This window comes from Burkholderia lata, from assembly GCF_902499025.1.
In the GTDB taxonomy this organism is placed as follows: Bacteria; Pseudomonadota; Gammaproteobacteria; order Burkholderiales; family Burkholderiaceae; genus Burkholderia; species Burkholderia lata_C.
Window position 1 is genome coordinate 114,247 of sequence record NZ_CABVPW010000009.1, and the last position, 113,894, is coordinate 228,140.

Here is a 113,894-nt window from a genome sequence, read left to right on the forward strand (position 1 = left end):
CTCGGTGTCGTTGGCGATCCGCACGGCCTCGTCGACATCGTCGAACACGATCACCGACAGTACCGGCCCGAAAATCTCCTCGCGCGCGATCTTCGCATCGGGCTTCACCTCGAACACCGTCGGCTCGACATAGAACCCGCCGGTGTCCTCGCGCACGCGCGCGCCGCCCGTGACGAGCTTGCCTTCGTCGCGCCCGGCGCCGATATACCCCATCACGCGGTCGAGCTGCATGCGATCGACGATCGCCCCCATCGTCACCGACGGATCGAGCGGATGCCCCGGCGCGAAACGTCGCGACGCATCGACCAGCTTCGCGACGAATGCATCCTTGATGTCGCGATGCACGAGCAGGCGCGAGCCGGCCGTGCACACTTCGCCCATGTTGAAGAAGATCGCGTCGGCGGCGGCCTGCGCGGCGCGGTCGAGATCGGGGCAATCGCGCAGCACGATGTTCGGCGACTTGCCGCCGAGCTCCAGCCACACGCGCTTCAGGTTCGACTGCGCGGCGCACGCCATGATCTGCTGCCCCGTGCGCGTCGACCCCGTCAACGCGATGCAGTCGACGTCGCGATGCAGCGCGAGCACCCTGCCCGGCTCCGCGCCGCCCGGCACGACGCTGAACACGCCGGGCGGCACGCCGGCGTCGCACGCGAGCTGCGCAACGCGGATCGCGGTGAGCGGCGATTTCTCGGACGGCTTGAGCACGACGCTGTTGCCGGCCGCGAGCGCCGGCGCGAATTTCCACGCGGCCATCAGCAGCGGAAAATTCCACGGCACCACGGCCGCGACGACGCCGATCGGCTCGCGCGTGACGAGCCCGACCAGATGAGGGTCGACCGGCGCGACTTCGCCGCCGACCTTGTCGATCGCTTCCGCATACCAGTCGACGCAATGCGCGGCGGCCGGCACGTCGATCGCCGTGGTATCGGCGATCGGCTTGCCGGTGTCGAGTGTCTCGAGCAGCGCAAGTTCGTCGAGATGCTCGCGCATCAGCGCGGCCCAGCGCTGCAGCACCGCCTTGCGGGCGCGCGGGTTCATGCCGGCCCAGCTCCGCGCATCGAACGCGCGGCGCGCGGCCGCCACCGCGAGGTCGACGTCGTCGGCGCCGCAATCGGCCACGTGCGCAAGCACGCCACCGTCGATCGGGCTCACGCAGGCGAAGGTCGCGCCGGTCTGCGCGTGGCGCGCGTCGCCGTCGATGAACGCGCGCCCTTCGATCCGCAGCACGGCCGCGCGAGCCTGCCAGTCTTCGAATGTCGGTTGATTCATGTGTTTCCTCGTGAAAAGTCGCGCATCACGACCCGGTGAGCGGATCGATCGGCGTGAAGATGCCCGCGCGCGCCTCGATCGCTTCGCCCGCGGCGAGACACAGAGCCTCCTGGAAGCGTCCGGCGACGAGCTGCACGCCGGTCGGCACGCCAGCGCGGATGCCGGTCGGCACCGACAGCCCCGGCAGCCCGAGCAGCGCGGTCGCGAGCAGCGGCCCCTGCTGCTCGACGATCGCGCGCATCGCGTCGTCGCCGTGCTGATCGGCGTCGATCGCGAACGGCTGTGCGCACGACACCGGCATCAGCAGCAACGGATAGCGCGCGAAGAACTGCTGCCAGTCGCGCAGCAGCGCGGTGCGCCGCGCGAGGCCGTTCATGTAGCCTTCGAGATCCAGCGGCTTCGCGAGACGGCGCTGGCTCGCGAACGCGGTACGGATCGCCGCGTCGCCGTGCTGCATGATCACGTCGCCGAGGCCGCCGCGCGCTTCGTTGGTCACCAGGTCCAGCCACAGTTCGCATGCCTCGGCGATCCGCGGCGGCGCCGCTTCCTCGACGATGCAGCCGGCTTCTTCAAGCCAGCGCGCGGCCTGCCGGATCGCGTCGACCACCACCGGATCGGACGGCACGCCCGGCAGCGCCGGGCACACGGCCACGCGCGCGGGGAACGCGGCTTCGTGTGCAGTCGGTGCGACGGGCATCCACCATGCGTCGCGCGCATCGCCTGCCGCCATCGCGTCGAGCGCGAGCCGCAGGTCGCCGACCGTGCGCGCGAGCGGCCCCTGTACGGACGCGAGCTGCACCGCGAGCGTGCGGTCCTTCGACTGCGTCGGGTTGTACGCCGGCACGCGCCCGGTGCTGGGCCGCAGCCCGGCGACGCCGCACGCGTAGGCCGGGTAGCGGATCGAGCCGCCCAGGTCGTTGCCGTGCGCGATCGCGCCGATGCCGGCGGCCACGGCCGCTGCGGCACCGCCGCTGGAACCGCCCGGCGTCAGCGACGCATCCCACGGGTTCGACGTGCGGCCGTGCAGGTCGTTGTCGGTGAACCAGCGATACGAGAACGCCGGCGCATTGCTGCGCCCGATCACGATCGCGCCGGCCTTGCGCAGGTTCGCGGTCACCGGGCTGTCCTCGTGCGCGATCAGGTCCGAAAACGCGCGCACGCCGTTGGTCGTCGCGTATCCGGCGGTGTCGACGTTGATCTTCACGGTCACCGGCACGCCGTGCAGCGGGCCGACCGGTGCGCCACGCGCGATCGCGGCATCGGCATCGGATGCGGCCTGCAACGCGCTGTCGGCCATCACGTCGACGATCGCATTGATGGCGGGGTTCACCGCGTCAAGCCGCTGCAGGCAGCTGCGCGTGAGTTCGGTGGCAGACACGTCGCGATGCGCGACGCGCTCGGCCATCTCGGCCGCGCTGAGACGCCACAATTCCTGGGTCATGGGTTGCTCCTCGTTGATCTCGATGGTTGTCCTGAACCGGCCGCGCGCTACGCGCCCGGCTGTCCGGCCTGCGGGGCATGCGGTGCGTGCGACGCATAGATCTTGCGGCACGTTTCGACGACTTCCCAGGTGCCGCGAAAACCCGGCGGGATCACGAAGCGGTCGCCGGCGCGCAGCACGCGTTCGCGGCCGTCCGCGTCGCGCACGATCGCGACGCCGCTCAGCATCTCGCAATACTCCGACTCGTCGTACTCGATCGTCCAGCGGCCGGGCGTGCATGCCCAGATCCCGCAGCTGAACTGCCCGCACGGGCTGATGTAGTGATGCGACAGTGTCTGCAGCGGATTGCCGTCGAGCAGCAGCCCGCTCGGCACGCGGCTCTGCGTGAGCTTCGCAGGCGCCCGCATCAGGTCGACGAGATTCGTGATGTTGGTCATGGTTGCCTCCAGGGCTTGAGTGATTCGAAACGTTTCGGTGCCGCGCGAACGGGCGAGCTGCCCGCGCGGGTCAGAGCAGGTCCATCATCCGGTGCCAGGTCATCGCGAGCGCCAGCATCGGCGTGCGCAGCGCCCGCCCGCCCGGAAAGTCGCGATGGCGAATCCGGCCGAACAGGTCGAAACGCGCGGCCTGCGCGTCGATCGCTTCCGCGATCAGCCGCCCCGCGAGGCCCGTCACGTTGACGCCGTGCCCGGAAAAGCCCTGCGCGAAATACACGGTCGGTTCGAGCCGGCCGAAATGCGGCGCGCGATTCATCGTCGCGTCGATCAGGCCGCCCCACGCGTAGTCGATCCGCACGTCGGCCAGCTGCGGAAACGTCTTCAGCATGTCGCGCCGCATCGCGGCCGCGAGGTCGCGCGGCGTGTTCGTCGAACTGCTGGCCTTGCCGCCCCACAGCAGCCGGCGGTCGCGCGTCAGCCGGAAATAGTCGAGCGCCGAATGGGTGTCGCAGATCGCCGCATCGGCCGGCATCGTCTCGGCCGCGCGCGCGTCGCCGAGCGGCTCCGTCGCGATCAGGTACGTCGCGACCGGAATGATCTTGCGCGCGAGCGCCGGCGCCAGCTGCCCCAGATATGCGTTGCAGGCCAGCACGACATGACGGGCATCCACGTGCCCGCGCGCACACCTGACGCGGTGATGCGGCGCGGCGCGATCGAGCGCGAGCGCGGGCGTGTCCTCGTGGATCGTCACGCCGGCTTCGCGCGCCGCCCGTGCAAGGCCGAGCGTGTAGTTCAGCGGATGCAGGTGGCCGCTGCCTTCGTAGCGGAGGCCGCCGGCGTAACGATCCGATGCGACGAAGCGGTGCATGTCGGCGCGCTCGACGACTTCGTAGCCGCGATAGCCGAAGCGATTCGCCGCGGTATCGCGCCACGCGCGCAGCGCATCGAGATGGCGCGGCTTGTTCGCGGCGGTCAGGTAGCCGGAGGTCAGGTCGCAATCGATGCCGTACCGCTCGACCCGCTGCCGGACGATCTCGACCGATTCCAGCCCCATCGCCCATACGCGCCGCACGTCGTCTTCCGGCAGGTAGGCCGAGAACGTATCGATGTCGCACGCGTACCCGGCGATCAGCTGGCCGCCGTTGCGCCCGCTCGCGCCCCAGCCGATCTTCGACGCCTCGACGAGCACGACGGAATGGCCGCGCTCGGCAAGCTCGAGCGCCGCGGACAGGCCCGTGAGCCCGCCGCCGATCACGCAGACGTCGGCCGTCGCGGCCTCGTCGAGCGACGGATACCGTGTACGGTTGTTGGCCGTCGCTGCGTAGTAGGACTGAACATGTTGCTGATTTTCGAACTTGAGCATGTGCAAGACTCGCGAACGGCGTCGCGTCAGAACGCGTAGATGAGTTGGGTGGCGAGCAGGTCGTTCGACTTCTCGTACGACCCGTCGTGACGCAGGAAGACCTTGTTGCTCGCCCAGTCGTGCCGGTATTCGACCTTCACCGTCACTTGCTGGGTCGGGTAGAACAGCAAGTCGAACGCGGCGGCCTGCCGCGTCGCGCCCTTGCACTCGAAGCCGACGCCGCCATTCGCCTTCGACAGCGCGAGGCAGTCGGCATCGATGCCGAAGCCGTTGTATGGGTCCATCCCATTGCCGTTCAGGCCGATCGACGACCCGCCGCCGCCGTTCTTCCGGTTCACGAGCAGGTCGTAGCGCAGCGTCGCGCCCATGCGGCCGACCACCGGCGCGTTGAACTTGCGGTGCGCGAGCAGCGACAACCCGAACCACTGTGCGAGCCCGCCGTTGAACGCGCCGTGCTGCTGCTGGCCGTAGTCGAACTCGGCGTTGTACTGCGCATCGGCGAGCGTGTAGGTCGCATCGGCTTCGCCGAAGAAGAACCCGCCGTACGCGCTCGGTGCGTTGCCGCCGACCCCGTAGCGCACGTTGCCGGTCGCCGGAACGAACGCGCTCGGCAGTGTCTGGCGGCCGATGCTGATCGAGCCGCCGACGTCGAGCGCGCTGCCGTGCATGTAATCGACCCGCGCGGTGACGGTCGGCACCTTGTTGCTGGTCGTGATCGGGTCGCCGAGCGCGTTGACGCCAGTCTGCGTGACCGCACCCGCGCTGCGGAACTGCTCGTTGCCGACGAAGAACTTCCACGCCCAGTGGCCGTCCGCGCTCTGGTAGTTGACGCCCGCGCCGATCGACGAGCCCGGATCGGAGAAGTCGTACAGCAGGTTGTGCGTGAGCGTGAGCATCTGGCTCGACTGCTGGTACTCGTAGCCGCCGAAGCCCGTCACGAGCCCGCCCGTGAGCGCCGTCGTGCCCGACAGCGGCACGGTCAGGACCGCAGTGTTGATGATGTCCAGGCCGCTCGCGCCGCTGCCCGTCATCATCGACAGGCCCGCGCCGCGGTTCGGCATCAGCGTGATTTCCGCGGACGGTGCGGTCGGGCCGACGCCGAACGTCTTCTTGATGTCGAGGAATACGTCGCCGAACGTGCTGTTGTAGTAGGTGTAGGCGTTCTCGTGATTCGCGAACTGGAACGACGACGTGCCGGCGCCCCGGTTGACCACGTAGGTCGGGTCGAGGTAGCCCGTCACCGACAGCCCGGCGATCGGGCCCGTGCGCGCGGCATCGGTCAATGAATCGACCTTCAGCTGCTGGTTCGCGACCTGCTGCCGGAGGTCCGACACATCGTCGTTGGTCAGCACGGCGGGTGCCTGCCCGTAGCCGGGCGCGGACGGGTCAGCCGCCGCGGCGGTCGCCGCATTAGACGCATTTGACGCGTTCGCCGCCACCGGTGCGGTCGAAGGTTTCGCGCCGAGCTGCGATTGCAGCGCACTCATCTGCCGTTGCAACACCGCGATCTGCTGCTGCAGCGTCCGGATCTGGTCGGCGCTCGAGTTCGCCGCGGCCAGCCCCGGTAGCGCTCCGGCGATCAGCGCGCAGAGCATTTTCTTTTTCATGGAATGTCTCCTTGTCGTTCGTCACTTCGTGGGATGCGGGATGCGGTCGTGCAGCGGCGGCGCGGCCGGCGGGCGCGCGGGCGGCATGGTGGAGGGCGACGCGGTGGTGCCGGATACCTCGGACGCGGAGGCCGCGCGCCACATCCGCGTGTCGCGCGCCTGCCGCCGCTCGCGGGCCAGCATCGCGCGGTTCACGACGACGACGCCGATCGTCACGACCGTGATGAACACCGTGGCGAGCGCATTCATCTCCGGGTTGAGCCCCATCCGCACGCGCGAGAACACGACGAGCGGCAGCGTCGTCGAACCGGGGCCCGACAGGAACGCGGACAGGATCACGTCGTCGATCGACACCGTGAACGCGAGCAGCCAGCCGGACACCAGCGCCTGCGCGATCAGCGGTAGCGTGATCACGAAGAACACCTTCCACGGCCGCGCGCCGAGATCGAGCGCGGCTTCCTCGATCGAGCGATCGAGCTCCTTCACGCGCGACTGCACGATCACCGCGACGAACGACAGGCACAGCATCACGTGGCCGATCCAGATCGTCAGCCAGCCGCGCCCGGCCGGCCAGCCGAAGGTCTGCTGCATCGCGACGAACAACAGCAGCAGCGAGATGCCCTGGATCACCTCCGGAATCACGAGCGGCGCGTTGATCATCGCGGCATACAGCGTGAAACCGCGAAAGCGCCCCATGCGGGCGAGCACGAAGCCGGCCCAGGTGCCGATCGCAACCGACGCGGTGGCCGTCAGCAATGCGATCTTCAGCGACAGCCACGCGGCCGTGAGCAGTTCGTCGTCGTGCAGCAGCGCGCCGTACCACTTCAGCGAGAAACCCGACCACACCGTCACCAGCTTCGACGCGTTGAACGAGTAGACGACCAGGCTGACGATCGGGATGTACAGGAACAGGAAGCCCGCGCCGAGCACGCACGCGGACAGGATGCGATTCGCGCGGGTCATGGCCTCGCCTCCGCTTCGGTCTGGCTGTAATGGAGCAGCGCCATCGGCACGAGCAGCAGCAGCACCATCGTCACCGTCACCGCGGATGCCATCGGCCAGTCCATGTTGTTGAAGAACTCGTCCCACATCACGCGGCCGAGCATCAGCGTGTTTGCGCCGCCGAGCAGCTCGGGGATCACGTATTCGCCGACCGCCGGGATGAACACGAGCAGGCTGCCCGCAACGATGCCGTTTCTCGACAACGGCAGCGTGATGCGCCAGAACGCGGACCACGGCGTCGCGCCGAGATCGTTTGCGGCCTCGAGCAGCGTGAGGTCCATCTTCACCAGGTGCGCGTACAGCGGCATCACCATGAACGGCAGGTACGAATAGACCATCCCGATGTAGACGCCCGCGTCGGTGTGATACAGGCGCAGCGGTGTCGCGATCACGCCGAGCGCCGCCAGCACGTGATTCAGCAGCCCGTCGTCCTTCATGATCCCGACCCACGCATAGACGCGGATCAGGAACGACGTCCAGAACGGCAGCATCACGGCCATCATCAGCAGGTTGCGGCGGGCGGGCGCCGAGCGCGCAATGAAGTACGCGATCGGGTAGCCGGCCAGCAGGCACATCAGCGTCGACGCCGCGGCCATCTTCAGCGAGCTGACGTAGGTGTTCAGGTACAGGTCGTCCTGCAGCAGCAGCGCGTAATGCTTCAGCGACAGCACGACCTGCACGGTGCCGGCCTCCAGCCGCGCGAGTGCCGTGTACGGCGGGATGCCGAGCATCGGGTCGGCGAAGCTGATCTTCAGCACCAGCACGAACGGCAGCGCGAAGAAGATCGCGAGCCACAGGAACGGCACGCCGATCGCGACACTGCGGCCCGATGGCAGGAAACGCGACAGCATCGCGAAGCGGCCCGGGCGCGAGCGTCCGGCGCCGGCGCTCGCGGCGCCGCTCGACACCGGCGCGGACGGAGTGGAAACGGAGGTTCTCGTCATGTCGTCCTCACTGCGTCAGCACGACGCCGCTGGCCGGCGACCACGACACGAACACGTCGTCGTTCCACGCCGGTGCGTTGTCGTTCATCAGGTGCGAGCTCGACAGGTTCGATACCACCGTCTTGCCGCTCGGCAGGCGCACGTGGTACAGCGAATAGCTGCCCATGTACGCGATGTCGGTCACGACGCCGCGTGCCCAGTTGTGTTTCGAGCCCGGCTTGTCGCGCGACACGTGAATGCGTTCCGGGCGCACCGAGATGCCGACCGGCATCCCGAGCGGGCCCGTGATGCCATGGTTCACATGCATGCGCGCTTCGAGGTCGTCGCTTTCGACGAAGATGTGATCGGGTTCGTCTTCGACCACGCGCCCTTCGAACAGGTTGGTCGAGCCGATGAATTCGGCCGAGAAGCGGCTGTTCGGAAACTCGTACACCTCGCCCGGCGCGCCGATCTGCACGATCTTGCCTTCGCTCATCACCGCGAGGCGGCTGGCCATCGTCATCGCCTCTTCCTGATCGTGCGTGACCATCACGCAGGTCACGTCGACCTTCTCGATGATGTTCACGAGTTCGAGCTGGGTCTTCTGGCGGATCTTCTTGTCGAGCGCGGACATCGGCTCGTCGAGCAGCAGCAGCTTCGGGCGCTTGACCAGCGAGCGCGCGAGCGCGACACGCTGCTGCTGGCCGCCGGAGAGCTGGTGCGGCTTGCGCTGCGCGTACTTGCTCATCTGCACGAGCGCGAGCGCATCGGCCACGCGCTCCTTGATCTCGTGCTTCGGCGTACCTTCCTGCTTCAGGCCGAACGCGACGTTCGATTCGACCGACATGTGCGGGAACAGTGCGTACGACTGGAACATCATGTTCACCGGGCGGCGGTACGGCGGCAGCGATGCGAGGTCCTCGCCGTCGACGAAGATCTTGCCGGAGGTGGCCGTCTCGAGCCCGGCGAGCATGCGCAGCAACGTCGACTTGCCGCAGCCCGAGCTGCCGAGCAGCGCGAACAGCTCGTTCTTCGCGATCGTCAGATTCACGTTGTCGACGGCCGTGCTGTCGCCGAATTTCTTCACGACGTTTTCGATGCGCACGAACGCGTCCGCATCGCGGCGAGCATCGGCCGCAACTGGGGCGGCAGGGAGCGTATGGATCATCGTCGCCTCCCTCAACCGCCCGACTTCAGCTGCAGCCACAGGCGGTTCTGCATCCGCGCGATGTCGGCGCTGCGCGGCATCGCGAGCGACGTTTTCGCGATCGTCGCGTCGGACAGGTAGATGCTCGGGTCCTGCACGATCGCCGGCGTCACGAACGGGCGCGCGGCCTTGTTGGCGCTCGGGTAGAAGATCTCGTTCGTGATCGCCGCGTTGGTCTTCGGGTCCTCGATGTAGTTGATCCACTTCAGCGCGGCTTCAGGATGCGGTGCATCCTTCGGGATCGCCATCACGTCGAACCACAACAGGCCGCCTTCCTTCGGATTCACGTAGCGAATTTCGTACGAGCGCTTCGCGTCCAGCGTGCGCCGCCGCGCGATCCCGACGTCGCCCGACCAGCCGAGCACGACGCAGACATCGTTGTTCGCGAGGTCGTCCGCATAGCCGGCCGAGCTGAACTGCGTGACGTACGGGCGGATCTTCTTCAGCACGTCGTAGGCGGCCTGGTAGTCGGCCGGGTTCTTGCTCTCGGGATCCTTGCCCATGTACTGCAGCGCCGCCGCAAACGCGGCGTCCGGCGCGTCGAGCAGCGAGATGCCGCAGCCTTTCAGCTTCGCCGCGTTCGCCGGGTCGAACAGCAGTGCCCAGCTGTCAGTCGGTGCGGTGTCGCCGAGCCGCTTCCTGACGGCCTCGACGTTGTAGCCGATCCCCGTCGTGCCCCACGCCCACGGCACGCCGTACTGGTTGCCCGGGTCGGCCTTCGCGACCATCTTCATCAGCACCGGGTCGAGGTTCGCGAGATTCGGCAGCTTCGATTTGTCGAGCTTCTGGTACACGCCGGCCTGGATCTGCTGCGCGAGATAGTTCGACGTCGGCACGACGATGTCGTAGCCCGAGCTGCCCGCGAGCAGCTTGGTCTGCAGCGTATCGTCGCTGTCGTAGCTGTCGTAGCGCACCTTGATGCCCGCCTGTTTCTCGAACACCGGCACCGTGTCCTTCGCGATGTATTCGGACCAGTTGTAGACGTTCAGGTTGGCATCGCCGGCACGCACCGGCTGGCTTGCCGCGACGGCAAGGCCCGCCGACATGACGAACACGGCGCGGACGGCCGGACGACAGCGAAATCGGACACGCATGGGGATCTCCAGAGAGTAGTAATCGGCCGTTGCGCCACGAGCGGGTGGACTCGCGGCAACGCCGTCAGACGGTTGCGGCACAGGGGTCAATGTAGAGATTGCGATTCGCACCGTCAGTCCCGAAAACCGGGACAAGCGATGTCATGTGCCGGGGCCGTTTGAGTGGATTCCCATCTAGGCAATCGAAAATCGTCGTGATACCAGTAGCGCCACCTGATATTTCCCGATACCCGAGGCCATGGACGCTGCGCTCCCCTCCCCCGATCTGCCGCTGAGTCACGTCGCGTTCGTGACGGAAACGCTTGGCGATATCGCGCAGGCCGTCGGCACGCCGCAGTTCATGCGCGCCGTCTACGACACGCTCGTGCGCTACGTCGACTTCGACGCGGTGCACCTCGACTACGAGCGGGTCGCGTCGTCGGGCCGGCGCAGCGTCGGCTGGATCGGCAGCTTCGGCCGCGAGCCCGAACTCGTCACGCAGGTGATGCGCCACTACTACCGGAGCTATGCGAGCGACGATGCGACCTACGCGGCCATCGACAGCGAAAGCGACATGCAGCTCGTACAGGTGTCCGCGCAGCGCGTCGCAAGCGAGATCCGCCATCAGTTCTTCGACATCGGTGACATTCACGACGAATGCGTGATCGCCGGCGTCACGCTCGGCACGCGCTACTCGATCTCGATCGCGCGCTCGCGGCGGCTGCCGCCGTTTTCGCTGAAGGAGCTGAGCCTGTTGAAGCAGCTGTCGCAGGTCGTGCTGCCGCTGGCGTCCGCGCACAAGCGCCTGCTCGGCGCGATCTCGGCAGACGACGCGCCACGCGACGAGCTCGATCTCGACCTCGTCGCGCAATGGCTGCCGGAATGGCAGGAACGCCTGACCGCGCGCGAGATGCACGTGTGCGCATCGTTCATCCAGGGCATGACCTCGGCCGCCATCGCACAATCGATGGGGCTCAAGACATCCACCGTCGACACGTACGCGAAGCGCGCATTCGCGAAGCTCGGTGTCGATTCGCGCCGGCAGCTGATGACGCTCGTGCTGAGAAACGCGTCGCGGCGGCACGACGCATAGCGCCCCGGTGCACCGGCCGCCGGCCGGTTGCGCGCGCACCCATCCCCGCGCCGCCTCATAACGATCCGACAATTTGTTGGTTCCCTCGACGATGCGCTGTCCGTATCGTTCACCGACTCGTCAGACCAATCGACCAACGGGGGAATCCAGCAATGAAACAGATCCGTTCATTCGCACTGCTCGCACTGCCGGCCGCGCTCTATGCCGGCGGCGCTCACGCACAAAGCAGCGTCACGCTGTACGGCATCGTCGATGCGGGCATCGCGTACGTGCACAACGCGCAGAACGCGAACGGCAGCAACGCGTCGAGCCTCGTCAAGTTCGGCAGCGGCAACCTGTCGGGCAGCCGCTGGGGGCTGCGCGGCACCGAGGATCTCGGCGGCGGCCTGGCCGCGCTGTTCCAGCTCGAGAACGGCTTCAACATCGGCACGGGCGCACTCGGCCAGGGCGGGCGCGAATTCGGCCGCAAGTCCGTCGTCGGCCTCTCGAGCAGCACGTACGGCACCGTCACGCTCGGCCGCCAGTACGATCCGATCGTCGACCTCGTGCAGGGCCTCACGCAGGACAACTACTTCGGCGGCGTGTTCGCGACGCCGGGCGACCTCGACAACTACGACAACAGCCTGCGCGTCAGCAACTCGGTGAAATACACGAGCCCGCTGATCTCGGGCTTCCAGTTCGAAGGCCTGTACGGCTTCGGCGGCGTCGCGGGTGCTACCGGCAGCGGCCGCACGTACAGCTTCGGCGCAAGCTACGCGAACGGCCCGCTGTCGCTCGGCGCCGGCTTCTTCTACGCGAACGGCGGCTCCACCGTTGCGAACGGCGCGCGCACGTGGTCGAGCAGCTCGGACACGCTGTTCAACACCGTGATCAACCAGGGCTTCTCGAGCGCGAAGTCGATCCAGATCGTGCGCGTGGCCGGCCAGTACGTGGCCGGGCCGGCCACCTTCGGCCTCGCGTATTCGAATACGCAATACGGTGCGGACACGCTGTCGGCCTTCAGCCAGAACGCGAAGTTCAACAACGGCTCGGCGTTCTTCAACTGGCAGTTCTCGCCGGCGCTGCGCGCGGGCGTCGGCTACAACTACACGTCGCTGACGGGCCCGGCTTCCGCGCACTACAACCAGGTCAACCTCGGCGCGGACTACGCGCTGTCGAAACGCACCGACCTGTATGCGCTGTTCGGCTACCAGAAGGCGAGCGGCAACACGCTCAACGCGAACGGCGCGGTCGTGAAGGCCGCCGCGTCGGTCGGCGCGTACGGCGTGAACTCCGGCACCGATACGCAGGAACTCGCGATCGTCGGGATTCGCCACAAGTTCTGATCGCGTCGCCGCACGGCAACATCGACCACGACGACAGCCGGCAGGCGCGCACCACGGTGCGCGCCTGCGGCGTTTACACTGTCCGCGATCCCGTTCCACACGACACAAGGAGGCCGGCATGCTGACCGTATGGGGGCGCCGCAATGCATTCAACGTCCAGAAGGTGCTGTGGCTCGTCGACGAGCTCGCGCTCGCGCATCAACACGTGCCGGCCGGCGGGCAATTCGGCGTGCTCGACACGCCCGCTTTTCTCGCGATGAACCCGCACGGGCGCATACCCGTGATCGACGACGGCGGTACGGTCGTCTGGGAATCGCACAGCATCCTGCGCTACCTCGCCGCGCGTTACGGACGCCCCGGCTTCTGGCGCGACGACCCGGCCGAACAGTCGCGCGCCGACCGCTGGATGGACTGGTCGCAAACCACGCTGCAGCCGACGTTCCTGAACGGCGTGTTCCGCGGCTACTACCGGACGCCGCCCGAGCAGCGCGACACGGCGCGCGTCGAGCAAAGCATCGCGCAGTGCGCGCAGCACTTCCAGGCGCTCGATGCGGCGCTGGCCGGGCAGCCGTTTCTCGCGGGCGACGCACTTACGCTCGCCGACATCGCGGCCGGCACGCACCTGTACCGCTACTTCGAACTCGACATCGCCCGGCCGGACATCCCGCACGTGCAAGCGTGGTACGAACGGCTGAAAGCGCGGCCCGCGTATCGCACACACGTGATGATTCCGTTCGACGACTTGCGCGGGCGGCTCGATTAGGCAATCGGGCAGCGCGCCGGCAGCGCAACGGCTTGTAGGAAGGTTGTAATGACAACGGTGTAGGGTGCCGACCTGTACGCCCGCCCGATGTGCACGATGCGGGTCATGACTGACCCACCCCACAGGCAATGCAATGAGCGCTCAGGACATTGCGGTCGAAGTCTCGTTCCGGACGGACCAGGCGGTTGCCGTGCATCGCGACGCCGGCCTCGACGCGTTGCGCGCCTGCCTGACGTTGCTGGTCGTGTTCCACCATTGCGCGATCACGTACGGCGCGCTCGGCGGGTGGTACTACCACGAGGTGGCCGCGGGGCCGTCGGTGGAATCCGCCCTGCTGACGCTCTTCTGCGCGATCAACCAGGCATTCTTCATGGGCCTGTTCTTTTTCCTGGCGGGCTACTACACGCCGCGATCCATCGATCGCAAGGGCGCCCCCCGCTTCCTCGCCGACCGGTTTCTCAGGCTCGGCTTGCCGCTGCTGGTGTACGGATTTCTGATCGGCCCCGCGACGATCGCACTGGCGCAGTCCGCCGCCGGCCGTCCGTTTGCGGATACGCTCGGCCACTTGTGGCGCCACGGCACGTTCGACAACGGCCCGATGTGGTTCGCCAAGGCGCTGCTGATTTTCAGTGCGGCTGCGGCACTCTGGAACACCGCGTTCGCGCGCACCGCGAGCCGACCCGTGCAGCATCCGTTTCCCTCCGACAGGACCCTCGCCACGGCGGCATGGCTGACGGGTCTCGCGGCACTGGCGTTGCGATCCCGATGGCCGGTAGGTGTCAACGTATGGGGGCTGCAGCTCGGGTATTTCGCCAGCTACGTCGTGTTGTACGCAGCGGGTTGCCGGGCAGCGCGCGCACGCTGGCTCGAGCATCTTCCGCCGCGGCAGGTCGGCACGTGGTCGCGCATCGCGCTGCTGACGCTCCCTGTCTTGCCGATCGTCTACCTTCTCGCGAAGCACGTTCCCGCGTTGCGCGGCCGCCCGGTCGACGTGGTCTACGCGTTCTGGGAACCGCTGGTCGCATGGGGAACGATACTGTTGCTCGCGAGCCGCTTTCAGCGACGCTTCAATCGACTGGCGGGCGTGTGGCAGCCGCTGGCGCGACGCGCATACACGATCTACATCATCCATCCGCCGGTGCTGGTCGGTGTTGCACTCGCATGGCAAAACGTGCCGGCGGCTCCGCTCCTGAAGTTCGCCGTGACCGGCGGTATCGCGTGCGTCACGTGCTATCTGATCGCCGGCCTCCTGCTTCGCGTGCCCAGGCTCGCATCGATCCTGTAGACGCCGCCTTAATGGCGCCGCATGCCACCCAATCCGCTCGCGCCGCCGAACTGATGCATGCCGCCGAATCCGTGGCCGGCGGTGCTGGCAGGGAATGCGCCATGGTGAAAACCGGCGCCGATCGGCATGCCGAAGCGGCGATGCTCCATCCCGTTGAAGTGGACGACGTGATCGACGTGGTGGAAATGGTGAAAGTGGTGGAAGCGATCGACGAAGACGAAGCCCACGCCCGCGCCGATGAAAAGCGGCGGCCCCCAGTACCACAGGTCGGCATACGGATAGTCCGTCGCCGGGTACCACATCACGCTGCCGTCGGGGCTCTGCACGAACTGCCAGGTGCCGTCGTCCTGCAGGCACGCACGCCCCACGATTTGCTGCTCCGTGCCGTCGATGTTCGCTTGCGCGACGACCGCACGGCAGTTCGTACTGGCATCCGCCAGATCGTCATACGTTTGCGCACAGACCGCTGCGGAACAGCCGAGACAGACGATACCTATCCCGGATCGAAACCAGTTGCACATGATCGGCTCCTGCCTGATTACCCCCGACCACTCGATCGCGGGCGCGGCTGACGGCGCCCGGCAGATCGGATTGCTCGCGCACGATTCATCGCGCGGCGCTCACGTGCCGCCGCTTCGTGCAGGGTCTCCTGACGGCTAAACGATGCAGCGCGCCAGCTTATTCCAGGGGTCTGGTGCGAATGATCGACGCGGGCGCCTTCGCCAGTGTTTGCCGCGATTTGCGCCCGGCCTAGCGTCTGGCGAAGCGGTAGGTAGCCGCAGCCGTGATCCCGAAAACCAGATGGGCCACGAGCGTGACGGCGCCACGAACCGGAATGAACCACGGGAAGATCGCGGTGAAGGCGTACAGGTTGACGCCGTACAGGATGAGGCCGAACGCACCGCCGGCGACGAGCGCCGCCGCGAGCGACAGGTTGCGAATCACCTTTGCCAGCACGGCCGCATAGACCAGCGACAGTGCCAGATGCACGAGGGTCGCCACCGCCATGACCTGCGGATCGAAGCCGGCGGACGCACCGAGCACGCCGCGCCCCATCACGATGGCCGCCGTGAGGCGCGTGTCGCGCAACAGGTTCCCGATGGCGTCGTCGCCGACGATCGGCCAGAGCAGCAGCTCGACGACGGTCGAACCGGCCGCCGCACCGAATGCTGCCCAGAGAACCGGGACGACACTGGCTCGTTTCAATTGGCGCTCCCGTCACAACCGGCCGCTGCATCGAGGCGACGTGCGCCCCGCCCGCTCCGGCGCCGGTCGGGCGGCGTGGGCCCGCGATACCGAGCCGGGCGGCCAGGCAAAATTACGACGCCCCTTCGCAATCCGACCAGTACGCGAAAGGATCGCGATGTTTCGGATAGTTTTCGTCCAGCCATTTCAGCAACGTCGCCCGCGCGTTGTCCATGTCGGCTTTCAGCGACGAAGTCGTCAGTTCGTGCACTTCGACGGACTTTTCGCGATCGATCACGAAGCAGTTCCAGTCGGGGCCATCGAGATCCGGATCGTCGGACGCCTTCGACGACTTGCCCCAGCCGAAGCCCTTGCGTGCGTCGATGTAGTATCGCGGATGCACTTTCAGATACGACATCTCGCCGCCCTGCAGGCTGCTCTCCGCGCGCAGCACGTCGTGCCCGTCGACGATCTGCGTGACTTCCGGAAGCCGGCGCGCGCGCCATCCGGCGGGCAGCGTCGCGATGGCCTTGACGCTGTCGTACATCCCCCACTCCAGCCCCCACGCTTCGGCCATGCGCTTCATGAATGCGTTCGCATTCGGATAGCCGCGCAACTGGATCCGGGTCGACAGCGTGACTTCGATACCGCCGCGCCCGCCGGTGCCGCCGGATGCGTCGTCTGCGTTCGCTTCGAACGGATTGCCCGGACGCGTCGCGCGCGTTGCATCCGCCGGCGCCATGCCCGAAAACAGCTGGTCGAGCGCGGCACGCGCTTTCGACGACTTGTCTGGCTTGTTCATTGTTGACCTCGCTTGCATCCGCACGGATGCATACATGTTCGAATCTCGTTCATCTCTCCACCTCATCGTTTTTCGCGGTCGCATTGTCGTCGATCCTGCGGCCGGGGCCTAGTGCCGCGTATCGCACACCGCGTTCTTCGTCGCCGCCCGCGTACCGTGGCGGGCCGTCGCAACGCGCTGGCCAGGGCTAGCCGCCTGCCCCCACCGCCGCCCGCATCCGCTCCATCAGCGCCAGCACCTCCGGCCGATTCTCCCCCTTCGCGTGCACGAAGTAATACCGGAGCACCGAATCGACCTCGTGCGGGCTCACGCGCACGAGGTCGCTGCGCTTCAGATAGGCGTCGGCGAGCGGGACGCGGGCCAGCGCCACGCCGAGCCCTGCCTCGGCCGCGGCCAGCACGAGGTTGTAATCCTCGAATCGGCGATCCTGCGCGCGCGGCTTGAACGGCACGCCCAAAGCATCGAACCAGGTGCGCCAGCCGGTCACATCGGAATCGTGCAGCAACGGCATGTCAAGCAGCGCGGCATCGCCGCGCCGGCGGCGCTCCTTCGCCAGTTGCGCGGCGAGCCGCGGATGCGCGACCGGATAAAGCCGCTCCGGCATGAACGCGCGGGTTTCGAGCTGACGCCAGTTGCCGCGCCCGTACCGGACCGACAGGTCCGCCTCGCCGCCGGCGATATCCACGTTGCGCAGATCGATGCCGAGCTCGATCCGCAATGCGGGCGCCTCGCTCTCGAGCGCATGCTGGCGCTCGAACAGCCAGAGCTGCGCGAAGGCCGGCACCACGCTCATCCTGACCAGCCGCGGCGTACGCGGCGAGCGCCATTGATCGGCCGCACTGTCGATGATCGCGAACGCCTGTTCGATCCGGCCGACGAAGCGCTGCCCGTCCGGCGTCAGCCGCACGCCGCGCGCATGGCGCTCGAACAACCGCAGGCCGAGCCAGTTTTCGACCGCGGCCACCCGCCGGCTGATTGCGCCGTGCGTCACGCCGGATACGTCGGCCGCGGCCAGGAACGAACCCTCGCGCGCGACCGTGCACACCGTCTCGAGGCTCGCGAGCGGCGGCCGCGATCCCGGCGCCGGCGCTGTGGCGGGCGACGCCGCCGGCGCGCGCTTCGCACGGGTTGAAGCACCGGCCGGCCGCCGGCTCGAGCTGTGAATCATGGTCATATCTGCGTGCTGATCTGTGCGCTAGCTTAGCATCTTGCCACGCCGCATCATTGCCGCATGAACACGCTCTCCACACCGTCGTCGCGCGCTGCGCGGCAGCCGCTGATCGCGGCCGGCGCGGTCGCCTTCACGATCGTTTCGTGGGCGTCCGCCTTCCCCTTCATCCGGATCGGCCTGCATGGCCTGACGCCGCTCCAGCTCGCGGCGGCGCGCTTCGCCACGGCCGCCGTGCTGATCGTCGCGTGGCTGATCGTGCGGCGGCCGCGCGTGCCGACCCGGAGCGACGCGCTGCGCTTCCTGCTGTGCGGCTTTCTCGGCATCGCGCTCTACAACGCGCTGCTCAATACCGGCGAGCAGACCGTCTCGGCCGGCGCGGCAAGCTTCATCGTGAACACGCTGCCGATCTTCACCGCGCTGCTGGCCGCCGTGTTTCTGGGCGAGCGCTTCAATCGCTGGGGCTGGGTCGGTTCGCTGGTCAGCCTCGCCGGCATCGCGGTGATCGCGCGCGGGCAGCCGGGCGGCCTCGTCCTCGGTGCGGGCAGCACGCTGATCCTCGGCGCCGCGTTGTGTTCAGCCAGCTATTTCGTGCTGCAGCGGCGGCTGATTCCGGTGTACGGCGCGCTGGCCTGCACCGCGTACACGCTGCTGGCCGGCGCGCTGCTGCTCTCGCCCTGGCTGCCGGGTGCGCTGGTGGCGCTGGGCCACGGCTCGCGCGACACGACGCTGGCCGTCCTGACGCTCGGCATCTTCCCCGCCGCGCTGGGTTACGCGACCTGGACGTTCGCACTCGGCTACTTCGGCGCGGCGCGCGCCGCCAACTTCCTCTATCTGACGCCGGCGGTCGCGACGGTCCTGTCGATGGCGCTGACGGGCGAGCAGCCCGGTATCGAGACGGTGTGCGGCGGCCTGCTCGCGATTGCCGGTGTGATCTTCGTCGCGTTGCGCGGACGCTCCTAGGATCGATGCTGAATCGGGCCGGCCCGATCGGCCCGACGATCCGCCAGCGAACCGGTCGAAACGACCCCCGAGGTTTGCGCAGCCGGATGCGTGGCGCGGGCTGTCGACTCGCGCCAGTTCGCCGACGCGGCCAGACTTGACCGTTAGTTGCGTTAAAAGGAAGGCATCGATCCGATGACATATGACCCTGCAACCGGACGCACGATCGAAATCGTCCAAACTGTGCAGACAAATCGACCGAACAGTTCCGGATTGACCGCACGTCAGTGTCCATGGCTTCGCCCCTGCCGCCGGCCGAATAATGGATGCGGCCGTAAGGCCGTCGACAGCGAATCGCAGCCTGTGGCCTGCCGCGGCGCACGATTTCCGGCATCCGGTGCCTTCGAATTCCGGGCGCCGGCCGTGCCGCATCGGCCCCGCTACGCGATTCGCTGCAGCGCGCAAAATCGGCTTCATATATATTCATACGAATTGCACCGTATCAGGCCCCGATTCGCCCGCTTACCCGGGCCGCACATCGAAGGGCGGGACGCGATGCAGTGAAGCCCATGATGGGTATGGAGACTCGTCAGATCGCCCCGACCTCGCCGTCGGCCGGTCGAGACGTCAATAGAAAGACATTCAAATCGGAGATGGCAGATGGAACGAAGCACTGTCGGCATGCGCTGCAAACCCCTGATCACCGTTGCACTGGCTGCCGCCGCGTTCGCGGCCGCGTCGACCGCGATGGCCGACCAGGTCGTGAAGATCGGCAGCGTCGAACCGACGACGGGCGGCATCTCGCACCTCGGCAAGGACAACGAGAACGGCGCGCGCCTCGCGGTCGAGGAAATCAACGCGAAGGGGCTGACGATCGGCGGCAAGAAGATCACGCTGCAACTCGACGCGCAGGATGACGCGGCCGACCCGCGCCAGGCCACCCAGGTCGCGCAGAAGCTCGTCGACGACAAGGTCGTCGCCGTCATCGGCCACCTGAACTCGGGCACGTCGATCCCGGCCTCGAAGATCTACAGCGACGCGGGCATCGTGCAGATCTCGCCGTCGGCCACGAACCCGACCTACACGCAGCAAGGCTTCAAGACGACCTACCGCGTCGTCGCGACCGACGCGCAGCAGGGCCCGGCGCTCGCGAGCTATGCGCAGTCGAAGGGCGTGAAGAGCGTCGCGGTGATCGACGATTCGACCGCGTACGGCCAGGGCCTCGCGAACGAGTTCGAGAAGAAGGCGAAGGCGCTCGGCCTGAAGGTGCTGTCGCACGACGCGACCAACGACAAGGCGGTCGACTTCCGCGCGATTCTGACCAAGGTCAAGGGCGAGAACCCGGACGCGATCATGTACGGCGGCATGGACGCGACCGGCGGCCCGCTCGCGAAGCAGGCGAAGCAGCTCGGCCTGCGCGCGAAGATCCTGTCCGGCGACGGCGTGTGCACCGACTCGCTGGCCGAACTGGCCGGCCCGGCAGCCGACAACGTGCTGTGCTCGCAGGCAGGCGCTGCGCTCGAGAAGATGCCGGGCGGCGCGGACTTCCTCGCGAAGTACCAGAAGCGCTTCAACCAGGGCATCAAGTTCGATGCGCCGTTCGCGTATGACGCGGTCTACATCGCGGTCGACGCGATGAAGCGCGCGAACTCGACCGACCCGGCGAAGATCCTCGCCGCGATGCCGTCGACGAAGTACGAAGGCGTGATCGGCACGACGACGTTCGATTCGAAGGGCGACCTGACGCACGGGATCATCTCGATCTACGGCTACAAGAGCGGCAAGAAGACGTTCCTCGACCAGGTGAAGATGTAACCCGCCGCGGCGCCGGCACGACGGGAACGCCACCCGTCGGCGCCGGCGCCGTGCGGGCCGATTTCTGATTCACGGAGACGAAAGCATCATGTGTGCAATGGCGTATGCGGAATTCCAACAGGAGTTGAAGAAAGCGCAGTTGACGGCGCGCGAGTTCGCCCGCCTGATCCGGATGAATGAAAGTTCGATCACGAACTATTCGAGCAAGGGCACGGTGCCATCCCATCTCGCGGTGATCGCGAAACTGATCGGTACGATGGCTGCGCACGAGATCGATTTCCGGCGCGTGATCCGGCAAATGCGGATCGAACCGAAACGGCCGCGCGGCGGCGGCACGTTTCCTGCGGCGGAAAAAACACGTTCCGAAACGCCCCACGACGACGAGTCGTAAGCCGCGGAAGGTTTGTTCCGCACCGATGGCCGATGGCCGTAGCAAGCGCCCGGTAGCCACCGCACTTCACTTGATGGCGAGTCGCCGCAGGATTCCCGGCGCCGCCATTCGCATCGATCGCGATCCCGCGACAGCACCGTCGCACCCTGCCGCACGGAAGACGCGACGCCACCCCTCCGCGCCGCGCCGCCCACTCGCCTGCCGCCGTCGAACCGCCGCTAGTGCGCCGCGAGATACGCTTTCACCGCCGGCAGCGCCGGCTTGCCATCGAACGTCGTGACGCCGGCCAGCCACTGGTCCAGCATCGGCGTGTTCCGTTTCAGCCATTCCGTCGCTGCCTGGTTCGGATCCTGATGGTTCATGATCGGAATCATCAAATGATTCTCGAGCTCGGTCGTGAAGTGCAGGTTCGACGCGAACTTCGCGACATTCGGGCACCGCGCGTCGTAATCCGGCGGCTCGACCGTGAACACCTTGGCCTCGCCATAGTTCGGGCCGAACACGTCATCGCCGCCGGACAGGTAATTGATCTTGTATTGCGCATTCATCGGATGAGGCTCCCACGCAAGAAACACGATCCACTGCTTGTCGCGAACGGCCCGGTTGAGCTCGACGAGCATGCCCGCCTCGCTCGACTCGACCAGCTTGAACTTGCCGATCCCGTCCTTGTTCTCCCGGATCATCTTGCCGATCAGCTGGTTGCCGTCGTTCCCCGGTTCGATCCCGTAGATGCGGTTCTGCAGCTTGTCCGCGTATTTCGGCAGATCCGCGAACGTCCTGAGCCCCGCCTGATACACGTAGTCCGGCACCGCCAGCGTGAATTTCGCGCCTTTCAGGTTCGGCTCGGGAAGGACCTTGATCGAGCCGCTCTTGACGAACGGCGCGATGATCGGGTCCATCGACGGCGACCAGTAGCCGAGGAAAATGTCGATCTGCTTGCTCTTGACCCCGGCAAACGTGATCGGCACCGATGCGATGGTCTTCGACGGGCTATAGCCCAGCGCGGACAGCATCGTGGAAGCCAGCCCGGTCGTGGCCGCGATGTCGCTCCAGCCGACATCGGCCATTCGCACGTTTCTGCAGGTCGCCGGCTCCGCCGCGCCGGCGGAATGTGCCGCAGCGGACATGCACAGCGCGGCGACCAGCGCCGCCAACCCAGTTCGATTCATGGTGATACCTCGCGTTGCGTCGTTGAAATGATCGGGATCAGGCCAGCGCACCGGCCGGTTCGCGTGCCCGGCGTTCGTGACTCGGTGCGTGTCCGAAGAACGTGCGAAAAGCCTTGCTGAAATGCGTGACGCTCTGGAATCCGCAGGTCTTCGTGACGTTCGCGATCGACATGTTCGAGTAGCGGATCAGTTTCCGCGCACGCTTCAACCGGAGGCCCACGTAGTACTCGTGCGGCGTCACGTCCAATGCCTCCCTGAAGACACGCTGCAGGTGGCGCATCGATACGCCCGTCAACCGGGCCAGGTCCGGTACCGTGAGCGGCTCTTCGATATTCGCCTCCATCAGCCGTACCGTCTCGATCAGTTCCTCGCGCGAAAAGCCCACGCGTGACGCAATCGGAATCGGCTGGGGATCGGACACGGCCCTGACCCGCTCGATCGAGAATTGCTCCGAGATGTGTCGAGCCATCGACGGCCCGAGATCCGACGCGATCAGGTGCAGCATCAGGTCCAGCGGTGCCGTGCCGCCGGTGCAGGTGAGGCGGTCGCGATCGATGGCGAAGAGTTCGTCGACGAAGCGGACGTCCGGAAACTCGGCATGCAGTTCGGACAGCACTTCCCAGTGAACCGCGCAGCGATAGCCGTCGAGCAGCCCGCTGGCCATCAGCGCATAGGCTCCCGTGCACAGCCCGCCCACCGCGACCCTGCGCTCGGCCAGGGTCCCGAGCAGCCGCTTCGTCCCGTCGTCCACGGCGTCGCGTACGTCCCAGCCGCCGCAGACGAACATCACGTCGGGCAAGCTCGCGGCCAGGTCCAGCGGGCACGCCGGCCCCGCGACGATGCCGTTGCTGGCGCGAATCGCCGTTTCGTCGACCGAGTAAATGGTCCATGCGTAGCGGGACAGGCCGAGCAGCTGGTTGGCCATTCGCAGCGCCTCGATCGCACTCGTCAGCGCGATCATCGAATACTTTTCCAATATCAGGAATCCGAAATGACTGAATGCCGATTTCATCGCATCGATCCTCTCAACCGCTATTCAACCGGCATCGTGCCTGCCGGACGGCACCCGCTTTCACCCGCCGCCGGATGCCCCTATTGCGCGCATTGCCCGACGATCCAGTCGCAGAAGATCCGCGCCTCCGGGCTCAGCAAGGTATCGCTCGGGTGCAGCAGATAAAACCCGCGGCCGGTCCGCACCGAGGTCTCGATCGGCCGCACCAGCACGCCGGTCGCCAGCATGTCGTCGGCCAGATAGCGCCACCCCATCGCGATGCCCTGCCCGCCCATCGCGGCCTGCAGGACCGCCGGATAGTTGTTGATGTAGAGATCCTGCCGCGGCTCGGTCAACGCGATGTCGTAATGCGCGAACCAGGTGGCCCAGTCCATCCAGTCCCAATGACGCGTCTCGAGATGGATCAACGTCGCGCGCAGCAGATCCTGCGTGCATTCCATCGGCGCGAGTCGCGCCAGATATGCCGGCGTGCACACCGGGAAGATCTCTTCCTCGAGCAGGAACCGCGCGTTGCAGGCCGGCCAGTAGCCGTCGCCGAACTGAATCGCCAGGTCCGCGCCTTCCCGGATGTTGCGCGTGTCCTCGTCCGACGCATCGACGTGAATGATGATTTCCGGATGCTCGGCCCGAAACTTCGGCAGCCGCGGAATCAGCCAGTGCGATGCGATCGCCAGATCCGCCGACACCGTGACCGTCGACGTGGACGCCTGCACGCGCAACTCGTACGCGGCGGCAGCCAGCAGATCCAGCGCCGCATTGACGGTCCGCTGAAACTTCCGCCCGCCGTCGGTGAGCGATACGGCCTTGTGTGACCGCACGAACAACGCGCAGCCCAGCGTTTCCTCGAGCAGCCGGACCTGCCGGCTGATCGCGCTCTGCGTCACGCACAGTTCCTCCGCGGCACTCGTGAAGCTTTCGTGCCGGGCCGCTGCCTCGAACGCGGTGAGATACGACAGCGGCGGGAGGTGCTTCAAGCGGCTAACCATTTCGGGGGCTTCTCTCGGGACGGAAGTCGGTCGGATTGCGGCGCGTCGAAGCGGACGGGCTGCCGGACCGGCGCAACGCGCATGGCCGCCCGAGCCGCGCAGGTTCATCGACGCGAACATCACTGCCCTTTCACCAGTGAAATGCCTCGACCCGCCTGCACCGGCCAGCGGGTATCTCGAAGCGCCGCGTGCAGCGCGTCGAGCCGCGCGAGCGTCTGCGCGCGAAACGCCGTGCTGCGCCGAAGCGTCATGTCCACATGCAGCAAAAGGGCTTCCATCGTAGCAAAGTGTCCGTCGTCGATCGGGTGCCGCATGGTCAGGAAAACCCGACATTTCTTGCTGTCGTGCTCGAGCACGCGGGCCGTGATGACGAACGGCACGCCCACGCCGATTTCCTTCAGGTAATGAACGACCGTCTGCAGCGTGTAGACCGACACCTGCTCGCGCGATCGGAACGCGTCGTCCATCCCGATGCAGTCCAGCCACCGATCGATCGACTCGCTGAACACGCGCACGTAGCAGGCGTCGTTCATGTGCCCGTTGTAGTCGATCCACTCCGCAAGTACCTGTCCTTCATGGACCACGAGTTCCGCGTGCATCTGGCGCCATCCTTCGACGTGTCGTCGACGTATGCCGGGCAGCGGCTTCCTGACCGGCGCCCGGCGGGTTTCATCGGGCCGCGACCTTCCGCTCGCCCACCACATCGATCGCGCGGGTCGGATACGCCGCGTCCGTGATCGCCTTGCTCGCTTCGACGATCTTGCGGTCGCGCTCCGCCGCCAGGTCGTGGAATTGCCGGCCGTCCTCTTCCGCCTTCACGCCGTCGACCAGCATCCGGATCGTCTCCGGATCGAGCGTCGGATGGCCGAGATCGTCCCACCAGCGATGGAACGACGGCGCAAAACGCTCGCAGAAGACGCCGAGCCCGTGGCCGCCGCTGCCGAGGTTGAACAGCATGTGCGGCCCCATGACCGACCATCGCAGGCCCGGGCCGGCAGAGACGGCCTTGTCGACGTCGCCGACCGTCGCGACCCCTTCGACCACCAGATGGATCGCCTCCCGCCACAGCGCCGCCTGCAGCCGGTTCGCGACGTGGCCCGGCACTTCCTTGTTGACCCGGATCGTGATCTTTCCGCATGCCGCATAGAAATGCTCGGCGAGCTCCAGCACGCCGGGCTCGGTCTTCTCGTTGCCCAGCAACTCGACCAGCGGAATCAGATGGGGCGGATTGAACGGGTGCCCGAGGATGAAGCGGCCCGGGTTCTTCCAGCCCGCCTGCATTTCCTTCACCAGCAGGCCCGACGCGCTGGAGCAGACAATCGCGCGAGGATCGAGATGATCCTCGATGCGCCGGTACAGCGCGTGCTTGACCTCGATCCGCTCGGGCACGCTTTCCTGCACGAACTGCGCGCGGGCCACGGCTTCCTCCGGTGTCGCCACGAAACGCAGCCGTCCCGGATCGCCCCGCCGGGCCAACCCCAGCCGCTCCAGGCTCGGCCACGCGTGACGCACATAGTCGCGAACGAACGCCTCCCCTTCCGGCGACGGATCGTATACGTCGACCTCCAGCCCGGCCGCCAGAAACAGCGCGGCCCAGCTTGCGCCGATCGTGCCGGCGCCGAGAATGCCAACGACTTCGATGCCATGAGGCATGTCATGCAGCGTGCTCATCGTGCTCTTCCATCCTGAATTCGAGTATCGGGAGACAGGCGGTCGTTATCCGCCCGCCGGGAGTCACTACAGGTCCAGCACCAGTCGAGGCGATTTCGACCGGGAACAACACACCGCCATCACGTCGTTCGCGCGCTTCTCTTCGTCGGTCAGGATGCAATCGCGGTGCTCCGGCACGCCGTCGACCACGTCGGTCAGGCATGCGCCGCACACGCCCTGTTCACAGACCGTGCTGATGTCGAACCCCGCGTGCTTCAGCACCTGCAGCACGCTCTTGTCGGCAGGCACGTCCAGGTCCAGGCCGGATTTGCACAGATGGATCCGGAACGCCGTGTTCGTCGCAGCGTCTGCCGTCGCGGCGGCAAAGCGCTCGAAATGCACGGTGCCCGCCGGCCAGTGCGATGCCGCGGCTTCCACCGCGTTCATCAGGCCGCCGGGACCGCAGCAATAGAGATGGCGACCTTCCGCCACGTCGGACAGGAGCGACCGGACGTCGAGCCCCTTGCGTGGATCGCCCCCGTCGAAATGCAGGTGCACGTGCGCCGCGAACGGCACACCGCGCCGCAGGAGATCGACGAACGCCGCGTCCTGCTCGCGCCGCGCGCAGTAGTGCAACGCGAACGGCTGCCCTTCGCCGAACAGGCGAGTCGCCATCGACAGGATCGGCGTGATCCCGATGCCGCCCGCGATCAGCAGCGACGACGTCGCGCCGGCCACCATCGGGAAATGGTTGTATGGCCCGCTGACCCGCACCTGCGCACCGACGCCCACCTGGTCATGAAGAAAGCGCGAGCCGCCACGGCTTGCCGGGTCCTTCAGTACGGCGATCCGGTAGGTTTTCCGGATCCCGGCCGCTTCATAAAGCGAATACTGTCGCGTGATGCCGTTTTCCAGATGGACGGCCACGTGCGCGCCCGGTTCATAGGCCGGCAGGTCCGCATCGTCTTCCCTGGCCAGTTCGTAGCTGCGGATACCGTTGGCCTCGTCGGCCACCGCCCGCACGATCAGCACTTGCCGGTCCAGCGCACCGCTTTGATGTTGCGTCATCGTTGCCTCTGCAGAGTGGATGCCGGGTAGTCGCCAGTCCATCGGCCTAGCGATACCCGCTCGCCGAACATCGTCCGCTACACGTGTGCGATCTGGACGTGCCGCACGGTCGTGTAGTTCTCGAGCGCGTAGACGGACATGTCGCTCCCGTATCCGGAAGCCTTCATGCCGCCGTGCGGCATTTCGGCGGTGGCCACGCCATGCGCGTTGATCCACGTGATGCCGCAACGCAGGCGTGACGCGACCGCCATCGCCTTGCCCACGTCGCCCGTCCAGATCGACGACGCGAGGCCATAGGGGCTGTCGTTCGCGTGATGGATCGCCTGCTCCGCGCCGCTGAACCGCGTGATGGAAATGACCGGGCCGAACACCTCGCGCTGGACGATCTCGTCGTCCTGCCGGGCATGCGCGACGATCGTCGGCTCGTAAAAGTAGCCGCCGCCGGCGACTTCACGCCCGCCGGTCAGGATCTCCACGTGGCGCAGGTCGCGCGCGCGGTCCACGAAGCCGGCGATGCGACGGCGATGGCCTTCGGAGATCACCGGCCCCATTTCGGTACGCGAATCGTCCGGTGCGCCGAGCCGGATCGACGCGACGCGATTCGCCAGATCCGCGACGAAGGTGTCGTAGATCCTGTCCTCGACGTAGAGCCGGCAAGGCTGCGCGCAATCCTGCCCGGCGTTGAAGAACGCAGCGCCGCGAATACCTTCGACGGCCGCATCCAGGTTCGCGTCGTCGAACACGATGACCGGTGCCTTCCCGCCCAGCTCCATGTGCGTATGCATCAGCTTGCGCGACGATGCCTCGAGAATCCGGCTCGCCGTCGCGGGGCCGCCGGTCAGCGACACGAGATCGATCTGACGATGGTTGATCAGCGCATCGCCCGTCGTGGCGCCACGGCCGACGACCACGTTGACGACACCGCGCGGAAAGATATCGGCCGCGAGTTCCGCGACACGCAGCGACGTCAGCGGCGTGAGCTCCGACGGCTTCAGGACGACCGGGCAGCCCGCCGCCAGCGCCGGAGCGAGCTTCCACGCCGCCATCATCAGCGGATAGTTCCACGGAGCGATCGATCCCACCACGCCCACCGCGTCGCGCCGGATCATCGACGTGAACCCGGCCACGTATTCGCCCGCGCTGGATGCCGACACGCACCGCGCGGCGCCGGCCATGAACCGAAACACGTCGACGGTCAGCGGAAGCTCGTCCGCCTTCACCGCGTGCAACGGCTTGCCGCAGTTCAGCGATTCGAGCGCCGCGAACTCGTCCGCGCGTTGCTCGATCGCATCCGCCAGCGCCAGCAGGCGTGCCGCGCGTGCGCCCGGCGGCGTCGCGGACCACGACGGGAATGCCGCGGCCGCCGCCGCGACGGCCGCATCGACCTGCTCGGCCGACGCGTCGCGCATCGTGACGACGGTTTCGCCCGTCGCCGGGTTGACGACCGGAAACGCTTCTCCGTCGCCCGCTACCCGCTCACCATTGATCAGGTTCATCGTTTGCATGACTAATCGACCTGTTTGAGATCCGGAAATCCGGAAAGATGTTCGACCGCCGTCAGAATCCGACCTGGTCGCGGCCCTTCAGGCCCAGCCGCGCGCGCGCTTCGGCGGGCGTCGCGACCGTGAAGCCGAGCGCCTCGACGATGCGCCGGATCTTGCGGACCTGGTCGGCGTTCGACGCCGCCAGCTGGCCGCGATCGATGTACAGGTTGTCCTCGAGCCCGACGCGCACGTTCCCGCCCATGACGGCCGACTGCGTCGCGAATTTCATCTGGTTGCGCCCGGCCGCGAGAACGGACCACTCGAAACCGTCGCCGAACAGGCGTTGCGCGATGCTGTGCAGATGGCTCAGGTTGTCCGTATCGGCCCCCATCCCGCCGAGGATCCCGAAGATCATCTGGATGAAGAACGGCGGCTTCAGCAGCCCCTTGTCGACGAAATACGCGAGGTTGTACAGGTGTCCGAGGTCGTAGCACTCGAACTCGAAACGCGTCCCGTGCGTCTCGCCGAGTTCGCGCAGCGTGTACTCGATGTCCTTGAACGTGTTCTTGAACACGAAGTCGCGCGTCATGTCGAGGAACGCGGGCTCCCAGTCGTGCTGCCATTCCGTGTGCTTCTGCAGCATCGGGAAGATCCCGAAATTGAGCGACCCGCAGTTGAGCGACGCCATCTCGGGCTTCGCGACGAGTGCCGCTTCGAGACGCTGTTCGAGCGTCATGCCGAGGCCGCCGCCGGTCGACACGTTGATGATCGCGTCGCTGTTCGCCTTGATGACGGGCAGGAACTGCATGAACACTTTCGGGTCGGGCGTCGGCCGCCCCGTTTCCGGGTCACGCGCATGCAGATGGATGATCGATGCGCCGGCTTCGGCCGCCGCGATCGATTCCGCCGCGATCTGCGCGGGCGTGATGGGCAGATGGGGCGACATGGTGGGCGTGTGGATGCCGCCCGTTACCGCGCACGTGATGATGATGCTGTTCGACATGGTGATGACCTTGACTGTGCAGGTTGGCCGGTGTCGCGGTGATCCCGCTCGCCACGACACACCGGTATTCGCAAAACGATCGACCGCGCCGCCATCGATCCGGCGATGCGCCGGCATGCAACGGCAGGGCGCCAAAGCGCTACTTCAGCGCGTCCTGATAGGCCTTCAGCACCAGCCCGTGGAAGTGATGAAGCGCGTGCTCGCTCATGCCCGACTGCCGCGGATCGCTTACGATCCGGCCGCTTTCGAACGCGGGCGTGCTCATGCCGCGCTGCACGCTCTCGACCAGGTCGATGTCCTCCTGCTGCAGCACGTCGCGGATGTAGTTGATCGCCTCTATCTCCTGCGGCGTCGGCTCGGCGGATTCGAAGTAGAAGTCATAGGTCTCGATGGTGCGATCGGGCGCCACCGGGATGATGTTCAGCACGAGGAAGTTCGCGCGGCCCGGATAGCGCAGCAGGCACGTATTGGGCCAGACCCACCACACCGCGTGGTCGTCGCAGGTCGCGCCTTCCACGCTGTAGGCCGTGTTGCCGGTATTTCCGCCTTTCGCCATGTGGCTCGAGTAGATCCCGTGCGTCGTCACCTTGTAGGTGTCGAACTGGAGCAGGCTCACGAAATCCTTGTGCGCGGTCGGGCAGTGGTAGCACTCGAGGAAGTTGTCGACGACGTTCTTCCAGTTCGACCGGATATCGAACTGCAGGCGGCGCGCAAACGTCAGCGTGTCGACGTCCGGCGCGAACCGGTCGATCTCGGCTTTCAGGTCCCCGCTTTGCGACGCGAGCGACGCAGCGCCCGGGTCCATGTTCACGTACACAAACCCGCAGAATTCCTCGACCTGCACTTGCGACAGGCAGATCTCCTCTTTCCTGAAGTCGACCAGCGTCTCCGTCATCGGCGCCTGGCGCAGGCCGCCGTCGAGGTTGTAGCTCCACGCGTGATACGGGCACGTGATCACGCGCGCCTTGCCTTCGCCGGCAAGCAGGTGATGCGCGCGATGCTTGCAGACGTTGTAGAACGCGCGCAGGCCACCAGCCCGGTCGCGCACCACGGCGATGCTCCGGCCCGCCACGTCGGCCACATAGTAGGCGCCCGGCTCGCGCACCTTTTCCGCATGACATACCCACTGCCACGACCGGCGGAAAACGGCGTCCATTTCCGCGTCGAAGTACTTCGGGTCGGTGTAGCACTTCGCATTCAGCGTCGACGAGGCGGCGACGTCCTTCGCATTGAATGCACGGCCGGCGATCTCGAGGTCCTGCTGCGCGAGACATTCGCTCATTGCATGCTCCTGAAAGGGGGACGGGAATTTCGATTCGGCAAGTTGCGCTTCGGTGCTGAAGTTACGCATCGGCCGTGGCCTTCGCAAACGATGAAAAAAAAGCCATTTGCCCCAAAAAAACTTGGGCTGGACGAAGGCTCGCGCGGCGGCGGCGCGATGCGGCCGATTTTCATAACTTGATGTCGCAATTGCCGGTTTCCCGTTCCGGCGGCTTCGCTAGCATGGTGTGCATGCGTGGTCCCACTCGTCACGCGTGAACATGGATGCCTTTCAGCATCCTTGGCCCCTCAACCCTTTCTCTCGGCCCGATCATGAAATCCAGAATGGCTCGCATGCTGACAACGCTGGTCATTGCGTCGTCGCTGCCCGGCATGGCTAGCGCGCAAGACGACGCAGCGTGTCGACCGGTGCGGCTCTCGAACATCGGCTGGACCGACATCACGGTCACCACGGCACTGGCGTCGCTGCTGTTCGAGAGCCTCGGCTATCGCCCGACGACGACGCTGTCGTCCGTGCCGATCTCGTTCGCCGGACTGAAAAGCCGGCAGATCGACGTGTCGCTCGGCTACTGGTGGCCCATTCAGGACACGCAGATCCAGCCGTTCCTCGACTCGCATGCATTCGTCAAGCTCGAACCGCCGAACCTGTCCGGCGCGAAGGAGACGCTCGCGACGGTCGACTACGCTTACCAGGGCGGCCTCCGGTCGTTCGACGACATCGCGAAGCACCGGGCCGAGCTCGACGGCAAGATCTACGGGATCGAACCGGGCAGCAGCGCGAACGCCACGATTCAGCGGATGATCGACAACAACGAACACGGCCTGCGCGGGTTCAAGCTCGTCGAATCGAGCGAAGCCGGCATGCTGGTCACCGTCCAGCGCGCGGTGCGCGAAAAGAAGTGGGTGGTATTCATCGGATGGGCGCCGCACCCGATGAACATCCAGGTGCCGATCCAGTATCTCGCCGGCGGCGACGCGTCGTTCGGCCCGAACTACGGGGAAGCGAGGGTGTATACGCTGACGGCCAACGGCTTCGCTCAGCGCTGTCCGAATGCCGGGCGCCTGGTCTCGAACCTGCGCTTTACGACCGACATGGAAAACCGCTTGATGCTCGACGTGATGAACAAGACGCGGCCGGATGACGCGGCAAGGGCGTACCTTCGGCAGCATCCCGACGTGCTGGATGGCTGGCTCGACGGTGTCGCGAGTTTCGACGGGAGGAACGGGCTGGCTACCGTGCGGACGGCGCTCGGGCTATAGAGGGCGCGGGCGACCGACGCCGCCCGCTTCGCATACGGACACCGGAGAACACGATGGCCGATCGATGGAAAGGTTTCCTGCTCCGCCTGCCGGCGCTTGCCATTCATTGCGCAGCGCTGCTCGCCCGGCATCCGCTGGAGCGATGGTCCTCGATGGTGGATGAAGCGAGGAACCGGCGATAACGCAGCCGGCCGACGCGGGGCAAGCCACGGGGGCGGCAGGCGAAGCCGTGCCGAACATTCGCCACCGTCCGGCGGGCGCCGGAAAATCAAAGCTCGACTTGAATGCGCTACCGGTCGGCAGCCGCGTATCCGCGACGACGGACGGTTCCCCCGATCGTCACCCCGCCGCCCTTACATGATCGAGCAGCGCCTGCAACGGATGCCGCACCTGCTTCGACGACATCCGCTTCACCTGGCTGCGGCACGAATAGCCGGTCGCCAGCGCCTCGCCTTCGTCCTCCGGCCCGTCCACGTGCGCCGCCCACGACTGCGAGTAGATCGTCTTCGACGTCGCGAGATTGCGCGCTTCGTGCCCATAGGTGCCCGACATCCCGCAGCACCCGGTCGCCTGCACCTGCAAACGCAGCCCGCGTCGCGCGAACACCTGCGCCCATTGTTTGCCGCTGTCGGGCGCATTGGTCTTCTCGGTGCAGTGCGGCAGCAACCGGTACGAGCCGATCACACCGCTCGTGGCGGCCTCCGGCAGCGCCTGCAGCAGCCATTCCTGCGGCAGCGCGACCTTCGGCACATCGGTGAGCCCGGTCACCTTCAGGTACTCCTGCCGATACGTGAGCGTCATCGCCGGATCGAGGCCGACCAGCGCGACACCCGAGCGCGCCAGCGCGGCCAGTTGCGTCGCGTTGCGGATCGCCGCCTGCTCGAACGCGCGCAGAAAGCCCTGCACGTGCAGCGCCTTGCCGTTCGGCGCGAGCGGCGCGAGCCACACCTGAAAGCCCATACGCGCCGCCAGCTCGATCAGCGTCGCCAGTTGCTCGGGTTCGAAATAGCGCGTGAACGTGTCCTGCACGATGACGACGCTGCGTGCGCGCTGCGCGTCGCTCAGCGCGGCGAGCGCCTGCGGGTCGGCCGGCTTCACCTGCCATTGACGGATCACGGCCGCGAGATCGAAGCGGCTCAGCAGCGGGCTGTCGACCATGCCGACATGCCGCTCCAGCATCGTGCGCACCCATCCCGAGCGCATCAGCCCGTTGTACAGCGCGGGCACCCGCGCCATCCACGGCATCGTGAATTCGAGCGAACCGATCAGGTAGTCGCGCAGCGGCCGCAGGTAGCGCTGGTGATACAGCTCGAGGAAGCGCGAGCGAAACTCCGGCACGTTCACCTTCACCGGGCATTGCCCCGCGCACGACTTGCACGCGAGGCACCCGGCCATCGCGTCGTACACCTCATGCGAGAAATCGGCTTCGCCGTTGCGTGCCGCGCGGCTGTTGCGCCAGCGCGTGGCAAGGCCGGCCAGGAACGGCTGCCGCGCACGCGCCGCCGCGACGACGTCGACACCGGCCTGCCCTTGCAGGCGCAACCATTCGCGCATCAGCGACGCACGCCCCTTCGGCGATTGCACGCGTTCGCGCGTCGCCTTCCACGACGGGCACATCGCGTCGTCCGGATCGAAGTTGTAGCACGCGCCGTTGCCGTTGCAGTGCATCGCGGTGCCGTAGCTTTGCCACACGCGCTCGTCGATCTGCCGGTCGTGGTCGCCGCGCGTCGGCACTTCGTCGATCTTCAGCAGCCGCATCGTGTGGTCCGGCGGCGTCGCGATCTTGCCCGGGTTGAACTGGTTGTACGGATCGAACGCAGCCTTCAGTTGTTGCAGCGACGGATACAGCTCGCCGAAAAACGCCGGCGCATATTCGGAGCGCACGCCCTTGCCGTGCTCGCCCCACAACAGGCCGCCGTGGCGCTGCGTGAGTTCGGCCACCGCATCCGACACGGGCCGCACCAGCGCCGCCTGCTTCGGATCCTTCATGTCGAGCGCCGGCCGCACGTGCAGCACGCCCGCATCGACGTGCCCGAACATCCCGTATTGCAGCCCGTGGCCATCGAGCAGCGCGCGGAATTCGGCGATGTATGCGGCGAGGTTCTCGGGCGGCACCGCCGTGTCCTCGACGAACGGCTGCGGACGCGCCTCGCCCTGCACGTTGCCGAGCAGGCCGACCGCGCGCTTGCGCATCGCATACACGCGCTTCACCGCGTCGTCGCCGGCCGCGAGCGTGTGGCCCAGGCGCTCCACGCTGGTATCGGTGCGCAGATGGTCGACGAACGCGCGCACGCGCGCGTCGACGTCATCCGCGTCGTCGCCGCTGAATTCGATCAGGTTGATGCCGAGCGTCGGCCGGGCGTCGTCCTGCGGGAAATACTCGGCCACACTGCTCCACACGAAATCCTTCATCGCCAGCATCAGCACCTTCGAGTCGACCGTCTCGATCGACAGCGGCTCGTGCGCGAGCAGCGCGCGCGCGTCGCGCAGCGCGTCCATGAAGCCCGCATAGCGCACGTTGACCAGCACCGAAACCTTCGGGATCGGCAGTACGTTGAGCTTTGCCTCGACGACGAAGCCGAGCGAGCCTTCGGCACCGCACAGCACGCTGTTCAGGTTGAAGCGGCCGTCGGGTTCGCGCAGGTGCGCGAGGTCATAGCCGGTCAGGCAGCGGTTGAGCTTCGGAAACTTCGCTTCGATCAGCGCCGCCTTGTCGTCGCTGATGCGCCGCGCGGTGCGGTAGACCTTGCCGATGCGGTCCTGGCGCGCGCAGCGACGCTCCAGTTCGTCGTCCGCGAGCGCGTCGCTGTGCAGTTGCTCGCCGCCCATCAGCACGAAATCGAGCTCGAGCACGTGATCGCGCGTCTTGCCGTACGTGCAGCTGCCCTGCCCGCTCGCGTCGGTGTTGATCATCCCGCCGACGGTCGCGCGGTTCGACGTCGACAGTTCCGGCGCGAAAAACAGCCCGTGCGGCTTCAACGCCGCATTGAGCTGATCCTTGACGACGCCCGCCTGCACGCGCACCCAGCGCTGCTCGACGTCGATTTCGAGGATCCGGTTCATGTTGCGCGACAGGTCGACGACCACGCCATCGGTCAGCGACTGCCCGTTGGTGCCCGTGCCGCCGCCGCGCGCGGCCACCGCGACGTCGCGATGCGCGGGCTCGGCGAGCAGCCGCGCCAGCAGCCGGACGTCGTCCGCATGCGCGGGGCAGATCACCGCTTGCGGCAGACGCTGGTAGATCGAGTTGTCGGTGGCCTGCACCGTCCGGTTCGCATGGTCGGCGCGGATTTCGCCGGCGAATCCGGCGGCCTGCAGCTCGGCGAGAAAGTCACGGTACGCATGCGCGGGCGGGCTGGCGGGACGGGGCAACGAGGCGATCGACATGGGGTAAAAGCGCAGTGTGGGTGGAACCGGCCAGCTCGCGTAGCCGAAACATGATTTTTTAGCAAGTTTCCACGCGACCGGAAATTCCAGTATCTTTGGATACTTCGCGAGAAACAAACGAATTCTGCTCCGGCGAATATTGCATAAAACTCATGAATTACCGTCGCCTCACCCCGTCGATGTCGCTGCTGCTGGTGTTCGAGGCCGCCGCGCGGCATGAAAGCTACACGCGCGCGGCCGAGGAGCTGTCGCTGAGCCAGAGCGCGATCAGCCGGCAGGTCCAGACGCTGGAGGATCAGCTCGGCGTGCCGCTGTTCCGGCGCGAGGGTCGCTCGGTCAAGCTGACGGAGGTCGGGCGCCGCTATTTCGTCGAGCTGAGCGGCGCGCTCGGGCGTATCCGCGGCGCGACGCTGCAGGCGATGTCGCACCAGGCGGGCGCCGGCACGCTGCGGCTCGCGACGTTGCCCACGTTCGGCTCGAAATGGCTGCTGCCGCACCTGCATGATTTCTACGCCGCGCATCCGGGCGTGACGGTGCACCTTCACTCGCGGATCGGTGCGATCGATTTCCTCAACGACGACCTCGATGCGGCGATTACCGTCGGCGCGGGCGACTGGCCGGGCCTGCACGCGCACCGGCTGTACAACGAGTTCCTGATCGCGATCGCGCCGCCGGACACGGGCGGCGGAAGCCGCCGCAAGGCCGACCCACGCACGCCGGCGTGGGCCGCGAAGCAGACGCTGCTCGGCGTGACCAGCAACCAGCAGGCGTGGGCGGAATGGTTCTCGCACTACCGGCTCGACCATCGGCAGATGCGCATCGGCCCGAGCTTCGAGCTGACGTCGCACCTGATCCAGGCCGTGCGGGCCGGAATGGGGATCGGGCTGGTGCCGAAGGTGCTGGTGGAAGATGAATTGAGCCGCCACGAGCTCGTGTCGATCGGCGACGCGATCACCAGCCAGCGCAGCTACTACCTCGTCTACCCGCCGGGCAACGAGACGCTGCCGTCGCTCGTCGCGTTCCGCGAATGGCTGCTGAAATCCTGCTGAAACGCGGCCGCCGGGGGGCCGCTCAGGTCCGCCATTCGCCGAGAATCTGCTCGGCCAGGTAGTCGCACGGCGGGCGCGCGGACTGTGCGCTGCGCGCGAGCACGACCTCCATTTCGCCGAGCGGCGGCAACCCGTGGCTTTCCGACAGTTGCACGAGATGATCGGGAATGCAGCAGCGCGCCAGCGGCGCGACCGCGAGCCCGGCCTCCACCATGCTGAGCAGGCCGAGGTGGCTCGGGCTTTCGTACGACATCCGGTACGGGATCTTCCGCCGGTTCAGCGCCTTGACCGCATGATCGCGCGCAGTGCTGCCGCCGTGCGTGAAAAAGGCCACCGGCAGCGGCCGCTCTTCCCACACGTTCCGCTTCGGCGACCCGGCCCAGACGAGCGGTTCCATCCGGATCAACTCGCCGGTCACGCCCTTGATCCGCGTGAGACACGCGAGGTCGATCGTGTTGTCCTTCAGCATCGGCACGAGCGCGCTGCTCGGCTGGCCGATCACGCGCACTTCCACGCGCGGATGCATCGCGGCGAACTTGCCGAGCACCTGCGGCAGCAGCGACGAGATGTAATCGTCGGGCACGCCGATCGTCACGCGGCCGCGGATCTCCGGACGCACGACCGACGCCCATGCCTCGTCACGCATCGCCAGCATCCGGCGGCCGTACTCGGCGAGCATCATGCCTTCGTCCGTCGGCGTCACGTTGCGCGTGTCGCGAATAAACAGCGGCTTGCCGAGCGCGTCTTCCAGCGCCTTGATCTGCATGCTCACCGCCGACGGCGACCGATGCACGGCCTGCGCACCCTGTGCGAACGATCCGGACTCCGCGACGGCCACCACCATCGCGAGCACATCGAGGTCGAGCTTTTTCATCGTATTCAGAAAAACTGATTAATCGATTCAGTTTATCCCGTTTTACTGTTCCACTCCACGGTCGGACAATGAATCCCGTCAGCCCTCACTCGTTGCAGGAATCATCAGACATGCATACGTCCGGATCGCTCTACGGATTTCTCGTCATCGGCGGCATGCTCGCGGTCACGCCCGGGCCGAACATGGTCTACGTGATGTCGCGCTCGATCGCGCAGGGACGCACCGCGGGGCTCATTTCACTCGGTGGCGTGATGATCGGCTACCTGTTTTACATGTTCGGCGCGGCGTTCGGCATCACGACACTGTTCATGAGCGTGCCGTATGCGGGCAGCGGGCTGGCCGTGGTCGGGGCGGCGTACCTGCTGTATCTCGCGTGGCAGGCCGTCAGGCCCGGCGGCCGCTCGCCGTTCGAGGTGCAGGCGTTGCCCAGCGAGCGGCCGCTTCGGCTGCTGGCGATGGGCGCGACGACCAGCGTGCTGAACCCGAAGCTCGCGATGCTGTTCATTTCGTTGCTGCCGCAGTTCATCGACTACCGGAGCGGCAGCGTGCTCGGGCAATCGCTGTTTCTCGGTTCGCTGCTGATCGTCGCGTTCGCGTCCGCGAACGGGCTGGTGGCGATCTGCTCGAGCAGCATCGCGAAGTTCCTGCACGGGCGCCCGATGCTGCTGCTCGCACAGCGCTGGGCAATGGGGCTCATTCTTGGTGGACTCGGCGTGCAGATGGTGGTCGATGCGTCGAGGCTGGCCGGCGTGGCGTGACGGCCGCGAGCGCGCCCCTGAACTGAAACGGAAGCGGCCGGCCGGCGACGTCGCCGGCCGGCCGCAACGCCGGGAACCCGCCTCCGGCGCAACCCGGTTACTTCGTCAGCAGCTCGGCCTCCAGCTCGCGCAACCGTTCCGGAAACCGGACGCGCAGCACCAGGAACCACCCGAGTCCGATCGCCAGCAGCGCGACGAACACATAAGGCAGCCACGCATAGACGCCCGCCGGCACCGGATACACGCTGCCGGCCAGCGGAATCGCGAGCAGCACGACCGCGACGACGCTGATCGCCACGTGCCGCGCGCGCAGCCGGCGCTGGCGGCGCAGATACAGCGGCGCGCCGATCGCCACCAGCACGTACGCGAGCAGCCAGCCATACGTCGCGATCGAACTGAGATAGCCATACGAATCGAGCAACGCGGTACCGCGCGCGGTGAACACCAGCGCCGTGGCCAGTGCCAGCACCGCGATCAGCGCCACCGCGACATGCGGCGTCGCATTCCGCTCGTGCGCTTGACCCGTCGACGCATGCAGCACGCCCTGCCGCCCGAACGTATAGACGATCCGCGCCGCCGCATTGATCGATGAGAAGAACGCCGCGAAGAAACTCAACGCCACGCCTGCGTCGATCAGCACGCCGACCCAACCAGCCCCCAGCCGATGCGCGAGCACTGCGAGCGGGCCGTCGACCTGATCGAGCGGCGGCGTCTGCCCGTGGAACGCGCTCACCATCCCGTATGCGCCGATCACGAACAGGATCGCCGGCCCGACGACGCTGATCAGCACCGCGCGCGGAATCGCGCGGAACGGGTCGCGCGCTTCCGCACCGAGCACGGTCGCACTCTCGAACCCCGTGAAGCTGAAGAATGCGAGCACCATCCCGAGCTGCAGTTGCGTCGGCTTCACGCCTTCCAGCGTCAGTTGCGCGCGATCGACCGGATGCCCGCCGAACGCGATCGTCCCGATCACGACGACGGCAATCAGCAGCAGCGTCGCAAGCTCGACGAACAGCGTAAAGCGCGTGGACAGCCGGATGTCGCGAAACGCGATGTACCACGCGGCGAACGCGGTGACGACCGTGAGCCCGAGTACCGCGCCGAGCGGCGTCGCGCCGCCGAGCAGCCCGGTTTCGCGGCCCAGCACGAGAAACGTGTTGATCGTCCCTTGCAGGATGCCCGCGGCGGCCACCGCATAGGCAATCAGCAACGACCAGCCGCAGATCGCGCCCCAGACCGGCCCGATGCCGGCCGACACGTACGCATACAGCGCCCCCGGCGACGCCGAATCGCGCGCGAACACCGAGATGCTCCACGACGCGAACAGCAGTGCGACGATCGCGAACAGGTACGCCAGCCACGTGCCGTTTCCGGCGGTCGCGAAGACGGCGGGGATCAGCACGCCGATCCCGCCCGACACGCCGACGAGGCCGATCGACTGCGCGATCAGCTCGGGCAGGCTCAGGTAGTTGCGCCGCAGGCCGCCCGCCTGCGGCGCGGCATGTTGCACAGGCAGCGCCTGCGCGGAGCTTGCTGGATGACTCATCGATTTACCTCGTCAGGAATGAAGCGGCGACGCGTGGGCCAAATACGCGGCGGTGGCGGGTGCCGGTGCGGCCACCCGCGTTCCTGGCCCGTGTTTCGTTGCGTTGAATACGCCGGCGCGAGCCGGTCAATTCCAGGAATGGCGCGCGGGCTTCACGCCGTTGAGGTAGTAGTTGCCGATCGCGTGATACTTCCAGCGCACCGGGTCGTGCAGCGTATGCACGCGTGCGTTGCGCCAGTGGCGGTCGAAGTTGTATTTCGCGAGCGTCGACTTGCTGCCGCCAAGCTCGAACAGCTTGCTTGCGGCAAGCAGCGACACCTCGGTCGTCGCGATCTTCGCCTCGCCCACCGCGATCGCGGCCTGCGCGACCGTTTCCTCGCTCGGCTCGCGTTTCGCCGCGTCGACGAAGCGCCCCGAGCGTGCGAGCAGCGCCTCGGCCGCGTGCACGCGGTACGCGATGTCGCCGATCTGCGCGACCGTCAGCGGATCCTCGCTCGCGCGTTCGACACCGCTGTCGATCCACGGCCGCGCATGCTGCTGCACGAACGCGATCGTGTCCTGCAGCGCGGCGCGCGCGATGCCGAGGTCGATCGCGGCGGTCGTGATCTGCGCGAACGGGCCCGCGAAAGTCGGACGATCGTACGAACGCTGCGTGTGGAAGATCTCGAACGGGCTCACGCGCACGTTCTCGACGATCACCGTGCCGCTCGCGGTCGTGCGCTGCCCGAAGCCGCTCCAGTCGTCCACGACAGTCAGCCCCGGCGCGCCCTGCCGCACGAATGCGAGCACAGCCTGCTCCGACTCGTCGAGCGCGAGCACCGGAATCCAGTGCGCGAACAGCGTGCCGGTCGAATAGAACTTGCGGCCGTTCAGCACGAACGCGTCACCGTCGCGATGCACGCGCGTCTGGATATCGAGCACGTTCTTGCCGCCCGCTTCGGAGAACGCATTCCCATAACGTGCTCCCCTCAGCACGAGATCGAAGAAGAAGCGCTTCTGCGCATCGCTGCCTTCGAGGCGGATATCCTCGATCAGGCAATAGTGGTTCTGCGGGATCTGCCCAACCGACGGGTCCGCCTGCGACACGATCGCGATCACTTCCGCGAGCGTCACGTTCGACACCTCCGCGCCGCCGTACTCGCGCGGCACGGTGATGCCCCACAGGCCACTCGACGAGAACAGCTCGATCTCGTCGAACGGCAGTCTCCGCTCGCGGTCACGCAACGCGGCGTGCTCGGCGAGTCGTTCCGCGACCTGGTGCGCGACGTCGAGTGCCTCGGCATCCGAAGCGATGACGGGAACGGGCGTGGCGCCCGCTTGCGGTTGTACGTTTTCTTCGATGATTTCCGTCGACATGTCAATTCCGGCAAAGCTCATGAACCGCCGGCGGCGTCGTGAAGCAACCGCCAGCCTCCTGTTTCGATATCCGAAACGTCAAACCCGGCTGAACCGCGAGAGCCGTCGGTGTCGCCCCTTCAATCCGCCTGCGCGCAGCACGCGTGAGCGCCCGCCGCGCACCGACCCCCGCATCACGCGGCCACCGCGTGCCGCTGCGCCTCGAGTTCGCGCACGAGCGGCAGCACGCGCTTGCCGAAGTACTCGACTTCCTCGATGAAATGCAGGAACCCCGTGAGCACGAGGTCGACGCCGATCGCCTTCAGCGCGACGATCCGCTCGGCGATCTGCTGTGGCGTGCCGATCAGGTTCGTGCGGAAGCCGTCGTTGTACTGCACGAGATCCTCGAACGTCGACTTCGCCCAGTTGCCTTCGCCCTCCGGCGACGCGCTGCCCGCCTGCTTCACCGCATCGCCGAACGCATGCACGGCCTCGACGTGCGCGTGCCGGATGATGTCGTCGAGCACGGCCTTCGCCTCTTCCTCGGTATCGCGCGCGATCACGAACGCGTTGACGCCGATGCGCACGCGATGATCGTTCGCGGCCGCCTTCGCGCGGATGTCGTCGATCTGCGCCTTCAGGTTCTCCGGCGTATTGCCGTTCGTGAAGTACCAGTCCGACACGCTTGCCGCGTTGTCGCGCGCCGCGCGCGAGCTGCCGCCCTGGAAGATCTCCGGATGCGGCTTCTGCACCGGCTTCGGGCTCAGCGTGTAGTCGTTGAAGCGGTAGAAGTCACCCTTGAACGTGAAGTTGTCCTGCGTCCAGATGCCCTTCAGCGCCTGGATGAATTCCTTCGAGCGCCGATAGCGTTCGTCGTGTTCGAGCCACGGCTCGCCGATCGCGGTGAATTCGCCCTTGAACCAGCCGCTCACGACGTTGATCGCGATGCGCCCGTTCGAGATGTGGTCGATCGTCGCGAGCTGCTTCGCGACCACGGCCGGATGCCACGGCCCCGGCAGGATCGCGGCGAGCACCTTGAGCTTCGTCGTCGCATGCAGCAGCGCCTGGCTGAACGACACCGACTCGTGCTGGTATTCGGCGCCGTAGCCGGCCGTGAAACGGATCTGGCTCAGCGCGTACTCGAAGCCGGCCGCCTCGGCCGTGCGCGCGAGCTGCTGGTTGTATTCGAGGCTCCAGTCGGTGCGCGGTTCGATCGTGCTGACGACGAGGCCGCCGCTGACGTTCGGCACCCAGTAGGCGAACTTGACGCCGTCGGCGGAGGGATCGGTATGGCTCATGAATGTGTCCTGGTCGAGAGAGAAAACGCAGGCGGCCTACGCCGCCACGACGGAAAGCGCATGCGGGCGCAGCTGCGGCACCGCGCGATCCACGGCGAGCGCGATGCGTGCGCGCAGCGCCGGGCTCGTGATCCGGTACTGGTCGAAATCGCTTTCGGTCGCGTACACGCCGATCGGCAGCGTGCGGGCCTGGAAGAAGCTGAACAGCGGGCGGAGCTGATGGTCGATCACGAGCGCATGACGCTCGCTGCCGCCGGTGGCCGCGAGCAGCACGGGCACGTCGATCAGCGCTTCGTGATGCACGAGGTCGAACAGGTGCTTGAAGAGGCCCGTGTACGACGCGCGATACACCGGGCTCGCGACGACGAGCACATCGGCCGTCTCGATCGCGCGGATCTGCGCATCGAGGTCGGCCGGCACCTGCGCGCGCGACAGCGCGCCGGCCAGCCGGCCGCCGATCTCGCTGAGTTCGATCAGCCGCGTGTCGATCGGCAGCGCGGCGCCGATCGCCGCGACGATCGCGTCGGTCAGCGCCAGCGTGCGCGACGGCCGTTGCAGGCCGCCCGATATCGCGACCACGTTGAGGGTGTTGCTCATCCGATGCGTTCCCGTTGTAGAGCCGCGGATCGATGCGGCGATACCGGTTCGGGTCAGCAAGGAGCGTGCCATCGGCGCGGCTGCGTCACATAACGATCGTCTGCATCGCGAAGTTCTTCGTCATGGCCCGCCGCAGAGGGCGCTCGCCCTCATTCCCTGCAGTGGCAAGCGTTCCCGCACATCGCTCACATCGATATTCCTCCGCGTGATGAACCGGGTGAAGCGGTCGTGCTTGCGCGCTGCTGATCAGGCAGCAACACGCGACACGTGATCGCGTCGAATTCGACGCCACGACGACCCGGCACCGCCGCGCTTCCGCACCGTTGCAGGTTCCGCAGCAATGGCGCTTTGGTTATCAGAAATCGATGCTTTCCGCGTGCGGCAAAACATTGAACACTCTGCTGACCACGCAGCAGTCGGACCACGCCGCCCGTCGGCACGGGTCCGCTTCGTTCGGCCATCCTCCGGTTCACCGTCATGACGCCCATTTCCGCATCACCGCGCCCGCTCAATCTGCACGTCGTCACCTCACCCCGCGACCCGGCCAGGCTGCACACGGCGGAACACGTGGCGCCCGTGCTCGCGCTGCCCGAACGCCACGCACCGGTTCGCGCGCCGGCGCTGGTGTTCGTCGATCCGCGCTCGGTCGCACTGCTCGAACGGATTCGCCTGGTCGCGCCGAGCGACGCGAACGTGCTGATCGTCGGCGAGACCGGCACCGGCAAGGAACTGATCGCGCGACACGTGCACGGCCTCAGCCGCCGCAGCAACGGGCCGTTCATCGCGGTGAACTGCGGCGCGTTCTCCGAATCGCTCGTCGAGAGCGAACTGTTCGGCCACGAAAAAGGCGCGTTTACGGGCGCGTTCAGTACCAAACCCGGCTGGTTCGAAGCCGCGAACGGCGGCACGCTGTTTCTCGACGAGATCGGCGACTTGCCGCTGTCGATGCAGGTCAAGCTGCTGCGCGTGCTGCAGGAGCGCGAGGTCGTGCGGCTCGGTTCGCGCACGGGCAGGCCGATCGACGTGCGCGTGGTTGCCGCGACCAACGTGAACCTGCAGCAGGCCGTCGCGAACGGCCAGTTTCGCGGCGACCTGTTCTACCGGCTCAACGTCGTGCAGCTCGCGGTGCCGACGCTGCGCGAGCGCCCGGGCGACATCCTGCCGCTCGCGCGCCACTTCTTCGACGACTACCGGAGCCGCCTCGGCTACGGGCCGCGCAGCATCGACCCGCGCGCCGAGCGCCGGCTCGAGGCACACGGCTGGCCCGGCAATATCCGCGAACTCGAAAACGTGATCCATCACGCGCTGCTCGTGAGCCGCCACGACGCGCTGCAGGAGGCCGACCTGCACATCGCGCCGCCTTGCGTGCCGACAGCCGCCGCGCGCACGGCAGAGCCGGAACCGACCCCGGCCGCCGGCGCGCAGGCCGCGTTCGAGCGCGCGCTGCGCGAGCTGTTCGACGAGGATCACGGCAACCTGTTCGAACGCATCGAGGACACCGTGATGCGTGTCGCGTTCGAATTCAGCCACCGCAACCAGATCCAGGCCGCACGGCTGCTCGGCATCAGCCGCAACGTGCTGCGCGCGCGGCTGATTCGCGCGAAGGAGATCGCGGCGATGAAGTAGCCGCGTATGGGGGCGCGCCGCCGCCCCGCTCCGGCGCGATCGCGCCCCGTTCCGTGCCGCAACGTCCGAACCTGATGTATCGTGGCGCGAAGCGTGCGCCGCGTTTCCCTCCCGCATCCGGTCGTCCGTTACCTGACCGCGTGCCCCCGGCGACCGCGCGCCCGCACGATCCTCCGCAACACGAAAGGCCGTCCGGCGCCCGTGCAGGCCCGGCCGAGCCTCGTTCACCCGTCCGGAACCCGTCGCCATGAAAAAGCTTGTCAACCGCCCGTCCGATGTCGTGCGAGAAATGCTGGAAGGCATCGCGCGGCAGTCGCCGCATGTCGCGATCCTCGGCGACGAGCACGTGCTCGTCCGCCAGCCGCTGCCCGAGCCCGCGCAGCGCCCCGTCGCCATCCTCTCCGGCGGCGGCAGCGGTCACGAGCCTGCGCACGGCGGCTATGTCGGCGAAGGGATGCTGAGCGCGGCCGTCTGCGGCGAAGTGTTCACGTCGCCGTCCACCGACGCCGTGCTCGCCGCGATCCGCGCAAGCGCCGGCCCGAACGGCGCGCTTCTGATCGTGAAGAACTACACGGGCGACCGGCTCAATTTCGGGCTTGCCGCCGAACTCGCACGGGCCGAAGGCATTCCGGTCGAGACCGTCATCGTTGCCGACGACGTTTCGCTGCGCGGCCGCGTCGAGCGCGGCCAGCGGCGCGGGATCGCCGGCACCGTGCTGATCCACAAGCTCGCCGGCGCGGCCGCCGCGCGCGGGCTGCCGCTCGCCCGCGTCGCAGCCATCGCGCGCGACGCGGCGGCTGAACTCGGCACGATGGGCGTCGCGCTCGACGGCTGCACGATCCCCGGCGCCGACAAGTCGGGCTTCAGCCTCGCCGATCACGAGATCGAGCTCGGCCTCGGCATCCACGGCGAGAAAGGCGTCGAACGCCGCGCGCCGCTGCCGGCCGACGCGCTGGTCGACACGCTGCTGTCGAGCATCGTCGCCGATCTCGTGCTCGACCGCGGCGAACGCGTCGCGCTGTTCGTCAACGGCCTCGGCGCAACGCCGGACATGGAACTCGCGATCGTGCTGCGCGCCGCGCACGACAACCTGCACCGGCGCGGCATCGTCGTCGCGCGCGCGTGGGCCGGCACGTTCCTGTCGGCGCTGAACATGCCCGGCTGCTCGATCTCGATGCTGCGGCTGAACGACGAACGCGCGGTGCTGCTCGACGCGCCGACGCAGGCGCGCGCATGGCCGGGCGGCGGCGCCGTGAATACGCAGATCCGCGTGGCCGCGGCCGCTTCGCCGGAAGCGCCGGTGCCGCCGCTCGATGCGGCCGGCCGCGCGTGGGCCGCGCGCCTGCAACCGGCGCTGCACGCAGTCGCGCAAACGCTGATCGATCACGAGCAGACGCTGACGGATCTCGATGCGGCGGCCGGCGACGGCGACCTCGGCGCAAGCATGCTGCGCGCCGCGCAGGCGATCCTCGCACTGCCGGAAACCGCGTACGGCACGCCGGCCGACACGCTCGCGGCGCTCGGCGCCGCGTTGCGCCGCGCGATCGCCGGCAGCTCGGGACCGTTCTATGCGACCGCATTGCTGCGCGCGTCGCGCCGGCTGGCCGAGAGCGCCGAACCGTCGGCGCGCGACTGGGCCGCGGCATTCCGCGGCGCGGTGGATTCGATCAGCGAACTGGGTGGCGCGCACGCCGGCGACCGGACGATGCTCGATGCGCTGGTGCCGGCCGTCGCGGCATTCGAGCGTGCACTCGACAACGATCGCGATCCCGCGGGCGCATGGGCGGCCGCGGTCGAAGCCGCCGAGCACGGCGCGCAGGAAACCGCACGCATGACGCCGCGCGCCGGACGCGCGAGCTATCTCGGCGAACGTGCGATCGGCACGCCGGACGGCGGTGCGGTGGCGGTGTCGTACTGGGTGCGTGCGTTACAGACACACATCGGATAAAGGGTGAAGGTTGAAGGCGCGGCAGCGCGCCTTCGCAGCATCGGCACGCATGACGCCATGTCGCGTCACGTGCCGATGCTGCGAATGGTTGCAATGCCGGCGGTTGGTTTCACCTCTGACGCCGTCCGCATCGAACCATCCGCAATCAATCAGCGCGTTTTCGTCCGCCCGGGCAACAACGCCGCGCCGACCGCCGCCGCGCCAAAGCTCGCGAGCCAGCACCAGTAGCCGATCGCATCGAGATGCACGGGTTCGACATCCCCCGCTTCGTTGACGGCGATCTGGTGCTGCGACAGGAAGCTCATCCCGAACAGCAACGCCAGTACGGCCAGCACGACCGCCTGGGCGCGGTAGCGCTTCGCGGTCAGAAGCCAGGCGGCAAACACCAGCGGATTCGCGAGCCATGCGTAGATGCCGCCGAGCACGCCCATCCAGCCCGTCAGCAGCACCTGCCAGCCGTCGGCCCATGGATGCGGAGCGGGCGCACCGGTGCGGAACGGCGCGGTGAACATGGCGACCAGATAAAGCACCACGCTGATCGCGAGCAGCACGGTCGCGGCGCGGCCCATCGGCGGGCGAACAGGCGCAGCGACGGAGATCGGTGTATTCATCGGCAGGCCGGGCGTCCGATGCGGGTCGTTCAGACGCCTTCGACCAGCACCGCGCGATAGCGCGCACCCTTGAACCGGTGCTGCACGACGGTCTGGTATTCGGGGCCGTGATACCACGCATGCGCGGCTTCCTTCGACGGGAATTCCACGATCACGACGCCTTCCGGGCCCTCGCCTTCGAGCGTTTCCTGCGGTCCGTAGGCCGCGAGCACCTTCACCGGATGCCCGGCGAGCGTCGCGCCGACCTTGCTCTGGTAGAGGTCGAATTCCTGCTGGTCCTGCATGCTTTCACGTGTAAACACAATGTAGGTGGCCAAGATACTTGCTCCTGATGCGATGCGTGGAAGGTGGATGGGCCGGCCGCGCGCGGCACCGTTCGGCAGGGCGGCACGCGACCTGCTCGCAGCTTACAGGGGTTTGCCGACGAACGTCGGGGCCCGCCCGAGTGCCAGCCCGGGCGGCGACAGCGTGCGGTGACGGCCATCCGCGTACGCATCTTGCCGCATCGCGGACGAACGGAACGGCGCCCGTCACGCCAGGGTCGCGGTCGCCTGCATCGTCAGCCAGCCGTCGCGATCCTTCGCCCACAGCTCGATCGTCCGGCCGTCATCCGACGGCTTGCCGCACAGCGTGAACGGCTCGCCGTCGAACGTCGGGCGCACCGCGCGAAACGCGAAGCTCGCGAGCGTCGCATCGGGCCGTTCGCGATGCACGAGATCGACGAGCAGCGTCGCGATCAGCGGGCCGTGCACGACGAGCCCCGGATAGCCCTCCTCCTGCGTCACGTAGCTGCGGTCGTAGTGGATGCGGTGACCGTTGAAGGTCAGCGCCGAATAGCGGAACAGCATCACGGCGTCGGCCGTGACCGTGCGCGACCACGTCTCGCCCGCCGGCGCCGCGACCGGCTTCGGCGCGGGGGCGCCCGGCTGCGGTGCATCGCGATAGACGATGTCGTGCTCCTCCTCGACACACAGCACGCCATCGCACTCGATCCGGTGCTGCACCGTCACGAATACGAGCCGGCCGCTGCGGCCCGTCTTGTCCTCGAGGTTCGCGATCGTCGATTCGCGCGTCGCGCGCCGCCCCGTGCGCAGCGGCGCATGGAACGTCAGGCGGCCGCCGGCCCACATGCGGCGCGGCAGCGGCACGGGCGGCAGGAAGCCGCCTCGCTTCGGGTGGCCGTCGGGGCCGACTTCGGCCAGCGGCGCGACGGGCAGGAAATAGAGCCAGTGCCACATCGGCGGTACGACTTCGCCGGGCGACGGGCGGTCGAGCGTGGCGGCCAACGCGTTCAGCGGGAACGCGGTGATGTCGTCGCCGAGCGTTTCGGTCTTGCCGAGCCACGCGTCGAGCGACGGCGGAGCGGAGGGCTGCGAGGATGAGGTGGACACGTGCGGAATCTCCGGGATGCTTGCAACGGCCCCAATATGCACGCAGTGCGCCGTTTCGCGAAGCCGGATTTCCCGAACCCCTGCTTCGAATCTGCCTGACCTGCCGAGCCGCCCTGCCGGACACCTTTCATCTGACCATTCGATCGCGGCCGCCACGTGCACGACCGGGCCGGCAACCTTACAGCTTGACCATCCCCGACACGCCGCCTAAATTGCATCAGACGGGCCGGCCGCGCCGCGAGCGACGTGTCATGTGGGTGACAAAAACGATAGTTTGCTATCGAATTATTTTGCCCCTATCATCTCGCCCATGACCAATCTGCACGACCTCCGCCTCGCCGTCAGCAGCCTGCTGGTGCTGTCCGCGCGCAAGTGGCGCCGCACCAGTGACGGCGTGCTGAACGCGTACAACGTGTCCGAAGCCTGCGCGACGCCGCTGCTGATCGCCGGGCGCCTCGGCGAAGGCGTGCGGCAGGGCACGCTCGCCGAACACGTCGGCATCGAAGGGCCGTCGCTCGTGCGCCTGCTCGACCAGCTGTGCGCGGCCGGCCTCGCGCGCCGCGACGAGGATCCGCACGACCGCCGCGCGAAGACGATCTCGCTGACGGCGGCCGGCCGCGCGGTCACCGCGAAGATGGACGAAGACCTGCGCGCGCTGCGTGCGCAGGTGCTCAAGGGTGTCACCCGCGCCGATCTCGAAGCGACGCTGCGCGTGCTCGACGCCTTCAATGCGTCCGAGTCGCACACGCCCGCCGCACGCACGTCCCCCACCGGCAACACCACGTCATGACCTATCCGAGCCTTCGCGACTGGCTGTTCTCGGGCAAGACGTTCGCCGCGTCGATGCTGGCGCTGTACCTCGGCCTGTATTTCCAGTTGCCGCGCCCGTACTGGGCGATGGCGAGTGTCTACATCGTGTCGAACCCGTTCGTCGGCGCGACGCGCTCGAAGGCGCTGTATCGCGCGCTGGGTACCGCGCTCGGCGCGGCTGCCGCGATCTTCTTCGTGCCGCCGTTCGTCGAGACGCCGCTGCTGTTCGCGATCATCGTCGCCACCTGGTGCGGCACCCTGCTCTACCTCGCGATCTCCGACCGCACCGCGCGCAGCTACGTGTTCATGCTCGCCGGCTACACGATGCCGCTCGTCGCGCTGCCGACCGTGACCGATCCGTCCACCGTGTTCGACGTCGCGATCGCGCGTACCGAGGAGATCGTGCTCGGCATCGTGTGCGCGAGCGTGGTCGGCAGCGCGATCTTCCCGAACCGGCTCGCACCGACGCTGATCGAACGCACCGATGCGTGGTTCAAGGACGCCGCGCTCTACGGCCGCGAGACGCTGTCCGGGCACATCGCCGGCAAGGCGCTGTCCGCGTGCCGGCAACGCCTCGCGGCGACCATCACGGGCCTCGAATTCCTGCTGAGCCAGCTGAGCTACGACCACGCACATCCGCGCATCCTCGCACGCGCACAGGCGCTCGCGGGCCGGATGCAGCTGTTCCTGCCGCTGATGTCGTCGCTTGCCGATCCGTTGATCGCACTGATGCGCGACCTGCATGTCCGGCCGGCCGGGCTCGACGAGCTGCTCGCCGATGCCGCGAAATGGTTCGACGCGCCGTTGCCGGCCGTCAAGGCCGGCACCGACGGCGACATGACCGACGACCCGGTCGCGCAACGCTTGCGCGAACGCATCGCCGCGCTGCAGCCGGCCGACGACGCGCTGGCGAGCTGGGACGGCGCACTGCTGTCGAACGCGCTGTGGCGGCTGCGCCAGGTCATCGACATCTGGCAGGACTGCCGCTCGCTGCGCGCGCTGATCGGCAACGAAGCGGGCGTCTGGCAGCCGCGCTACCGGCACTGGCGGCTCGGCGGCACCGAGCGCTTCTTCGATCGCGGGATGATGCTGTTCTCGACGCTGACCGTCGTCGCCGCGATCGTGTTCGCGAGCTGGCTGTGGATCGCGTCCGGGTGGCACGACGGCGCCGCGGCCGTCACGCTCGTGGCCGTGTCGTGCAGCTTCTTCGCCGCGCTCGACGAGCCGGCGCCACTGGTGTTCAAGTTCTTCCTCGCGACGACCGCAAGCGTCGTGTTCGCGGGCCTGTACCTGTTCGTCGTGCTGCCGCACGTGCACGATTTCGCGATGCTCGTGGTGATGTTCGCGGGCCCGTTCATCCTGATCGGCACGCTGCTGCCGCGCCCGCAGTTCAACATGGTGACGATGCTCGTCGCCGTGAACACGGCTACCTTCATCAGCATCCAGGGTGCGTACGACGCCGATTTCTTCGTGTTCCTGAACAGCAACCTCGCGGGCGTCGCCGGGCTGCTGTTCGCCTATGTGTGGACGCGTGCGACGCGGCCGTTCGGCGCGGAACTCGCGGTGCGGCGCCTGCTGCGCTCGGGCTGGGAAGATGTCGCGCGCTCCGCGTCGACGCAACCGCTCGACGACCAGCGCAACCACGCGTCGCGCATGCTCGACCGCGTCACGCATCTGCTGCCGCGCCTGGGCGCATCCGACGACCATCGTCATCCGTCGATCGAGAGCTTCCGCGACCTGCGCATCGCACTGAACGCGCTCGACCTGCGCCGCGCGCGGCGCAAGCTGTCGGGTGACATGCCCGATGCGATCGACCGCGTGCTGGCCGGCGTCACCGATCACTACGAACGCTGCGCCGCCGCGAACGCGCGCCAGCCGGCGCCGCCCGCGCTGCTTGCGACGATCGACGATGCACTGCAACGCGTCGCGGGCCGCAACCTGCCGGGCGCCGCGCCGGCGGAAGACGGCACGGCACCCGCTGCGCCGGCCACGCCCGCCACGCCCGCCACGCATCGTCGGCTGCGCGACACGCTGCACGCACTCGTCGGCCTGCGCCTGTCGTTGTATCCGGCCGCGGCGGGACAGCCGCCGCAGGCATCGGACGGAGCACGCGCATGATCCCGCTTTCCCATTCGTCTTTCCGACTGCGACCATGATCGGCGAAATCGACATCTTCGGCGTATTCGTGCCGGCCCCGCTCGTGCTGATGCTGATCGCCTACCTGATCAACATCGTCGTGCGCGCCGTGCTCGAGCGCATCGGCTTCTACCGCCTCGTCTGGCACCGTTCGATCTTCGACCTCGGCATCTACGTGTTCGTGTTTGCCGCCGTCGTGATCGTTTCCCACCATCTCGTGGCTACCTAACGTGAAAAAAACCTGGCTCTCGGCAGGGCAAATCCTGCTCACCCTGATCGTCGTCGTCGTGGCTGCCGTCGTGCTGTGGCGCATCGTCAACTACTACATGTTCTCGCCGTGGACCCGCGACGGTCATGTGCGCGCCGACGTGATCCAGGTCGCGCCGGACGTGGCGGGCCTCATCACGTCGGTGCAGGTCGCCGACAACCAGGAGGTCAAGCGCGGCCAGGTGCTGTTCGTGATCGACCAGGCCCGCTACACGCTCGCGGAACGGCTCGCCGAAGCCACGCTCGCGCAGCGCCGCGCGACGCTCGCGCAGGCGAAGCGCGAGTACGCCCGCAACCTGCAGCTCGGCAACCTGGTCGCGAGCGAGCAGGTCGAGGAAAGCCGCACGCGCGTCGAACAGGGCGAAGCCGCCGTCGCCGATGCGCAGGTGTCGCTCGACACCGCGAAGCTGAACCTGCAGCGCACGACGATCGTCAGTCCCGTAGACGGCTACCTGAACGACCGCGCACCGCGCGTCGGCGAATACGTGCCGGCCGGCCGTGCGGTGCTGTCGGTCGTCGATCGCAATTCGTTCCGCGTCGATGGTTACTTCGAGGAAACCAAGCTGCGCGGCATCCACATCGGCCAGCCCGTCGACATCATCGTGATGGGCGAGCCGCGTGCGTTGCGCGGCCACGTGCAGAGCATCGTCGCCGCGATCGAGGATCGCGACCGCACGCAGGGCGCGAACCTGCTGCCGAACGTGAACCCGGCATTCAGCTGGGTGCGGCTCGCGCAGCGCGTGCCGGTGCGCGTCGTGCTCGACGAGGTGCCGGAGGATTTCCGGATGATCGCGGGCCGTACTGCGACCGTCTCGATGCGCGAAGCCGACACGCGCCGCAACGACAAGGCGCAGCCGGCGGCCGGCGCGTCGGCGGCAACCGCCAGCGCGGCATCGGCTGTCACGCCGGTATCGGTCGTCACGCCGGTATCGGCGGCTTCCGGCATGGCCGCCAGCGCGGCAGGAGCATCGCAATGAAACGGCACGGTCTGCGCCTCGCGGCGACGCTCGCGCCGCTTGCGCTCGCACTCGGCGCGTGCAAGTCCGTCGGCCCCGATTACACGCTGCCGCAGCAGGCGTACGTGAATGCGCCGCTCGCGAACCATGCGCTCGACGATGCGAACGGCACGCTCGTGTCGCGCGACGCCGTGCCCGGCAACTGGTGGCAGCTCTACGACGACCCTGTGCTCAACGGGCTCGTGCGCGATGCGCTGAAGTCGAACACCGACCTGCGCGTTGCCGCGGCCAACCTCGCGCGCTCGCGCGCGGCGCTGGAAGTCGCGAGCCAGCAAGGCGGCTTCTCGGGCGGCGCGGAAGCCGCCGTGCAGCGCGCCCAGGAATCGGCCGAACAATACCTGCTCGAGAACAAGCTGCCGGTCGTCAACGAAGGCACGGTCGGCATCAACGTGTCGTACGAGATCGATTTGTTCGGCAAGCTGCGACGCGGCGTCGAAGCCGCGCGCGCGGACAGCGAGGCCGTCCGGGCCGCCGGCGACCTGGCGCGCATCACGGTCGTCGCCGACGTCGTGCGCGCGTACGTCGAATCCTGTTCGGCCGGCGACGAGCTGGCCGTCGCGAAGCAGTCGCTCGCGTTGCAGAAGCAGCGCGTCGCGCTGTCGCAGCGGCTGCGCGATGCCGGCCGCGGCAACCAGACCGACGTGACGCGCGGCGTGACGCAGGTGCGCACGCTCGCCGCCGATATCCCGCGCTTCGAAGGCCGCCGCAAGGTCGCGCAATACCAGCTCGCCGCGCTGCTCGCGCGTTCGCCCGCCGACCTGCCGAAGGCCGTCGCCGAATGCGAGCGCCTGCCGAAGCTGCGCCAGCCGATTCCGATCGGCGACGGCGCCGCGCTGCTGCGCCGCCGCCCCGACGTACGCGCGGCCGAGCGGCAGCTCGCCGCCGCGACCGCGCGCATCGGCGTGGCGACCGCCGCGCTGTACCCGTCGATCAGCATCGGCGCGTCGGCCGGCTCGGTCGGTGTCGCCGCCGACCTGTTCTCGTCCACGACGAATCGCTGGTCGTTCGGCCCGCTGATCAGCTGGTCGTTCCCCGTCAACGGCCAGCGTGCGCGCGTGCGCGAAGCCGAAGCCGCGACGGGCGGCGCGCTCGCACACTTCGACGGCGTCGTGCTGAACGCGCTGCGCGAAACGCAGTCGAGTCTCGCGACCTACGCGGCCGACGTGCAACGCACGGAAGCGCTGCGTACCGCCTATGAATCGGCACGCAATTCCGCCGACGAAACGCATCGCCTCTATCTGGCCGGCCGCGAGTCGTTCATCTCCGATCTCGACGCGACGCGCACGCTGACGAGCGTGCAGGCGCAGGTCTCGGCGGCCGAAGGCCAGGTCGCGGCCGACCAGGTGCGGCTCTTTCTCGCGCTCGGCGGCGGGTGGGAATCGGACGGCACCGCTACCGCATCGGATACCCAGCCTGCCGCAACACCTGCATCCAACAAGTAATCGCAGCAGCGTTATCACCTTCAGCACATAACGCATGCCCGCCGAAACGCCCGGTGGTGGCGGGTTTTCCTGATTCGCGCCATAGCATCGCGACGGCGACGGACACCCGCGTTGACGGTAAACTTGCTGATGCATTTCCATTCATCTTCCGCTGCCGAACCGGCAGCGGCATCCACTCGGAGATCCATCATGCGAACCAGCGCCCGCAACCATTTCGCCGGCCAGGTCAGCGCCGTCAAGACCGGTGCCGTCAACGACGAAATCACGCTTCGCACGCAGGACGGCCTCGACATCGTCGCCGTGATCACCCATGGCAGCGCGGCTTCGCTGGGCCTCGCGGCCGGCTCGAAGGCATTCGCGCTCGTGAAGGCGTCGTCGGTCATCGTGATGGTCGACGTCGACAGCAGCAAGGTGTCGGCTCGCAACTGCGTCGCGGGCACCGTATCGTCGGTCGCGAAAGGCGCGGTCAATTCGGAAGTCGTGATCAAGGCAGCGGGCGGCGCCGAGATCGTCGCGATCGTCACCAACGACAGCGTCGATCGCCTCGGCCTCACGAGCGGCACGGCTGCGTCCGCGATCTTCAAGGCATCGAGCGTGATCGTCGGCGTCGAGTGAACGCGTGACGATCGCGATGGCGATCCGTCTGGCACGGCGCATCCCCGCGGATCGCGCCGTGCGGCTGTCGGGCCGATGCACGCGATGACAGCCGAACTCGATCACGCTCGACAACGGGCGCTGCAGTCGCTGCTGTCCGCAGCGGCCAGCGCCGATACGCCCGACGCACGCCTGTTCGGTGCGCTCGTCGTGGCACGCGCGCGCCGCGACGAGCTCGCGCTGCTCGGCCTGTCTCATCCGCAGTTGGCCGGCCTGCTGGCGCGGCAGTTTCCGCGCCTGCCTGCGGCCGAGGTCGCCGCACTCGTGCCGACGGCCGCGATGACACTGCTGCCCGTCACTCACGCGGCATTCGTCGCGACGCTGCACGCGCGGCTGATGGACGACGCAAACCCGGCCGCCAGCCGTGACGACGCCGGCTGTCTCGCGTCGATCATCGCGCACGCCTGCCTGCGCCCCGATCATCTGTGGCGCGATCTCGGGCTCGACGGGCGTGACGCGGTATTCGCGATGCTCGATCGCTATTTCCCCGCGCTGGCCGCGCGCAACGTCGCTCACCTGCGCTGGAAGAAATTCCTCGCACAGGAAGTGGCCGCCGCGCTCGATGTACCGCCGGGCCCGGCCCCCGGGTGTCCGGGTTGCGAGGATTTCGGCGTCTGCTTTCCTCACGCGCGATAGTCGCGGCGGCGATCCGAGCTGCCCGTTCGATCCATCGCATCTCCAACCGGAGAACCCGCGTTGACCGATATTGCGAGCCCCAACCTGCCGTCACGCGATTTCGAAGTCACATCCCGCTTCTACAAGAAACTGGGGTTCGCTGAAACCTGGCGCGACGACGGCTGGATGATCCTCAAGCGCGGCGACCTGTTGCTGGAATTCTTTCCGCACCGCGAACTCGATCCGGCAACGAGCTGGTTCAGTTGCTGCTTTCGGCTCGCGAACGTCGGCACATTCTTCGACGACGTGCTCGCAGCCGGCATTCCGGAGCAGGCGACCAGCTGGCCACGCGCTCACCGGCCGACACGCGAAGCCTGGGGCGGCACGGTCGGCGCACGGATCGATCCGGACGATTCGCTGATCCGGTTGATCCAGACCGAAGACCAGGCCCGCACCCGCTGTTGCTGCCGCGATCGGCCTGCGCTGCAAACCGATGTGCGCGCGATGCGGCGCACACCCCATAGACGGTTACCTTGCGAACCGTATCGTCTGCTGTTCACAGCGCGGTCAATGCCGATGCCGGTGGTGAATGTCCGGAAAATGCGCATGGCTGTGCGTGATCGGCAGGTGCACGTGCGGATGCGAATGCGGCTCGTTGCCGTCGTACGCAAAATCGTGCGCATGCTGGTGATGTTCGTCGTGCCGATGCCGGTGCGTGTGCTCGAGCCGCTCGTGCGCATGCGTGTGTTCATGCCGTTCGCGAACATGCAGCCAGATGCCGAGTGCCATCAGCGCCGCAGCGATCCAGAACGTCGCGGGCGGCAGCGCGGGCCAGATCAGCAGCGACAGCAGGACGCCGAACAACGGCGCGATCGAGAAATACGCGCCCGTGCGCGCGCTGCCGAGATGGCGCAGCGCGACGACGAACAGCACAAGGCTGATCCCGTAGCCGCCGAGCCCCGTCAGCATCGCGGCCGCCGTGACCGGGATGGCCGGCAGCGTCGCGCCGGTCGCCAGCGCGATGCCGATGTTCACGGGCCCGGCGATCAGCCCCTTCACGCACGCGATGACCATCGCGTCGTTCGCGGCGACCTTGCGGGTCAGGTTGTTGTCGACCGCCCAGCACAGACATGCGCCGACGATCAGCAACGCGCCGACCGGCACGCCGGCCCGGCCCGGCGTCCACGACAGCAGCGTGCCGCCTGCGACGATCGCGACCATCCCGAGGAACACCTGCGAATCCACGTTCTCGCGAAACACGACCCACGCGATGACGGCCGTCAGCACGCCTTCGAGATTGAGCAGCAACGCGCTCGTCGCCGCGGGCGTGCTCGACAGCCCGAGCATCAGCAAGGCCGGGCCGGCCACCCCGCCCGCCGCAATCGCGCCGGCCAGCCACGGCAGGTCGGCGCGCTGCAGCGGCGCGGCGTCCGCGGCCGGTGCATGACGATTGTGCAGGCGGAGAAGCAGGATCCCGATACCGAGCCCGACGCCGCTGCCGAGATAGAACAGGCCGGCGACCATGAACGGCGACATCGCGCCGATCAGCGCCTTGGCGAGCGGTGTCGCGGCGCCGAACAGCGCGGCCGCAGTGAGCGCGACGAGAATCGCGGAATGTCTCGAGTGCATGATCCGGTTTGAATTGATGTTGAAAGACGCTGGCCGTGGCTTCGGGTCGTGTCGCAGTTGGCTTTCCGTTCCTTTCGAAATGCAAGCTGCATCGCACCGGCCAGCTTGCACGCGACCCGACGACCCCGTCGGGATTATCGCGCGTCATCATGTCACGACGGCCGGACGCGAACCTCCACACGCCAATCCAGGGCACCTGGCCTTACTCTATTTTAGGAAAACGAATTAATTGAATGAAGCATCGATACACTCGGGATATGCGTACCGTCCACGCGGAAACGACCATGTCGAAACATCGCGCATGCAGCGCCGATCGACGCACGTGCTTCGTCAGATCGCGTGGCTTGTTCGAGGCGGGATAGCTCAGGGCACGGCACGTCGAGCGCCGTTGGGAGCAGTCCTGACCTGCCTCGGTCGAGGCAGGTCAGTCTGTCGTGCATTCACCGCAGGCGATGTGCATGCGGATCCGCGCCGTGCGGTATGCAGCGGCGCGGTACGGGTTACGCGTTTCCGGCCGTTTGCTGCTCGACCTGCGGCGCGGCGTCGGCTTGCGCTTCCACGTTTGCCGGTTGCGGCTCGGCGGCGGCCTCGGCCTGCTGCTCGGCCTTCGGCTGCTGCTGCGCGCCCTTGGCTGATTGCCCCGCGCCCTTGTTGCCGGGGCGACGAGCCTTCAGGCGGCGCGCCCGCGCTGCGTCGTCATGCGTGACGCGCCCAGCTTCGTTGCCCTGCAGATCGACCCGCACCGCGTCTTCGACGAGGCACGACCAGTAGCGGTTGCCGCGGCACCACGTCGACATCGCGTCGCGCAGTTCGGCTTCATTGAGCCCGACGGCCTGTGCTTCGCGCGCGAGGTCGTCCCAGATGCCGACCTTGAGCGGCACTTTGGGGGCCGGATTCTTCGGGAACGCAAGCGGAAACTTACGTTGCAGTTTGCCGATCGCAACGATGACCGGATCGACCGGCGCGGACGGTTTCGCCGAAGCAGGCTTCGCGCGATGCGGTGCTTTGCCGCCGGCCGCAGCCGGCTTGGCGCCACGCTGCGGCTGGTCGCCGGACTTCGGCTTCGCGCCGGTGTCCGCCGGCGCTGCCGGCCGCTTCGCGTTGCGCTCCTGCTTGGCCTTCGCTGCGAGCTGCGCCCGCAATTCGGCAAGTTGTTCAAAACCCATAAATTCAATCCACCAGGAATATAAGGTGTGGTTCGTGCGGCCATGCCGCGCGGCGTAAAAGCTTCGCCGCCATGCGGGCGACCCGTCTGCCGCCGATGCGGAACACTACGGGGCCGCATCGCGCACGCCACTCTGTTTTCAGGCACCCGGCCTCGATGCCGGACAAGGCAGGAGTGGAAGTATACCGGTACGCGCGACGGCCGGTTGACTCGCCGGTCTGCATTGGCCCGATTCGGGGCAACGAAAATGCATCCGTGCGGTCGTGTTGCGCATTATATGGATACGTTTCCGGAAGTCACGTCGTTCACCCTCTACAGCGAAAATCGGGGCCATCTTGCGCACTGCGATCGCACCGGCGGCGGCACAGATCGACGCTCCACGCGTGGTGTCCCGCCCGGGACGTCGAACGCGATGGTGCCGCACCGGTACGTCGCGGGCCTCGGCAGCGATTCGGGATCCCGGGCGGCGGCGGCGTGCGAAGCGCCGATCACGCCAATGTGAAGCGCCCGGCAATGGATCTGCATAAGTGCCGCGACATGCGGTTCCTCCTTCGATTGCATCGGTGCCCATGCACGACTCGTTGTGTCCGCATCGATCCCGTGGCGTACGAAGATGCCGGAAAGTGCGTAGTATGGCCGGATCGATATCGTCGGCAGCGTACCTCGGCCCGTTTCGCCGCGCCCCCGCCGAGCCGGCGACATCCCGCTTGCCTGCAAAAAGAACCGGTTGTACGAAACGGAGCAGATACATGGTTCCCCCCCACGACACCCCGCACGACGACATCACGCGCGAGGAGATTCACCACCGGCAGATCGACATGCGCGGCTATCGGCGCAGCGACGGCCAGTTCGAAGTGACGGCCTGCCTCGCGGACCGCAAGACCTTCGATTTCACCCCGCCGGGCGGCACGCGGACGGTTGCTGCGCTGTCGCCGATCCACGACCTCGGCGTAACGCTGGTCTTCGACGCCGACATGGTCGTCCGCGCCGTATCCACATTCCTCCGGTCGCATCCGTATGCGCAGTGTCCGGGCGGCGGCGACTCGCTGCAGGCACTCGTCGGGCTGAACATCGGTGCCGGCTGGAACAGCGAGGTTCGCAAGCGCCTGCCGTCCTGCGATACGTGCACGCACCTGAAGGAGTTGCTCGGCCCGATGGCCACGACGGCCTATCAGACGATGGTCGGCATGCGTCCGTCATCGCTCGAGGCGCGCGACAGCGACGGAAAGCCGCTCAAAATCGACAGCTGCCATGCGTATGGCGCATCGCGTGATCTCGTGAAACGTCTTTGGCCCGAATACCACCGGCCTTCGGCGACGACAAAGGACAGCTAAAAGCCGGGCATTCGGCCAGCCCCGTGCCGGCAGGATCGGCGCCACACCAGAATGCCTGCGTTGTGTGCCCAACCGTAGGTCGCCCCGACTTCGCTCCGATCGGCTGTGGGTGCCACCGCACCGACGATCAGAAAACGCCCAGCGCAAGTCCCGCCGCAAGACCGGCGCCCAGTTCGGCGCAGCGCGCGAGATCGTCGCCGTCGATCGTCTTCGCCGCGAGGATGCGTTCCGGCGTCTGCGCGTGCGTACAGACGATCAGGCCCGGCGCCACGTTCTTCAACCGCCATCCGGTCGCGATCCGGTCGATCTGGCGCAATGCGTTCTGCCCATCGCTTCCCGCGCAAATCATCACCGCATACGGGCGGCCGTTCACGCGATCGAGCGCCGCGTAGTAGCAGCGGTCGAAGAAATCCTTCATCAGCCCGGACATCGCGGCGAGATTCTCGGGCGTCGCGAACAGGTAGGCGTCGGCGGCCAGCACGTCGTCCGCGCTCGTCGCATCCGCGCGCTGCAGCCTGACATCGACGCCGGGTTGCTCGCGCGCCGCGCCGGCAGCCGCTTCGGCCATCTGTTGCGTGCCTCCGGTCATCGTGTGATAGACGATCAACAGCGTCTTCATTCGTCGTCACTCGCGTTCGGTTTCAGGGATGCCGGCGGCATCGCCGGTTTCCGCTGGATGGCCAGAGTTCATAAGAGGCTGCTCCTCGTTCGCTTCCTCGGATCTGCCGGTTTGCCGGCGCGTCGCTGCGAGGCACGCATCGATCGTGCGCGTTGCGCCAGGTCCGGCCGGAGGCACGATCAGTCCGTTGCGGCGCGCGACGCGTCGGTATCTTCCGGCCGCGCGTAGTACGCGAGAAACATGTCGGCAGCGGATTCCGCGACTTTCTGTTGCTCCGGTTCCGCGAGCGGCGGCTGGCCCATCGTTATCTGCGGCCAGAACGCAAATGCCTTCACGACACCGTGCAGCTGATGCGCGGCAAACACCGGATCGGTGACGGACAGGCGTCCGGCTGCCGCGGCTGTCCGCACCCAGACCGTCATGTCTTCCTCGCGCTCACCGAGACGCTCGACCATGTCACGCGCACGTTCCGGCGAATGGATGGCCGCGCCGATCGCGACGCGTGCGAGCGAGAGAAAGGCCTCGTCGCTGAGCAGGCGCATTTTGCGATCCAGCAACGCGAGCAATTGCTCGCGCAGCGGCACGTCGGCCCGATAGGTCGGCGAGCTGCCGGTTCGGGTCGCATCCCACAATTTTTGCAGGATCGCTGCGAACAACGTTTCCTTGCCCGGGAAGTGGTTGTAGACCGTGCGCTTCGACACGTCCGCACGCGCGGCGATACGGTCCATGCTGGTCGCGTCGTAACCCGACGCGAGAAATTCCTCGATGGCCGCGTCGACGATGGCCGCGCGCTTTCGATCGGTCAGGCGCTGAGGGGGAGTGCTGGTATCCATTCAGAAATTTTACACCGGGCAGTTTACTTTTCCCAGGAATAAACTACACTGTTTAGTGTACTTTATCTTCCGGACGAACCGACATGGCATCGCCTCTCGTTTTGATTCACCGCATTCTGGGTTTTGCGGCTGCCCGACGCGGCCGCGCGCTGTCTGGCGGCTCGCCGCAGCACAATGGCGAGCGCTTCAGCAATGTCGCGCCGCGTCCGGTCGAGGGGTTCGGCAAGACGCTCGGGATCGCCTGGAACATGTTGTTCAACAAGCCGCGCAATACCGTGCCCGCAGGTGTACTGCCCGTCGATTCGCTGACGCGCGCGGAACTCGACGCGGCCCCTGATCGCAGCCTGTACCGGCTTGGTCATTCGACGCTGCTGCTCAAGCTGCGCGGCGAATTCTGGCTGACCGATCCCGTGTTTGCCGAGCGTGCGTCGCCGTTCCGGCGCGTCGGCCCCAAGCGCTTCCATGCGCCGCCGATTGCGCTTGAAGATCTTCCGCCGCTGCGCGGCGTGATCCTGTCGCACGACCACTACGATCACCTCGACCGCGACACGGTGCTCGCGCTTGCGGCAACGACCGATGTGTTCGTGACAACGCTGGGCGTGGGCGACCGACTGATCGAATGGGGCATCGACGCGAAAAAAGTCCGTCAGCTCGACTGGTGGCAAAGTGCCGACGTGGCCGGCCTGACGCTGACCGCGACACCTGCCCAGCACTTTTCCGGGCGTAGCCTGTTCGATGGCAATAGCACGCTGTGGGCGTCGTGGGTCATCGTCGACGACGACTTGCGCGTGTTCTTCAGCGGCGACACGGGCTACTTCGACGGTTTCCGGACGATCGGCGAGCGCCTCGGGCCGTTCGACGTCACGCTAATCGAAACCGGCGCATACGATCCGCAATGGCCGTACGTGCACATGCAGCCGGAAGAGACCGTGCAGGCGCACATCGATTTGCGCGGCCGCCGGCTGGTCCCGATCCACAACGGCACGTTCGATCTCGCGATGCATCGCTGGCAGGAGCCGTTCGAGCGCGTCACGGCGCTGGCGATCGTGCGGGGCGTCGAACTGTCGACACCCAGGATGGGCGAGCGCCTCGCTCTTGACGAGCCGCATCGCGGCGAGCGTTGGTGGCGCACGGTGGATGAGCGCGCGACGTCCGTTGCCACGAAATCGCGCCGCTGGTCGCTTTGCGCGTCGCAGGCGACGAAGTAAGCCCACCACCGGTCGTTGCCCATTTTTTCCCGGAGCGCGGCAATGCCGCGGCTCCGGGTTGCGCGTTTCCGGCGTAATCGCACGTCGGCGTGCCTGCCTGTAGACCCGATTACTTGAGTAGAGAAGTCATGCATCCGGCACCCGCCCGATACGCCCCCGGCCAATTCGACGATGACGCCACCATCGCTGCCTTCAACTCCGCAGCCTCCCGATCACCCAGCCAGAGCCGGGAGAACGACCTGCGGCAGACGCTCGCAGAGCGCGTCGCGAGATGGACGGAAAGCACCGACCACCTCACCACGGCCATTCCAAACCTGAGCCTCCATCGAAGGGAGGCGACAACGCAGCCGATGGACTGCATGGTCGAGCCGAGTTTCGGTCTCGTCGTTCAAGGCACGAAGCGACTCATTCAGAGCGGCGATGTGTATCTCTGCGACGCCAACCGCTTTCTGATCACGTCGCTCGACTTGCCAGGTTCGACGCAGGTCATCGAGGCCAGCCGTGAAAGGCCGTTTCTCGGGATCGGGCTGAAGCTCGATTTTCGCGTGATGGCCGAACTGATGGCGCAAGTCGCACCGGATCAGGAAGAAGCCCCCGCGGGCCGCGGCCTCGTCATCGGCGATATGACCGAACCGCTCTACGACGCAGTGAACCGGTTGCTGGCGTTGCTGGATGACCCGAACGCCATTGCCGTTCTCGCACCGTACATCGAGCGGGAAATTTACTACCGGCTGCTGACGAGCGACCAGGGCGCCCGTTTGCGTCAGATCGCATCCGCCGGCAGCCAGGGCAACCGCGTGTCGCGAGCGATCCAGTGGTTGCGGACCCATTACGACGAGTCGCTGCGGGTCGACGATCTGGCGGCGCAGGTCCAGATGAGCAGTTCGACCTTCCACCACCACTTCCGCCAGCTCACCGGCATGAGTCCATTGCAGTACCAGAAATGGATACGGCTCAACGAGGCACGTCGGCTGATGCTGTCCGAGCGGCTCGACGCCGCGTCGGCTTCATTCAGGGTCGGCTATGCGAGCCCGACCCAATTCAACCGGGAATACAGCCGGTTGTTCGGCAATTCCCCGCGAAGAGATATCGAGAGCCTGCGCAGCGGGGCGGATGTGGTTCTGTCCGTGGCAGCGACGTACTGACTGCGTGGACAGTGCCGGAGATGCGGGATACCGATTTTGACGGTATCCGCAGAATACTTGGGCCGGGTTCACGCGTGACGCATCGATCTGGGGGAAGTCAGACGAGCGCGGCGGGATGTGCGCCTCCTCCCAACTCAGGGCCGCTTGCTCGGAGGCCGTCCGGGGATCGCTCGTTGAGTATCGAGTGACGGGTGCACCTCTCTCGAAGTTCGACGCTCCCCTAAGCTCGCGAGCAAAGTTCAGCGACAAGCAAGCCATCCCAAACCGTCCTCTTGAGCTACTGAGGACTTCGCTCCCCTTCAACGGCCAAGTCACCTTACTGTCTTCCGGGCGCTCGGTAACAGATTCCCGAGTGTTGGGCGTCGCACGTCACTCTGCAACTCAACGAATTGCGCGGCCAGAACGTGCGTTGTCACGTGACAACTCCCGCGGCTCATCGGTGCAGCACGTCCGATGAGACGATCGACGGCGCGTCGTGAGGTATCTGATCCGCCTCAGTTTGAGCTGCTTTTGCCGTCGGACCGAACGAAAAATGTATCGAATACTACAAATCACGTGTCTAAAGCGACGTTTGGAGACTTGATCCGACGGATTTCGGAACGCGGAACATAAAATGCTCATACGCCCCTATTTACAGGGGCGATCTTGCTGATTTTGCGTGAAACAACATGAAGAATGTGGCGCAAGCCATTGCTGGACAAGGATTTCCGAGAACGTGCCATTTCGCAAAAATGTTTCACGATCCGGCCCGTTTGAGTTGTCACATGGTCTTCAACACTGGCGTTTGTCGCAAATCGGAGCCTCAAGTGCGTGGTCGTCGCGTAGAAACGCCGTCCTGCCCAGGCCGCAACGCAGGGAGCCCGTGACAAAGCCATACCCTCCCCTGCCGGCCAACATATGCGACGAAGTTGGATTGGGACACCCACATTAATGGGGCCATATCAAGAACGCTTGAGATACTTCGAGGATGCAGTACCGCGAGCCGCCCGACAGCTTTCCGCTACGACATGAATGTGAATGTTCAGCGATGGACGCTGCGGATTGCCTATCCAATTGCTGACTCCGACTCTTCGGGATAGAGGCTTACCGAACGACGCCCGGTGCACCCTGCCGTTTCGAGACTCAGGTTCCCCTATACATCACGGCAGTTGTCACGTGACAACTCACCAACCAACCGGTCCGGAGAACTGCATTTCGCAGCGAGCCAACGGTGGCGAATCGGATTTTCACGATCTACTTGAGCGTGTTCGATGGAGTTCGATCAAAACTCATCCTGACGGGCGACTCAATACTGACATCGCCTCCTGCACCGAATCGATTGTCACGTGACAACTGACCGCACTAGAAGCGGTCGTGCCAAGCCAAGGGCCGAATGCGGCGCATTGAGATGCTCTCGTCTTAACCGTAAGCGCGATCGAATCAAAGATTTCCTGATGTCGAAGCGCCGAAAAGGCGCAAATCCCTGCGACTTGTCACGTGACAACCGAGCTTCCCGGCGACACTCATGGAATTAACTATCTGAAATAGCAACACGTTCCGTCAGGAACAACATGAGATCAAGTGTCCAGTCACTATGCGCAAACTCTGCTGTCGACGATGAATTCGATTGAATTTCTCTCGCAGTCCTTCCACGCATTTTTCGATCGGGATCGGCGATTCTATTTTTAATCGATCCGTGGTCGTCGCTGACTGACTGGCCATTCGGCCCACTTGTCACGTGACAACCGTATCGATCACCAAGACATACATCGTGTCGAAGGCTTTTCTGGACTTTTTGATAATAACTGCATATATTACGCAAAACTCCGTGGAGAAATTTAATGGCTTTCAAGATCGCCGTCAGTAATCAAAAAGGTGGAACTGGAAAGACGACCATCTCCGTCAATATCGCGGCTGCGTTCGAAGCTGGCGGCAACAAGGTCGCGTTGATCGATGCCGACCCTCAAGGCACATCCGTTCGTTGGGTAACGAGCGGCGAGAACACTCTGCCGATGACGGTTCTCTCGCTGGCCCCCGCCGGGCGCGGCATCGGCGGCGAGATCAAGAAACAGGACGCGAACTTCGACGTGATCGTCGTCGACTGTCCTGGCAACCTCGAAGACCCGCGAATTGCCTCCGTACTCGAGGTCGCCGATTTCTGCCTCGTGCCGCTGTCGCCGTCGCCGGCCGATCTCTACAGCACCGTTGCGATGATCCGCATGATCGAGTCGATGCGGTCCGTCCGTAACCCGAGTCTTTCTTCCGCATTAATGCTGAATAGCGTTAATGGAAAAACTAAAATGCGAGAAGAAATTTTAAAAATTCTAAGAGCTGAAGAAATAGGGGAGCATCTGCTCGACAGTCAGATCGCGCAACGCGAGGTCTACCGTCAGACGTTTGCGCTCGGCACCACGATCCATCATCACAATCGATACCTGAAGGGCCTGAAAGAGGCCCGTGCGGAAATCGAAAAGCTGGTCACGGAAATGGCCCAATACATCGCGTCGACGCGCGCTACCGGAGCCGCCCATGGCTAAGGACACATCGAAAGACAAGAAGCCGACCGGCAACCTGCATCTCGCAGCCGGCCTGCTGCGCGGGCTCGCGCAGGAAAATGCAGCGCTCGAAACGCGGCTGCCCGAACCGGCGGCCGCACCGAATGTCGTCAGCGAAGCGGCGCCCGCCAGCGCGCCGGCTGCGGCCATGCCAGCCGGCTCGCCGGAGCTTGGCGCGCCGCAGAAGGTACTGGTCAAGGATTGCATTCCCAACCCGTTCAACCCCCGCGTGTTCTACTCGGAGTCGAGCCTGCACGAACTCGCCCTGACGCTGAAACGGGAAGGGCAGATCGAGCCGATCAAGGTTACGCGGCTCCCGGAGTTTCCGGGCAAGCTCGTGGTGATCGACGGGCAACGCCGGCTCCGCGCGACGAGCATCAACGGCGATGAAACCATCAACGCCACGTTCCGCACCGACCATACGCCCGAGCAGCTCTATACGATCGCGTATCGGGCGAACCACGACCACGAACGCCAGACGATCTTCGACGATGCGGTTGCGTGGAAGCGTCTTCTCGACGAGAAGGTCTTTTCCGACCAGAACACGCTGGCGGAAAAGATCGGCAAGGACAAGGCATCGATCAGCAAGACGCTGTCGCTCAACGCGCTCCCGAACACACTCCTGGAACGGATGGCGAGCGCGAACGACGTGGTCGGCCTGCAGGCGGCGTACTTCCTGAAGCTGATCTTCGAACGCCTGGGCGAGCCGACGGCCGACCGGCTGCTGACGGCCGTGATCGACCGGAAAAAATCGGTTCGTGACCTGGAGAATTTCCTGCGTGCACAGAGCGACGGCAGCAAGAAAGCGGGGCGTACGCGTTACAGCGTTCGTCACGACTTCGCGCTCGAATCGCGCGCGATCGGCCAGTTGAAGACCTATCCGGACGGACGTCTGGATCTGCAACTCAAGGGCGTCGACGCATCGCACCAGGAGGGGCTTGCCGACAAGCTCAAGACCGTCATCGACGCGTACGTCGCCGAACTGGCAACGGCCGCTCAAAAGTAACGCGCCAAAAGCAGAAGGCCTCGCATCCGCGTGTGCACCGCGAAGCCGGACACGACGTCCGGCGCGCGACGCACACCCGATTGCGAGGCCTCGTTCAGTTGCCTGCGAGACTGCTTTTCAGCAGGAATTCCAGCAAGTCGTCCGAGGTCGGTTCGCCCCACGTGTCCAGTGCGAGCCATCGGAAGAAGCTGGTCTGCGCGAGCTTGCTCGCCTTCTTCTTCGGCGACAGCGTCAGGTCCTTCGAGCCCGCCACCGTCTCGTTGTAACGCTCGATCAGCTTGGTCTGGTCGTCGATCTCCAGTTCGCGGAAATACGCGCCGGCTTCCTCGACCTTCGCCGCCAGATATTTGTCGCGAATCTGTTCCTGCTTGCTCTGTGCGGATTCCTTCGCCGGTGCGGCCGCCTCCGTTCCCTGCCCCTCGGCCAGCGTGTAGCCGTGCGTCAGCGCCTTGCGGAAATACGCAGCCACGTTGTCGACCGGGGCCGCATTCTTCTTCGTAGTCCGATTGAGCGTATAGGCAATCGCCGCCTTGATGCGCTGCACGCCGTATTGCGTAATCAGCCGGCGCGCTTCCGAACGCGGAATGCCGAACTTGGCGACCTCCTCGACCAGCGCTTCGTTCTTGACGTCGCCGTCCTCCACCGTATCGGTGCTCTGCTTGCGCGTCACCTTGAACTGGACGGCCTCCACGCTCCGGCCTGACTTGTGTTCGATCAACTCGAGCGTGTGATCCGATACTTCGTTCACCTCCTGAATGCACGGCACCAGGACCTTGCTCTTGAACAGCTTGTATTCCTTGTACGACTGCGACGCCTTGTCCTGGCCGAGAATGAGGTCGCGAAATTTCGGCAGCGGGATCTTCGCGGTGATACCGATCCCTTCGTAGCGCACCGTGTTTTCCCACAATGCGAGCGAGTGCGACCGTCGGAACTCGCGGGCGATCCGCATATCGATCAGTGCGTAGATCTCCGGGTTGAGCAACTCGCTGCGAATCTGGTCGGAGAAGCTGTACTTCAGCACCGATTGCTCGAGCTCCGCGCCGGCGAGGAGGCCCGACGCTTTCCAGACCGTCGAACGGTCCGCGGCCAGGTAGTCCCAGTTGACGACGGTGCTGATCAGCGAGTTGACCGTGTCCTTCACGTACTTCGTGTTGTTGCTGTTCAACCCGCTCTCGTGCGAAAGCGACGCGATCGAGATCGAGAAACTCGTCCGGCCAGGCTCGAACGCCTCTTGCCGAAGCGCGTTCTTGATCAGCGAGCTGAACATCTTGCGCTGCTGCAGGCCGATCTTTCCGGACTTGGGCGCGATATGAATCGCCTGGACCGCCTTGCGCAGCAAGTCGGGAGGCTCGGGTGTCTGAAACAGCGAAACCTGTTTGTCTGAGCCTTTGCTTGCGGGCTTGCGCGGCATCGTAATGTCCGGATAAGGTGACCTTGGTGAGGGCTGACTTTATACCTTTTCACGTCGACGGGCAACGTCCCTGTTCCTGCGTTACTTGCACTATCGCGGCTAACCATCGGATATGAAAAGGAAATTTACGATCAGACAATCTGTGCGGAGCCCCATATCCATCTACCTTTCGACCAAAATGCCTCCCACAAGCCGCTACCTATTGCATCCGGACACTGAAACCCGGCACGAGATTTGCCCTCGGCAAGGTAACCATCCATGGGAAACCAATGCGCTGAATCGAGATAGTTGGGCGAATTCATGGTGCCCTGCAGCACAGCCGCGTTTCCTTCCCATAACTTGCTACCTTCATGGATTCCCACAGGTGGGTACCTATCGACCGGGCTCGGCTGTGCTGGCCGCACCGATTTTGACCTCGACGGCAGAAATCGCTCCCATAAACGGCAACCCATTGTTTTCCCCATAAATGGTCACCTGTCCGTGGCATCGATCCTGTCCATGGGAAGCCCCCACTGGGGATCTTGGATAAAACCCGTCCCGCGGCCCCAAATGCTGCCCATAACCGGCTACCTTCGAAGCACCCCATAACCGGCTACCAGAGAAAAATCACTGTGAGCACCTGCATCCACGGATCGACAAAAGCACCCCATAAAAGGCTACCTGCAGGCATCCCCATAGACGACTACCCAACGCGTTTCCAGGCCGATTTCCCATAACCGGGTACGCTTGCCCCATATCCACAACCCCGATTCCCCACAACGCGGTACCCCAAACCCCAAATCCACAGACCTGAAACCCCAGATCCTTACACCTGTGCTCCCATAAATGGGTACCGAACACCTGTCAAACCCTTGTGGGACAAGGCTGTGAGCCGTCTAAAAGTAGTTAAAGAAGTAAACGTGGTTAACAAAAGATGTAAACACACGTGCGCTTCCACAGAAAGACGAGCCCCATAAACCGCTACCAATGGGAGCCATCTATGGTGCGCCAAGCGTCGCACTGCGTCGCTTCGGGCCCGGGAAGCAGCGCCTGAGTCCTTGTTTCGCACAGCCTCCAGGCCTGATAAGGCTCTCAAAAGAGGTGAGTACCTACTTACATTCGCTCAAACGTAGAAACCTATGGGGGAAAACGGCGAAAAAGCCTCCGATTCCAGGTACAGGTTCCCATCTATGGGATCCAAAACCGGCTCTTCGATCCCGCGAACAGGTGTTGTCGACCGCCAAAGCTGATCCGCGATCCGGAAACACGGATCTCTTCGGTTTCGTTCACAGCAGTTTGAAATCATCCGAGACGGCGGGCGAAGGGATTTTTTGCACTCACGCATCCCTGTCCGCGGACAAGTTTTTTCGATTGCCCAACCACGCTTCTCGTCAAATTTAGCCTGTGAGCTGTGCACCGGGGAAATCGACGCGACCGGGTTCCCCGCCCTGGGGTCTTCCAGTTTTCTACCTTTGGTTCTACCAACCCAATATCAATGCTGTGCCTCCGGGTCACGAGGAGAGGTCCAGGAACGGCTTCCAGGAGACCAGCGGGGGGCCGGCATCATCTGTATGCGTTGCCGGCTCCTGGGACGGTCCAGCCTGTGTCGCGACTCAACGTGAAGACGCAGGCGACCACGAAGCTCACCGCAATCGAATTCGAGGGATGGTCCCGAACATTCTCACCTCCCGACGCATCGGGATCCCGTAAAAGCTCACCTGCCCGACAAGACCACAGGTATCGACATGCTGTGCGGGCTGAGGCACCCACCTGGATGCCAGGCGGCCAAAACAGCAGAATGAAAAACCTGTGGTTCTCGCACGTTGCCCAATGCATTCCTGAGCAGAATCGGGCGGATCACAGAGGTTGTCGCGACATCAAACCGACGAGCGTGGCGACATCGGTCCGCACCCGCCAGCGTAGTCGTGAAGTGATCCACGCGGATCTCTTCACCGCAAGCAACGCATCCAAGCCTTTCGTCATACGGACCACACCACGACAATTTTGACCAACTCAGGTAGCCGCCGGCATCACAGTGCAGCGACTGGTTGCCGGACCGAGCGCCGCGCGCTGTAGCGATGCAATCGTGCTTGCACTGATCGCTGTAACACCAAATCGTGGTCGTTTATGGGAGAAACCGTTACTTGAGCTGCGGCAACCGGCAACTTGATGCTCGGATCGAGTGTCGCTGCTGTGATCGCGATTGGCCGGATGAAGGCGACATCGAGCGTGAGCGGGCGGCAACACCATCGATGAAACAGCCATTGGAATTTCGCATCGCATCATGGGTACACGACCCATCCTCGCACCAAAGTGCGGATACACCGAACGTCTCCTGCCGCAGCAACGACGCGATCCGCATGTCGACTGATACGCGACACACCGTTCCTGTGCTGCCGGCGACAGTCGAGTGGCCCCACGTTTTCTCCCATACGTGTATCCCCAACTCCGTTGCCACGTTGACGCCACATTTTTCTCGACGCGGTTATGATGCACAGGTCCCGAACGCGGCATGACAACCGATCGGGGCAGGGGCGGTATCTCGATGGTCTTTCAATCCGTGATAAACCAGAAAAGAGAGTTCAGCGATGCGAATCCAGATCAGAAAACTCACGCTGGCTGCTACCGCAGCCGCGTTCCTGTTCGGCTCGGCAGTTCCCGCGTTTGCGCAGACCGACGCCAGCGCGCCCGCCGCACAGGACGCCAAGGCAGCGAAGAGCCAGGCACGCAAGGCGGCCAGGGCCCAACGCAAGGCAGAGCACAAGGCCGCGCGTGCGAAGAACAACGCCGAGCTGAAGAAACTCGAAGACGCCGGTTACAAGCCGGCGGCCAATGATCCGAACTATCCGCAAAACCTGCAGAACGCGGAGAAGAAAGCCGCCGGCGCTGGTCAGTAAGCGTCGTCCGGCGGCAAGCCGCGGTTCGATCCGCGGCTTGCCGAGTGCGTCGCGGCTCCGCGGCGCACATCGAAAACAGCACCCCCGGTATTGATGAAGGCGATACGCAATCCATACGCGTACGTTATTTGATTCGTATTCCTTCATGTCTTGGCGCGCACGACCCGCACACGGATGCGGTCAGTTCCGCGTGCTCGGCGCAGCCGCGTTTCCCGCCACCTTCAGCCAATCCTTGAACGCTCGCACGGTCTCGTCGTTCGCGCGTGCGGAGGCCACGTACGTGAAGTAGCGCCACGGCGGCAGTGCCGGTTCGCTGAACGGCTGCACGAGCCGACCTTCGGCGATGTCGTCCGCGACGAGCGCGATCGGCCCCATCGCGACGCCGAGCCCGTCGAGCGCGCCTTGCAGCGTCAGGTAGAAATGCTCGAGCGTGAGCGAGTGGCGCGGCACGAGATTCGGCTGTCCGGCGGCCGCGAGCCACTCGGGCCACATGCCGGGATAGGTGGCCGCGTGCAGCAGCGTGAAGCCGGCGAGATCGGCGGGCGTATTCAACGGCCGACCGTCCAGCAGCTTCGGCGCACACACAGGCAACCGGACTTCGGACAGGAATTCCTCGGCAACGTAGCCGTCGATGGCCTGCGGGCCGCCGCGAACGATCAGGTCGACCTTGTCGCGCAGCTTTTCGATCGGCTCGTTCGACGTCGACAGCCGCACCTCGATGGCCGGATGCGCGACCTGGAACGACGACAGCTTCGGCACCAGCCAGCGCAGCGAAAACGTCGCGGGTGCGCTGACGCGCAGTACGCGCTGCTGCGCTTGGCCGAAATGCTGTGCCGTGGCCAGTGCGATCCGGTCGAACGACGCACCGACCTCGGCGAGATACGCGCGGCCCGAGTCGGTCAGTTCGACTCGCCGGTTGTGCCGTTCGAACAGCGACTGTCCGAGCCACGCCTCCAGTTGCTGCACGTGCCGGCTGATCGCGCCGTGCGTCACACACAGTTCGTCGGCAGCCAGCGTGAAGCTGCCGAGGCGCGCCGCGGCTTCGAACGCACGCAGCGAATTCAACGGAGGGAGTCGTCGGGCCATTACGTCGTTCGTGTGATATTTACTCACACGATGGTTCAGGTTTAATCGTTTGATCGGGTGCTCCAGCTCCGCCAATATGGCACACAAACGGCCGGCTCGGCCGAACGATTGTCTGAATTTCTCACACGGAGTGCGGAGTATGTCGAACGTGGTGGTCGTGGGCGCCCAATGGGGCGACGAAGGTAAGGGGCGCGTCGTGGACTGGCTGGCGGCACAGGCCGATCTCGTCGCACGCTACAACGGCGGCCACAACGCGGGTCATACGCTGGTCGTCGGCGGCAAGACGTACAAGCTCGCACTGCTGCCGAGCGGTGTCGTGCGCGGCAAGCGCGGCGTGATCGGCAACGGGGTGGCGCTCGATCCGGAAGCGCTGCTCGCGGAAATCGGGCGGATGGCCGAACTCGGGCTGCAGGTGACGCCGGACAACCTGTCGATCGCAGAGAACGCGACGCTGGTGCTGCCGATCCACCGCGCGATCGACCAGGCACAGGAGCGCCTGCGCCGCGAGCCCATCGGCACCACGCTGCGCGGGATCGGGCCGGCCTACGAGGACAAGGTCGGGCGCCGCGGGCTGCGCGTCGGCGATCTCGCGGAACCGGGCCAGCTCGCCGCCAAACTGGACGTGCTCGTCGACCATCACAACGCGTGGTTCCGTGGCCTCGGGCTCGACGAATATTCCCGCGACGCGATGCTGGCGACGCTGGTCGACCTCGCGCCGCGGATCCTGCCGTTCGTGCGGCCTGTCTGGGCCGATCTCAACGACGCGACCGACCGCGGCGAGCGCATCCTGTTCGAGGGCTCTCAAGCCGTGATGCTGGACATCGACTGGGGCTCGTACCCGTTCGTGACGTCGTCCGGCACCGTTGCATCGGCGGCGGCGGCTGGCACGGGGCTCGGCGCGTCGAAACTCGGCCACGTGCTGGGCGTCACCAAGGCGTATGCGACGCGGGTCGGCGGCGGCCCGTTCCTCACCGAGTTGTCCGACGCGACCGGCGAAACGCTGCGTGCCCGTGGGCAGGAGTTCGGCGTGAATACCGGCCGGCCGCGCCGCTGCGGATGGCTCGATGCGGCGCAGTTGCGTCAGGCCGTCAGGATCTCGGGCATCGATTCGCTGGCGCTCACCAAGCTCGACGTGCTCGACGGTTTCGAATCGATCGAGCTGTGCGTCGGCTACGAGCTCGATGGCGTGCGGGTCGATCATTTGCCGGCGAGCCTCGATACGCAGTCGCGCGCGAAGCCCGTGTACGAGCGGTTCGACGGCTGGCGCGGCACCGTGAAGGGGGTACGCGAACGTGCGGCACTGCCGCGCGCCGCGCAGGATTTCATCGCGCGCATCGAAGCAGTCGCGGGCGCACCGGTATCGATGATCACGACCGGCGCGGAGCGCGACGACACGATCGTGGTGCGCAATCCGTTCGACGCGGCTGCCGGCGCGTAACGCGTCATATATGACGTGAACCGTGAAGCGGCATCGTGGTCGGCGGGTAGTTTTTGCCGATCCGGTGCCGTTCGCGTGCCTGCGCGTCCGGTCGCCATGCACGCGGCCCGTCAGTCGCGCGCACGGCGACTCGGCGACACGATTCGGCGTCCGGATCACGCCGGGTACGGCGAACTGGACACGTCCGCACTGCTGCTGTACTGTTCCGCACAATTCGCGCCAGACCGGCCTGCGCCGGAGCCGCCGGCACCATGGCCGCACGGTGGCGCGACGTGATCTCAATCCCGGGGACAGGTCGATGGACACGTTACAGATGATGCGCATTTTCGTCCGGGTGGCGGAGGAGGGCAGCTTCACGAGCGCGGCCCAGCGCCTGGACATCACGACGGCCTACGCATCGCGGTCGGTCGCGCAGCTCGAAACGCATCTGCGCACGCGCCTGCTCAACCGCAGCACGCGCCGCATCGCGCTGACCGATGCCGGGCAGCGTTATCTCGACCGCTGCCAGCGCATCCTCGGCTATATCGACGAAGCGGAGGCCGAGGCGGCCGACGCACAGGCGAAGCCGTCCGGACGGCTGCACGTCCATGCGACGACGAGTTTCGGCCAGTCCTACGTGGTGCCCGCGGTCGTGCGCTACCGTGAGCGCTATCCGTCGGTGGCGGTCGAACTGACGCTGTCGCAGCACGTACCCGACATCATCGACGAAGGCTACGACGTATCGCTGCAGTTGAGCACGACCGAGTTGCCCGATTCCGGGCTCGTGTCGCAGCGGCTCGGCGATGTGGGCAGCGTGCTGTGCGCGTCACCCGCGTACCTGAAGGCGCGCGGCACGCCGCGCACGGTGAGCGACCTCGAGGGTCATGCGTGCCTGCAGATCGTCACGCCGCTCTTCCCGCGTGACCGTTGGCATCTCGACGGCCCCAACGGACGCGAAACGTTCGAACTGCCATTGCCGGATTTCCAGGTGAACATCGCCGATGCGCTCGGCGCCGCGCTGCGTGCCGGACTCGGGATCGGCTCGCTGCCGATGTCGGCCGCATTGCCCGGGCTCGCGAGCGGCGCGCTGGTGCGCGTGCTGCCCGACTACCGGTTGCAGAAGCTGACGGTCTATACGCTGTACGCGTCGCGTCAATATCTCGACGCGAAGATCCGCACGTTCGTCGATTTCCTGCGCGAATGCGTGCCCGAGTTGCTGGCTGCCGACGAGGCAGCGCTGACCGCTTCCTGCAAGTCCTGAAGTCGAGCCTTCGGTGTATGAGCCCGAGGCTGCGCACCAATCGTTCAAATAATATGCAGTCCTGTATTTGACGCGGATGCCGGCTGCATCTTCACGACCGACCCGGGAAACGATGCCCGGGCAACCGGCGTGCCCTTATGAAAGCGCTTGCTTTCGATATCGGACATCGTTGGTTCGGTGCGTGACGCCAACCCCATAGAATCGGTTCGACCGGCTTCATCGCATGCGTGCGCAAAGCCGCATCCTCTTCACCGAACCCGATACGACATGGCAGACCAACACTCCACAACCCGCCGCCGGCTCCTGCAGGCCGGCCTCGCGATCGCGGCGAGCGCCGCCGCGCATCCGGGCGTCGCGCTGGCGAGCACGGCCGGCGCGCGGACGTTGCGCATCGGCTATCAGAAAGGGCCGCTCAGCCTGCTGAAGGCGCGCGGCACGCTGCAGGGCAAGCTCGCGACCCTCGGCGTGGCCGTCACATGGACCGAGTTTCCGTCGGGGCCGCCGCAGCTCGAGGCGCTGAACGCGGGGGCGATCGACTTCGGCGATGTCGGCGAGGCGCCGCCGATCTTCGCGCTCGCGGCCGGCGCGCCGCTCGTCTATTACGCGCAGACGCCGGCTGGCCCGGCGGCCGAGGCATTGGTGGTCGCGAAGGATTCGCCGGTCAGGACCTTTGCGGACCTGCGCGGCAAGCGCATCGCGCTGGTGAAGGGATCGAACACGCACTTCCTGCTGGTCCGGCTGTTGCAGGCCGCGAAGCTCAACTATGGCGACATCACGCCGGTCTGGCTGTCGCCGTCCGATGCGCGGGCCGCGTTCGAGAACCGCTCGGTCGATGCGTGGATCATCTGGGATCCGTTTCTCGCGGTGGTCCAGCAGGCGTTCGGCGCGCGCATCGTCGCGGACGGCACCGGGCTCGTCGAGAATCGCAGCTACTACTTTGCGTCGCGCGCCTATGCGCAGCGCAATGCCGACGTGCTGGACGCGGCCGTGTCGGAATTGACGGCGGTCCAGCGATGGCTCGATGCGAACCGCACGCAGGGTGCGGCCGAGTTCTCGAAGCTGTGGGGGATTCCGGAGCCGGCGGTGGCGCTCGCCTTTCGCCGCGCACGCTTCGGCGTCGAGCCCGTTACGCGCGACACGCTCGCGTATCAGCAGCGCATTGCCGACGTGTTCTACCAGACTGGCGTCTTGCCGAAACGCGTCGACGTCAGCCAGGCTGCGCCGCCCGCACTTGCGTGATGGTGCGGCAACCGCTCAACGGCGGAACGGCAGCGCGACGTCGCTCGGAATCGGGCACACGTACGTACGACCGCCCGCGCGCAACCTCTATCTGCTGTTCCGCGACAGCGCGGTGCTCACGTCGTCGGCCGAGTACTTCGTCCGCTGCATCGATGAAGCCGTGCAGGCCGAGCGTGCGAATGCCGGCGGGAAGAAACGCGGTACGCGTTCGCGTGCGCCACGCGCGTGAGGTGCCGGCCTACGGCGCGACGCGGGATAGCGGCACTGCTTCGTCGCGCAGCTTCAGGACATCGCGGCCCGGCGCATCGCCGAACAGGCGTGCGTATTCGCGGCTGAACTGCGACGCGCTCACATAGCCGACACTGCGGCATGCCTGCCGCGCGTCCATCGCCGACAGGCACATCAGGCGGCGCGCCTCCTGCAGCCGCAGCACCTTCTGGCATTGCAACGGGCTCATCGACGTGACCGCACGGAAGTGGTGATGGAAGGTCGACGGGCTCATGTCCACCTGTCGCGCGAGCGATTCGACCGTCATCGGGTCGAGGTAATGGTCGCGAATCCAGGCGACCGCGCGCGAGATGCGCTGCGTCGTCGAATCGGCCTGGCCGACCTGCGCGACGCGCGCACCCGACGGGCCGCGCAGCAGCCGAATGAGGATCTCGTCGACGATCAGCGGCGCGAGCAGGTCGATGTCGTCGGGTTGTGCGATCAGCTGCATCAGCCGCACGACGGCGTCGACGATTTCCGGCGGCGCATCGTGCGTGTCGAGCGCACCGTAGTCGATGGCCTTCGGCAGCCCGTGCGGAAACACGCGCGGCGTGAGTGTCGCGATGCGGTCCGGGTCGAGATCGAGTTGCACGTAAAGGAACGGCTCGGCCGGGTTCGCGCGTATCACGCGGCCGGTGACGGGCAGGTCCGCTGTCGCGACCATCATCCGGGATTCGTCGGTCACGTAGGTGTCGTCGCCGACCCGTGTCGATTTCGCGCCTTGCCCGACGATGCTCAGGCACGCGTGGTGTACACCATGGTTCCAGGGCGGCGGTGACGCGGAGGCGCGTGCGATGCGCATGCCACGCACCGGGAGCTCGAACGTGCCGTCATGCGGCGCGTACGCGGCGATCAGCGCAGCGAGCCGGGCCGTGGGCGACCGGGCCGGCGACCCGGAGTCGTGATCGGGCGTGAGGCGCAGTAGCGGCGGCGTTCGGGCGTCGATTTCCATATTGCGTGAGCGGATGGCGAGTGGTCGGTGCGAGGCGCGCGGCGGCGATTCCCTGTTGGTGTCCCGGCAAGGGTGCCGGCACGGCGGTCACATCGTACGGTGAGTCGTGCGCGCGGGATTGCCTAAACCTGTCGGAAATTAGCCCGATCATCCGGATCTGCCCGGCGGCCGACCTCATTGCCCGTCGTTGCACGGTGTGCAGCGCACAAATTCGGAAATTAAGGCAAAACAATCGCAGGATCGGGCAAGCCAAGTTCCGTCGGTTTTCATACCATTGCACCTGCTGAAACAAACGCGATCCAGTGCACTCCGGCGATGCGGGTATGACCGTCGCATGGCCGGGGGATGCCGCCGGCGTTGCCGCTGCGAACCACTGGAAAAGACTCAGGACTGCTATTCAAATGTTCATGCATCGGGCCAGCCGAGGCCGGCTTGCGTCCGTCGCATGCCGGCGCGCGTCTGGCGCGAGCGTGCCGACCGACCCGGCGTAGCTGGCGTCGGTGCCGCCGCATTGGCCGGGCCGTTGCAGGTTGGCCGCGATGCGGCGACGGGTGCGCGCGTCAACGCAGTCGACCGCGCAGGGGAATCCGGACAAATGGACCAACTTCAATCGATTCGGGCATTCGTGACGGTGGCAAGGGAAGGCGGGTTTCGCCGGGCGGCGACGCGGTTGCGCGTGTCGACGGCGATGGCGAGCCGGCTGGTCGATGCGCTCGAGACCCGCCTTGGCGCACGCCTGCTTCAACGCAGCACCTGCCACCAGTCGCTGACGGAAATCGGTGAGCTGTATCTCGCGCGTGTCGAGCGGATTCTCGGCGCGATCGACGAGATCGACGGTCGTGTCGTTGCGATGGGCAGCAAGCCGGAAGGCGCGCTGCGCATTGCCGCACCGGTCGCGTTCGGGCTCAGCCAGCTGAGCGCGTTGCTCGATCGCTTTGTGAACCGGTTTCCTGACGTGCGGCCGACCGTGACGCTGACCGATGCGCATGCCGACCTCACATCCGAAGACATCGATGTCGCGTTCCTGACCGATGGCATGCCGGTGACAGGCGCACACGCGTTGCACACGCTGGCCGCCTACGAATCCGTGCGCGTCGCGGCGCCGGGTTATGTCGCTGCGCACGGCGGTGCCGCTGCGTCGGGCGACTGGCCGGACATCACGGCCGTGCGGCTCGATCTGCCGGCGGCCGGCGATGACGATGCGGCCGCGCTCCGACCCGACGCGGCGCCCGGCGCCAGCCCGGGCGTCGGCCATCTCGAGATGGCACGGCGGCTCGCCGTGGCCGGTATGGGCGCCGCCGTGCTGCCCGCGTATCTCGTCGACGCCGATCTGGTGGCCGGCACGCTGGTGCGCGTCGCACCGGTTCGCCCGCTCGCGCCCGTGACGCTGAAGCTCGCGCATGCGCGCACCGCGCATCTGCCGGCCGCTGCACGGGCATTCGTCGAATTCGCCGGCGCCGCGTTCCGGCCCGCGAGCTAGCGGCCCGGTTGGTCGCCGCAGCAACGCCCGCCCGCCAGCGCTGCGGGCTCATGGCTCTTTTTCCACGGAAGCAGTTCGACGAACGAACGCTTCGCAGGGCGCAACGCACGCCCGACATACGCGACCGCATCCGCGGCAAACAGGAAGCGACAGCATTCCGGCCGCGCGTGCAGGTCACGAGGAGATCTGGTGATTCCCATTGAAGGTCGTCTATTTGTGAGAGGTCGCACCATGCGCGTCGAACGGGTTCCATACCGCTTAATCACTGCTGCAACGGCTGCCGTTTTCCTGGCCGCGTGCGGAAAAAAAGAATCGGCACCGCCGCCGCAAACGCCGGAAGTCGGCGTTGTCACCGTCCAGCCGCAAGCCGTGCCGGCGGTAACCGAACTGCCGGGTCGCACCAGCGCGTTTCTCGTTGCGCAGGTGCGTGCGCGGGTCGACGGTATCGTGCTGCGCCGCGAATTCACCGAAGGCACGGACGTCAAGGCTGACCAGCGCCTCTACAAGATCGATCCGGCGCCGTACGTCGCCGCGCTGAACAGCGCGAAGGCGACGCTCGCAAGGGCACAGGCGAACCTCGTCACGCAGAACGCGCTGGTCGCCCGCTACAAGGTGCTGGTGGCCGCGAATGCGGTCAGCAAGCAGGACTACGACAACGCAATGGCCACGCAAGGCCAGGCTGCGGCAGACGTCGCGGCCGGCAAGGCGGCGGTCGACACCGCGCAGATCAACCTCGGCTACACCGATGTCGTGTCGCCGGTTTCGGGCCGTGTCGGCATCTCGCAGGTGACGCCGGGCGCCTACGTGCAGGCGAGTCAGGCGACGCTGATGTCGACGGTGCAGCAGCTCGATCCGGTGTACGTGGACCTCACGCAATCGAGCCTCGACGGGCTGAAGCTGCGCCAGGACGTGCAGAGCGGCAAGCTGAAGACGAGCGGCCCGGGGGCGGCAAAAGTGTCGCTGATCCTGGAAGACGGCAAGACCTATGCGGAGCCGGGCAAGCTGCAGTTCTCGGACGTGACGGTCGACCAGACTACCGGCTCGGTCACGATTCGCGCGATCTTCCCGAACCCGGGCCGCGTGCTGCTGCCGGGGATGTTCGTGCGTGCACGGATCGAGGAAGGCGTGAACGAGAACGCGTTCCTGGTGCCGCAGATCGGCGTCACGCACGACCAGAAGGGTCAGGCGGTCGCACTCGTCGTGAACGCGTCCAACAAGGTCGAGACGCGTCCGTTGACGACCGCCGGCACGTACGGCCAGGACTGGATCGTCGAAGGCGGTCTGGAAGCGGGCGATCACGTGATCGTGCAGGGTGTCGACAAGGTGCGCCCGGGTGCGACCGTGAAGACCGTCGCGGCGCAACTCGCACCGATGCCGGACGCTGCGTCCGCCACACCGGCAAGCGCCGCGAATGCGTCCGGCGCCACGCCGGCGAGCACCGCCGCCAATGCTGCCGCGCGTTCGACCGCTGCGTCGGCCGCGCAATAACAAGGAGTCCGTTTCATGGCCAAGTTCTTTATCGATCGCCCGATCTTTGCGTGGGTGATCGCGATCGTGCTGATGCTGGCCGGCGTCGCATCGATCTTCAAGATGCCGATCGCGCAGTATCCGACGATCGCACCGCCGACGATCCAGATCCAGGCGACCTATCCGGGCGCTTCTGCGAAGACGGTGGAAGACACGGTGACGCAGGTGATCGAGCAGCAGATGAGCGGTCTCGACAACTTCCTGTACATGTCGTCGACCAGCGATGACTCGGGCAACGCGACGATCACGCTGACCTTCGCGCCGGGCACGAATCCGGACGTCGCGCAGGTGCAGGTGCAGAACAAGCTGTCGCTCGCGACGCCGAACCTGCCGCAGGTCGTGCAACAGCTCGGCATGCAGGTCACGAAGTCGAGCAGCAACTGGCTGATGTGGTTCGCGTTCAACTCCGACGACGGCAGCATGTCGAAGGAGGACCTGACGAACTACGTGGCGTCGCATGTACTCGATCCGCTCAGCCGCGTGAACGGCGTCGGCCAGACGCTGCTGCTCGGTTCGCAGTTCTCGATGCGCATCTGGCTCGATCCGGTCAAGCTGACCAACTACAGCCTCACGCCGACCGACGTGTCGGCGGCGATCACGCAGCAGAACGTGCAGATCGCGGGCGGCCAGATCGGCGGCACGCCGGCGAAGCCGGGCACGATGCTGCAGGCGACGATCACCGAATCGACGCTGCTGCGCACGCCCGAGCAGTTCGGCAACATCCTGCTGAAGGTCAACCAGGACGGTTCGCAGGTGCGCCTGAAGGACGTCGGCCGCGCGGCGCTCGGCTCCGAGAACTACACGTTCGACACGAAGTACATGGGGCAGCCGACGGCCGGCCTCGGCATCCAGCTCGCGACCGGCGCGAACGCGCTCGCAACCGCGACCGCGCTGCGGGCCAAGATCGACGAACTGTCGAAGTACTTCCCGCACGGTCTTGTCGTCCACTATCCGTACGACACGACGCCGTTCGTGCGCCTGTCGATCGAGGAAGTGGTCAAGACGCTGCTCGAAGGTATCGTGCTCGTGTTCCTCGTGATGTACCTGTTCCTGCAGAACCTGCGGGCGACGATCATCCCGACGATCGCGGTGCCGGTCGTGTTGCTCGGCACGTTCGCGATCATGGGCGTCGCCGGCTTCTCGATCAATACGCTGTCGATGTTCGGCCTCGTGCTCGCGATCGGCCTGCTGGTGGACGATGCGATCGTGGTGGTCGAGAACGTCGAGCGGGTGATGGCGGAGGAGGGCTTGTCACCGAAGGAGGCGACCCGCAAGGCGATGGGCCAGATCACCGGCGCACTCGTCGGCGTGGCGCTGGTGCTGTCGGCGGTGTTCGTGCCGGTGGCGTTCTCCGGCGGGTCGGTCGGCGCGATCTATCGTCAGTTCTCGCTGACGATCGTGTCGGCGATGGTGCTGTCGGTGCTCGTCGCGTTGATTCTGACGCCGGCATTGTGCGCGACGATCCTCAAGCCGATCCCGCAAGGGCATCACGAAGAGAAGAAGGGCTTCTTCGGCTGGTTCAATCGCACGTTCGACCGCAGCCGCGATCGCTATACGGGCGGCGTGAACCACGTGATCCGGCGCTCGGGGCGCTGGCTCGTGATTTACCTGGCCGTGTTCATCGCGGTCGGCGTGATGTTCGTGCGCCTGCCGAAGTCGTTCCTGCCGGATGAAGACCAGGGCTACATGTTCATGATCGTGCAGACACCGTCGGGCTCCACGCAGGAAACGACCGGCAAGACGCTCGACAACATCAACACGTACCTGACCACCACCGAGAAGGATGTGGTCGACTCGGTGTTCACGGTCAACGGCTTCAGCTTCGCGGGCCGCGGCCAGAACGCCGGCCTCGTGTTCGTGAAGCTGAAACCGTACGAGCATCGCCAGCGTTCGGACCAGAAGGTCCAGGCGCTGATCGGCCGGACCTTCGCGCACTACTCGCAGTACAAGGACGCGATGGTGATCCCGTTCAACCCGCCGTCGATTCCCGAGCTCGGTACGGCTGCCGGCTTCGACTTCGAGCTGACGGACAACGCCGGCCTCGGCCACGAAGCGCTGATGGCTGCGCGCGGCCAGCTGCTCGGAATGGCCGCAAAGGATCCTGCATTGGCACTCGTGCGCCCGAACGGCCTGAACGATACGCCGCAGTACAAGGTCGACATCGATCGCGAGAAGGCGAACGCGCTCGGCGTGACGGCTGCCGCGATCGACCAGACGTTCTCGATCGCGTGGGCGTCGCAGTACGTGAACAACTTCCTCGACACGGATGGCCGGATCAAGAAGGTGTACGTGCAGTCGGACGCGCCGTTCCGGATGACGCCGGAAGACATGAACATCTGGTACGTGCGCAACAGCGCGGGCGGCATGGTGCCGTTCAGTGCGTTCTCGACCGGCCACTGGAGCTACGGTTCGCCGAAGCTCGAACGCTACAACGGCGTGTCGTCGATCGAGATCCAGGGGCAGGCTTCGGAGGGCAAGTCGACCGGCCAGGCGATGGCGGCGATGGAAGCGCTTGCGAGCAAGCTGCCGGAAGGTATCGGCTACTCGTGGACGGGCCTGTCGTTCCAGGAAATCCAGTCCGGCTCGCAGGCGCCGATCCTGTATGCGATCTCGATCCTCGTCGTGTTCCTGTGTCTCGCGGCGCTGTATGAAAGCTGGTCGATCCCGTTCTCGGTGATCATGGTCGTGCCGCTCGGTGTGGTCGGCGCGCTGCTCGCGACGATGCTGCGCGGCCTCGAGAACGACGTGTTCTTCCAGGTCGGCCTGCTGACCACCGTGGGCCTGTCCGCGAAGAACGCGATCCTGATCGTCGAGTTCGCACGCGAGCTGCAGGCGAGAGAGAACATGGGTCCGGTGCGCGCGGCGATCGAGGCGGCGCGTCTGCGGCTGCGTCCGATCCTGATGACGTCGCTCGCGTTCATGCTGGGCGTGCTGCCGCTTGCGATCAGCAACGGTGCGGGCTCGGCGAGCCAGCACGCAATCGGTACGGGCGTGATCGGCGGGATGATCACGGCGACGTTCCTCGCGATCTTCATGATCCCGATGTTCTTCGTGCGCGTTCGCGCGATCTTCAGCGGCGAGACGGAAAACGTCGACGACGCATGGCGTCTCGTGCAGGGCGACCTGCAGCGCGGTCACGACGACGCACACGATTCGAAGGGGCAGTAACGATGCAAAAACACGCTTTGACTGCAACCGCGGCCGCACTGGCTGCCGCGTTGTTCGCCGCGGGCTGCACGATGGCGCCGCATTACAAGCGGCCCGATGCACCCGTCGCACAGGCGTACCCGGCCGGCGGCGTCTACGCGACGCAGCCGGGTGCGGCCGGCGCGCGCAGCGCGAACGGGCAAGCTGCGACCGCTATCGGCTGGCGCGAGTTCTTCGTCGATCCGCGCCTGCAGCGGCTGATCGAGATCGCGCTGAAAAACAACCGCGACTTGCGCGTGTCGGTGCTGAACATCGAGGCGGCGCGCGCGCAGTACCAGATCGCGCGCGCGGGGTTGTTTCCGACGCTCGACGGCACGGGCACGGGCAACATCCAGCGTATCCCGCAGGGTCTGTCGACGTCGGGCGCGTCGATGATCTCGCGCAGTTACAACGTCGGGCTCGCGGCGTCGTGGGAACTCGACCTGTTCGGCCGCGTACAGAGCCTGAAGGATCAGGCACTCGCACAGTACCTGTCGACGTCGTATGCGCGGCAAGCGCAGGAGATCTCGCTGGTGTCGCAGGTGGCTGACCAATACCTGACGCTGCTGTCGAGCGACGATCTGCTGAAGGTCACGGAGGACACGCTGAAGTCCGCGCAGGCCTCCTACGACCTGACGAAGCTGAGGTTCGACAACGGCACGGGCTCCGAGCTCGACCTGCGTCAGGCGCAGACGGTCGTCGAGCAGGCGCTCGCGAGCCAGCAGTCGCAGGCGCGCGATCGTGCGCAGGCGCTGAACTATCTGGTGCTGCTGATCGGCGAGCCGCTGCCGGACGACCTGCCGGCGGGCATGCCGCTCGACGCGCAGAACCTGCTGACGGACGTGCCGGCAGGCCTTCCGTCGGACCTGCTGACGCGTCGCCCCGACGTGATGCAGGCCGAGCAGACGCTGCTGGCCGCAAACGCGAACATCGGTGCGGCCCGCGCGGCGTTCTTCCCGCGTATCTCGCTGACGGGCGCGTTCGGCACCGCGAGCCCGACGCTGGGTGGCCTGTTCAAGGCCGGCACGGCGGCGTGGTCGTTCGCGCCGAACATCGCGCTGCCGATCTTCGAAGGCGGGCAGAACATCGCCAACCTGAACCTCGCGAACGTGCAGAAGCGCATCGAGATCGCGAACTACGAGAAGGCGATCCAGTCTGCATTCCGCGAAGTGTCCGATGGTCTTGCCGCACGCGGCACGTACGACCAGCAGATCGCGGCGCTCGAGCGCAACGAGCACGCGCAGCAGCGACGTTACGATCTGTCGGACCTGCGTTACAAGAACGGCGTCGACAGCTACCTGTCGGTGCTGACCGCGCAAACGGACCTGTACAACGCGCAGCAGTCGCTGATCAGCGCACGTCTGGCGCGCTGGACGAACCTGGTCACGCTGTACCGTGCACTGGGCGGCGGGTGGATCCAGCGGGCCGGCGAAACGCCGCGCGCGCCGGATGCACCGGTCGACTACGACAAGGTGGCCGCTCCGGCGCCTGCGTCGGCAACGGCAACGGCAACGGCAACGGCAACGGCAACGAACGGGTAAGCCTGACGCAGGGCGGAACGGGAGACCGCTCCGTTCACCGAAGCGGCTACCCGTTACCGGCGGTGTGCAGAAACGAAAACGCCACGGACTTTCGTCCGTGGCGTTTTTTCTTGCGCGGCCGTCCGACGCATGCGCGGCGGCAGCGTGCGTCGAACGCGGTGTGACGTTACCCCTGCTTCGCCCAAAGCGTGCGGCCGAGGAACGTCAGCGTGCGATCCCATGCCATTTGCGACCATACCGGATCGAACTGCGTGCCGGCGATGCGGCCGGGGCCGACGGCCGTTTCGTTCGCGAACGCGTGATGCGCGAGATAGCGATGGAATTCGACACCGACCTTCGCATCGGTCAGTTTCTTCTCGAGTGTGTCGACCTGGTCGATCGCAAAGAATGCGTCCTGCGTGCCCCAGTGGCCCATCAGCGGCACGTTGAGCTTCGCCGGATCGAGGTAGTCGAGCGGCGGGAAGCCGTACCACGTGACGCCCGCGTCCGCATCGGCGAACTGCAGCGACAGCAGCGTGAGTGCGCCGCCCATGCAGTAACCCGTCACCGCGACACGCGGCGCAAGCGTCTTCAGATACGTCACGGCGCCCGGGATGTCCTGCGAGGCCGCGTCGCCGAAATCGAGCCCGGTCATCAGGTGGTGTGCTTCCTCTTCCTCGACCGTCGACTTGCCGCGATACAGGTCGGGCACGAGCGCGAAGTAGCCGCAGCGCGCGAGGCGATCCGCGACGCCGCGGATCTGGTCGTTCAGCCCCCACCATTCCTGGATGACGACGACCGCGGGCGCGCCTTCGGTCTTTGCCGGCGTGGCGAGATAGCCCTGCAGTTCCTGGCCGTCCGGGCGTCGAAACGTGATCATGGAACCGGATGTTTGAGACATGAAACCGCTCCTTTTCGAAAAATGCGATGAGTGCGGCATCGGGGCCGGCCTGCGGGCGTGGCGACGATCGGGCAAGCCGGGCGTCGTGGTTCTGCTCGAGTTCGTTGCGGCCGGCACCGACCACGCGGCCATTCTATGCGCAAACACCGGCTGCCGGCGTGAAGGGCGCCGCGCGGCACGCGATCCGCACGATCGCCTCGATCGCCTCGATAGAGGCGCGCGATCCGCTCCGGAAGCGGACGTCCGAAAAGCAAACACCCCGCCCCGATGAACGGGAGCGGGGTGCTTCGGTTTGCCGCGCGCGTATCGGAATACGCGGGCGTGTGCCGGGCTTACTGGCCGAAATACACGGAGTCGCGGCCGTCCTGCTTGACCGCGATCGCACGGCCGGCGCGCACGCCGGCGGCGGCTTGCGCGCCGTAGCCGGTTTCGTCGGCGTTCGTCACGCGGGCCTGTGCGGTCTGCAGTGCGCGCGGGTAGTACTGGTCGGAGACTTCGGGCTTGTAGCCGGCCTGTTCGAGCTGGACGAGTTCTGCTCGCACCTGGGCACGCGTCAGCTGGCCCGACGGGTTCGATTGTGCGAATGCGCCGTACGAGGCGGACAGGGCAGTTGCGGCGACGACAGCGTAGATGAACGACTTCATGATGACCTCCGGTTTCATTGATTTCGCGCTTCGCTTGTTGCGTTCAGCGGTTGATTGCATCGTAGCGATCGCGTTACCGGTCGGAAATACGCGTTCCAGCGAATAATTATTGCAACTGGGTAAACGATCTGGGCAGGCGGGTGTTTTCGTCTGATGATTGCGCGGCTGTTCCGCAGTTAATCGGGATCTCGGGCGACGCTTTCCGCGGGGCGATGTCGTCGATCGGCCAGTGGCCTGACAGCACGGCGATCAGTTGGATCGGATGCCGAAGTATTTGGGCGGGATGGTTGACATCGTTCGCGCCGGATCGCGCGTGCACGGATGCGTCACTCGGCCGGGACTGCCTGCCGTTTCCGGTATTCGGCGGGCGTGATTCCGACGTGCCGCGTGAACGACCGCCTGAGCGTATCGACATTCGCGAAGCCGCATTTCGCGGCGACCTGTTTCGGCGTGTCGTGGCCGTTCTCGAGCAGCTGGCGGGCTGCCGAAATGCGGGTCGCCTCGACCCAGGCGGCCGGTGTCATGCCGACTTCCGCGCGAAACAGCCGTGCGAAATGGCGCGGGCTCATGCCTGCATGCTTCGCCATCTCCGCCACCGAATGTTCGAGTTCCGGATTCGCCGCGATCCAGCGCTGGACCTCCTGCAGTACCGAACGCCCGGCGGGGCGCGCCTCGCCCTTGCGGCTGAACTGGAGTTGCCCGCCCGGGCGCTTGAAGAACATGACCAGTTGCGCCGCGACGCGCCGCGCGATCTCGCGGCCGAGATCTTCCTCGACCAGCGCGAGCGCGAGATCGAGCCCGGCTGTGACGCCGGCGCCGGTGCGCAGCTTGCCGTCGCGCACGTATAGCGCGTCCGCGTCGACGGCGAGCGACGGATAGGCTTCGGCGAGCGCGTCGGCGGCAGCCCAGTGCGTGGTCAGGTGACGACCTTTCAGCAGGCCGGTGGCCGCGAGGATGAACGCGCCGGTACAGATCGAGCCGTAGCGCTTGCTCTGCACGGCTGCCGCTCGCAGCCACGCGAGGACGTCGGTGCGCAGTGCGATCCGGCCGGCGCTCGGTGCGCCGGCGACCAGCAGCGTGTCGATGCGCTCAGGCATGTCGGGAACGATCCAGTCGGGCAGCAACTGCGCACCGGACGAACTGCGGATCGGACCGGATTCGCTTGCAATGATCCGCAACGTATAGAACGGTTTCCCGCATTCGGCGTTCGCTTGCGCGAAGACATCGAGCGGTGCGGAGACGTCGAGCAGTTGAACGCCCGGGACGGCGAAAATTCCTATGACCTTCGGCATGATCGATGGCGTGTCGTGTCGAACGTGACGGGTAGCAGTATAGAGGCGCGAGCGATGCGTGAAGCGGGCGGAGGAGCATCTTTACGGTGTTCTTTTTGCCGCGCGGGCACCGTGTCCGTCTGTCACGCAAAATGGCAGGATTTGACGTAATCAGTCTATTGAAGACAGCTATCGAACTCCGGAAAATCAAGGGTGTTTTCAATGGAGGTCGATCATGACTGAGAACGTTGCAGGCATCACCATTCCCGATAGCCAACTGACGCGCGAGATCACCGAACTCGTTCGCGATACCGCGTCTCCGTTGCTGTTCCATCATTCCAGCCGAGTCTTCTATTTCGCGGCGCTCGCGGGCCAGCGGCGCGGGCTGAAATACGATCCCGAACTGCTCTACTGTGGCTGCATGTTCCATGACATGGGGCTCACGCACAAACACAGCAGCGCGTGCGAGCGTTTCGAGGTGGACGGCGCCAACGCCGCCCGCGATTTCCTGAAGGGCAAGGGCATCTCGCAGCAGGATATCGACGTCGTGTGGACTTCGATCGCGTTGCATACCACGCCAGGCATCCCGCAGCACATGCACCCGGTGATCGCGCTCGTTACCGCAGGCGTCGAGATGGACGTGCTGGGCCTGACGTATCCGGAATACAGCGACATCGAGCGTGAGGCCGTCGTTCGTGCGCATCCGCGTACGCCGCATTTCAAGGAAGACATCATTCAGGCGTTCTACGACGGGATCAAGCACAAGCCTGACACGACGTTCGGCAACGTGAAGGCCGACGTGCTCGCAGACAAGGATCCGCATTTCCACGCGGGCAATTTCTGCAGCGTGATCCGGTCGTCCGCGTGGGCCGGTTGATGGATTGCGGTATGGCGCATGATTCCGGGTACTGAGCGGAGGTCGCGTGCAACGTGAATTGCGGGTCATAAAGTATTCAGGAGTGCGATCATGTATGACAAATCGCACGATCGAATGCTGACCCGCGCGAACGGCGCGACCGTCGGCAACAACGCCAATATCCAGACTGCCGAGCCGGGCGGCCCCGCGCATTAGCAGGACGTCTGGCTGATCGCGAAGTGATCCCGGAGCAGCGCACGCGTGCGAATGGCGTCGGCGTGTACGGCGCGTTTACCGTGACGCACGACATCGGCCCAGACACGAGAGCGGAAACCTTCTCGGCAATCGGCAAGCAGACGCTGAGGTCTGCACGCTTCCCGACGATCAGCGGCGAACGTGATGTGGCAGACCCTGCTGGGCAACACCGCACGTCGGATACCCGGGGCGTCGAAGGGCATCCTTCAGCGGCAAATCGACAACTGCGCGAAGTTCCGGCCGACTTGTGGCGCGGGCATCGCGGCGACACGGGTGTGGCTGGCGCTGCGGCTCAGGTCGCGTCGCCGGTGGAAAGGTACCCGTATATGGGAGCGCAATTCGTTGCGCTGCCGGAATTTCAACCGATACGAGCATTCCAATGGCTTCCACGCTTCACGACGTACCCGACAGCCCCTGTGTCGGCGTGTGCTCGACGTTGTTCGACGATGTCTGCAAGGGATGTGGCCGAACGGCCGACGAGGTCTCGCATTGGGTGTTCATGAGCGACGACGAGAAACGCGCGACATGGGAACGCATCCGGCGCGAAGGCACGGCGATGCGTTTCCGTTGTGACGGACGGTGAATCGCCGGAAGCGGCGTTCCGCGTTCCGGGTGGCGGGGGCCGCGCTCGACGTACATCTCCATGTCCTGATCGAGCCTTTCGGCCTTGCACCGAAGAACAGGCCGGCGGATGGAGCGAATGAAACCAGTAAAAGAGTTGTTACGTGACAACAATCCGATGGTTACCCGGACTTTATATACTGAATAGCTGCATCCTGTCACCCAGGCGAATCTTCGATTCGCGACCACGGAAGGCTGCCTCCGAGCAGGCGGGTCATGTCGCTCCGGCCTTCCACACGCCCTGACGAACGCCACAGGCACGCTCGTTAACCGCATTCCGCATGTTCCCGGCAAAACGCCTATAATGGTTGGGCAAATTGCCGGGAGAGGTCATGAGCACCATTGCTTTCCATCCTTCGGGCGTCGCGCATCCGCGTCAGGCCGAATTCACGATTCTCGAACAGCTGCTGGCGATCCGCGTCCGATCGGGGGCCGATCTTGCCGAGCTGGCGAGTGCCCGCGTCGACGTCTCGGTGATCGACCGGCTGTCCGAGCGCGGGCTGAAATCCGACGAGCTGGCCTTCATCATTCCGCGCCGCACGCTGAGCCATCGCCGCCAGGCGCACGAACGCCTGTCGCAGGAGGAATCCGACAAGGCGATCCGTCTCGCGCGCATCGTCGCGCAGGCGACAGCCACGTTCGGCGACCAGGAGAAGGCGATGGCGTGGCTGCGCAACGGGCTCCAGCGCTTCGGCGGCCGCACGTCGCTCGACATGGCGAGCACCGAGCATGGCGCGCGGCTCGTCGAGGAAGTCCTCACGCAGATCGACGAGGGGTACTTCGCTTGACGACGCTGTGGCGGATCAGCAATTTCGCCGACCTGAAAGGCATCGGCGGGTTGCGTGCCGGCGGGCGCTGGCACTTTGCCGGGCAGCCCGTCGTGTATCTCGCCGAGCATCCTGCGCTCGCGCTGCTCGAGACGCTCGTTCATTTCGAAATCACCACGGTCGCGCAATTGCCGAGCGGATACCAGTTGCTTCGCATCGAGGTGGCCGATTCGGTCGACATCGCCGAAATCGCGGAGGGCGACGCGCCGGACGACTGGCGAACCAACGTCGACTGGACCCGCAGCGCCGGCACCGAGTGGCTGCACACGCAGCCGAGCGCGCTGCTGCGCGTGCCGAGCGTCGTCGTGCCGCACGCGCACAACTTCCTGCTGAATCCGCTGCATCCGGCCGCTTCCGAGGTCCGTATCGCGGAAATCATGCAATCGCCGTATGACACGCGGATTCTGCGGCTGATCCAGTCGAAGCCGGGCGAATAGGAAACCGGACGTCACACGGCCCGCGCCAGGCGCGGGATCAGCGCTCGTGTGCGGCGCGATCCGCGGCCGCATCGGGCGGCAGCGTCTGCCGGATGCGCGTGACCGTTCGCGTACTGACGAGACCGAGCATCGCACTGACGTCGGCATGCGCGTGGCCGGCAAGCAACTGGCGGCGCGCATACGTGTTGCGCAGCACGCGCGGGCTCAGGTCCGCCGCGTGAAAGCCGATCGCGGTCAGCGCGTCGCGCACCACGATCAGCAGGAACATGTCGTTCATCGCGCCACCGCCACGCGGCGCCGGGAACAGTAACGCGGATGCCGGTGCGTCTGCCGTGCACGCGCGCCATGCGGCGAGCGGTGCCAGCGCAAATTCGGCGAGCGCGATCCGGCGGGCCGGCCGCGCGCGATCGCGCGCCACGGATAGCGCAGGCGGCCGTGCGTCGAGATCGGGTGCGTCGTGCGTCGACGCGCGTATCTCGGCCGATGTGATGCCGCTTGCGAGCAGCAGCGCGACGATCGCGCGATTTCGGCAGTCGGCAGGCGTGTCGCTCGGCCGAGGCTGCACATGGCGCTGCAGCGCCGCGTCGGCCTCGGGCGGCAGGTAGCACGGCTCGGGCTCGCCGTCCGGCCATGCGAGCTCACGTGTCGTCCGGCCGGCCGGATGGATCGTGCGCACGCCCGCTTCGACCAGATGGCGGCCCAGCCGGTCGATCAGCTTCGCGTAGCGCACGCGGGTCGACGTGCCGGGCGCGCAGGTGCGCTCGAGTTCCGCCAGGAAGGCCGCGACGTGGTCGGGCCCGAATGTGGCCAGCGACACGCGCTGTGCGATCAGATGGCGCAGGAACCGTTCGAACATCGCGACGTGCTGCACGACCGATCGCGGCGCGAACGGCCGGCGATCGGCACCGGTCGCGGCGGTTTCCTGCCACGCACGGAAGGCGCCGACGGGGTCGTCAATCCAGCGATTCGTGTCCATGCACGATTTATAGCCGGAACGCGGAGGCTCCGGCAATCCTCCCGATGGCCGGGAGCCCGGCCGGTGCGTCAGTGAGCGGTACGCGCGTTGCCGATGCCGTCGTTGCGCATCGGCAGGCAGGTGAGCATCAGCATGATGAGGAAACGGAACGCGTCCGGCACACCGCTCCATTGCTTCGACATCCGCATCCCGAGTCATCCGTGGCTGACCGACATGAACCCGCTTCGCCACGTGATGATGCCGAGCGTTGAGCCGGCGATCGCAAACGAACCGGCCGAGTGGAGCGCGATATCGCCGGCACGCGGCGGCGCGCACCGTTGCCCGCCATCACCATCAAACGTCGCGCGAAGGGGAGGAACCCGGAACCGCTGCCGTTCCCACCTGTCCGCTTATCCGCGCAAATGCAGCGAACGCCAGCTGCGTCGCGATGGCCGCGAGCGTGCCGGCCGCCATGCCGTTGCCGAGCACGATCTGCACCGGTGAGCCGAAATGCCGATACAGGTTCGGCACCAGGATCGGCGCAAGGCCGACGACGAGCGCGGCCGCGAGCGTGTACTGGTTGGCGCGTGCATGCAGGTCGACGCCGGCGAGCAGCCGGATACCCATCACGCCGATCATCGCGAACACGACCAGCGCGGTACCGCCGACCACGGCGGCCGGAATCGCATACGCGAGCCGCGCGAGCGGCGCGAACAGCGCGATGACGATCAGGATCGCGCCGGCGGCAGCCGTCACGTAGCGCGAGCGCACGCCGGTCGTCTGCACGACACCGATATTTTCGGCGCTGGTCACGATCAGCGGCGTGCCGAACAGCGCGCCGGCGAGCGACGCCAGCGCATCGGCGCGTATCGTCTTCGGCACGTCGCGCGACAGCGAGATCGCCTTGCCGCAGGTTTCGCCGACGGCGACCGTCTGCGCGGTGGCCTCGGCCATCGAGATCGCGGTGAAGATCAGCAGCGGCAGCGCGGCCAGCACGTCGAAGCGCGGCATCCCGAACGGCAGCCACACCGGATGCGTGAACAGCGGGCCGCGCCATACGTCGGCAAGCGCCGGCATCGCATCGAGCGCCCAGCCGAGCGTTGCGCCGGCCATCAGGCCGATCAGCACCGCGAGGCGTCCGAGCGTGCCGCGGAACGCACCCGCGGCGGCGACGGTGGCGACGATCGTCGCGAGTGCGAGGCCGAGCGCGCGCGGCTGCGCGAAATCGGCCGAACCGGGCTGGCCGACGACGATCGTCGCGTAGATCCGGATCAGGTTGACCGACACGAGCAGCAGCATCGCGCCGACGACGACGCGCGGAAAGAGCCGCAGGCAGCGCGTGAAGACGGGCAGCAGCACCCAGTAGAACGCGCTGGCGAGCAGCGCCGCGCCGGCCGCCGTCGGCAGGCCCGATTGCGCGGCGATGCCGACGAACAGCATCGTCGGTGCGCCGCCGGGCACCATCACGAACGGCATGCGTGCACCGATCGGCCCGGCGCCGAGCGATTGCAGCAGCGTGCCGATCCCGCACGCGAAGAACGTCGCGCCGATCAGCTGGACCGTCAGGTCCGCCGGCAGCGCGAGCACCTTGGCGATCAGGAACACGGCCGTGATCGGGGACGCGGCCATCGACAGCACGTGCTGCAGCCCGAACAGCGCGAGCTGCCACGCGGGCAGCCGCGCGTCGACGGGCGGTGAGATCGGATCGTGCGACACGGCAGGCCCCTCGGAAGCGAACGGCGACGAGCGCCGGAAACCGGCGGTGAACGGAAGGTCAGGCCCGCAGCCAGGGCAGTTGCGCAGCGCTGTAGCGGAACGTCTGGAACACGCTGTTGAGCTGGCCCGGCCCGGTCTTGCGCGCGGCTTCGTCCGGGTATTCGGCGAACCACGGAATCACGTATTCCCAGACGACCTCGCCGGCGGGCGTCACTTCGAACAGCCGGCCCGTCGACGATTCGGTGACGTGCGTGTTGCCGTTCGGCAAGCGTTGCGCGTTGCCCATGAACGGTGTGTAGAACAGGTTCACGACGTCGTCCGCATACGACCACACGACGCGCTGCGTCGCCGGATCGATCTCGACGACGCGCGAGAACACGACATGCGCGCCGTGGCGGAAATTGCCGTTGTCGAACGCGAGGATGTGGCCGTTCGCGAGCGGCACCGGCGCGTGCTGGTGCGACACGACGTCGGGCCCGATCCGCAGGTCGACGCGGCCGGTTTCGCGATTCACGCCGATGATGCCCGACGTCGTGCGCAGGCTCATCAGCACGCGGCCGTTCGCGTCGACCGCGAGACCGTTGACGAGCGGCCAGTGATAGCGCCCGAAACCGGCCGCGATCGGGAAATCCTCGGGCCGCAGATGGTCGCGCGCATGCCATTCCCAGACGATCTGTCCGGCCCGGTTGACTTCGCGGATCACGTCCGAATACATCACCTCGTCGTCGCCGTGCGGCGTGCCGCCCGGCACGCGCCGCGCGAACGCGGCGTCGACCGGTTCGCACGCGGCGTAGAGCAGGTTGCCGTTCGGCAGCCACTGCGCATCGTGGTGGTGCGCGGGATCCTCGTAGCGCCACACGGTTTCGCCTTGCGGCGTGACTTCGTAGAAGTCGCCGCCATGCCACATCGACCACGGCGCATAGCGCGACTCGGATTGCGGATGGTTGCCGTTGTAGCCGAGGTTGCCGTTCGCGAGGATGACCGCATGGCGGCCGGGGCGCACGGGCATCTTCCACTGATGCACGACTTCGCCGTCGATGCCGACGAGATAGACGTTGCCGTCGGCCGTCTGCGGCGCGATGAGCGTATAGCCGCCCGCGGACAGCGCGGGATCGTGGGCGATGAGGCCGACGCCACGGCGGCGCTGGGTAATCTGGTCGACGGTCGTCACTGCGGTCTCCATTCGAATCGGATACGGGGATGCAGCGGAATCTAGTCGATCCGGATGGTCAGTAAAATCGGATTATTCTTGACGCCCTGTTCGGAAAAATCTAACGGACCCTTGATGCGTTCGATATCGCAGACATTCCGCTGTTTCGACGAAGTCGCGAGACGCGGCTCGATTCGCAAGGCGGCCGACGCGCTGCACCTGACCGCTGCGGCGGTGCACCAGCAGATCCGCAATCTCGAGGAGCAGGTCGGCGTGCCGCTGTTCGACCGGCTGCCGCGCGGCATGCAGTTGACGCTCGCCGGCGAGATCGTGATCGCGGCCGTGCGGCGCGGCCAGCGCGACTTCGATAACGCGCTCACGCAGGTCGAGGATCTGCGCGCGCTGCGGCGCGGGCACGTGAACCTGGCCGTACCCGCGTCGACCGCGGAAAAGCTCGTGCCCGACGCGATCCTCGCCGCGATGCAGCGTTATCCGGGCGTCACGTACAGCGTGCGTTCGGGAAACGGCGAGAGCATCGTGCGCTGGGTCGAGACGGGCGAGGCCGACATCGGCTATGCGCTGCGCCGGCGCACGGCGGCGGGCGTCGTCGAGGTGCGCGCGTTCGCTCAGCCGCTGGGTGTCGTCACGGCGCCCGGTCATCCGCTCGCGGCGTCCGGCGGCAAGGTGCGGCTGCGCGACTGCTTCGCGCATCCGCTGATCCTGATGACGCCCGACACGGAACTGCGTGCGATGTTCGACCAGATCGATGCGCGACAGCCGCGCAACGTGCGGCCGCTGGTCGAGACGGGTTCGGTGCCGATGGTGCGGCGCCTCGCGGCCGAAGGCGCGGGCGTCGGCTTCCTGATCGCCGAGAACGTCGCGGACGACGTGGCCGCCGGCCGGCTTGCGTGGACGCCGCTTGCCGATGCGGGCGCGCGCTCGTTCAGCTGCATCTACCAGCGGGCGGACATGAGCGCGACCGTCGCGATGACGATGTTCCTCGAGTTCTTCTCGGAGGCGATCGAAGCGATGGAGCGCGGCTTCGCGCGCGACGGCCGGGCAGCCGGCAAGCGCCGTCGGGCACCAAGGTAACGATGTAACGACATCGGCTGCGCGAGTGCATCGCAGTGCGATGCGGTGCAGCATGCGAACCCGCAGGCGAAATCGGTGACGTTGCGCACACAACGTCCGGTCGCATTACGTCATTTCCTTATTGCGGAAAAAATTTTGTTCATGGGACTATCGAACGCGTTGCCGGCGCACCGAGGGGGTCGCAGGCAGCGTGATGTCCATCGCAACGACCTACAAGAACATCGGCAGACAATGAACAGAACAGCGATTTTTCCGTATGCGTCCGCGTTGCTCGCGGCCGCCCTGGTGACGGCATGCGGCGGCGACGTCGAGAACGAAGCAGCCCGCACGCCGACACCTTCCACCGATGCGAGCTGCCTCGCGGTCGACAACAGCGGTGCAACGGTCGTGGTGGGCTCGAACCAGCCGGGCGACCCGTCATTGCCGGAAGCGTCGTCGGGCTATCGCACCGGGATGAAGCCGGTCTATGCGAAGACCTATCTGGTGGCCACGTCGAACGCCTACGCGAGCGCGGCCGGTTGCGCGGTGCTGAAGAAGGGCGGCACGGCCGCCGATGCGGCGGTCGCCGTGCAGGCCGTGCTCGGCCTGACCGTGCCCGAAGCGACGGGCCTCGGCTCGGGCGGCGTGCTGCTCTACTACGATGCGCGCGGCAAGACGCTGCAGGCATACGACGGCCGGGAAACCGCGCCGGCCGCCGCGACGGAGAACTACCTGCGCTACGTCGATGACGCCACCGACCAGTCCGCGCCGCTGCCGAACGCACGTGCGAGCGGCCGCTCGATCGGCACGATCGGCGTGCCGAGGCTGATCGAGGCGCTGCAGCAGGATCACGGCCGCCTGCCGTGGCAGAACCTGTTCGGCGATGCGATCACGCTCGCGACCAACGGCTTCCCGATCGGTGGCCGGCTCGCCGACGCGATCGCGGCGAACGCCGCGAACCTGAAGCGCGACCCCGAGGCCGCCGCGTATTTCCTGAACGCCGACGGTTCGCCGAAGACGCTGGGTACCGTGCTGAAGAATCCCGCGTATGCGCACACGCTGACGCTGATGGCGCAGTCGGGCGCGAATGCGCTGTACACGGGGCAGATCGCGCAGGATATCGTCACGAAGATCGCGACGACGAAGGGCGCGGACGGCTCGACGCTCACGCCGGGCAAGACGACCGTCGCCGACCTGGCCGCGTACCAGGCGAAGCGCCGCGAACCCGTGTGCACGACTTATCGCAGCTACTGGGTGTGCGGGATGCCGCCGCCGTCGTCGGGCGGCATCGCGGTCGCGTCGGCGCTCGGCATTCTCGAGAATTACGACCTGAAGTCGCTGAAGCCGACGGCGATCGATCTCGAAGGCGGCAAGCCGACCGTCGCGGGCGTGCACCTCGTCACCGAGGCCGAACGGCTCGCGTATGCCGACCGCGACAAGTACGTGGCCGATACGGATTTCGTGCCGCTGCCGGGCGGCACGTGGAATACGCTGCTGAACAAGCCGTACCTGAAATCGCGCGCGGCGCTGATCGACCCGGCCAAGAGCATGGGCACCGCACAGCCCGGCAATCTCGGCGCGGTGCCGCTCGGTGTCGACACGACGTTGATCGAGCACGGCACGAACCAGTTCACGATCGTCGACGGTGACGGCAACGTGCTGAGCGCGACGACCACGGTCGAGTCGAGCATGGGCTCGTTCCACATGACCAACGGCTTCCTGCTGAACAACCAGCTGACCGATTTTTCCGCGAATCCGGTCGACAGTGCGGGCAATCCGGTGGCCAACCGCCTGCAGCCGGGCAAGCGGCCGCGCAGCTCGATGGCGCCGACGATCGTGTTCGGGCAGGCCGCGGATGGTTCGCGCGGCGATTTCGTGATGGCGACCGGTTCGCCGGGCGGCGGCACGATTCCGCAGTACGTGGTCAAGACGCTCGTCGGCGCGCTTGACTGGGGGCTCGACGCGCAGCAGTCGGCGGGGTTGGTCGACTTCGGCGCGAGCAACAGCCCGACGACCACGATCGGCGGCGAGCATCCGAACGTCAACACGGCGAACAACGGGGCGAACGATCCGCTGATCACGGGGCTGCTCGCGCTCGGGCACAAGGTGTCGACGTCGGCGCAGGCGAGCGGCGTCAACACGGTGATGCGCGTGACGGTCGGCCAGTCGCCCGCGTTGCAGGGCGGCACCGATCCGCGTCGCGAAGGCGTCGTGCTCGGCGATACGTTCCGGCCGTAATCGGGTAGTACGCACACGGCCCCGACCTGCCCGTATTCACCCACGGGCGGTCGGGGCCGCGCATTGTGAAGGAGCCGCAATGACGAACGCGCATCTGCTTGAAATGGACGTCGCGCTGTCGGTGCCGGGCTTTTTCGATTTCCTCGGCGACCTGGATTGCGACCGCGCGCTGGACAGTCGAGACGCCGAGCCGTTCGATGCGCAGTGGATGACGTCGTTCGATGAAGTCGACGGCGATCCAGGCGCAGCGCTCGACCGGCCGGCCGTGAGCGCGCTGAGGGAAAAGGCGTTCAAGCTCGCGTTCGGCGCGTCGAGGAACGCCAGTGTGGCGGCATGCGTATCCGACGATATCGAACTCATCGCGAGGAGCCGATTGTCGGGTCGCGCCGACGGCTGGCCGACACACGTTCTTTGGAATGCTTATAGAAGCGGCCGGTTTCCCTGCTAGCCGTTTCATCTGCCTGGTTTCCCGATGCGTCGCGATCGGCCGCGTCGCCGTCGCGGAATGCGCCGCGCGGCACGTCTCCAGCGTCACCCCGTCCACCGCTCAATCCCGCCGCAAGCCCGCGATTGTCAAACAGTGTGAGTCAATCGTCAGCATTTGCAACGGAAGTAACAGTCCCCGCAAATCAATCGATTCGGGCGTCTGCGCCGCTACATTAGCTCCACCTGCCGCACGTCGCGGCAAGGCATGCGACAGGCCGCACGAAGGCGGCCCGCAGCAACAACGTCTTTGGGGAGAATGACCATGAACAAGATTCGTACGATTCTGCTGGGTGCTGCACTGACCGCGATGGCGACTTCGGCTGCGTTCGCACAGACGGCTCAGACCGGTGCCCAGGGTTCCGCAGGCGTCGGCGCGCAGGTTCAGACGCCGCTGCTCGGCGGCGGCGTGGGTGTGCAGGCTGGCGCCGGCGCGAATGCGGCAGGCTCGGGTTCGGGCGCGGGCAACGCCATTGGCGGCGCGCTGAACGGCGTCGGCAAGACGGTCGGCGGCGTGGGCTCGGCAGCCGGCAACGCGGTTGGCGGTGCGACGCATGCGGTCGGTTCGGCAGCGGGCACGGCGAAGGATGCCGCCGCATCGGCCGTCCACTCGACGAAATCGCACGTGAAGCACGTCGCGGGCACGGCGAAGAGCCACGCGCAAGGCGCGGTGTCGACGGCAGGCGACGTCGCCGGCGGCGCGAAGGCGAAGGCCGGTGAGGCGCTCGAAGGCGCGACGAACTCGGTGCAGGGTGGCGCATCGGTCGGCGTGAAGGGTTCGGCGTCGGCACAAGGCGGCGCGCTGTAAGCGTCGCGCGTCCCGACAGAGCCCGGCCCGCATCGATGCGGGCCGGGCTTTTTTTATTGGCGTGCCTGATCGGATGAAGCGTGTTCACGCAGGCTCAATCCGGTAAAAGTGCCCCGCTGACGCGTCCCGGAATTTTGTCTCGTCCTGCGATCATTGCAATTCGCTGGCCGGCAAGTACAAAGTGGACATGCATTCGGGCGACGAGCATTCCGTCAATGCTTGATCGCATCACCGTGCGGGACTCGGCCTGGCCGTCCGTCAAATCGGTTATCACGCCGATTTCCGCGCCTCTGGCGACGAAAGTGCCGACCGGAACGCGCCATGTCGCGATCCCCGTTCGTGTCGCCTTCAGGTGATCGACCGCCTCGAGCGCCGATATCGCCGGTGGCTCGTGTTGCACCGGTTGCCGGTCATCGACGACGAAACCCTCGATCCGCAGGAAGTCGACAAGTGCGTCCGCGTCGCAAGCTGCGAGCGTGTCGGACACATCCCGCTGGCCCCGCAATTCGACGACCGCGGCGAAACCCTGTCGTGATCCGCATTGCAGACCGCATTGCCGGAGAGCAGACCATGCGTCGTGAAACGATTGGTCGAACGTGCTGCCACCGGCACTGTCCTCGAGAAGCAACACCGAGGCCTTCAGGCATCGGGATAGCGAGACCGCACGTTGTTCGTGCGCCCAGTTGCCGTACACGTGCATCACGGCGGTTTTGTCGCAGTGCAGATCCAGCACCATGTCATGCGCAAAGGCACGCCACAACAGGATCTTCTTCAGATACTCGACAGGATCGCAGCCCTGTTCGGCTGGCCTGGCTATTTGCATCAACCGGTATTTCGCGTCGTCGTGATTCGTCGGGCAGCTTCCTGCCCTGAACCGCCGCATAACCTCCGAACCGATATCCGGGAAGCGGCGATCGAAATTGCCGCTGCCCGCACAGTCAAAACGGCCGGTCAGCGTCCCACCGACGAATTGCTGCATGCCGACGGGATTTGCCCACGTCATGACGGTGACGCGTCCCGTCAATGCCCGGTTCAACTCGAGGGATGCCAGTCTCGTCAGGAGATGCTGGATCACGAGAAGTCCCGGCACTTCTCCGGCATGCAAGGCCGCCTGGAGATAGATGGAATGTTCCGCCTCCTGCTGGCCGAACGTGTACTCGCGCAGCGTCATCCGCGTCCCGGGCGAGAGATCGGGAAGCGGTAGATCCATTATTTCCATGTTTTGGCCTTGGCCTGAGACGAACGGGATGCGTGTCGACGAACGGTCAGAAATCCAGCAGCAAATTGCCTGGATCGCGATCGACGAGCGGCGCGTTGCCGGCGATCAGTGCCGCGCGTTGTCCCGGGCGCACGAGCTTCTGGAGCTGGCGCACGACCATCACGCCGTCAATCGGGCTGACGACCGGAACGCGCGAATTGATCTCCGTGCTGTCGAGGCGAACGATTTCGGCAAACGTCTCGCCAGCGGCAATCCGGTCCCCGGGGGCGCACCGATACACGATCACGCCGGCGCAAGGGCAACGGACATGGGCCGCGCCTTCCAGCGGAAATGCTTCGGGTGACGCGATTCCGGCGCAATCGTCGAATCGGTCTGGCAAAGACAGGACACCTTCGGATTCGGCGAAGCGCAGCAACCTTCCGGCATCGGTCGACGCGAGTTCGTCGTTGACGTCCGACTGGCCGCGCAATTCGATCGTCGCGGAAAAACCGCTCGCCTCGCCATCGAGCAGGCCGGCTCGCTGCAGCGCACCCCACGCACCCGAATGGCTCTGGTCGAATGCGCCACCTCCGGCTCCTGCCGGTTCCAGTAGAACCACCGGGGCGTCGACCCACCGCGCCACCTTCATTGCGCGTTCGCGCTGGAGCGCCGATGCGTAGACGTGGGCGATGGCATCGGTGTCGCAGTGAAGGTCGATGACGATGTCATGCTCGATCGCCAGCCTGGCCAATTCAAGCTTCATTGCGGCAGCGGGGCTCATTGCGTTGCCGCCGTCCAGCAGGCCGCGAAAGAAACGCTTCCACTCGGAACGCGAGAGGCTCGATGCATCGTCTTCGCGCAAACGCTGCTCGACGGCTCGCCCGAGTGCCGGGAAATTCCGGTTGAAGTTCTCGCCGTTCTCGAAATCGAAGCGCCCGACGACCGGACCAAAGAGCCGCTGCGACAGGCCGATCGGATTGGCAAACGGGACGACCGTGACGCAACCGTCGATGCGCCCGGCCCGGTCCAGCGCGTGCAGCGCCTCGAGCATGTGTTGCAGGACGAGCAGGCCGGGATGCTCGTCAGCATGCAGGCCGGCGTGGAAATAGATGCTGCGGCCGTGATCGATATTGCCGAACCGGTGTGTCGTCAGGCTGAGCGCAACACCCGGTGCCGGCGACGGCAGGGAAATCTCGGTGCGTCGATAGGTCATGCGTCGTCTCCTCGAATGTGGTTCGGCGCCGTGGGAGAGCGATCGCCGAAGGGGCGCTCGTTCGGCGACTCCCGGCGAGCGTCGGGCTCCACGGCTGAAATTGGATTTTTCAGTCTACTATGGACATTTGAGTTTAGGAAGCGGATACTTTGTGCAGGTTGTCCCGCAGGAATGTCGGGTCGCAGTGGAATTCGCGATCGGGCAACGGGCGGAAGCCGCCTGCGGTGGAGATGTCGTGCCGGACGAAGTGCCCACCTACTCGCTTTCTACACGCGCGGCCGATGGCAGATCGCGCAATCCATATCAAAGGAACGGACTGACATGAAAATCAAGGAATTCGGTGTCGAGCGCTGGATGGATCTTTACGAGCACCACTGCACCTACAACCTGGCGGAAACGTGCGTCGAATCGCTGACCGTCGACCAGCTTCTCACGCTGACCGGTCGCCAGGAGTCGGTGCTCGACGATCTGCGGCCGATGAAGCTGACGTACGGCGCGATCGAAGGGACATCCCGACTGCGCGAGGCCATCGCTCGCACGTATGCGAAGCAGTCGGTGGCAAACGTCATCGTGACGCACGGCGCCATCGGCGGGAATGCGCTGATCTACGAAACGCTCGTCGAACCCGGCGACACGGTCGTCTCGGTCATGCCGACCTACCAGCAGCACTACTCGATTCCGGAGAGCTATGGCGCGAACGTCAAGGTCCTGAAGCTTCGCGAAGAGAACGGCTTCTTGCCGGATCTCGCCGAACTGGAGTCGCTCGTCGACGGGAAAACGCGACTCATCGCCATCAACAACCCGAACAACCCGACGGGATCGCTGATGGACGAAGCGTTCCTGGGCAAGGTCGCGGATATCGCTCGCCGTTGCGGCGCCTATGTCCTTTGCGACGAGGTGTATCGCGGCACGGATCAGGAGGGGAGCGGGTATAGCGCATCGATCGCGGACCTCTACGAAAAGGGCATCAGCACGGCCAGCATGTCGAAGACCTATTCGCTCGCAGGGCTGCGTCTGGGCTGGATCGCCGGTCCGACCGAGCTGATTCAGGCAGTCGCCGTCCATCGCGACTACAACACCATCAGCGTGGGGATGATCGACGATTACTTCGCAACGCTGGCGCTCGAGCATCGCGATGCGATCATGAAGCGCAACCTCGATATCGTCCGCACCAATCTCGCGATCCTCGAGGCGTGGGTCGATCGGGAGCCCGCGATTTCCTGGATCAAGCCGAAATCGGGAACGACCGCGCTCCTGAAATATGCGTACGACATGCCGTCGCGAGAGTTCTGCGTTGAATTGCTGGACGCGACGGGCGTGATGTTCACGCCGGGGAGCGCGCTCGAGATGGAGGGCTACATCCGGATCGGTTATGCAAACCACCGGGATGTCCTCGAGAAGGGGCTGGCGCGCGTATCGGATTTCCTGCGTACGAAGGCACGCTGACGAGCACGGGTATCGAACCGCTCGGGTGGGCTGTTGCGGCGCCCGAGCGGCGCGACCGACATGCGGATTCAGCACCGGAGCGGTGCCGAATCCGTCATTCGAATCCGCGCATGTCCCTCAAGTGCTTGTAGACGGTCGCGCGCCCCATGTCGAGAACGCTCGCGACATAGTTGGCGGTGCTCTTGCCGTTGAAGCCACCCTGCGCGTACAACGCCTCCACGAGCTCGCGCTTGTGCTTTCGCGACAGCGTGTTGAGTGCGAGCTGACGTTCGCGTAGCCACGTGTGAAGAAACGTGTTGATGCGCTCCTGCCAGTCATCCCTGAAAAGTTCTTCCGGCGGTCGCACGAGGCCTGCACCGGTAACGAACAGGTCGAGCGCGTGTTTGACGTCGTTGAATGCCGCGATATTGAAGTTGATGCACACGACCCCGATCGGCTCCGGCGATTCCCCCGGCACGAGGACGCTGACGCAGCGCATCTGACGGCCGTCCCAGTTCGTTTTCTCGTACGGTCCCATCACGTTCTCGATCACGGGCGCCTTGAATTCGTCCAGGGCGGAGTCGTCCCCGGCTTCGCGCTTCGAGAGATTGTTGGCGATATAAGCGACGGTTTGCGTCGCGAGATCGTGGATCACGACTTCCGCGAAAGGGAAAAACAGGGCGGCGATGCCGTCGGCGATACGCCGGTATCGATCGAGTGCGCGTTGATCGGCGATGGCTTTTTTCGGTTTGCGAGGGGGCATCTTTCGTCTGCCAATCCGGATGGGTTCACATCGCGAGTCACGATGTCGGCGTGGTCTTGCGGGCGCTGCGCGGGTCAATTCGCATGCCCGCGCGGAGAGAACGGTACGGCGATGACCGCCACGGTATCGTCGCGTCGCACGAGTGCCTGGCCGTTCAGGCAGAGCAGTACGCCATCCCGTGGCGCGTGAACCGCGGCAGGTGGCGTCGTCCGGTCGATGTAATGCTGAACCCCTAGAACGTCTCCCTGCCGAACCGCTTCCCCAAGCTCGACCATGGGTTCGAAGAGCGCCGTATCGTCGGCCAGCACCGTGTATGCGGGGCCGGGTACGTGGAGCACGCGGGAGGCGGGCGCCGGAGTTCGACCGTCTGCGTGACGGAAGTGCCCGAGATGTCGCAGCAGCCGATGCAGCCCGTCATGCGTGAGCTTGATCGTTGCCGGCGTGACCCGCGCACTGCCGCCGAGTTCGCTTGCGAGCATCAGCTTTCCGGCGCGCTCTACCACGTCGTCGATCATGACGTCGGCATGATCCTCGCGCAGCACGACCGTGAAGGGGGCGCCGAAGCTTCTCGCGGCGTCGACGAACGCGGCCGTGCGTGATTCGTCGGCTTGCTCGTGAACGAACATGCACGGATGAAAGTGCAGGGTGCGACCACCGGAATGCAGGTCGACCACGTGGTCGACGCGCGGAACGAGTTCGTGCGAAATGAAATGAGCGAGGCGCTGCGTGACCGAGCCTCTGTCGTTGCCCGGAAATTCCCGATTCAGGTTGCAGCCGTCCAGCGGGGACAGGCGGGCGCCGGCCAATACGGCAGGCAGATTCAACGACGGGATGATGATGACCGAGCCCGTGATCTCGCGCGCGTCGAGCGCATGCGCGAGCTTCGATAGCCCAATCTGGCCTTCGTATTCATCGCCATGACTTCCACCCAGCAGCAGCGTCGACGGTCCGATGCCGTTCCGGAAAAAGAAGACCGGGATGCGCAGATTTTGCCAGGCGCTCGTGTCGGTGGAGCTCGGCAGTTCCAGGTAGGCCGCCTGGCGTCCGTCGAGTTGCCAGTCGATATTCAGTCGAGTCATTGACATACCCCTTGCGGTTACAGGATTGCGTCGCGTGTCGGCGACGTCGGATGCAGCGATCCGCACCCCGGTTTCGAGGGCGAGGATGCGGATGACACGGAATGCATTCGTCTTGATGGATCATAAAATCCAGTTTAGACTAAAAAGTACATGACGATCAATCGATGTCGACGGCAAGGCGGCCAGGCATTCCGGTCTCTTTCCTGAAGACGCGACGCGCTCGCTGCATCGATCGTTTCATGGACCTAACCTGGTGTGAGGAGACAGCGATGAGGAAGCAAGGAGTTCGCGCGGTGTTCGCGGTTGCGCTTGCGGCGATGGCGATGTGGGGAGAAGGGGTTCAAGCGGAAGGCATCAAGACCATTCGGTTCGGCCTGGAAGCCGCCTATCCCCCGTTCGAATCGAAGGCGACGTCCGGACAGCTCGAGGGCTTCGACATCGACCTCGGGAATGCACTCTGCGCGCAACTGAAGGCGAAATGCGTGTGGGTGGAGAACGCCTTCGACGGCTTGATCCCCGCGTTGCAGGCGCGCAAGTTCGACGCAATCGATTCGGCGATGAACATCAACGCGAAACGGGCCGAACAAGTGGATTTCACGGTGCCGCTGTATCTGACGCCGGCCCAGCTCGTCGCCCGCAAGGGCAGCACGCTGCGGCCGACGCCCGAGGCACTCGCGGGGCATAGCGTCGGCGTGCTGCAGGGGTCGATCCAGGAACAGTATGCGAAACAGATGTGGGCGCCGAAGCATGTGAGCGTGCAGAGCTATCAGACCCAGGACGAGGCGTATGCGGACCTCGTGACGGGGCGTATCGACGCAACGTTCGTGGACGCGACGTCGGCGAGCCTCGGGTTCCTGGGCAAGCCGAACGGGAAGGATTTCGCATTCGCCGGGAACCCCGTCAATGATGCGAAAATCATCGGCACGGGTGTCGGCATTGCGGTGCGCAAGGGCGACAACCAGCTTCGCGAGGCGCTCAATGGTGCATTTGCCGAACTCAAGCGCAACGGCACCTATCAGCAGCTTCTGAAAAAGTATTTTACGGTGGACCTGGCCGTGCATTGACCGGAGACGGACGTGTACTGCGTCAGGTCTGCATCGATTCGGAAAAACAGACATGAGCAGAGCACAACCCCCCTCCAACGGATCCACTGGCAAGACGGGCGATCGGACCAAGACGAGCGCGACGGCGAAGCGCGGCAAACGACCGGCGAGTACGGGGCAGGTTGCCCCGCACCGCGCGGTTGCCGACGCGATCGCGCTGCTGTTCCAGCCTTATACGGAAGTCGTGCTGCACGACCTCTCGACGCAAACGGTCGCATACGTTGCGAACAACTTGTCCAAGCGGGAGGTCGGCGACGATTCAGCGCTCGAGGAAATCGGTTTCGACGAACGGGAGAATGTGATCGGGCCGTACGAAAAGCTCGGCTGGGACGGTCGCAAGATCCGCTCGATCAGTGCCGTGTTGCGGACCGAGTCGGGTGAGCCTGTCGGGGTCATGTGCATCAATTTTCACCAGGCTGCGCTCGATCAGGCAAAGCAGGCGCTCGAATTGTTGCTGTCGAGCGCGGTGCTGCAGCCGCAACCGGAGAAGCTGTTCCGCGACGATTGGCAGGATCGGGTGAATGTCTTCCTCGATCACTGGCTGCAGGAGCGCAAGCTCACGTTGTCGATGCTGACACGGGAGCACAAGCGCGAACTCGTTGCTGCGTTGTATGCGGAAGGCGCGTTCAATGGAAAGAGCGCCGCGAATTATGTCGCAAAGGTCCTGGCGTTGGGGCGCGCGACGATTTTCAACTATCTGAAAGAGCTAAGAGGTGAAGGGTGACAGAAGATTTGTTTGACCGGATAGAGGAAGCGCATCGCGCGATTCGTCCTCAGGTGGCCGTGACGCCGTTCACGTTCAGCCCGATGCTGTCTGCGGTTTCGGGATGCCAGGTATATCTGAAGTGCGAGCACCTGCAGCACACCGGATCGTTCAAGTTTCGTGGTGCCACGAACAAGGTGCGGCTCCTGGATGCGCAGACGCGGCGAAACGGCATTCTGACCGTGTCGAGCGGAAACCATGGTCAGGGTGTCGCGCTTGCGGGCAAGCTTGCGGGCGTGCCGGTCACGGTCTACGCGGCGAGCACGGCATCTCCGGTCAAGCTCGAGGCCATCCGTGCGCTCGGTGCGGAGGTCATTACCCTTGACGACTCGAGTCTCGGCGTCGAACTCGAAGCCGCTCGCCAGGCGAAACTGAAGGGGATGACGTTCGTTTCCCCTTACAACGACATCGATGTGATCGCCGGTCAAGGCACGATCGGGATCGAGATACATGAACAGGCGCGCGCGGAAAATGCGAAGCTTGCCGCGGTGTTTGCGTCGGTGGGCGGAGGCGGGCTGATTTCCGGCGTCGGTACGGCCGTCAGCCGCCTGATTCCCGAAGTGGCGGTCGTGGGATGCTGGCCGGCCAATTCGACGGCACTCTACAGCTCGTTGAAGGCGGGCAGGATTGTCGAGAGCGAAGAGCTCGACACGATTTCCGATGGCACGGCCGGAGGCGTCGAACCCGATAGCATCACGTTCGACATCGCGCGGAACGTGATTACCGACACGAGTCTCGTCACCGAAGAAGAAATCAAGGCAGCCATGAAGCTGGTTGCGCAGACCGACCGCTGGATGGTGGAGGGCGCGGCGGGCGTCGCGTTGGCGTCGATGCTGAAGCGCGCGCCTGAATACCAGGGACGTGCGGTGGCCGTGATCCTGTGTGGCCGGAACATCATGCTGGAAAAATTCGTCGAGGCGGTGAAATGAAGATCTGGAGCAAGGAAGAGATCGTCGCGCGATTCGACGCCGATCGCGCGGTGCGAATGATCGAGAAGGGGTTCATTGCCTATTCCCGGAAAGCGGTGCTCGTTCCGCCTATCCAGAATTTTTATTTCGCCGCGGCTAACGGTGATTGCTGCATCAAGTCCGCGTATGTCGACGGCGCGGAGACTTTCGCGGTCAAGGTGTCTGCCGGTTTCTACAACAATCCCGCATTGGGTTTGCCGACGAACAGCGGCCTCGTGATGATCTTCTCGGCGAAAACGGGCGAGCCGGTCGCCTTGCTGCAGGATGGCGGATGGCTGACGTCGGTCCGCACGGCGATCGCCGGCCGGCTTGCCGCCCAGGTATTGGCGCCGCGCGAGGTGCGCGCCATCGGAATCATCGGAACGGGCGATCAGGCGAGGTTCCAGCTCGAATACCTGAAGCCCGTCACGACCTGCCGCGAAGTCCACGCGTGGGGGCCGGACGCCGAACAGGGCCAGCGCTTCGTGGCCGATATGTCTGCGCAAGGATTCAACGTCACGTTTCACGACGACCCGGAACCGGTTGCGCGAAACGCGAACCTCATCGTGACGGCAACGCCGTCACGCGAAGCCTTGCTGAAGTCCGAATGGATCTCTGCAGGTACTCACATTACCGCAGTCGGTGCCGACGGTCCGGGAAAACAGGAACTGGACGCGCAGATTGTCGCGAGAGCGAATGCAATCGTCGTCGACTCGATCGAGCAATGCTGCAAGTACGGCGAAATTTCACACGCGTTGTCCGCCGGGTTGATACAGGAAAGGGCACTGCTGGAACTCGGCGACGTGCTTGCGCGAGGAGGGCGCGCGAGAGATGACCGGGATGCCATGCAGATCACGGTCGCGGACCTGACCGGCGTCGCGGTGCAAGACGCTCAGATAGCAGACAGTGTCGTCAGCGACGGCAAGTGAGAGGCTCGATTGCCCGGAGCACAGCGTGCTCCGTGGCGACTGCATGAATGGGTGTTGGTTTGAATCGTTGCCGATAGCCAGACGCGAGGTCGACGCGTGGTGCAGGGACCACGACGCGCCCCGTGCGTCGCATGGGGCTCACGATTCGACGCCGGGCGATTTCACCCGGCAATAGCGAGCGGCCGCCGATCCGACGAAGATTCCGGGCGTCAAGGTCGTCGAAGAGGCGTGCGTGCCGGAAACGATCGTTACGCAGCGCACCATGGCGGGAGCGACCATCCAGGACGGTGCCGGACTCATCATCGCAACGTCGTTGGCAGGTGGCCCCCTGCCCATTGCCCGCCCGCCATGCTTAAATAGCGGGGCTCCCGGTTGCCGGTCCGCCGCGATCGCGGCGCCGGCCGATACGGGCCGGCATGTCCGATCGACATCGTGACGACAGACGACACCAAAACGCCGTTCCGGCCAGCCCGGCGCGGCCCGATAACATTCCGAGGCTTCACGTCATGACCACCCTGTTCCGTCTTCTCGCGCTCGCCTGCGCGCTCTGGCTGACCGCTTGCGCAACATCGCCCGCGCCGTCCGGCAGCACCAGCGCGTCCGCCGCCGCACCGGACGCCAGCGAACGCCGCGGGCTCGGCACGGCATGGGGCGAGTCGGTGCGATCCGAAACCCGCCAGGTCGATTTCGAACGCGCGGATCCGGCGAAGCCGACGGATCTCGCGTCGGTCTACTACAACGATGCGTTGCCCGGACATCCGCCAGCCTCCCAGGTTCGCCGGTTGCCGACCCGCGTCGCGCTCGCCAACGGCGACATCGCGCTGTCGTTCACGGACGAAAAGGGCGCACCGCTGCGTCTCGCGCGTAGCAATGGCCGCTGGCACATGGCGGGCGTCGAAGGTTCGCGCTACATGATCGTGCTGCGCAACCAGGGGCGCCGCACGTTCGAGGTCGTGTCGAGCGTCGACGGGCTCGACGTGCTGTCGGGGCGGCCGGGCAGCTATACGAACGGCGGTTACGTGCTGTATCCGGGGCGCACGCTGACGATCGAGGGCTTCCGCAAGAGCCGCGACGAAGTCGCCGCGTTTCGCTTCGCGGCGGTGCCCGACAGCTATGTCGCGAATTCGAAGTACGGCGATGCCGCGAACGTCGGCGTGATCGGCGTCGCGGTGTTCGCGCAGAAGGAGAACGACGAGGAAGCGCTGCGCCGGAACGCGAATCCGTTCCCCGGCAATGACAACGGCTATGCTCCGCCGCCGGTACCGCGCGGCGAGTGACGGCACGTCGTGGATCGGCCGCGTGCGTCGTGACGAACGATGCACGCGAGGCGATCCTGAATCGGGGCTGCCCGAACGGCATGCCGGCGCATTCGGTGAACTGCACGACAATCCTGCGCGAATCATGCGGACACGGATCACCCCGACGAAATCGATTGCGTTGAAGCTCGCGGCGCTGGCGCTGCTGGCCTCGAACGCTGCCGTTGCGTTCGCCGAAACGCCGGCGCCCGAATCGGTGCGGCTCGCCAACGGTCACGAGATCGAATGGACGCGCCCGGGGTTGTTCGAGGTCGATGCAGCGCGCCACAGGAAATCGGCATTGATCGTGCCGGCCGCGCTCCGCCGGGCATTGCGCGATGCATCGAGTGTTGCCTTCCCGTCGGACCATACTAAGCGGATCGACGGCAACGACTATCTGCTGGTCGTCGTCAACCGCTCGTCGAACAGCCGTCCGACCGGATACTGCGGGGCGGGCGAAGAGGGGGCGCTGTACGTGCTGGAACTGCACGGCGTCCGCGCGGTGCCGCGTTTCGCGCTGCCGGTTCAAAGCTGCATCGACTCCGTTTCGCTCGACACCAAGGATGGCGCGCAATCGCCCTACCTGGCGATCGCCTGGCGCGACGACCCGGCCGGCATCGACATCCGGTGGGAATATCTCTCTCACGGCGGTGCAACGCATCGCGTCTATCGTTTCGCGAACGGCACGTTTGTCGAGGCCGAGGTTTCGCAGTAACGCGGCCGGGCTGCGGCACAATGGCTGTTCGAATTCGCATCGCGTGCTTCCCCACGTTCCGGTCCGACGGAGAACCTCATGTCGCTGCCCGCTTTCAGGTACCATCCCGACCCGCTCGCAACGGGTAGCGTGATTCGCTCGGACGCACGCTGCGTGTGCTGCGGCGATGCACGCGGTTATGTGTACGCCGGCCCCGTGTATGCGGTCGACGAGTACGAGCAATGCATCTGTCCGTGGTGCATCGCCGACGGCTCGGCGCACGCGCGGTTCGATGCAGTTTTTACCGACACGTACGGCATCGGTGGCGGCGAATGGGACGCAGTGCCCGACGCGGTCGTCGACGAAATCGCCTGCCGCACGCCGGGCTTTCAGGGCTGGCAGCAGGAACGGTGGTGGACGCATTGCGGCGATGGCGCGCAGTTCATTGGCCGGGCCGGTGCAGGCGAACTGACGGCGCTCGGCCCGCAGGCGGTCGCGTCGATTCGGGAATCGACCGGACTCGACGAGGGCGGCGAGTGGGAGCATTTCTTCGCCGCGCTCGACAAGGACGGCTCGCCGACAGCGTATATGTTTCGCTGTATCCATTGCGGCGAACTCGGCGGCTACCAGGATTGCGACTGACGGCCCGGCTGGCGGCATCGTCAGGCGATCGCAGGCCCCTATCGTCATGAAACAGAGGAATCTTCGTGAAGTTCATCCACGCGGCAGACATACACCTTGACAGCCCGTTGCACGGCCTGAGCGCGTATCCCGACGCGCCGGCCGCGCAGTTGCGCAACGCGTCGCGCGAGGCGCTGCGGCAGCTCGTGGATCGTGCGATCGAAGAGGAAGTCGCGTTCCTCGTGATCGCCGGTGACCTGTACGACGGCGACTGGAAAGATCACAACACGGGCATCTTCTTCGGCCAGCAGATGGGGCGCCTGCGCAAGGCCGGCATCCGCGCGTTCGTCCTCGGCGGCAACCACGATGCCGAAAGCGAGATGACGAAGAAGCTGACGTTGCCCGACAACGTCACCGTGTTCGGCCACCGCAAGGCGGAAACCCACAAGCTGCCTGAATTCGACGTCGCGCTGCACGGGCAGAGCTTCAAGGACAAGGCCGTCGTCGACAATCTCGCGATCGGCTACCCGGACCCGGTACCCGGTTACTACAACATCGGCGTGCTGCACACGGCGCTCGAAGGCTATGCGGCGCACGCGAACTATGCGCCGTGCACGCTGGCCGAACTGCACGCGAAAGGCTACGACTACTGGGCGCTCGGCCACGTGCACGAATTCCAGCAATGGTCGGGATTGTCCACGGTGGTGTTTCCCGGCAACCTGCAGGGGCGCCATATTCGCGAGACGGGCCGTCGCGGCGCGGTGCTCGTGACGGTCGAGCAAGGCCGCACGCAGGTCGAGCGGCTGTATCTCGACGTGCTGCGCTGGGAAGCCGTGACGGTCGACGCGTCCGACTGCTTCACCGTCGCCGACCTGTCGAGAAAGATCGGCCAGTCGCTGGAAGCGCTGCTGACCGTCGACGGCCATGTGCCGCGCGCGGTGCGCGTGACGGTCACGGGGCGTACGCCCGCGCATGGCCTCTTTTTCGGCCGCGCGCCGCAGCTGCGCGCGGAGGTGCTGAACCAGATCGGCATCATCGGCAACGAGCGGCTGTGGCTCGAGAAGGTCCGGCTCGCGACGTCTGCCGCCGATCATCAGCCGGGCGAAAGCGAGCAGCTTGAAGCGCTGGAGGACCTGAAGCAGATCCTGGCCGATGCCGCGCGCGATCCGGATTTCCTCGAGCTGCTCGAACGCGACCTGAAGCCGTTCGTCGGCAAGGTGCGCAGCGACGTGAAGGAAGAGGTGCCGTTGCTGACGATGGCACGCGCGGGCGAGCTCACGGCGCTCGTCGAGCAGGTCGGGCCGGCGCTGCTCGCGCGGCTGGCGCGGGGGGAATAAGCGATGCGCATCAATCGGCTCGATCTGTTCAAGTACGGCAAGTTCACCGACGAGACGCTGCGTTTCCCGTCGGCCGGCGAGGATTTCCATGTGATCGTGGGGCCGAACGAGGCCGGCAAGTCGACGATCCGCACGGCCGTGTCGGAACTGCTGTTCGGGATGAAGCTGCAGACCCCGCTCGATTTCCTGCACAGCACGCCCGAACTGCGGATCGGCGGCGTGCTGGAGAGCGGCACGGGCGAACTCGCGTTCCACCGCGCGCGCGGGCGCAGTCCGCTGCGCACACCCGCCGACGACAAACTGCCCGACGACTTTCTGGCCGCTGTCCTCGACGGCGCCACGCGCGAATTCTTCGAGCAGATGTTCGGGCTCGATCACGGGCGCCTGGTCGACGGCGGCCGGAGCATTCTCGACGCCTCCGACAAGCTCGGCCAGGTGCTGTTCGAATCGGCTGCCGGTGTCGGCAGTCTCGGGCCGGTGCGCGAGGAGCTCGACGCGCGTTCGGTCGAGCTCTGGGCGCCGCGTCGCAGCGGTAGCGCGTTTGCGCTCGCGGAAACGTCATTCAACGAAGCCGTGACCGAGCTGAAGACGGTTCAGGTGCGCACGCGCGACTGGGTCGATCGCAAGGACGCGCGCGAAGCAGTCGAGCAGCAGATCGAGCAGGCACGCGCGGAACAGCGCCGGCTCGAAGCGCTGCGCTCGAAGCTCGAACGCGTGCGACGACTGGCGCCGTACCTGAAGGAGCTGACGGTCAAGGACGCGGCGCTGGCGGAGCTGGGCGCGGTCGTCGAGTTGCCGCCCACCGCGTATGCGGATCTGCTGAAGGCGCAAGGCGATCTCGCGGCCGAACAGAAGGTGCTCGAGGAACGGCGTGCCGACCTGCTCGCGAAACGGCAGGCGCGCGATGCGATCGACGCCGATGCCGACACGCTGGCGCTCGAAGCCGACATCGAAGCGCTCGACCGGCTGCGTGGCGCGTGCATGAATCACGCGCAGGATTTGCTGCTGCTCGGCGCGGACGTCGAGCGGCACCTGTCCGCCGCATGTGCCGCGGCCGCCCAGCTCGACTGGCCGACGGACGAAGCGTCGCTGCGTGCGTCGCTGCCGACGGCGCTGTCGCTGAAGACCGTCGCGAACCTGTTGCGCGAATACGGTGCGTTGCACCAGGCGCTTGCCGGCGCGCGCGAATCGCTCGACGAACGTACGCGCGAGCTTGCGCAGGTGCAGGAACAACA

At 66.0% G+C, this 113,894-nt stretch carries 101 protein-coding genes and 3 pseudogenes (2 of these 104 only partly in view); 56 read left to right on the forward strand and 48 right to left on the reverse strand.

All coding sequences use genetic code 11. The features are described from left to right. From BDI24065_RS11365 to BDI24065_RS11405, 9 genes and pseudogenes are all read right to left on the reverse strand, one after another. Window positions 1–1,269, reverse strand: partial view of an aldehyde dehydrogenase gene (locus tag BDI24065_RS11365; protein WP_175031318.1) — the 5' portion only. 222 nt of this gene lie to the left of the window's left edge; the window shows 1,269 of its 1,491 coding nt (coding positions 1–1,269); it begins with the start codon at window positions 1,267–1,269; the stop codon falls past the left edge of the window. 25 nt (window positions 1,270–1,294) lie between these two features. Then, window positions 1,295–2,710, reverse strand: a complete 1,416-nt coding sequence (locus BDI24065_RS11370; protein WP_175031319.1) for an amidase family protein — start codon at window positions 2,708–2,710, stop codon at window positions 1,295–1,297. A gap of 47 nt (window positions 2,711–2,757) precedes the next feature. Then, complete coding sequence (locus BDI24065_RS11375; RefSeq protein WP_175031320.1) at window positions 2,758–3,147, reverse strand: cupin domain-containing protein; 390 nt, start codon at window positions 3,145–3,147, stop codon at window positions 2,758–2,760. A gap of 70 nt (window positions 3,148–3,217) precedes the next feature. Next, the gene (locus tag BDI24065_RS11380; RefSeq protein WP_175031321.1) at window positions 3,218–4,510 is read right to left on the reverse strand and encodes an NAD(P)/FAD-dependent oxidoreductase; all 1,293 of its coding nucleotides are present in this window, start codon (window positions 4,508–4,510) and stop codon (window positions 3,218–3,220) included. A gap of 26 nt (window positions 4,511–4,536) precedes the next feature. Continuing rightward, the gene (locus tag BDI24065_RS11385) at window positions 4,537–6,117 is read right to left on the reverse strand and encodes a DUF3138 family protein (protein WP_175031322.1); all 1,581 of its coding nucleotides are present in this window, start codon (window positions 6,115–6,117) and stop codon (window positions 4,537–4,539) included. A gap of 21 nt (window positions 6,118–6,138) precedes the next feature. Further along, a complete protein-coding gene (locus BDI24065_RS11390; RefSeq protein WP_175031323.1) occupies window positions 6,139–7,080 on the reverse strand; it encodes an ABC transporter permease subunit in 942 nt (313 codons plus the stop codon). Then, window positions 7,077–8,063: an ABC transporter permease subunit gene (locus tag BDI24065_RS11395; protein ID WP_175031324.1), complete on the reverse strand. Its 987-nt coding sequence runs from the start codon at window positions 8,061–8,063 to the stop codon at window positions 7,077–7,079. The genes BDI24065_RS11390 and BDI24065_RS11395 overlap by 4 nt, the downstream gene beginning before the upstream one ends. 7 nt (window positions 8,064–8,070) lie before the next feature. Continuing rightward, window positions 8,071–9,156 (reverse strand): annotated as a pseudogene (locus BDI24065_RS11400) (ABC transporter ATP-binding protein); the annotation flags it as partial. 65 nt (window positions 9,157–9,221) lie between these two features. Then, window positions 9,222–10,295, reverse strand: coding sequence for a polyamine ABC transporter substrate-binding protein (locus BDI24065_RS11405; RefSeq protein WP_254609737.1), 1,074 nt, complete (start codon window positions 10,293–10,295; stop codon window positions 9,222–9,224). A gap of 286 nt (window positions 10,296–10,581) precedes the next feature. Here BDI24065_RS11405 and BDI24065_RS11410 point away from each other — a divergent pair, with 286 nt between their 5' ends. The 4 genes from BDI24065_RS11410 to BDI24065_RS11425 all read left to right on the forward strand — a co-directional run bounded on the left by BDI24065_RS11410 (window position 10,582) and on the right by BDI24065_RS11425 (window position 14,788). Continuing rightward, window positions 10,582–11,415 (forward strand): helix-turn-helix transcriptional regulator, encoded by an 834-nt coding sequence (locus BDI24065_RS11410; RefSeq protein WP_175031327.1) that lies wholly within the window; start codon window positions 10,582–10,584, stop codon window positions 11,413–11,415. A gap of 152 nt (window positions 11,416–11,567) precedes the next feature. After that, the gene (locus tag BDI24065_RS11415) at window positions 11,568–12,740 is read left to right on the forward strand and encodes a porin (RefSeq protein ID WP_175031328.1); all 1,173 of its coding nucleotides are present in this window, start codon (window positions 11,568–11,570) and stop codon (window positions 12,738–12,740) included. A 118-nt stretch (window positions 12,741–12,858) separates the two neighbouring features. After that, complete coding sequence (locus tag BDI24065_RS11420) at window positions 12,859–13,503, forward strand: glutathione S-transferase family protein (RefSeq protein WP_175031329.1); 645 nt, start codon at window positions 12,859–12,861, stop codon at window positions 13,501–13,503. Window positions 13,504–13,636: 133 nt separating this feature from the next. Beyond that, entirely contained in the window at window positions 13,637–14,788 is a 1,152-nt protein-coding gene (locus BDI24065_RS11425; protein WP_175031330.1) for an acyltransferase family protein, read from the forward strand. A gap of 8 nt (window positions 14,789–14,796) precedes the next feature. On the opposite strand, the gene BDI24065_RS11430 is transcribed toward BDI24065_RS11425, so the two are convergent. The 4 genes from BDI24065_RS11430 to BDI24065_RS11445 form a co-directional block, all read right to left on the reverse strand. After that, window positions 14,797–15,309: a hypothetical protein gene (locus tag BDI24065_RS11430; protein WP_175031331.1), complete on the reverse strand. Its 513-nt coding sequence runs from the start codon at window positions 15,307–15,309 to the stop codon at window positions 14,797–14,799. Between the two features lie 229 nt (window positions 15,310–15,538). Continuing rightward, window positions 15,539–15,994, reverse strand: coding sequence for a sodium:proline symporter (locus tag BDI24065_RS11435; protein WP_175031332.1), 456 nt, complete (start codon window positions 15,992–15,994; stop codon window positions 15,539–15,541). Between the two features lie 112 nt (window positions 15,995–16,106). Continuing rightward, window positions 16,107–16,775 carry a nitroreductase gene (locus BDI24065_RS11440; RefSeq protein ID WP_175031333.1) on the reverse strand — a complete coding sequence of 223 codons (669 nt, stop codon included), beginning with the start codon at window positions 16,773–16,775 and terminating at the stop codon, window positions 16,107–16,109. 187 nt (window positions 16,776–16,962) lie between these two features. Then, window positions 16,963–17,949 carry a LysR substrate-binding domain-containing protein gene (locus BDI24065_RS11445; protein ID WP_175031334.1) on the reverse strand — a complete coding sequence of 329 codons (987 nt, stop codon included), beginning with the start codon at window positions 17,947–17,949 and terminating at the stop codon, window positions 16,963–16,965. A 57-nt stretch (window positions 17,950–18,006) separates the two neighbouring features. Between BDI24065_RS11445 and BDI24065_RS11450 the strand changes: the two genes are divergently transcribed. The 3 genes from BDI24065_RS11450 to BDI24065_RS11460 all read left to right on the forward strand — a co-directional run bounded on the left by BDI24065_RS11450 (window position 18,007) and on the right by BDI24065_RS11460 (window position 21,091). Then, a complete protein-coding gene (locus tag BDI24065_RS11450; protein WP_175031335.1) occupies window positions 18,007–18,906 on the forward strand; it encodes a DMT family transporter in 900 nt (299 codons plus the stop codon). A 639-nt stretch (window positions 18,907–19,545) separates the two neighbouring features. After that, entirely contained in the window at window positions 19,546–20,700 is a 1,155-nt protein-coding gene (locus BDI24065_RS11455; RefSeq protein WP_043183972.1) for a branched-chain amino acid ABC transporter substrate-binding protein, read from the forward strand. An 88-nt stretch (window positions 20,701–20,788) separates the two neighbouring features. Beyond that, complete coding sequence (locus BDI24065_RS11460) at window positions 20,789–21,091, forward strand: XRE family transcriptional regulator (protein WP_175031336.1); 303 nt, start codon at window positions 20,789–20,791, stop codon at window positions 21,089–21,091. Between the two features lie 218 nt (window positions 21,092–21,309). Here BDI24065_RS11460 and BDI24065_RS11465 read toward each other — a convergent pair whose 3' ends face one another. The 9 genes from BDI24065_RS11465 to BDI24065_RS11505 form a co-directional block, all read right to left on the reverse strand. Further along, window positions 21,310–22,218: a choline ABC transporter substrate-binding protein gene (locus tag BDI24065_RS11465; protein ID WP_438820004.1), complete on the reverse strand. Its 909-nt coding sequence runs from the start codon at window positions 22,216–22,218 to the stop codon at window positions 21,310–21,312. A 79-nt stretch (window positions 22,219–22,297) separates the two neighbouring features. After that, window positions 22,298–23,272, reverse strand: a complete 975-nt coding sequence (locus BDI24065_RS11470; RefSeq protein ID WP_175031338.1) for a GlxA family transcriptional regulator — start codon at window positions 23,270–23,272, stop codon at window positions 22,298–22,300. Window positions 23,273–23,352: 80 nt separating this feature from the next. After that, window positions 23,353–24,246: a LysR substrate-binding domain-containing protein gene (locus BDI24065_RS11475; RefSeq protein WP_175031339.1), complete on the reverse strand. Its 894-nt coding sequence runs from the start codon at window positions 24,244–24,246 to the stop codon at window positions 23,353–23,355. Between the two features lie 131 nt (window positions 24,247–24,377). Beyond that, a complete protein-coding gene (locus BDI24065_RS11480; protein ID WP_254609733.1) occupies window positions 24,378–24,962 on the reverse strand; it encodes a thioesterase family protein in 585 nt (194 codons plus the stop codon). Beyond that, window positions 24,928–25,929 carry a 3-hydroxyacyl-CoA dehydrogenase NAD-binding domain-containing protein gene (locus BDI24065_RS11485; RefSeq protein WP_175031340.1) on the reverse strand — a complete coding sequence of 334 codons (1,002 nt, stop codon included), beginning with the start codon at window positions 25,927–25,929 and terminating at the stop codon, window positions 24,928–24,930. The genes BDI24065_RS11480 and BDI24065_RS11485 overlap by 35 nt, the downstream gene beginning before the upstream one ends. A 66-nt stretch (window positions 25,930–25,995) precedes the next feature. Then, window positions 25,996–26,976 (reverse strand): PDR/VanB family oxidoreductase, encoded by a 981-nt coding sequence (locus tag BDI24065_RS11490; RefSeq protein ID WP_175031341.1) that lies wholly within the window; start codon window positions 26,974–26,976, stop codon window positions 25,996–25,998. A 77-nt stretch (window positions 26,977–27,053) separates the two neighbouring features. Beyond that, the gene (locus tag BDI24065_RS11495) at window positions 27,054–28,481 is read right to left on the reverse strand and encodes a gamma-aminobutyraldehyde dehydrogenase (RefSeq protein ID WP_175031342.1); all 1,428 of its coding nucleotides are present in this window, start codon (window positions 28,479–28,481) and stop codon (window positions 27,054–27,056) included. 52 nt (window positions 28,482–28,533) lie between these two features. Then, entirely contained in the window at window positions 28,534–29,463 is a 930-nt protein-coding gene (locus BDI24065_RS11500; protein ID WP_175031343.1) for a 3-keto-5-aminohexanoate cleavage protein, read from the reverse strand. A gap of 139 nt (window positions 29,464–29,602) precedes the next feature. Continuing rightward, window positions 29,603–30,745: an aromatic ring-hydroxylating oxygenase subunit alpha gene (locus BDI24065_RS11505; RefSeq protein ID WP_175031344.1), complete on the reverse strand. Its 1,143-nt coding sequence runs from the start codon at window positions 30,743–30,745 to the stop codon at window positions 29,603–29,605. A 311-nt stretch (window positions 30,746–31,056) separates the two neighbouring features. Here BDI24065_RS11505 and choX point away from each other — a divergent pair, with 311 nt between their 5' ends. Both choX and BDI24065_RS41365 read left to right on the forward strand, forming a co-directional pair. Further along, a complete protein-coding gene (gene choX, locus BDI24065_RS11510; RefSeq protein WP_175031345.1) occupies window positions 31,057–32,004 on the forward strand; it encodes a choline ABC transporter substrate-binding protein in 948 nt (315 codons plus the stop codon). A 53-nt stretch (window positions 32,005–32,057) separates the two neighbouring features. Beyond that, on the forward strand, window positions 32,058–32,186 hold the full coding sequence (locus BDI24065_RS41365; RefSeq protein WP_302479455.1) for a hypothetical protein: 129 nt from the start codon (window positions 32,058–32,060) through the stop codon (window positions 32,184–32,186). Window positions 32,187–32,343: 157 nt separating this feature from the next. On the opposite strand, the gene ydiJ is transcribed toward BDI24065_RS41365, so the two are convergent. Beyond that, a complete protein-coding gene (ydiJ, locus tag BDI24065_RS11515) occupies window positions 32,344–35,391 on the reverse strand; it encodes a D-2-hydroxyglutarate dehydrogenase YdiJ (RefSeq protein ID WP_175031346.1) in 3,048 nt (1,015 codons plus the stop codon). A gap of 152 nt (window positions 35,392–35,543) precedes the next feature. Between ydiJ and BDI24065_RS11520 the strand changes: the two genes are divergently transcribed. Then, entirely contained in the window at window positions 35,544–36,440 is an 897-nt protein-coding gene (locus BDI24065_RS11520) for a LysR substrate-binding domain-containing protein (RefSeq protein ID WP_175031347.1), read from the forward strand. A 22-nt stretch (window positions 36,441–36,462) separates the two neighbouring features. Here the strand turns inward: BDI24065_RS11520 and BDI24065_RS11525 are convergent, their stop codons facing one another. Then, window positions 36,463–37,314, reverse strand: coding sequence for a LysR substrate-binding domain-containing protein (locus BDI24065_RS11525; protein WP_175031348.1), 852 nt, complete (start codon window positions 37,312–37,314; stop codon window positions 36,463–36,465). A gap of 110 nt (window positions 37,315–37,424) precedes the next feature. Here BDI24065_RS11525 and BDI24065_RS11530 point away from each other — a divergent pair, with 110 nt between their 5' ends. After that, window positions 37,425–38,072, forward strand: coding sequence for a LysE family translocator (locus BDI24065_RS11530; RefSeq protein ID WP_175031349.1), 648 nt, complete (start codon window positions 37,425–37,427; stop codon window positions 38,070–38,072). Window positions 38,073–38,169: 97 nt separating this feature from the next. Here BDI24065_RS11530 and BDI24065_RS11535 read toward each other — a convergent pair whose 3' ends face one another. The 4 genes from BDI24065_RS11535 to msuE form a co-directional block, all read right to left on the reverse strand. Continuing rightward, on the reverse strand, window positions 38,170–39,618 hold the full coding sequence (locus BDI24065_RS11535; RefSeq protein WP_175031350.1) for an APC family permease: 1,449 nt from the start codon (window positions 39,616–39,618) through the stop codon (window positions 38,170–38,172). 126 nt (window positions 39,619–39,744) lie between these two features. After that, window positions 39,745–40,974 carry an SfnB family sulfur acquisition oxidoreductase gene (locus BDI24065_RS11540; protein ID WP_175031351.1) on the reverse strand — a complete coding sequence of 410 codons (1,230 nt, stop codon included), beginning with the start codon at window positions 40,972–40,974 and terminating at the stop codon, window positions 39,745–39,747. Between the two features lie 173 nt (window positions 40,975–41,147). After that, a complete protein-coding gene (gene sfnG / locus BDI24065_RS11545) occupies window positions 41,148–42,251 on the reverse strand; it encodes a dimethylsulfone monooxygenase SfnG (protein WP_175031352.1) in 1,104 nt (367 codons plus the stop codon). Between the two features lie 36 nt (window positions 42,252–42,287). Continuing rightward, the gene (msuE, locus tag BDI24065_RS11550; RefSeq protein WP_175031353.1) at window positions 42,288–42,848 is read right to left on the reverse strand and encodes an FMN reductase; all 561 of its coding nucleotides are present in this window, start codon (window positions 42,846–42,848) and stop codon (window positions 42,288–42,290) included. A 477-nt stretch (window positions 42,849–43,325) separates the two neighbouring features. On the opposite strand from msuE, the gene BDI24065_RS11555 reads away from it, so the two are divergent. Beyond that, window positions 43,326–44,474 (forward strand): sigma-54 interaction domain-containing protein, encoded by a 1,149-nt coding sequence (locus BDI24065_RS11555; protein WP_175031354.1) that lies wholly within the window; start codon window positions 43,326–43,328, stop codon window positions 44,472–44,474. A 247-nt stretch (window positions 44,475–44,721) separates the two neighbouring features. Beyond that, window positions 44,722–46,422 carry a dihydroxyacetone kinase family protein gene (locus BDI24065_RS11560; RefSeq protein ID WP_175031355.1) on the forward strand — a complete coding sequence of 567 codons (1,701 nt, stop codon included), beginning with the start codon at window positions 44,722–44,724 and terminating at the stop codon, window positions 46,420–46,422. Between the two features lie 149 nt (window positions 46,423–46,571). Here BDI24065_RS11560 and BDI24065_RS11565 read toward each other — a convergent pair whose 3' ends face one another. From BDI24065_RS11565 to BDI24065_RS11575, 3 genes are all read right to left on the reverse strand, one after another. Continuing rightward, a complete protein-coding gene (locus BDI24065_RS11565; protein ID WP_175031356.1) occupies window positions 46,572–47,033 on the reverse strand; it encodes a hypothetical protein in 462 nt (153 codons plus the stop codon). A 29-nt stretch (window positions 47,034–47,062) separates the two neighbouring features. After that, window positions 47,063–47,350, reverse strand: a complete 288-nt coding sequence (locus tag BDI24065_RS11570) for a DUF1330 domain-containing protein (RefSeq protein ID WP_175031357.1) — start codon at window positions 47,348–47,350, stop codon at window positions 47,063–47,065. 213 nt (window positions 47,351–47,563) lie between these two features. Further along, complete coding sequence (locus tag BDI24065_RS11575) at window positions 47,564–48,424, reverse strand: FAS1-like dehydratase domain-containing protein (protein ID WP_175031358.1); 861 nt, start codon at window positions 48,422–48,424, stop codon at window positions 47,564–47,566. Between the two features lie 310 nt (window positions 48,425–48,734). Between BDI24065_RS11575 and BDI24065_RS11580 the strand changes: the two genes are divergently transcribed. The 8 genes and pseudogenes from BDI24065_RS11580 to BDI24065_RS11615 form a co-directional block, all read left to right on the forward strand. Next, window positions 48,735–49,214, forward strand: coding sequence for a MarR family winged helix-turn-helix transcriptional regulator (locus tag BDI24065_RS11580; protein WP_175031359.1), 480 nt, complete (start codon window positions 48,735–48,737; stop codon window positions 49,212–49,214). Beyond that, window positions 49,211–51,352: an FUSC family protein gene (locus BDI24065_RS11585; protein ID WP_175031360.1), complete on the forward strand. Its 2,142-nt coding sequence runs from the start codon at window positions 49,211–49,213 to the stop codon at window positions 51,350–51,352. The genes BDI24065_RS11580 and BDI24065_RS11585 overlap by 4 nt, the downstream gene beginning before the upstream one ends. 34 nt (window positions 51,353–51,386) lie before the next feature. Continuing rightward, complete coding sequence (locus tag BDI24065_RS11590) at window positions 51,387–51,599, forward strand: DUF1656 domain-containing protein (protein ID WP_175031361.1); 213 nt, start codon at window positions 51,387–51,389, stop codon at window positions 51,597–51,599. Window position 51,600: 1 nt separating this feature from the next. Continuing rightward, window positions 51,601–52,614 carry an efflux RND transporter periplasmic adaptor subunit gene (locus BDI24065_RS11595; protein WP_175031362.1) on the forward strand — a complete coding sequence of 338 codons (1,014 nt, stop codon included), beginning with the start codon at window positions 51,601–51,603 and terminating at the stop codon, window positions 52,612–52,614. Then, window positions 52,611–54,095, forward strand: a complete 1,485-nt coding sequence (locus BDI24065_RS11600) for an efflux transporter outer membrane subunit (protein ID WP_175031363.1) — start codon at window positions 52,611–52,613, stop codon at window positions 54,093–54,095. The genes BDI24065_RS11595 and BDI24065_RS11600 overlap by 4 nt, the downstream gene beginning before the upstream one ends. A gap of 189 nt (window positions 54,096–54,284) precedes the next feature. Then, window positions 54,285–54,710, forward strand: a complete 426-nt coding sequence (locus tag BDI24065_RS11605) for a TOBE domain-containing protein (RefSeq protein WP_175031364.1) — start codon at window positions 54,285–54,287, stop codon at window positions 54,708–54,710. A gap of 84 nt (window positions 54,711–54,794) precedes the next feature. Beyond that, a complete protein-coding gene (locus BDI24065_RS11610; RefSeq protein ID WP_175031365.1) occupies window positions 54,795–55,385 on the forward strand; it encodes a nitrogen fixation protein NifQ in 591 nt (196 codons plus the stop codon). A gap of 60 nt (window positions 55,386–55,445) precedes the next feature. Further along, a pseudogene (locus BDI24065_RS11615) lies at window positions 55,446–55,808 on the forward strand (bleomycin resistance protein); the annotation flags it as partial. A 123-nt stretch (window positions 55,809–55,931) separates the two neighbouring features. Here BDI24065_RS11615 and BDI24065_RS11620 read toward each other — a convergent pair. Beyond that, the gene (locus BDI24065_RS11620) at window positions 55,932–56,993 is read right to left on the reverse strand and encodes a DMT family transporter (protein ID WP_175031366.1); all 1,062 of its coding nucleotides are present in this window, start codon (window positions 56,991–56,993) and stop codon (window positions 55,932–55,934) included. A 500-nt stretch (window positions 56,994–57,493) separates the two neighbouring features. Continuing rightward, window positions 57,494–58,159, reverse strand: a complete 666-nt coding sequence (locus BDI24065_RS11625) for a ProQ/FinO family protein (protein ID WP_175031367.1) — start codon at window positions 58,157–58,159, stop codon at window positions 57,494–57,496. A 276-nt stretch (window positions 58,160–58,435) separates the two neighbouring features. Between BDI24065_RS11625 and BDI24065_RS11630 the strand changes: the two genes are divergently transcribed. Continuing rightward, window positions 58,436–58,660 (forward strand): hypothetical protein, encoded by a 225-nt coding sequence (locus tag BDI24065_RS11630; RefSeq protein ID WP_175031368.1) that lies wholly within the window; start codon window positions 58,436–58,438, stop codon window positions 58,658–58,660. A 247-nt stretch (window positions 58,661–58,907) separates the two neighbouring features. Next, complete coding sequence (locus BDI24065_RS11635) at window positions 58,908–59,492, forward strand: DUF2889 domain-containing protein (RefSeq protein ID WP_175031369.1); 585 nt, start codon at window positions 58,908–58,910, stop codon at window positions 59,490–59,492. A gap of 127 nt (window positions 59,493–59,619) precedes the next feature. Here BDI24065_RS11635 and BDI24065_RS11640 read toward each other — a convergent pair whose 3' ends face one another. Both BDI24065_RS11640 and BDI24065_RS11645 read right to left on the reverse strand, forming a co-directional pair. After that, window positions 59,620–60,111, reverse strand: a complete 492-nt coding sequence (locus BDI24065_RS11640; RefSeq protein WP_122950226.1) for a flavodoxin family protein — start codon at window positions 60,109–60,111, stop codon at window positions 59,620–59,622. Between the two features lie 179 nt (window positions 60,112–60,290). Next, window positions 60,291–60,944, reverse strand: a complete 654-nt coding sequence (locus tag BDI24065_RS11645) for a TetR/AcrR family transcriptional regulator (RefSeq protein WP_175031370.1) — start codon at window positions 60,942–60,944, stop codon at window positions 60,291–60,293. A gap of 83 nt (window positions 60,945–61,027) precedes the next feature. On the opposite strand from BDI24065_RS11645, the gene BDI24065_RS11650 reads away from it, so the two are divergent. From BDI24065_RS11650 to BDI24065_RS11665, 4 genes are all read left to right on the forward strand, one after another. Beyond that, window positions 61,028–62,152 carry an MBL fold metallo-hydrolase gene (locus BDI24065_RS11650; RefSeq protein WP_175031371.1) on the forward strand — a complete coding sequence of 375 codons (1,125 nt, stop codon included), beginning with the start codon at window positions 61,028–61,030 and terminating at the stop codon, window positions 62,150–62,152. Window positions 62,153–62,280: 128 nt separating this feature from the next. Then, complete coding sequence (locus BDI24065_RS11655) at window positions 62,281–63,297, forward strand: AraC family transcriptional regulator (protein WP_175031372.1); 1,017 nt, start codon at window positions 62,281–62,283, stop codon at window positions 63,295–63,297. A 1,820-nt stretch (window positions 63,298–65,117) separates the two neighbouring features. Then, window positions 65,118–65,813, forward strand: a complete 696-nt coding sequence (locus BDI24065_RS11660; RefSeq protein WP_085042974.1) for a ParA family protein — start codon at window positions 65,118–65,120, stop codon at window positions 65,811–65,813. Further along, window positions 65,806–66,837, forward strand: coding sequence for a ParB/RepB/Spo0J family partition protein (locus BDI24065_RS11665; protein WP_175031373.1), 1,032 nt, complete (start codon window positions 65,806–65,808; stop codon window positions 66,835–66,837). The genes BDI24065_RS11660 and BDI24065_RS11665 overlap by 8 nt, the downstream gene beginning before the upstream one ends. A gap of 94 nt (window positions 66,838–66,931) precedes the next feature. Here BDI24065_RS11665 and BDI24065_RS11670 read toward each other — a convergent pair whose 3' ends face one another. After that, window positions 66,932–68,248 carry a replication initiation protein gene (locus tag BDI24065_RS11670; RefSeq protein ID WP_175031374.1) on the reverse strand — a complete coding sequence of 439 codons (1,317 nt, stop codon included), beginning with the start codon at window positions 68,246–68,248 and terminating at the stop codon, window positions 66,932–66,934. 2,567 nt (window positions 68,249–70,815) lie between these two features. Here BDI24065_RS11670 and BDI24065_RS11675 point away from each other — a divergent pair. Beyond that, on the forward strand, window positions 70,816–71,124 hold the full coding sequence (locus BDI24065_RS11675) for a DUF4148 domain-containing protein (protein WP_175031375.1): 309 nt from the start codon (window positions 70,816–70,818) through the stop codon (window positions 71,122–71,124). Between the two features lie 180 nt (window positions 71,125–71,304). Here BDI24065_RS11675 and gcvA read toward each other — a convergent pair whose 3' ends face one another. Next, window positions 71,305–72,210, reverse strand: coding sequence for a transcriptional regulator GcvA (gene gcvA, locus BDI24065_RS11680; RefSeq protein WP_175031376.1), 906 nt, complete (start codon window positions 72,208–72,210; stop codon window positions 71,305–71,307). Window positions 72,211–72,349: 139 nt separating this feature from the next. On the opposite strand from gcvA, the gene BDI24065_RS11685 reads away from it, so the two are divergent. From BDI24065_RS11685 to BDI24065_RS11700, 4 genes are all read left to right on the forward strand, one after another. Then, complete coding sequence (locus BDI24065_RS11685) at window positions 72,350–73,648, forward strand: adenylosuccinate synthase (protein ID WP_175031377.1); 1,299 nt, start codon at window positions 72,350–72,352, stop codon at window positions 73,646–73,648. Window positions 73,649–73,946: 298 nt separating this feature from the next. Continuing rightward, window positions 73,947–74,888: a LysR family transcriptional regulator gene (locus BDI24065_RS11690; protein WP_175031378.1), complete on the forward strand. Its 942-nt coding sequence runs from the start codon at window positions 73,947–73,949 to the stop codon at window positions 74,886–74,888. 267 nt (window positions 74,889–75,155) lie between these two features. Next, entirely contained in the window at window positions 75,156–76,127 is a 972-nt protein-coding gene (locus tag BDI24065_RS11695; protein ID WP_175031379.1) for an aliphatic sulfonate ABC transporter substrate-binding protein, read from the forward strand. After that, window positions 76,120–76,356 (forward strand): hypothetical protein, encoded by a 237-nt coding sequence (locus BDI24065_RS11700; RefSeq protein WP_175031380.1) that lies wholly within the window; start codon window positions 76,120–76,122, stop codon window positions 76,354–76,356. Before BDI24065_RS11695 ends, BDI24065_RS11700 begins: the two co-directional genes overlap by 8 nt. A gap of 9 nt (window positions 76,357–76,365) precedes the next feature. Here BDI24065_RS11700 and BDI24065_RS11705 read toward each other — a convergent pair whose 3' ends face one another. Then, window positions 76,366–77,346: an AraC family transcriptional regulator gene (locus BDI24065_RS11705; protein ID WP_175031381.1), complete on the reverse strand. Its 981-nt coding sequence runs from the start codon at window positions 77,344–77,346 to the stop codon at window positions 76,366–76,368. 595 nt (window positions 77,347–77,941) lie between these two features. Between BDI24065_RS11705 and BDI24065_RS11710 the strand changes: the two genes are divergently transcribed. The 4 genes from BDI24065_RS11710 to BDI24065_RS11725 all read left to right on the forward strand — a co-directional run bounded on the left by BDI24065_RS11710 (window position 77,942) and on the right by BDI24065_RS11725 (window position 85,080). Continuing rightward, on the forward strand, window positions 77,942–78,826 hold the full coding sequence (locus tag BDI24065_RS11710; RefSeq protein WP_175031382.1) for a LysR family transcriptional regulator: 885 nt from the start codon (window positions 77,942–77,944) through the stop codon (window positions 78,824–78,826). A 231-nt stretch (window positions 78,827–79,057) separates the two neighbouring features. Then, window positions 79,058–80,314 (forward strand): efflux RND transporter periplasmic adaptor subunit, encoded by a 1,257-nt coding sequence (locus BDI24065_RS11715; protein ID WP_175031383.1) that lies wholly within the window; start codon window positions 79,058–79,060, stop codon window positions 80,312–80,314. A 15-nt stretch (window positions 80,315–80,329) separates the two neighbouring features. Continuing rightward, the gene (locus BDI24065_RS11720) at window positions 80,330–83,521 is read left to right on the forward strand and encodes an efflux RND transporter permease subunit (protein WP_175031384.1); all 3,192 of its coding nucleotides are present in this window, start codon (window positions 80,330–80,332) and stop codon (window positions 83,519–83,521) included. A 2-nt stretch (window positions 83,522–83,523) separates the two neighbouring features. Beyond that, complete coding sequence (locus BDI24065_RS11725; RefSeq protein WP_175031385.1) at window positions 83,524–85,080, forward strand: efflux transporter outer membrane subunit; 1,557 nt, start codon at window positions 83,524–83,526, stop codon at window positions 85,078–85,080. Between the two features lie 166 nt (window positions 85,081–85,246). On the opposite strand, the gene BDI24065_RS11730 is transcribed toward BDI24065_RS11725, so the two are convergent. Continuing rightward, window positions 85,247–85,960, reverse strand: coding sequence for a dienelactone hydrolase family protein (locus BDI24065_RS11730; RefSeq protein ID WP_175031386.1), 714 nt, complete (start codon window positions 85,958–85,960; stop codon window positions 85,247–85,249). On the opposite strand from BDI24065_RS11730, the gene BDI24065_RS11735 reads away from it, so the two are divergent. Then, window positions 85,959–86,231: a hypothetical protein gene (locus BDI24065_RS11735; RefSeq protein ID WP_175031387.1), complete on the forward strand. Its 273-nt coding sequence runs from the start codon at window positions 85,959–85,961 to the stop codon at window positions 86,229–86,231. The genes BDI24065_RS11730 and BDI24065_RS11735 overlap by 2 nt on opposite strands. Before the next feature lie 61 nt (window positions 86,232–86,292). Here the strand turns inward: BDI24065_RS11735 and BDI24065_RS11740 are convergent, their stop codons facing one another. Both BDI24065_RS11740 and BDI24065_RS11745 read right to left on the reverse strand, forming a co-directional pair. Continuing rightward, window positions 86,293–86,604 carry a DUF4148 domain-containing protein gene (locus BDI24065_RS11740; RefSeq protein WP_011349305.1) on the reverse strand — a complete coding sequence of 104 codons (312 nt, stop codon included), beginning with the start codon at window positions 86,602–86,604 and terminating at the stop codon, window positions 86,293–86,295. Between the two features lie 326 nt (window positions 86,605–86,930). Next, window positions 86,931–87,896, reverse strand: a complete 966-nt coding sequence (locus BDI24065_RS11745; RefSeq protein ID WP_175031388.1) for a GlxA family transcriptional regulator — start codon at window positions 87,894–87,896, stop codon at window positions 86,931–86,933. A 214-nt stretch (window positions 87,897–88,110) separates the two neighbouring features. Here BDI24065_RS11745 and BDI24065_RS11750 point away from each other — a divergent pair, with 214 nt between their 5' ends. The 5 genes and pseudogenes from BDI24065_RS11750 to BDI24065_RS11770 all read left to right on the forward strand — a co-directional run bounded on the left by BDI24065_RS11750 (window position 88,111) and on the right by BDI24065_RS11770 (window position 90,871). Then, a complete protein-coding gene (locus tag BDI24065_RS11750; RefSeq protein ID WP_175031389.1) occupies window positions 88,111–88,752 on the forward strand; it encodes an HD domain-containing protein in 642 nt (213 codons plus the stop codon). Between the two features lie 218 nt (window positions 88,753–88,970). After that, window positions 88,971–89,144: pseudogene (locus BDI24065_RS41625) on the forward strand (catalase); the annotation flags it as partial. A gap of 221 nt (window positions 89,145–89,365) precedes the next feature. Then, the gene (locus tag BDI24065_RS11760; protein ID WP_175031390.1) at window positions 89,366–89,569 is read left to right on the forward strand and encodes a DUF1289 domain-containing protein; all 204 of its coding nucleotides are present in this window, start codon (window positions 89,366–89,368) and stop codon (window positions 89,567–89,569) included. A 370-nt stretch (window positions 89,570–89,939) separates the two neighbouring features. Further along, a complete protein-coding gene (gene parS / locus BDI24065_RS11765; RefSeq protein ID WP_039362838.1) occupies window positions 89,940–90,395 on the forward strand; it encodes a type II RES/Xre toxin-antitoxin system antitoxin in 456 nt (151 codons plus the stop codon). Then, window positions 90,392–90,871 (forward strand): RES family NAD+ phosphorylase, encoded by a 480-nt coding sequence (locus tag BDI24065_RS11770; RefSeq protein ID WP_175031391.1) that lies wholly within the window; start codon window positions 90,392–90,394, stop codon window positions 90,869–90,871. The genes parS and BDI24065_RS11770 overlap by 4 nt, the downstream gene beginning before the upstream one ends. 37 nt (window positions 90,872–90,908) lie before the next feature. On the opposite strand, the gene BDI24065_RS11775 is transcribed toward BDI24065_RS11770, so the two are convergent. From BDI24065_RS11775 to BDI24065_RS11785, 3 genes are all read right to left on the reverse strand, one after another. Next, the gene (locus BDI24065_RS11775) at window positions 90,909–91,847 is read right to left on the reverse strand and encodes a tyrosine-type recombinase/integrase (RefSeq protein ID WP_175031392.1); all 939 of its coding nucleotides are present in this window, start codon (window positions 91,845–91,847) and stop codon (window positions 90,909–90,911) included. 333 nt (window positions 91,848–92,180) lie between these two features. Beyond that, the gene (locus tag BDI24065_RS11780; RefSeq protein ID WP_175031393.1) at window positions 92,181–93,542 is read right to left on the reverse strand and encodes a uracil-xanthine permease family protein; all 1,362 of its coding nucleotides are present in this window, start codon (window positions 93,540–93,542) and stop codon (window positions 92,181–92,183) included. Between the two features lie 58 nt (window positions 93,543–93,600). Then, entirely contained in the window at window positions 93,601–94,725 is a 1,125-nt protein-coding gene (locus BDI24065_RS11785; protein ID WP_175031394.1) for an aryl-sulfate sulfotransferase, read from the reverse strand. 102 nt (window positions 94,726–94,827) lie between these two features. Here BDI24065_RS11785 and BDI24065_RS11790 point away from each other — a divergent pair, with 102 nt between their 5' ends. The 4 genes from BDI24065_RS11790 (at window position 94,828) to BDI24065_RS11805 (ending at window position 99,292) form a co-directional block, all read left to right on the forward strand. After that, on the forward strand, window positions 94,828–95,784 hold the full coding sequence (locus BDI24065_RS11790) for a LysR family transcriptional regulator (protein ID WP_175031395.1): 957 nt from the start codon (window positions 94,828–94,830) through the stop codon (window positions 95,782–95,784). A gap of 231 nt (window positions 95,785–96,015) precedes the next feature. Then, window positions 96,016–98,001 (forward strand): gamma-glutamyltransferase family protein, encoded by a 1,986-nt coding sequence (locus BDI24065_RS11795; protein ID WP_175031396.1) that lies wholly within the window; start codon window positions 96,016–96,018, stop codon window positions 97,999–98,001. 103 nt (window positions 98,002–98,104) lie between these two features. After that, on the forward strand, window positions 98,105–98,449 hold the full coding sequence (locus tag BDI24065_RS11800; RefSeq protein ID WP_254609734.1) for a hypothetical protein: 345 nt from the start codon (window positions 98,105–98,107) through the stop codon (window positions 98,447–98,449). 300 nt (window positions 98,450–98,749) lie between these two features. Beyond that, window positions 98,750–99,292 (forward strand): hypothetical protein, encoded by a 543-nt coding sequence (locus tag BDI24065_RS11805; protein ID WP_175031398.1) that lies wholly within the window; start codon window positions 98,750–98,752, stop codon window positions 99,290–99,292. A 94-nt stretch (window positions 99,293–99,386) separates the two neighbouring features. Here BDI24065_RS11805 and BDI24065_RS11810 read toward each other — a convergent pair whose 3' ends face one another. Then, a complete protein-coding gene (locus BDI24065_RS11810; RefSeq protein ID WP_175031399.1) occupies window positions 99,387–100,502 on the reverse strand; it encodes a succinylglutamate desuccinylase/aspartoacylase family protein in 1,116 nt (371 codons plus the stop codon). Window positions 100,503–100,557: 55 nt separating this feature from the next. Continuing rightward, window positions 100,558–101,703: a succinylglutamate desuccinylase/aspartoacylase family protein gene (locus BDI24065_RS11815; RefSeq protein ID WP_175031400.1), complete on the reverse strand. Its 1,146-nt coding sequence runs from the start codon at window positions 101,701–101,703 to the stop codon at window positions 100,558–100,560. 321 nt (window positions 101,704–102,024) lie between these two features. Between BDI24065_RS11815 and BDI24065_RS11820 the strand changes: the two genes are divergently transcribed. Beyond that, complete coding sequence (locus tag BDI24065_RS11820) at window positions 102,025–103,149, forward strand: aminotransferase (RefSeq protein ID WP_175031401.1); 1,125 nt, start codon at window positions 102,025–102,027, stop codon at window positions 103,147–103,149. Window positions 103,150–103,243: 94 nt separating this feature from the next. On the opposite strand, the gene BDI24065_RS11825 is transcribed toward BDI24065_RS11820, so the two are convergent. Continuing rightward, window positions 103,244–103,891 (reverse strand): helix-turn-helix transcriptional regulator, encoded by a 648-nt coding sequence (locus tag BDI24065_RS11825; RefSeq protein WP_175031422.1) that lies wholly within the window; start codon window positions 103,889–103,891, stop codon window positions 103,244–103,246. Window positions 103,892–103,965: 74 nt separating this feature from the next. Then, window positions 103,966–104,970 carry a succinylglutamate desuccinylase/aspartoacylase family protein gene (locus BDI24065_RS11830; RefSeq protein ID WP_175031402.1) on the reverse strand — a complete coding sequence of 335 codons (1,005 nt, stop codon included), beginning with the start codon at window positions 104,968–104,970 and terminating at the stop codon, window positions 103,966–103,968. A gap of 239 nt (window positions 104,971–105,209) precedes the next feature. On the opposite strand from BDI24065_RS11830, the gene BDI24065_RS11835 reads away from it, so the two are divergent. The 9 genes from BDI24065_RS11835 to BDI24065_RS11875 all read left to right on the forward strand — a co-directional run. Continuing rightward, window positions 105,210–106,034 carry an ABC transporter substrate-binding protein gene (locus tag BDI24065_RS11835; RefSeq protein WP_175031423.1) on the forward strand — a complete coding sequence of 275 codons (825 nt, stop codon included), beginning with the start codon at window positions 105,210–105,212 and terminating at the stop codon, window positions 106,032–106,034. Window positions 106,035–106,086: 52 nt separating this feature from the next. Continuing rightward, window positions 106,087–106,797, forward strand: coding sequence for a helix-turn-helix transcriptional regulator (locus BDI24065_RS11840; protein ID WP_175031403.1), 711 nt, complete (start codon window positions 106,087–106,089; stop codon window positions 106,795–106,797). Next, a complete protein-coding gene (locus BDI24065_RS11845) occupies window positions 106,794–107,765 on the forward strand; it encodes a threonine/serine dehydratase (RefSeq protein ID WP_175031404.1) in 972 nt (323 codons plus the stop codon). The genes BDI24065_RS11840 and BDI24065_RS11845 overlap by 4 nt, the downstream gene beginning before the upstream one ends. Next, window positions 107,762–108,712, forward strand: a complete 951-nt coding sequence (locus BDI24065_RS11850; RefSeq protein ID WP_175031405.1) for an ornithine cyclodeaminase family protein — start codon at window positions 107,762–107,764, stop codon at window positions 108,710–108,712. The genes BDI24065_RS11845 and BDI24065_RS11850 overlap by 4 nt, the downstream gene beginning before the upstream one ends. 506 nt (window positions 108,713–109,218) lie before the next feature. Beyond that, on the forward strand, window positions 109,219–109,989 hold the full coding sequence (locus tag BDI24065_RS11855) for a hypothetical protein (RefSeq protein WP_175031406.1): 771 nt from the start codon (window positions 109,219–109,221) through the stop codon (window positions 109,987–109,989). A gap of 160 nt (window positions 109,990–110,149) precedes the next feature. After that, complete coding sequence (locus BDI24065_RS11860; RefSeq protein ID WP_175031407.1) at window positions 110,150–110,722, forward strand: hypothetical protein; 573 nt, start codon at window positions 110,150–110,152, stop codon at window positions 110,720–110,722. 78 nt (window positions 110,723–110,800) lie between these two features. Next, window positions 110,801–111,343 (forward strand): CbrC family protein, encoded by a 543-nt coding sequence (locus BDI24065_RS11865; protein ID WP_175031408.1) that lies wholly within the window; start codon window positions 110,801–110,803, stop codon window positions 111,341–111,343. A gap of 65 nt (window positions 111,344–111,408) precedes the next feature. Next, entirely contained in the window at window positions 111,409–112,659 is a 1,251-nt protein-coding gene (locus BDI24065_RS11870) for a metallophosphoesterase family protein (protein WP_175031409.1), read from the forward strand. A gap of 3 nt (window positions 112,660–112,662) precedes the next feature. Then, window positions 112,663–113,894: the beginning of an ATP-binding protein gene (locus BDI24065_RS11875; protein WP_175031410.1), read on the forward strand. 2,239 nt of this gene lie beyond the right edge of the window; only the first 1,232 of its 3,471 coding nucleotides appear in the window; it begins with the start codon at window positions 112,663–112,665; the stop codon falls past the right edge of the window.

What these genes read in the sequence shown, in the direction of transcription:
- BDI24065_RS11370 (WP_175031319.1), bottom strand. Translation starts at nt 2,710, where the DNA reads ATGACCCAGGAATTGTGGCGTCTCAGCGCGGCCGAGATGGCCGAGCGC.
- BDI24065_RS11375 (WP_175031320.1), bottom strand. Translation starts at nt 3,147, where the DNA reads ATGACCAACATCACGAATCTCGTCGACCTGATGCGGGCGCCTGCGAAG.
- BDI24065_RS11380 (WP_175031321.1), bottom strand. Translation starts at nt 4,510, where the DNA reads ATGCTCAAGTTCGAAAATCAGCAACATGTTCAGTCCTACTACGCAGCG.
- BDI24065_RS11385 (WP_175031322.1), bottom strand. Translation starts at nt 6,117, where the DNA reads ATGAAAAAGAAAATGCTCTGCGCGCTGATCGCCGGAGCGCTACCGGGG.
- BDI24065_RS11390 (WP_175031323.1), bottom strand. Translation starts at nt 7,080, where the DNA reads ATGACCCGCGCGAATCGCATCCTGTCCGCGTGCGTGCTCGGCGCGGGC.
- BDI24065_RS11395 (WP_175031324.1), bottom strand. Translation starts at nt 8,063, where the DNA reads ATGACGAGAACCTCCGTTTCCACTCCGTCCGCGCCGGTGTCGAGCGGC.
- BDI24065_RS11405 (WP_254609737.1), bottom strand. Translation starts at nt 10,295, where the DNA reads ATGTCGGCGGGCCTTGCCGTCGCGGCAAGCCAGCCGGTGCGTGCCGGC.
- BDI24065_RS11410 (WP_175031327.1), top strand. Translation starts at nt 10,582, where the DNA reads ATGGACGCTGCGCTCCCCTCCCCCGATCTGCCGCTGAGTCACGTCGCG.
- BDI24065_RS11415 (WP_175031328.1), top strand. Translation starts at nt 11,568, where the DNA reads ATGAAACAGATCCGTTCATTCGCACTGCTCGCACTGCCGGCCGCGCTC.
- BDI24065_RS11420 (WP_175031329.1), top strand. Translation starts at nt 12,859, where the DNA reads ATGCTGACCGTATGGGGGCGCCGCAATGCATTCAACGTCCAGAAGGTG.
- BDI24065_RS11425 (WP_175031330.1), top strand. Translation starts at nt 13,637, where the DNA reads ATGAGCGCTCAGGACATTGCGGTCGAAGTCTCGTTCCGGACGGACCAG.
- BDI24065_RS11430 (WP_175031331.1), bottom strand. Translation starts at nt 15,309, where the DNA reads ATGTGCAACTGGTTTCGATCCGGGATAGGTATCGTCTGTCTCGGCTGT.
- BDI24065_RS11440 (WP_175031333.1), bottom strand. Translation starts at nt 16,775, where the DNA reads ATGAACAAGCCAGACAAGTCGTCGAAAGCGCGTGCCGCGCTCGACCAG.
- BDI24065_RS11445 (WP_175031334.1), bottom strand. Translation starts at nt 17,949, where the DNA reads ATGACCATGATTCACAGCTCGAGCCGGCGGCCGGCCGGTGCTTCAACC.
- BDI24065_RS11450 (WP_175031335.1), top strand. Translation starts at nt 18,007, where the DNA reads ATGAACACGCTCTCCACACCGTCGTCGCGCGCTGCGCGGCAGCCGCTG.
- BDI24065_RS11455 (WP_043183972.1), top strand. Translation starts at nt 19,546, where the DNA reads ATGGAACGAAGCACTGTCGGCATGCGCTGCAAACCCCTGATCACCGTT.
- BDI24065_RS11460 (WP_175031336.1), top strand. Translation starts at nt 20,789, where the DNA reads ATGTGTGCAATGGCGTATGCGGAATTCCAACAGGAGTTGAAGAAAGCG.
- BDI24065_RS11465 (WP_438820004.1), bottom strand. Translation starts at nt 22,218, where the DNA reads ATGTCCGCTGCGGCACATTCCGCCGGCGCGGCGGAGCCGGCGACCTGC.
- BDI24065_RS11470 (WP_175031338.1), bottom strand. Translation starts at nt 23,272, where the DNA reads ATGAAATCGGCATTCAGTCATTTCGGATTCCTGATATTGGAAAAGTAT.
- BDI24065_RS11480 (WP_254609733.1), bottom strand. Translation starts at nt 24,962, where the DNA reads ATGTGGTGGGCGAGCGGAAGGTCGCGGCCCGATGAAACCCGCCGGGCG.
- BDI24065_RS11485 (WP_175031340.1), bottom strand. Translation starts at nt 25,929, where the DNA reads ATGAGCACGCTGCATGACATGCCTCATGGCATCGAAGTCGTTGGCATT.
- BDI24065_RS11490 (WP_175031341.1), bottom strand. Translation starts at nt 26,976, where the DNA reads ATGACGCAACATCAAAGCGGTGCGCTGGACCGGCAAGTGCTGATCGTG.
- BDI24065_RS11495 (WP_175031342.1), bottom strand. Translation starts at nt 28,481, where the DNA reads ATGCAAACGATGAACCTGATCAATGGTGAGCGGGTAGCGGGCGACGGA.
- BDI24065_RS11500 (WP_175031343.1), bottom strand. Translation starts at nt 29,463, where the DNA reads ATGTCGAACAGCATCATCATCACGTGCGCGGTAACGGGCGGCATCCAC.
- BDI24065_RS11505 (WP_175031344.1), bottom strand. Translation starts at nt 30,745, where the DNA reads ATGAGCGAATGTCTCGCGCAGCAGGACCTCGAGATCGCCGGCCGTGCA.
- choX (WP_175031345.1), top strand. Translation starts at nt 31,057, where the DNA reads ATGAAATCCAGAATGGCTCGCATGCTGACAACGCTGGTCATTGCGTCG.
- BDI24065_RS41365 (WP_302479455.1), top strand. Translation starts at nt 32,058, where the DNA reads ATGGCCGATCGATGGAAAGGTTTCCTGCTCCGCCTGCCGGCGCTTGCC.
- ydiJ (WP_175031346.1), bottom strand. Translation starts at nt 35,391, where the DNA reads ATGTCGATCGCCTCGTTGCCCCGTCCCGCCAGCCCGCCCGCGCATGCG.
- BDI24065_RS11520 (WP_175031347.1), top strand. Translation starts at nt 35,544, where the DNA reads ATGAATTACCGTCGCCTCACCCCGTCGATGTCGCTGCTGCTGGTGTTC.
- BDI24065_RS11525 (WP_175031348.1), bottom strand. Translation starts at nt 37,314, where the DNA reads ATGAAAAAGCTCGACCTCGATGTGCTCGCGATGGTGGTGGCCGTCGCG.
- BDI24065_RS11530 (WP_175031349.1), top strand. Translation starts at nt 37,425, where the DNA reads ATGCATACGTCCGGATCGCTCTACGGATTTCTCGTCATCGGCGGCATG.
- BDI24065_RS11535 (WP_175031350.1), bottom strand. Translation starts at nt 39,618, where the DNA reads ATGAGTCATCCAGCAAGCTCCGCGCAGGCGCTGCCTGTGCAACATGCC.
- BDI24065_RS11540 (WP_175031351.1), bottom strand. Translation starts at nt 40,974, where the DNA reads ATGTCGACGGAAATCATCGAAGAAAACGTACAACCGCAAGCGGGCGCC.
- sfnG (WP_175031352.1), bottom strand. Translation starts at nt 42,251, where the DNA reads ATGAGCCATACCGATCCCTCCGCCGACGGCGTCAAGTTCGCCTACTGG.
- msuE (WP_175031353.1), bottom strand. Translation starts at nt 42,848, where the DNA reads ATGAGCAACACCCTCAACGTGGTCGCGATATCGGGCGGCCTGCAACGG.
- BDI24065_RS11555 (WP_175031354.1), top strand. Translation starts at nt 43,326, where the DNA reads ATGACGCCCATTTCCGCATCACCGCGCCCGCTCAATCTGCACGTCGTC.
- BDI24065_RS11560 (WP_175031355.1), top strand. Translation starts at nt 44,722, where the DNA reads ATGAAAAAGCTTGTCAACCGCCCGTCCGATGTCGTGCGAGAAATGCTG.
- BDI24065_RS11565 (WP_175031356.1), bottom strand. Translation starts at nt 47,033, where the DNA reads ATGAATACACCGATCTCCGTCGCTGCGCCTGTTCGCCCGCCGATGGGC.
- BDI24065_RS11580 (WP_175031359.1), top strand. Translation starts at nt 48,735, where the DNA reads ATGACCAATCTGCACGACCTCCGCCTCGCCGTCAGCAGCCTGCTGGTG.
- BDI24065_RS11585 (WP_175031360.1), top strand. Translation starts at nt 49,211, where the DNA reads ATGACCTATCCGAGCCTTCGCGACTGGCTGTTCTCGGGCAAGACGTTC.
- BDI24065_RS11590 (WP_175031361.1), top strand. Translation starts at nt 51,387, where the DNA reads ATGATCGGCGAAATCGACATCTTCGGCGTATTCGTGCCGGCCCCGCTC.
- BDI24065_RS11600 (WP_175031363.1), top strand. Translation starts at nt 52,611, where the DNA reads ATGAAACGGCACGGTCTGCGCCTCGCGGCGACGCTCGCGCCGCTTGCG.
- BDI24065_RS11605 (WP_175031364.1), top strand. Translation starts at nt 54,285, where the DNA reads ATGCGAACCAGCGCCCGCAACCATTTCGCCGGCCAGGTCAGCGCCGTC.
- BDI24065_RS11610 (WP_175031365.1), top strand. Translation starts at nt 54,795, where the DNA reads ATGACAGCCGAACTCGATCACGCTCGACAACGGGCGCTGCAGTCGCTG.
- BDI24065_RS11620 (WP_175031366.1), bottom strand. Translation starts at nt 56,993, where the DNA reads ATGCACTCGAGACATTCCGCGATTCTCGTCGCGCTCACTGCGGCCGCG.
- BDI24065_RS11625 (WP_175031367.1), bottom strand. Translation starts at nt 58,159, where the DNA reads ATGGGTTTTGAACAACTTGCCGAATTGCGGGCGCAGCTCGCAGCGAAG.
- BDI24065_RS11630 (WP_175031368.1), top strand. Translation starts at nt 58,436, where the DNA reads ATGGATACGTTTCCGGAAGTCACGTCGTTCACCCTCTACAGCGAAAAT.
- BDI24065_RS11635 (WP_175031369.1), top strand. Translation starts at nt 58,908, where the DNA reads ATGGTTCCCCCCCACGACACCCCGCACGACGACATCACGCGCGAGGAG.
- BDI24065_RS11640 (WP_122950226.1), bottom strand. Translation starts at nt 60,111, where the DNA reads ATGAAGACGCTGTTGATCGTCTATCACACGATGACCGGAGGCACGCAA.
- BDI24065_RS11645 (WP_175031370.1), bottom strand. Translation starts at nt 60,944, where the DNA reads ATGGATACCAGCACTCCCCCTCAGCGCCTGACCGATCGAAAGCGCGCG.
- BDI24065_RS11650 (WP_175031371.1), top strand. Translation starts at nt 61,028, where the DNA reads ATGGCATCGCCTCTCGTTTTGATTCACCGCATTCTGGGTTTTGCGGCT.
- BDI24065_RS11655 (WP_175031372.1), top strand. Translation starts at nt 62,281, where the DNA reads ATGCATCCGGCACCCGCCCGATACGCCCCCGGCCAATTCGACGATGAC.
- BDI24065_RS11660 (WP_085042974.1), top strand. Translation starts at nt 65,118, where the DNA reads ATGGCTTTCAAGATCGCCGTCAGTAATCAAAAAGGTGGAACTGGAAAG.
- BDI24065_RS11665 (WP_175031373.1), top strand. Translation starts at nt 65,806, where the DNA reads ATGGCTAAGGACACATCGAAAGACAAGAAGCCGACCGGCAACCTGCAT.
- BDI24065_RS11670 (WP_175031374.1), bottom strand. Translation starts at nt 68,248, where the DNA reads ATGCCGCGCAAGCCCGCAAGCAAAGGCTCAGACAAACAGGTTTCGCTG.
- BDI24065_RS11675 (WP_175031375.1), top strand. Translation starts at nt 70,816, where the DNA reads ATGCGAATCCAGATCAGAAAACTCACGCTGGCTGCTACCGCAGCCGCG.
- gcvA (WP_175031376.1), bottom strand. Translation starts at nt 72,210, where the DNA reads ATGGCCCGACGACTCCCTCCGTTGAATTCGCTGCGTGCGTTCGAAGCC.
- BDI24065_RS11685 (WP_175031377.1), top strand. Translation starts at nt 72,350, where the DNA reads ATGTCGAACGTGGTGGTCGTGGGCGCCCAATGGGGCGACGAAGGTAAG.
- BDI24065_RS11690 (WP_175031378.1), top strand. Translation starts at nt 73,947, where the DNA reads ATGGACACGTTACAGATGATGCGCATTTTCGTCCGGGTGGCGGAGGAG.
- BDI24065_RS11695 (WP_175031379.1), top strand. Translation starts at nt 75,156, where the DNA reads ATGGCAGACCAACACTCCACAACCCGCCGCCGGCTCCTGCAGGCCGGC.
- BDI24065_RS11705 (WP_175031381.1), bottom strand. Translation starts at nt 77,346, where the DNA reads ATGGAAATCGACGCCCGAACGCCGCCGCTACTGCGCCTCACGCCCGAT.
- BDI24065_RS11710 (WP_175031382.1), top strand. Translation starts at nt 77,942, where the DNA reads ATGGACCAACTTCAATCGATTCGGGCATTCGTGACGGTGGCAAGGGAA.
- BDI24065_RS11715 (WP_175031383.1), top strand. Translation starts at nt 79,058, where the DNA reads ATGCGCGTCGAACGGGTTCCATACCGCTTAATCACTGCTGCAACGGCT.
- BDI24065_RS11720 (WP_175031384.1), top strand. Translation starts at nt 80,330, where the DNA reads ATGGCCAAGTTCTTTATCGATCGCCCGATCTTTGCGTGGGTGATCGCG.
- BDI24065_RS11725 (WP_175031385.1), top strand. Translation starts at nt 83,524, where the DNA reads ATGCAAAAACACGCTTTGACTGCAACCGCGGCCGCACTGGCTGCCGCG.
- BDI24065_RS11735 (WP_175031387.1), top strand. Translation starts at nt 85,959, where the DNA reads ATGAAACCGCTCCTTTTCGAAAAATGCGATGAGTGCGGCATCGGGGCC.
- BDI24065_RS11730 (WP_175031386.1), bottom strand. Translation starts at nt 85,960, where the DNA reads ATGTCTCAAACATCCGGTTCCATGATCACGTTTCGACGCCCGGACGGC.
- BDI24065_RS11740 (WP_011349305.1), bottom strand. Translation starts at nt 86,604, where the DNA reads ATGAAGTCGTTCATCTACGCTGTCGTCGCCGCAACTGCCCTGTCCGCC.
- BDI24065_RS11745 (WP_175031388.1), bottom strand. Translation starts at nt 87,896, where the DNA reads ATGCCGAAGGTCATAGGAATTTTCGCCGTCCCGGGCGTTCAACTGCTC.
- BDI24065_RS11750 (WP_175031389.1), top strand. Translation starts at nt 88,111, where the DNA reads ATGACTGAGAACGTTGCAGGCATCACCATTCCCGATAGCCAACTGACG.
- BDI24065_RS11760 (WP_175031390.1), top strand. Translation starts at nt 89,366, where the DNA reads ATGGCTTCCACGCTTCACGACGTACCCGACAGCCCCTGTGTCGGCGTG.
- parS (WP_039362838.1), top strand. Translation starts at nt 89,940, where the DNA reads ATGAGCACCATTGCTTTCCATCCTTCGGGCGTCGCGCATCCGCGTCAG.
- BDI24065_RS11775 (WP_175031392.1), bottom strand. Translation starts at nt 91,847, where the DNA reads ATGGACACGAATCGCTGGATTGACGACCCCGTCGGCGCCTTCCGTGCG.
- BDI24065_RS11785 (WP_175031394.1), bottom strand. Translation starts at nt 94,725, where the DNA reads ATGGAGACCGCAGTGACGACCGTCGACCAGATTACCCAGCGCCGCCGT.
- BDI24065_RS11790 (WP_175031395.1), top strand. Translation starts at nt 94,828, where the DNA reads ATGCGTTCGATATCGCAGACATTCCGCTGTTTCGACGAAGTCGCGAGA.
- BDI24065_RS11795 (WP_175031396.1), top strand. Translation starts at nt 96,016, where the DNA reads ATGAACAGAACAGCGATTTTTCCGTATGCGTCCGCGTTGCTCGCGGCC.
- BDI24065_RS11800 (WP_254609734.1), top strand. Translation starts at nt 98,105, where the DNA reads ATGGACGTCGCGCTGTCGGTGCCGGGCTTTTTCGATTTCCTCGGCGAC.
- BDI24065_RS11805 (WP_175031398.1), top strand. Translation starts at nt 98,750, where the DNA reads ATGAACAAGATTCGTACGATTCTGCTGGGTGCTGCACTGACCGCGATG.
- BDI24065_RS11810 (WP_175031399.1), bottom strand. Translation starts at nt 100,502, where the DNA reads ATGGATCTACCGCTTCCCGATCTCTCGCCCGGGACGCGGATGACGCTG.
- BDI24065_RS11815 (WP_175031400.1), bottom strand. Translation starts at nt 101,703, where the DNA reads ATGACCTATCGACGCACCGAGATTTCCCTGCCGTCGCCGGCACCGGGT.
- BDI24065_RS11820 (WP_175031401.1), top strand. Translation starts at nt 102,025, where the DNA reads ATGAAAATCAAGGAATTCGGTGTCGAGCGCTGGATGGATCTTTACGAG.
- BDI24065_RS11825 (WP_175031422.1), bottom strand. Translation starts at nt 103,891, where the DNA reads ATGCCCCCTCGCAAACCGAAAAAAGCCATCGCCGATCAACGCGCACTC.
- BDI24065_RS11830 (WP_175031402.1), bottom strand. Translation starts at nt 104,970, where the DNA reads ATGACTCGACTGAATATCGACTGGCAACTCGACGGACGCCAGGCGGCC.
- BDI24065_RS11835 (WP_175031423.1), top strand. Translation starts at nt 105,210, where the DNA reads ATGGACCTAACCTGGTGTGAGGAGACAGCGATGAGGAAGCAAGGAGTT.
- BDI24065_RS11840 (WP_175031403.1), top strand. Translation starts at nt 106,087, where the DNA reads ATGAGCAGAGCACAACCCCCCTCCAACGGATCCACTGGCAAGACGGGC.
- BDI24065_RS11850 (WP_175031405.1), top strand. Translation starts at nt 107,762, where the DNA reads ATGAAGATCTGGAGCAAGGAAGAGATCGTCGCGCGATTCGACGCCGAT.
- BDI24065_RS11855 (WP_175031406.1), top strand. Translation starts at nt 109,219, where the DNA reads ATGACCACCCTGTTCCGTCTTCTCGCGCTCGCCTGCGCGCTCTGGCTG.
- BDI24065_RS11865 (WP_175031408.1), top strand. Translation starts at nt 110,801, where the DNA reads ATGTCGCTGCCCGCTTTCAGGTACCATCCCGACCCGCTCGCAACGGGT.